Origin of the sequence: Enterobacter sp. 50588862, assembly GCF_001462935.1 — a bacterium.
In the GTDB taxonomy this organism is placed as follows: Bacteria; Pseudomonadota; Gammaproteobacteria; order Enterobacterales; family Enterobacteriaceae; genus Enterobacter; species Enterobacter bugandensis.
In genome coordinates, this window is sequence record NZ_LNHM01000028.1 from 456,086 (window position 1) to 568,823 (window position 112,738).

The following is a 112,738-nucleotide window of genomic DNA, read 5'->3' on the forward strand; positions in this document are numbered from 1 at the left end:
TTTTACGTAACGGGTTTACCACCAGCCAAATTGCGTGCCGGCAAACGCCACGACGGCAACGATCAACATAATGAGGGTGGTTTTTCTCATTTATGCCCCCGGAGCAGCGTAACCACCGACAAAAAACCACGTCAGAAATACCACCGCCGTTATAAAAATAACGACCGGGAAGAGGATCCCTATTCTCATATCATCACCTGTTTCGGTTTTTATAACGCCGTAGAGTGTACGGGGTTAATCCATCGCGAGAAAGCCTGTTTTGCTTTTTCCTTTCTTATCCTGATACATCGCGATATCTGCGGCACGTAACGCACTGTCCGGATCGGTTACGCCGGGATCCACTTCGATAACGCCGAGGCTGGCGCCAGGATAAATGATGCTGATGCTACCCAGCCAGTATTCCCCCGCAATTCGGGCGCAGAGGCGCGTTCTGAGAAGGTGGATTTGCTCCTCATTCTCGACGTTGCTCAGAGTGGCCACCAGAAACTCATCGCCGCCCAGCCGGCCGATGATATCGTCCTGCTGTTTTTCTGCGGTCAAACGCTTGCCCACTTCAATCAGGAACTGGTCGCCTGCTTCATGCCCGTATCGATCGTTAATCAGTTTAAAATCATCCAGATCGATAAAGGCAATGATGGCGTTACGTTTCAGATGCCGCGCCAGCGAAAACAGGGTGGTCAGATCCTCAAAAATGGCGCGACGGTTGGGTAACCCTGTAAGGGCATCTGTGTAGGAATGGGCGATAAGCGCCGCGTTGGCTTCACGGAGCTGGGTCACCAGAGACTCTTTCTGAATGTACTGACTAATCAACCCGGCGAAGAGTTTTAGCATCTGCTCGCCGCGCGCGCTGAGCGGTTTTTTTGCCGTGCTGGTGGCGCAGAGCGTACCGTAAAGCGAGCCATCGGCAAGATGAACGGGGATGCTCATGTAAGTGGTAATGCCGAGTGCTTTCGCCGCTTCACACTCCGGCCAGCGCTCGGGGACATCGTTACTGAATAATGTGTCGCTATCCAGCGCGCGCTTACACAGCGTTTCATCCCATGGCACGCTTAACCCTTCCGGGATAGTCATCTGCTTGCTGTTTCGGGCATAGAGGATATGCTGCAGCCGGGCTGTTATATCCACCTTCGTCAGATACGTCGACTCCATGTCGGTGACGATTTCCAGCATCTCCAGCAGCTGACGAACGAGGCTTTCAAGGGATTGCTCGGTGGCAAGGGTTTCTGAAACGCGAGCGAGGATAAGATCCGACATGACGTAGAATGACTCCCAGGCAGAAGACGTCTGCATCTGCATGTTATGCTGAATTTTTAGGCTTCCGGCATAGTAAAACATGAATATAGAAAATTTAATATATGCAGAGGTAGGCAGCAGGCGGGAAAAAAAGCCCCGTTGTTGAGAACGGGGCAAAGACATCTTGATTACGGAATGATGTTCTCTGGTCAAAGTGAGAACATGCCAGACTGTAGCGTTGAAAAGTGCAGTTAGAATGGAGAAATCATGGAGAAAGCGGCGACAAGCCGTTACCCTTAGCCAATGATGATGTCAAAAGGATCAACAAGATGAGATTTCTGCTAATGGCGCTGGCGCTTCCCCTGGTTGCCTGCACCGCAAAAACAACCCCACCCGACGCCCCGAAACCGCCGCACGCCGTGGGCATGGCGAACCCGGCTTCCGTTTACTGCCTGGAAAAGGGCGGGGAACAGGTCCCAATTCAAAGCCCGCAGGGAGTCCGCACCGAGTGCAAGCTGCCCGGTGGCGAAGTGATCGACGAATGGACGCTCTATCGTCGCGATCATCCGCAACCTGCCAGGTGACAGAGGGACAGTAGCTGCGATACACTTCTCTTTAGGATTATTCTTAGCCAATTTCTGGCTACCGTTACCGCGAGAGAAGTATGTTTCAGCTTAAACCGGGCAGCGTGGCGATGATCGTCGGTGCCCGCACGGCGTCAGGCCGTCGCAATATTGGTAAATCTGTGGAGCTATTTGGTCTCTGCCAGCCCGGCCAGCGTTTCGTTAACCCGGTCAACGGCGTGATGACGCAGTTACCCGCAAGCGCGGACCGCGCGCTCTGGCTGGTGACGGGAGACGTCTACGCCTTTGATAATCAGCACGGCTTTGCGTTTGTTCGCGCCGAACACCTGATGCCGCTCACCCCGGACGAAGCTCCGCAAATTCAGGATGAGCTGACGGTCGGCTGATCACAGATGGCGCAGCCAGTCGGCTAAGACCAGAGCGTGATTCTGCTTGGTGTCCTTCGCGCCGTAGAGCAGGGTTACGGTCTGCTTTTTCGCCAGCGCCGCCAGACGCTCTCCTTCGTCCTTATGCTGCGCCAGCTCTTCCTTGTAGGCTTTAGTGAAGCCCGCGAAATCAATCGCTTCGCTATGAAAGTCCTTGCGTAACGCGCTGGACGGTGTGAGCGTTTTACACCATTCGTCATACGCGAGGTCTGTTTTTTTCACCCCACGGGGCCAGAGCCTGTCCACCAGAACCCGATAGCCATCGCCCGGGCTCGCCTGTTCATAGACGCGTTTGCACTGAATCATGATTCCACCCTCCCAATTTAAGGTATTGTGATAATTGCAGAAGATCGGTAGTCTGAGGTTCCTTATGTTATCTGATAATACTCTGGCATAAGGAACCTTTCATGGAACACCTCCCGGTTAAAACGACGCTGCGCATTGCGCTGGTTGGCGATTACAATCCTGATGTTATTGCACACAAGGCGATCCCGCTGGCCATTGACGACGCCGCCGCGGTCCTTGACCTCACCGCCGATTACGACTGGCTTGCCACCACGGAATTAACCAGTTCTGAGGATCTGGTGGGCTACGATGCCATCTGGCTGGTTCCCGCAAGCCCCTATAAAAATACCGAGGCGGCCTTTATTGCCGCACGCTACGCGCGTGAAAACAGCATTCCGTTCCTGGGCACCTGCGGTGGGTTCCAGCATGCGTTAATTGAGTATGCCCGTAACGTGCTGGGCTGGAGCGACGCGGCACATGCTGAGACGGATACCGAAGGTACGATGGTGATTGCGCCGCTGACCTGCTCGCTGGTGGAGAAAACCGATGCCATTGAGCTGCGCAATAATACGCTGATCGCGAAGGCCTACGGAAAGCCGGAAATCGTAGAGGGTTATCACTGTAACTATGGCGTATCGGCGGCGTTTGCTCAGGAACTGGAGAGCGGTGATATGCGCGTGACGGGCTGGGACGAGCAGGGGGAAATTCGCGCTGCGGAGCTGGTGACCCATCCGTTCTTTGTGATCACCTTATTCCAGCACGAGCGTGCTGCGCTGGAAGGGCGTCCGGTGGTGCTGGTGCAGGCAATGCTGCGCGCGGCGCGCGGGTAAAAAAGGCAGACCCGATGGTCTGCCACCGTGTTTATCGGGGCGCGATTTCCCGGTCGCGCCCGGCAAGTACGCCGCAGATGGCCATGACGACAGCGGCCAGCGCGCAGGCGAGAAGCGGGATCCGCCAGTCTCCAGCCGAATCGTGAATTTTACCCATCAGCGGCGGACCGCAGGCGGCGAGCAGGTAACCAATAGACTGTGCCATACCGGACAACGCTGCCGCCTGGTGTGCGGAGCTGGCGCGCAGGCCGATGAACGTCAGGCCGAGGATCATCGTTGCCCCGGTACCAAAGCCAAACACCAGCGTCCACATCACCGCCATCTCAGGCATAAACCACAAACCCGCCGCGCTAACCGCGCACATCAGCCCAACCGCTCCGGCGATGGTTCGCTGATCCTTCATACGCTGGAGGACGAGAGGAACGGCAAGCCCCGGCACGGCCGTGGCAAGCTGTAAAAGGCCGTGCACCGAGCCGGCCTGCGCTTCGCTAAAGCCATGGCTGAGTAATATGGCCGGCAGCCAGCCGATGATGACGTAATAAATCAGCGAGTTAATCCCCAGAAAGAGCGTCACCTGCCAGGCGAGTGCCGAGCGCCAGATCGCGCGGTTATGCAGCGCGCCTGCGCCCGTTACCGTTGCGACGTGTTTTTGACGCCACTGCGGCAGCCAGAGCAACAGCGCGATCAGCGGAAACGCCATCAGCATCAGCAGCGCGCCGTGCCAGCCCGCATTACCCTGCGCCAGGGGAACAATCAGCGCCGAGCCTAACGCGGCAGAGACACCCATCGTCAGGGAATAGGCGCCGGTGAGTTTTGCCACCTGACCCGGGAAATCACGCTTAATTAAGCCGGGCAGCAGCACATTCCCCAGAGCGATCCCGCAACCAATCACCGCCGTTCCGATGAAAAGCAGGGTAGCGGAGGGCAGGGAGCGAACCGCAATCCCGATGCAAATCAGCATCAGGGCGATAAACAGGCTGCGCTCCATGCCGATACGCCGGGCAACGCCCGCCGCGAGCGGGGAGACAAGAGCAAAGGCCAGCAGGGGCAGGGTGGTCAGCAGACCGGTTTGCGCCGTGCTTAAGCCATAATCAAGGCGAATGGTATCGAGCAGCGGCGCTGCGCCGGTAAAGGTGACGCGAAGCGTGGTGGCAATCATCAGGATGCCTGCGATCAACAGCGCGCCCTGTTTTCCTGAGGTGCGAAGAGCAGTAGTCATTGTGTTCTCATACGTTCAAGCGAGCGCACACAATACCGATTTTCTCAGCGGTTGAAATCAGGCTAAAATGACAGTTTATCGCTAATATCGGACAACCTGATGATTGGTCTTGGACTGGACGGCTACGATCCTGATAGCCAGCACGATGCGGCCGTCGCGTTTCGTATCCGCGTGGTGACGGAAGAACAATATATTCCGCAGCATCAACACCGTAAGGGGCAGCTGATTCTGGCCCTTGGCGGCGCGATCACCTGCGAAGTGGAAAATGCGATGCTGATGGTACCGCCCCAGTATGCCGTCTGGATCCCAGGCCAAATGCCGCACAGCAACAGGGCCACGCCGGGGGCGCAGCTCTGCTTTTTGTTTATTGAGCCTGGTGCCGCCAGCCTGCCCGACCGCTGCTGCACCCTGAAAATCTCTCCCCTGGTGCGGGAGCTGATTTTATCCCTGGCGGAGAAATCACGTGAACAGCTGCATCTTGCGGCCACATCGCGTCTGGTGGACGTCCTGTTTGACGAGCTGCCGCTCCAGCGCCAGGAGCATCTGCAGCTGCCCGTCTCTCCCCATCCTAAAATTCGGCTGATGAGCGAGAAGATGGCGGAAGAGCCCGCCGCCTGGCAGACGCTGGCGCAGTGGGCAAGCCATTTCGCGATGAGTGAACGCAACCTGGCGCGGCTGGTGGTCAAAGAGACCGGTTTAAGCTTTCGCCGCTGGCGTCACCAGCTTCAGCTGATCGTGGCGTTACAGCATTTGATTAGCGGGAAATCGGTGCAGCAGGTGGCACAGTCTCTGGGCTATGACTCTACCACCGCGTTTATCACCATGTTCAAAAAGGGGCTGGGCCAGACGCCGGCGCGTTACATGGCCAGCCTGACTATGACTTCCCGATAAACAGGGACACCAGCCCTGCCGCAATCAGCGGGCCTACCGGCACGCCGCGGAAGAGCGCCACGCCGAGTACCGTGCCCACCAGCAGGCCCGCCACCAGCGAGGGCTGGCTGCTCATCAGCGTCACGCCGCGTCCGCCCAGCCACGAAACAAAAATCCCCACCGCGATCGCCACCAGAGATTTCCAGTTCATAAACGAGTGCAGCAGCGTTGAGGCGGGAAGGGTGCCGCTGGCGATGGGAGCCATCACCCCGATGGTTAAAATGATGATCCCGAGGGTGAGGCCTTGTTTTTCTATCCACGGGAAAAAGGTATTTAACGGGGTCACGCGCACAATAATCAGCACCAGAATCGAGATGGCGACGGTGGTGTTATGGCTGATAAAGCCGAGCGCGGCGAGCGCCAGAAGAATGAGCAGAGTCGGGTCAAACATGGGGGATCCTTGCCAGAATAATTATCCTGCTTACTGTACGCGCAAACGCGGCGGAGGACAGCGTTTAAAAGATTTTATCGCTGTCATTACCTTGTCATTTACGCGGATTAAAACGAAGGCAGGTATCGCAAAGGGATCGCCATCATGTACGATCACATGTTTGTTGAAACGCTCATTATCTCCTCATCGTTTTTCGCTATTGCCGTGATTCTCGTCGCCTCCGTGCTGTTTCTGGAAAGAAGAGGCTAGCGCCGTCACGACGACGCTTTATGGAAGTTTACAAGCTCAGGACGGGCGATGCGCAGGTAATCCTGGGTGTCCATGATCACGGATTTCTCCAGTAAACCGGCGTTAAAGGCAATTTCGTCGAAACGCTCGAATAGCAGCGGGTCGGCCACTAGCGCCAAATCAGGATGGAAGCTGAAGGGCGGGATCGCGCCAAAAACGCAGGCGGTAAGGGTATCGACCTCGGCCGGGCTGGCGAGGGAGGCTTTAAGCCCGCCAAAATGGCTGGCAAGCTGGCTCAGATCGGCCTGCAGGTCGGCGGCCAGAATCGCCAGTACGTGTTTTTTAACGCCGTTGCCCTTCACCTTGCAGACCAGGGCTTTTGCCCCCTGGCGCAGATCGGTCCCGCGAATTTCACTCACCGCTTCGCATTTCCCCACCGCCTCGTGCTCCATGACGCGAAAACGCGCGCCCTGCTCGGTGAGTAAGGTAATCAGCTGATGGTGGGTACTTGTCCCCATAACGTCGTCAGTCATCATCATTTTCCCGGTGATAATCCAGTATGCAGCTTGCTACATTAGCACGGGATAAACGGGGTCGAAAGAAAACAGCCAGCGGATTCGCTGGCTGTTGGGTTATGCGTTGCTGGTAGCAGATTGCTTGTGGAACAGCTCCCTGAACACAGGATAAATATCATCCTGATCGCGGATATGCTGCATGGCAAAGTTATCGAACATGGACTGCAGATGTTCATATTCCCGCCACAGGGTCTGGTGGGCGCGACGGGTGATTTCGATATAACTGTAGTAACGCACCACCGGCAGAATTTTCTTCGCCAGGATCTCGTGACACAGCGGTGAGTCGTCGGCCCAGTTGTCGCCATCCGACGCCTGCGCGGCATAAATGTTCCACTGCGCCGGGTCGTAACGCTCTTTCACTACTTCATCCATCAGCTTCAGGGCGCTTGATACGATGGTCCCCCCGGTCTCCTGGGAGTAGAAGAACTCATGTTCATCCACCTCTTTGGCCTGGGTGTGATGGCGGATATAAACCACTTCCACGTTCTTATAGGTTCTGCTCAGGAACAAGTAGAGCAGGATATAGAAACGCTTCGCCATATCCTTGGTGGCCTGGTCCATCGAGCCGGAGACGTCCATCAGACAGAACATGACCGCCTGGCTGGAGGGTTCGGGACGTTTTTCGTAGTTCTTGTAGCGCAGGTCGAAGGTATCGATAAACGGCACGCGGTCGATCTTCGCTCTTAGCTCGGCAATCTCTTTACGCAGGCGCTCCTCTTCCAGCAGCTGCGCCGGCTCCGTGTTTTCCACGACCTTCAGGCTGCTCTCCAGCTCGCGCAGTTCGCGACGTTTGCCCGCTGTCATGGCCGTGCGGCGCGCCAGAGAATTCTGCAACGAACGCACAACGCTGATATTGGCGGGAACGCCGTTAGCGGTATAGCCCGCGCGATGGGTTTTATACTCGTTAAGCTGACGATGCTGATTCTTTTTCAGGTTCGGCAGCGCAAGGTCCTCAAACAGCAGGTCGAGATATTCATCTTTCGAAATCTGGAAAACGAACTCATCCTGGCCTTCACCGTCCTGGCTGGCCTGCCCCTGACCGCTTCCTGAACCACCGCCGCCGCCCTGAGGGCGCTCAATTCTGTCGTTCTGAACGAAGTGGTCGTTACCTGGATGAACGCGATGGCGCAGGCCGCCGCGCCCCTGATGAAACATCGGTTCGCTGATGTCATCGGTAGGAATGGAGACAGACTCGCCTCTGTCGACGTCGGTCACCGAGCGTTTGTTGATGGCCTCGGAGATCGACTGTTTAATTTGCGCTTTATAACGGCGCAAGAAGCGCTGGCGGTTCACCGTGCTCTTGTTTTTGCCGTTAAGACGCCGGTCAATAAACCAGGTCATATACCCCCCGTACTGCATTTGCCAACTTGCGTTTTTGTTGGCCCGGCAGGCGCAGGCGCTACCGGGCACTTGTTTTAGGACGATTTACGCACGCGCAGATACCATTCGCAGAGCAGGCGAACCTGTTTGCGGGTGTAGCCTTTTTCCATCATACGGTCGACAAAATCGTCGTGTTTCTTCTGCTCGTCGGTTGAGGTTTTGGTGTTAAACGAGATCACCGGCAGCAGCTCTTCGGTATTGGAGAACATTTTCTTCTCAATAACCGTGCGCAGCTTCTCGTAGCTGGTCCAGTTCGGATTGCGCCCGTTATTATGCGCTCTGGCGCGCAGGACGAAGTTCACAATCTCATTCCGGAAGTCTTTCGGGTTGCTGATCCCGGCTGGCTTCTCGATTTTTTCCAGCTCCGCGTTCAGGGATTCACGATCAAACAGCTGGCCGGTATCCGGGTCGCGGTACTCCTGATCCTGGATCCAGAAGTCAGCATAGGTGACATAGCGGTCGAAAATGTTCTGCCCGTATTCTGAATAGGATTCCAGATAGGCCGTCTGGATCTCTTTGCCAATGAACTCGGCATATTTCGGGATCAGGTAGCCTTTCAGGAACTCAAGGTAGCGTTCAGCCTGCTCCTGCGGGAACTGCTCGCGCTCGATTTGCTGCTCCAGGACGTAGAACAGATGAACCGGGTTGGCCGCCACTTCCGCGTGGTCGAAGTTAAAGACCCGGGAGAGGATCTTAAACGCGAAACGCGTGGAGAGGCCGTTCATCCCTTCATCAACCCCGGCGTAATCGCGGTATTCCTGGTACGATTTCGCTTTCGGGTCGGTATCTTTCAGGCTTTCACCGTCGTAGACGCGCATTTTCGAATAGATGCTGGAGTTTTCCGGCTCTTTCAGACGCGACAGGATGGAGAAGCGCGAGAGCGTTTCCAGCGTGCCCGGAGCGCATGGCGCATGCACCAGTTCACTGTGGTTAAGCAGTTTTTCGTAAATTTTGATCTCTTCGGAGATCCGCAGGCAATAAGGCACCTTGACGATGTACACGCGGTCAAGGAAGGCCTCATTGTTTTTGTTATTACGGAAGGTTACCCATTCCGATTCGTTCGAGTGGGCGAGAATAATCCCGTTAAACGGCAGGGCGGAGATACCTTCCGTCCCGTTGTAGTTCCCTTCCTGGGTCGCCGTCAGCAGAGGATGCAGCACTTTGATCGGTGCTTTAAACATCTCGACGAATTCCATAATCCCCTGGTTGGCGCGGCACAGCGCACCGGAATAGCCATAGGCATCCGGGTCGTTTTGTGCGAAGTTTTCCAGCTTACGGATATCGACTTTACCCACCAGCGCCGAGATATCCTGGTTGTTCTCATCACCCGGTTCGGTTTTGGCGATAGCGATCTGCTCCAGTATGGATGGCCACACTTTCACGACGCGGAATTTGGTGATATCACCGCCAAATTCGTGCAGGCGTTTTGCTGCCCACGGCGACATAATGGTGCCGAGGTAGCGACGCGGGATGCCAAACTCTTTATCCAGAATTTGCGCATCTTCCTGCGGGTTAAACAGGCACAGCGGATGGTCGTTCACCGGGCTGCGTTCGCCGTTGGCGCTTAGCACGTAAATCGGTACGCGCTGCATCAGCGACTTCAGGCGTTCAGCCAGCGAGGATTTACCGCCGCCGACGGGGCCGAGTAAATAGAGGATCTGTTTCTTCTCTTCCAGACCCTGGGCGGCATGCTTCAGATAGGAGACAATCTGTTCAATGGCATCTTCCATACCATAGAACTCTTCGAACGCCGGATATCGGGCGACCACCCGATTCGAAAATAGACGGGAAAGCCGTGGCTCCAGGGCAGTATCAACCATGTTTGGCTCACCGATAGCCATCAATAGCCGTTCTGCCGCATTGGCATAGGCACTGCGATCTTGCCGACAAATGGTAAGAAACTCCTGCAGTGTGAACTCTTCGTCCTTGGCAGCTTCGTAGCGCTGGCGATAGTGATCGAATATATTCATGGCATGCCGTCCTTTCGTTTTTTAGCACAGGATAAGAGCCGTTCGTATGAGTAGTGGAGGCTCCCGGAAGAGAATCTCTCGCACCCCACTGCCAGAGCAGCAACCTGTGTGCCAGGTCAGACGCTAAGAACCGCAGGTGTTCAGGAAAACTCTTCTTAAATTTAAGCGTAGATGGCATTTGCCAAACTTGCATGCTGAGAAAAACTAATTTCAATGACATATCAATAACTCATCCAAAAATTTCCACCCTGGTTATAAGGCTTAAGCACGTTTTTCATGCATCGGTCATATAAATGAAAGCGGGTTGTCATCTGAAAAGTTAAAAATAATGGGTTAATCAAACTGATTAGCAGGCAAAAAATTTTGGGATGTACGGGAATGGCGGTTACACTTCACCCGCTGATTATTTGACTACAGGAAAGAATGGATTGTGACCAAACTCAAACTTCTGGCATTGGGCATCCTTGCCGCGACCGCAGTTAGCACCGCTCAGGCGGAAAGTCAGTGGACGGTGGGTGCGGGCGTTGGCGTCATTAACAGCCCATACAAACAGTATGACCGCGATGTTTATCCTGTACCCGTTATCACCTATGAAGGCGATAACTTCTGGTTCCGCGGTCTCGGCGGCGGCTACTATCTGTGGAACGATACGGCCGATAAGCTCTCTATCATGGCCTACTACGATCCAACGCACTTCAAGCCAGGCGACAGCGACAGCCACGCGCTTCGCCAGCTCGACAAGCGCAAAAGCTCCATGATGGCCGGGCTTTCATACGTGCATAACACCCAGTATGGCTTCCTCCGTACGGCCCTGGCGGGTGATACGCTGGATAACAGCAACGGCTTTATCTGGGATCTGGCGTGGTTGTATCGCTATACCAACGGTGGGCTCACCCTGACGCCGGGTATCGGCGTGCAGTACAACAGTGAAAACTACAACGACTATTACTACGGCGTCTCTAAAAACGAGTCCCGTCGCAGTGGGCTGAAAAGCTACAGCGCCGATGATGGCTGGGATCCTTACCTGGAGCTGACCGCGAGCTATAACTTCCTTGGCGACTGGAACGTCTACGGTACCGGCCGTTACGAGCGTCTGAGCGACGAAGTGAAGGATAGCCCGATGGTTGATAAGTCCTGGGCTGGCATCTTCTCGGTGGGTGTGACCTACAAGTTCTGATTGTGCATTATCGCGGTGCAATCATTGCATCAAAACGGGGCGCTTGCGCCCCGTTTGCTTTGGTGTGGTGCAGCGACCTTATCGCTTAACGATGCGAATTGTCTGCCCTAAACGAGACGGCTTTTCCTCGCTCGCTTTCTGCGGGGTGGTTACGCAGGCCGTTTCCACGCAGACGAACGTTTTGTAACCGTCATCAGGGATGTCGGCCATGCTGATGGAGAGTGCAGGCCCCGGGTTCCAGCCCACCACGTTGCTGTGATGGTGATGAACCACCTCAATGCCGCGGTTCAGAGCACCGTCGTGGATCACGCTGCACGCTTCCGGATGCAGATAGACGCGGTCAGTACGGTCAGGGAACGCCTGAACGCCGTCGCTCAGCTTACCTTCCTTCGCGTTATCAACTTTGTCGATAAAGGTATCGCCCAGGCCGCTCACCTTCACTGCATTGATGTCACCCACGTTGAAGTAGGTATGCAGGGCAGAGGTGGTCTCGAACTCGCCGTGGGCTTCCAGCTCAATCTCGCAGCTCTGACCCAGTTTGAAGCGGGCATACAGGGTGAAATCATGCGGCCACAGGGCGCGGGTTTCATCATTAGCCTGCAGCTCAAAGGTCAGTACTGCGCCGTTGTCATCTTCGTTATGCGCTTTCAGCGTCCACTGCTGGTTACGGGCGAAACCGTGAGAAGGCAAACCCGGCTGTGCGGACGGGCCAAACCACGGCCAGCAGATCGGTACGCCGCCGCGAATCGCATCCCCTTTTTTGAACGAGGTGGCGTCACTCAGCCACAGCGCTTCCGCTTCGCCTTCCGGTTTCCAGGAGAGCAGGTGCGCGCCGTTCAGCGCCACGGAGGCTTTAACGCGCGGGTGGTCAACGACGATAACGTCGGCACCGTCAATCTGACGGCGGGAGAGCACAGGGGTAAGTTGTTCGACTACCGGAAGTGCAAAAATTTTATTTATCATTAAGCAATCCTCTGTCTAAAAAACAATAAAAAAGGCGACCGAAGTCGCCTTTTTGGATCAATCACTCATCTCAACTTATTTGGAGATGTGAGCGATCAGGTCCAGTACTTTGTTAGAGTAGCCGGTTTCGTTGTCGTACCAGGAAACCAGTTTCACGAAGTTGTCGTTCAGTGCGATACCTGCTTTAGCATCGAACACGGAAGTGCACACTTCGCCGTTGAAATCGGTAGATACAACGTCGTCTTCGGTGTAACCCAGAACGCCTTTCATTGGGCCTTCGGAAGCAGCTTTGATTGCTTTCTTAATTTCTTCATAAGAAGCAGCTTTTTCCAGACGAACGGTCAGGTCAACAACGGATACGTTAGGAGTTGGAACGCGGAACGCCATACCAGTCAGTTTGCCATTCAGTTCTGGCAGTACTTTACCTACAGCTTTAGCAGCACCGGTAGAGGATGGGATGATGTTCTGAGCCGCGCCACGGCCGCCGCGCCAGTCTTTGTGAGACGGGCCGTCAACGGTTTTCTGAGTAGCGGTGGTCGCGTGAACGGTAGTCATCAGACCTTCGATGATGCCGAAGTTGTCGTTGATCACTTTAGCCAGCGGTGCCAGGCAGTTGGTGGTGCAGGATGCGTTAGAAACGATGTCCTGGCCAGCGTAAGTTTCGAAGTTTGCACCGCGAACGAACATTGGGGTGTTGTCTTTGGAAGGACCAGTCAGAACAACTTTCTTCGCACCCGCAGTGATGTGTTTACGTGCAGTTTCGTCGGTCAGGAAGATACCGGTTGCTTCAGCAACAACGTCAACACCGATTTCGTTCCATTTCAGGTTAGCTGGGTCTTTCTCAGCAGTAACGCGGATGGTTTTGCCGTTAACAACCAGGTGGCCGTCTTTCACTTCAACGGTGCCGTCGAAACGACCGTGAGTTGAGTCGTACTTCAGCATGTACGCCATGTATTCAGCGTCCAGGAGATCGTTGATACCAACGATTTCGATGTCAGAACGTTTCTGAGCAGCACGGAAAACAATACGGCCGATACGGCCAAAACCGTTGATACCTACTTTGATAGTCATATATTCCACCAGCTATTTGTTAGTGAATAAAAGGTTGCCTGTAAAATTACAAAAACCTTACGCAGCGTCAAGCGGAATCGTGTCAATCATTGCGACAAATCAATCCTGTGACTAACGTTTGTGCGACTGACTCGCCTCACTTTCCCTTTGAGCTTGCAACCACATGGGGGCTGCGCCCGGAATTTTAAAGTCCTCGCAGGATAAAAATGTGAACGTGATCACAATTGCCTGACCGCCTTTTCGCGACACATAAGTTTAGAACAAAAGTGCACGCAAGGGTGTTAATGTTTTGTTAGAATCCGGGTTAAAAGATGTCTGTTTCTAAAGCGAGATGTAAGCATATGTCGAACCAACATAACCCTGACGATCTGAAAAAAAACCTCACCGAAATGCAGTTTTACGTGACCCAGAATCACGGCACGGAGCCGCCATTTACCGGGCGATTACTGCACAACAAGCGAGACGGTGTCTATCACTGTCTGGTCTGCGATGCCCCGCTGTTCAATTCACAAACGAAATACGACTCCGGCTGCGGCTGGCCGAGCTTTTACGAGCCGGTGAGCGATGACGCAATCCGCTATCTGACCGACTCGTCGCACGGTATGGTGCGCACGGAAATTCGCTGCGGTAACTGCGACGCGCACCTGGGGCACGTCTTCCCGGATGGTCCTCAGCCAACGGGTGAGCGTTTCTGCGTAAATTCAGCCTCAATGAGCTTCACCGATGATGAAAACGGCGACCAGATTAAGGGTTGAAAAAACGATTCAGCAAATTATTCCTTTGAAAGGGAGAGATCGTGAATATTGAGGACATGATTAACGGGATGACCCCGGAAGTTTATCAGCGTCTGGTGACCGCCGTTGAGCTGGGAAAATGGCCGGACGGTGTAGCGCTCACGCCTGAGCAAAAAGAGAACAGTTTGCAGTTGGTGATGCTGTGGCAGGCGCGCAATAACACTGATGCGCAACACATGACTATCGACACTAACGGTCAGATGGTGATGAAGAGCAAGCGCGAGCTGAAGGAAGATTTTGGCATCACGCCGAAGCCGATTGCGACGATCAAAATGCAATAACGGTGCGGGTTGATGCCCTCACCAGGCCCTCTCTCTGTGGGAGAGGGCCTGGTGACTTACTACTTATGCGGGATCCCGAGCGACTCCGCCAGCTGTTTCGCTAACTGATTATTGTCGTCCGCTCCGTACTCCCAGAACATCGCCCCGGCGAGGCCTTTCTCTTTGATGTAGTCCGCCTTGATCGCGACAGAACGCGGATTCTCATACGAAATCGCAAACAGCGCGTTGCCATCGGCACCCTTTACCGAGAGCCACGGTACCTTCGCCTGGTCGTCCCAGTGCTCGGTAAAACGCTTCTGCGGATCGTTCAGCAGCTTCTTCACGATATCGTTGTACTTCACGTAGGTATCTTTAGTCAGGTCATAGCCAAGCGACTTAAACAGGGCGATCTCCTGCGGTCCAAAGTAGGGCTGGGTGACCGGATTTTTTTGCGCGTCCGGCTTGCTCCAGTCAATGCCCGGTTCAACCGCACGTTTCGGTACGCGGCCGTAAAAACCGATCCCGAGGTTCATCTGCTTCGGCTTAAGTCCGGCGGCCAGATAGTTGTTCACCACAAAATCGACGCTGTATTTGTCGGCGGCAGCCACCGTTGGCCAGGCGCTGGAGTCATACAGGTTCGCGTTGAAGTACTGTGTCCCGTACGCCATGTCGTAGGTCATCAGGTTGATGTAGTCGAGGAGCGGGGCGATGGCTTTGACATCCACCCAGCTTTTCGGACTTTCCGCATTCGCGCCCACCGCAATGGTCACCAGCTTTTTCTGCCCGAACGCGTCGCGCATCTCTTTCAGCAGGGCGGTGAAGTTATCCCTGTCGGCGGGCTGGCTTGCAACCAGCCCCCACGCGCCGTTGACCGGATATTCCCAGTCGAGATCGATCCCGTCCAGACCGTATTTCTCAACAATTTCCTTCGCGGAGCGGATAAACACCGCGCGACTCTCCTGGGTTGCCGCTGCGCCAGAGAAACCGCGTGCCCCCCAGCCGCCAACGGAGAGCAGGACTTTCAGGTTCGGGTTTTGTTTACGCAGGGTCGGGATAAGGGCCAGATCGGACGCCACTTTTGGCGAAAGCCAGATTTGATGCAGCTTCGCCGGATCTTTCAGCGCGGGGTTGGTCTCGTCTTTCTCGTTGTTATAAACAAGCCCAAACGAGTAGTTCAGGTGGGTGATCTGGCGAACGTCCAGTTTATTGATATCGCCACCCGGTCCGGCGGTGACATCGCCACCCCCGTTAAAGTAGCCCACGGACATCAGAGGCGCGGCGGAAGCAAGCGACGCGCAAAGCAAGGGTAATGCTGCCAGCAGGGGCAAACGTTTCATACAAGTTCCTCTTTGACTTAATAAAAATAACCACGCCACAGAAAAGGCGTGGCGAAAAAACAGCCTGAAGAGAATAGCATTGCCGCTTCGCTGAGGATGCGAGGGAGTTCACTTTATGGGGATCGGAGGGGGTGTTTTGCCGGGTGGCGGCTGCGCCTTACCCGGCCTACGGGGAAAGGTAGGCCGGGTAAGCATCAGCGCCACCCGGCTTAAAAGGCTACGCCTGCGTTTCCTGCCAGTCTGCCAGCGTATACAGCGTGGCACCTTCGGCGGCCATATCCATAAATGCCTGAGCGCTGTCCTGTGGTTGAATGTTCACCCCGCGACAGCCGTCGGTGATGACGCTAACGGTATAACCCAGCTGGAGCGCGTCCAGCACGGTAAACTTCACGCAGTAATCCGTCGCCAGACCCAGCACGATCAGCTCCGTGATTTCATGGTGACGTAACCACGCGTCCAGCGCCGTCTTCTGGCGATGCCCGTTATCGAAAAACGCGCTGTAGCTGTCGATAACCGGGTTTTCACCTTTATGGAACACCGCGTCGATGGCCTTCTGATTCAGAAGCGGGTGCAGTTCCGCTCCTTCGGTCTGCTGCACGCAGTGATCCGGCCAGAAGGTTTGCGCCAGACCGTCGAGTTCACCCTGGGTGAAAGGCTCAACGTTGTGCTGGCTGGCAAAGCTGCCGTGGTTCGCCGGGTGCCAGTCCTGGCTGGCGACAACCGCTTCACCGCGGGCTTTGCACCAGTCAATCAGGGTATTTGCCACGTCAACGGTGCTGTCACCTTCGGCGACGGCCAGCGCGCCGCCCGCGCAGAAATCATTTTGCAAATCGACCAGTAGCAGGGCGCGTTGCTTCATGAGAGCTCCTTATTCGTCCGGGGTCAGCTCGCCACGCAGGTTTTGCATCATTGCGCGGCGAATGGACTGAATGTCCAGATCCTGACTCAGTAAATAATGAAGTTTAGTCAGCGTCGCCTCAACGGTCATATCGAAGCCGCTGATCACCCCCGCGTGCGCCAGCGCGTTGCCAGTGGCATAACCGCCCATATTGACCTTGCCAGACATGCACTGGGTCAGGTTTACCACCACAATTCCGCGCTCGCTGGCTTCCTGAAGCTCCTTCAGAAATTCGCCGTTCTGCGGAGCGTTGCCGACGCCATAGGAACGGAGGATCAGCGCTTTCACCGGCTGGCGCAGGAAGTTGCTCACCACGTCCGCGGAGATGCCCGGATAAATGGTGACCACGCCAATCGGCTGCGGGGTAATCGGATGCACAATCAGCTCGCCGGCGGTGTTCGGTGCCGGAGGCGTTCCCAGACGACGGATATGAATACCCGCTTCCAGCAGCGGCTGCAGGTTAGGGGAGGCAAAGGCATCAAAACCGTCGGCATGGGCTTTGGTGGTGCGGTTGCCGCGATACAGGCGATTGTTAAAGAACAGCGACACTTCGTTGATCGGGTAATTCGCCGCCACGTACAGGGAGTTCAGCAGGTTGATCTGCCCGTCCGAGCGCAGCTCCGCCAGCGGTATTTGCGACCCGGTGACGATCACCGGCTTGCTCAGGTTCTCCAGCATGAAGGAGAGCGCCGAAGCGGTGAACGCCATGGTGTCGGTGCCGTGCAGGATCACGAAGCCGTCGTACTGGTCGTAATGGGCTTTAATGTCATCCGCGATGTGCTGCCAGTCTTCCGGCGTCATGTCGGAGGAGTCCATCAGCGGCTCGTATTCGTGGATGGTGAAGTCAGGCATTTCCGGACGGTGGAATTCAGGCATCAGCGCAAGCTGACGCTGCAGATGGCCGGAGACGGGGATATAGCCATTTTCAGAGCGCTGCATACCGATGGTACCGCCAGTGTAGGCTACATAAATCGATTTCTTCTGCATGGTAGTGAGTTCTTGTTCTTCAAAAGAAAAACATCCCCTCTTCACGGGAAGAGGGGACGGTTTTTAACGGACGTTCGCGCAGGTCAGGCAAAACGCGTAACGACTTTGTGGATCGTTAAAGGCCGCGAGCTTATCGCTTTCCGCCTTCATCGCTTTCGCAGCCGTGGTCACCGGGGCAGGCAGGTACGCCTGCAGCGCCTCCGGCAGCATGGCGCGTACGGAGACGGACATGCTGTCCATCACCATATCGAAGAACGACGGTTCGTCCTGATAATACTCAACGTGCCACTGCTTGAGCTTCGCCAGTTCGGCGGCTTTCTTCACCGCGTCGTCGAAGTCGCCCAGGCTGTCGACCAGACCGTTACTCTTCGCATCCTGTCCGGTCCAGACGTGGCCCTGTGCAATCTGGTCGATCTGTTCCGGCGTCTTCTTACGCGAGTCGGCAACCAGCGTGATAAAGCGTTTATAGCCGTTCTCAATGCTCAGCTGCATCATCTCTGAAACTTCCGGCGGCAGAGATTTGGTCATCGACACATCCGCCAGCGGCGACGTGGAAACACCATCGGTATGCACACCCAGATAATCCAGGCTGTTTTCCACGGTGTTAATCACCCCGAAGATGCCAATCGAGCCGGTCAGCGTGCTTGGGTTCGCCACAATATAGTTGGCAGGCGTGGAGATCCAGTACCCACCAGACGCGGCCATGCCGCCCATGGATACGACGATCGGCTTGCCAGCGGCACGCGCTGCGGCCAACTCGGCGCGGATCACTTCGGAAGCGCTAACGCTGCCGCCAGGGCTGTTCACCCGCAGGACAATCGCTTTCACTTTCGGATCAAGGCGTGCATCGCGGATTTGCGACGCGGTAGTATCACCGCCGACGTTCCCCGGGGTTTCCTGACCGTCCATGATAGCGCCGTTAGCAAACACCACGGCTACGCTGTCGCCGCTGTCGTCCGGCTTTTTCGCAGCATAGTCATACATGCTGATGGCGCTGTAGTTTTTGTCCTCTTTGCTCCAGCCAAACTGTTTGGTCAGGGCTTTTTCGATATCTGCACTGGTGCCCAGCGCGTCAACCAGCTTGTTGTCGAGCGCATATTTCGCGGTATCACCGTCGACCTTGCGCAGTCCATCCAGCACGCCGCGAGCGCCAGGGAACACCTGCTCAGCGGTAATTTGACGGTTAGCGGCAACGGTACCCAGATAGTTCTGCCACAGCTCGCCAATCCAGCGGCTGTCCGCTTCACGGGCGGCAGGGGACATATCGTCGCGGATAAACGGCTCCACGGCAGATTTATAGGTGCCGACGCGGAAGACGTGGGTGGTGACCTTCAGCTTGTCGAGCAGCGATTTGTAGTACAGGCCGTTGGTGGCAAAACCGTGCAGATCGACCGTTCCCTGTGGCGAAAGCCAGATCTTATTGGCGAAGCTTGCCAGATAATATTGCCCCTGGCTGTAGCTGTCGCCCACGGCAATCACCGGCTTGCCGCTGTCGCGGAACTCGCGCAGCGCTTTACCGATGTACTGCATAGAAGGCTGGTCGCCGCCGGCAAAATCTTTCAGATCCAGCACGATCCCGGTGATGTTTCGGTCGTCTTTGGCCTGACGGATAGTATCGACGATATCGAACAGGGAGTTCTCCTGCAGGCGGTCTGACGTCGCGCCAAACAGCTGGCGGCCGATCACCCCCAGACGATTGCTGGTGGACGGTTTATCAACGATCACGCCGGTGATATCGAGTAACAGGGCCCCACGAGTCGAATGCTGCGCCTGATTCGCGTTGCTGATATGCATCCAGATGCCCGCGCAAACCAGAACCAGAAGGATGAAGAAGATGTTCATCACCAGGTTGCGGACGAAGTTGAGCAGTCGCCACGTCCATTTAAAGAAACCGGCAAAGATTCGCCAAAGGGTTCGCATGTATTCTCCCTAACCAGAAAATGACTGTTTCCGTCGCCACTGGACGGTAATGTTGGGTTATCGTAATGACCCAACCGCCACTTGTCAGCAGGAATCGCCTGCCAGGCTGTAACAAAATCTGCCGTCGTGTTAATTTTGTGAGTAAATTTCAAGAAAGGAGTTAACCAATGGATGCACTCGAACTGCTTGTTAACCGTCGTAGCGCGTCACGTCTGGCCGAACCCGCCCCTGCGGGCGAGCAGCTGGAAAACATTCTGCGTGCCGGTATGCGTGCGCCGGATCATGGCACGCTGCAGCCGTGGCACTTCTTTGTGATTGAAGGCGAAGGCCGCGATCGCTTCAGTCAGCTGCTGGAGCAGGGGGCAGTTGCCGCCGGGCAGGATGAGAAAGGTATCGACAAGGCGCGTAACGCGCCGTTCCGCGCCCCGATGATTATCGCTGTCGTGGCGAAATGTCAGGCCGACCATAAGGTGCCGGTCTGGGAGCAGGAAATGTCTGCCGGCTGTGCGGTGATGGCGATGCAGATGGCCGCCGTTGCGCAGGGTTATAACGGTATCTGGCGCACCGGGCCGCTGACCGAGAGCGCCGCAGTGCGGGCAGGATTCTCCTGCGGTGAGCACGACAAAATTGTCGGTTTCCTTTACCTCGGCACCCCGCAGCTTAAAGCCTCCAGCACCATTAGCGTGCCGGACACCACGCCTTTCGTCAGCCGTTTTTAATTTCACGCGCTAAACTGTCTGGATTCTGAGCATCCGCCGCAGAATTCAGACAGTCATACTTACCTCTTTATGGAATGAGCGCTACCATAGCGCGATTGAGATGACAGGAGACGTCCATGAGCGAGCAAACCATTCGTTTAACGCAGTACAGCCACGGAGCCGGTTGCGGTTGTAAAATTTCCCCGAAAGTGCTGGAGACCATTCTGCACAGTGAACAGGCGAAGTTTGTCGACCCGAACCTGCTTGTCGGCAACGAAACGCGTGACGATGCGGCGGTTTATGACTTAGGTAACGGCACCAGCATTATCAGCACCACTGACTTCTTCATGCCGATTGTTGATAACCCGTTCGACTTCGGGCGCATCGCGGCCACCAACGCCATCAGCGATATCTTCGCCATGGGCGGTAAGCCGATCATGGCCATCGCCATTCTGGGCTGGCCGATCAACACCATTCCACCGGAAATCGCCCGCGAGGTGATTGATGGCGGGCGTTTCGCCTGCCAGCAGGCGGGGATTGCGCTGGCCGGCGGCCACTCGATTGATGCCCCGGAGCCGATCTTCGGCCTGGCCGTTACCGGCGTGGTGCCGACCGAGCGCGTGAAGCGCAACAGCACCGCGCAGGCGGGCTGCAAGCTGTTCCTCACCAAGCCGCTGGGCATTGGCGTGCTCACCACCGCTGAGAAAAAATCCCTGCTCAAACCGGAGCACAAAGGTCTGGCGACGGAAGTCATGTGCCAGATGAACCTCGCCGGCGCGGCGTTCGCCAATATCGACGGCGTAAAGGCGATGACCGACGTCACCGGTTTTGGCCTGCTGGGGCACCTCTCTGAAGTCTGTCAGGGCGCGGGCGTGCAGGCGCAGGTCTGGTATCAGGACGTGCCGAAGCTGCCTGGCGTGGAAGAGTACATTGCCCAGGGCGCGGTTCCGGGCGGTACCCAGCGCAACTTCGCCAGCTACGGTCACCTGATGGGCGAAATGCCTGAGGCGTGGCGTAACCTGCTGTGCGATCCACAAACCTCCGGCGGCCTGCTGCTGGCCGTCACGCCGGAATCCGAAGCCGAGGTTCAGGCAACCGCCGCCGAGTTTGGCATCACCCTGACGGCGATCGGCGAACTGGTGACCGCCCGCGGCGGCCGACCGATGATTGAGATCCGTTAATTCGATGCGGTTGTTTATTGCCGAAAAGCCGAGCCTGGCCCGTGCCATCGCCGACGTGCTGCCTAAACCGCATCGCAAAGGCGACGGCTTTATCGAATGCGGTAACGGGCAGGTGGTCACCTGGTGTATCGGCCACCTGCTTGAACAGGCGCAGCCGGACGTCTACGACAGCCGCTACGCCCGCTGGAACCTCAACGATCTGCCCATCGTGCCGGAAAAGTGGCGTCTTCAGCCTCGTCCGTCCGTCACCAAACAGCTCAACGTCATTAAGCGCTTCCTGCATGAGGCGACGGAAGTGGTCCACGCAGGTGACCCGGACAGAGAAGGGCAGCTGCTGGTGGACGAAGTGCTGGACTATCTTGAGCTGGCGCCGGAAAAGCGCCAGCAGGTGCAGCGCTGCCTGATCAACGACCTCAACCCGCAGGCCGTTGAGCGGGCGATCTCGCGCCTGCGTTCCAACAGCGAGTTTATTCCGCTGTGCGTCTCTGCTTTAGCGCGCGCCCGCGCCGACTGGCTGTACGGCATCAACATGACCCGCGCCTACACCATCCTCGGGCGCAACGCGGGCTATCAGGGCGTACTCTCCGTGGGCCGCGTGCAGACGCCGGTGCTGGGGCTGGTGGTGCGTCGCGACGAAGAGATCGAGAACTTCGTCGCCAAAGATTTCTTTGAAGTGAAAGCGCATATCGTCACCCCGAAAGACGAGCGCTTTACCGCCGTCTGGCAGCCGAGCGACGCTTGCGAGTCGTACCAGGATGAAGAGGGGCGTTTGCTGCACCGTCCGCTGGCGGAGCATGTGGTTAACCGTATTACCGGCCAGCCGGCCATCGTTACCAGCTATAACGATAAACGGGAATCAGAACCCGCGCCGCTGCCGTTCTCCCTTTCTGCTCTGCAGATTGAGGCCGCGAAGCGCTTTGGCCTCAGCGCGCAGAACGTGCTGGATATCTGCCAGAAACTCTACGAAACCCATAAGCTCATCACCTATCCACGTTCGGACAGCCGCTATCTGCCGGAAGAGCACTTTGCCGGACGCCATTCTGTGATGAATGCCATCGGCGTGCACGCGCCGGATCTGCTCCCGCAGTCCGTCGTTAACCCGGACACCCATAACCGCTGCTGGGACGACAAAAAGGTCGATGCCCACCACGCGATTATCCCGACGGCGCGCGCCAGCAGCGTCAACTTGACCGATAACGAAGCGAAGGTCTATAACCTGATCGCCCGTCAGTACCTGATGCAGTTCTTCCCGGACGCGGTGTTCCGCAAGTGCGTCATCGAGCTGGAAATTGCCAAAGGCAAGTTTATCGCTAAAGCGCGTTTCCTGGCGGAAGCGGGCTGGCGCACGCTCCTCGGCAACAAAGAGCGCGATGAGGAGAACGACGGCACGCCGCTGCCGGTGGTCGCTAAAGACGACGAACTGCTGTGCGAGAAGGGTGAAGTGGTTGAACGTCAGACCCAGCCGCCGCGCCACTTCACCGATGCAACGCTGCTGTCAGCCATGACCGGGATCGCCCGCTTTGTGCAGGATAAAGATCTCAAGAAGATCCTGCGCGCCACCGATGGACTGGGTACGGAAGCAACCCGCGCGGGGATCATCGAGCTGCTCTTTAAGCGAGGTTTTCTTGAGAAAAAGGGGCGCTACATCCACTCAACGGAACCGGGCCGGGCGCTCATACACTCCCTGCCGGAGCTGGCCGCAAGGCCGGACATGACCGCGCACTGGGAATCCGTGCTGACGCAAATCAGCGAAAAGCAGTGCCGCTATCAGGACTTTATGCAGCCGCTGGTGGGGACGCTTTACCAGCTGATCGATCAGGCGCGCAGCACGCCGGTGAAGCGGTTCAGAGGCATGGTTGCACCCGGTGGTGGCGCGAAGAAACCGTTCAAAAAGAAAAAGAGCGCGGCCTGATACGCCCGGTTTTCTCCCTCTCCCTGTGGGAGAGGGCACCCGGCCGCACGATATAAACCTTAAATCACACCCTGCCCAATCATCGCATCCGCCACCTTCACGAACCCGGCGATATTCGCCCCGCGCACGTAGTTGGTTTGCGATGCCTCGCCGCCGTACTCGACGCAGGCATGGTGAATATCCAGCATGATGTGGTGCAAACGGGCATCCACTTTCTCCGCCTTCCAGCCGAGCCGCGCCGCGTTTTGCGCCATCTCCAGGCCGGAGGTCGCCACGCCGCCCGCGTTCGCCGCCTTGCCTGGCGCAAACAGCACGCCCGCCTCCAGGAACAGATCCGTCGCCTCGATAGTGGTCGGCATATTCGCCCCTTCCGCTACCGCCTTCACGCCGTTGCTAATTAGCGTGCGCGCAGCGTCCGCGTCCAGTTCGTTTTGCGTGGCGCACGGCAGGGCGATATCCACCGGCACGCCCCACGGCTGTTTGCCTTCCAGATACGTCAGGCCAAGCTCCGCGGCATAATCGGCAAGTCGGCCATCGCGGCTGGCTTTGATTTCGCACAGGCGCGCCAGCTTCTCCGCCGTAAAGCCCGCTTCGTCCACTACCGTGCCTTTAGAGTCGGAGGCCGTCACCACGCGGGCACCAAACTGCATCGCTTTTTCGATAGCGTACTGCGCCACGTTACCGGAGCCGGAGACCGCCACGCGCATCCCCTCGAAACCTAAACCGTGACGCTTGAGCATTGCCTCGGTGAAGTAAACCAGGCCGTAGCCGGTCGCCTCCGGGCGGATCAGGCTGCCGCCAAACGATAATCCTTTGCCGGTAAAGACGCAGGCGCTGTTGTTGGAGAGTTTTTTCATCATCCCGGCCATAAAGCCCACTTCGCGGGCCCCCACGCCGATATCCCCCGCTGGTACGTCGGTGTCCGGGCCGAGGTGGCGGTAGAGCTCGGTCATTAGCGCCTGACAGAAACGCATCACTTCGCCTTCGCTTTTGCCTTTCGGGTCGAAATCGCTCCCGCCTTTACCGCCGCCCATTGGCAGGGTGGTGAGCGCGTTTTTAAACGTCTGTTCAAAGCCAAGGAATTTCAGAATCGACAGGTTCACGGAAGGGTGGAAGCGCATGCCGCCCTTAAACGGACCGATGGCGGAGTTAAACTGCACGCGCCAGGCGCGGTTGACCTGTACCTGGTTGCGGTCATCCACCCAGGTCACGCGGAACTGGATCACACGCTCTGGTTCAACCAGACGTTCCAGCAGCGACAGTTGACGATAGCGCGGGTTTTCTTCAAGGAACGGCCAGAGGGTAGTCATTACTTCACGAACGGCCTGAGCAAATTCGCTTTGATGCGGGTCGCGCTGCTGAACATAGGCAAGGAAACTTTCCAGAGAGCGTGTCTGATCCATAGATATAAGAACCCCTTATAGTCATTAATGTATGTTGCTTATGCGATTTGTGTTGTTTTTTTGACTATACCACCCGTACCGCTTTGTGAAGCAAGCAGAAATGTGGACCGAAAAGGAAATTAATGACCCGGGCCGCGTCATAACAAAAAGCGATGGCGCGCTAAATTAAAGATTCTGCCCGATTTACCGTTATAGTCATTATCAGGACACAACAGGAAGAGAAGTCTATGAACCGTTACGTGATGGCCGCGTTATCATTGATGTTGACCGCAGGCGCGCAGGCTGACCGCATTCGCCCGGATGTAGAAGTGAACGTGCCGCCGGAGGTGTTTAGCTCCAGCGGCCAGCGCGCGCAGCCGTGTAACCAGTGCTGCATCTACCAGGATCAAAACTATTCTGAAGGGGCCGTCGTGAAGGCGGATGGCGTGCTGCTGCAGTGCCAGCGCGATGAACGTACCATCAGCACGAATCCGCTGGTCTGGCGTCGCGTAAAAGAATAAACGCCTCCAGCAGCGGAATATCCGCCGGAGCTAACTCATAACTGAAAGCCTCTTCCGGCGTACACCACGCCAGCGCGCTGTGGTAGTGCGCCGTTAACTCTCCGCTGAAGCGGGGTACGTGCCAGGCGTGCAGGTTGATTAACCGCTGTGATACCTCGCGCTGATGGCTCGCCACGTACTGCTCAGGCTGTGCCTCGATACCCAGCTCTTCACGCAGCTCGCGGATAAGCGCCTCAGGCTGGGTTTCTCCGGCCTCCACTTTGCCGCCAGCGAACTCCCACATTCCCGGCTGGTCGGCGTGAGCAGGGCGCTGTGCCAGTAAAATTTTGTCGTCTTTTTCGATGATGGCCGCAACGACATCGACTGTTTTTAGCATGGTCGTCAATACTTGATAGCGAAAAACGCCATATTATCGTGCCCTTTCAAAGAGTCCAGCCATCAGGAGAATCAGGTGAAAGAGACGTCCACCTGGGTAGAGCCCATCCCAACCCTTCCGGCGAGCGTAAAACCCATTGCCGCCATGCAGCAAAAACACTTCGGCGCCGTGCTGAACCCCACGCGCTGGTGGGGACGCATGCCGCGTCTGTTCTGGCTGGTCGCTTTGTTTGTGGGGTTTCTGGAGCGCAGAAAAGCGCGCCTGACGCCAGTGCTGCGCTCGCTGCTTATGACGCGCGTATCGCAGCTGTGCCACTGTGCGTTCTGTATTGACGCCAACAGCCTGCGCCTGGCCGAGCGCTGCGGCGCGCTGGATAAAGTCCAGGCCGTAAGCGGCTGGGCTGATTCTGACGTGTTCAGTGAACAGGAACGCGCGGCGCTGGCCTATGCGGAGGCGGTGACCGCCACGCCGCCCCGGGTGGATGAAGCAATCAAAACGGCGATGAAACGCCACTTTACGGATGATGCCATCACTGAAATGACGGCGCTCATTGCCTTTCAGAATCTCTCGGCCCGGTTTAATGCCGCGCTGGATATACCGGCACAGGGGCTGTGCGCCACGTTTAAAGGGAGGCCTGATGCTTGACCGTCACCTGCACCCGCGGGTAAAACCCGCTCTGGACCGTCTGGTATCCGTGCTGGATAAGCCGGGCGTTACGCCCGACGGATTAACGCTTGCCGGGTTTGCCATCGGCCTGCTGGCGTTGCCGTTCCTGGCCCTCGGCTGGTATCCGGCGGCGCTGGCCGCCATCGTCCTGAACCGCCTGCTGGATGGTCTGGACGGCGCGCTGGCGCGTCGGAGAGGGCTGACGGATGCGGGAGGGTTTCTCGATATCGCCCTCGATTTTCTGTTCTATGCGCTGGTGCCGTTTGGCTTTGCGCTGGCTGCACCCGCAGCGAATGCGCTGGCGGCGGCCTGGCTGTTGTTTGCATTTATCGGCACCGGCAGCAGTTTTCTCGCCTTTGCCGCGCTGGCGGCGAAGCACGATATCGACAACCCCGGCTATGCGCATAAGTCGTTTTACTATATCGGCGGGTTAACGGAAGGGACGGAGACCATCGCGCTGTTCGTGCTGTGCTGCCTGTTTCCGGCACAGTTTACGCTGTTCGCGTGGATATTCGGCGCGCTGTGCTGGTTGACCACCACAACGCGCATCTGGAGCGGCTACGTGACGCTGAAGTCACTCACCCGTTAGAGAGCACTCTTTGGTCCGCGCTCTCCGGCGGTGACCGGGTTCTGCGGGTGGCTGCTCCATTCGTACCAGCCGCCGTCATAGACGGCGATATTTTTCCAGCCCATCGCCCGGGCGTACATAAAGGTTTCGGACGCCCGCCAGCCGGTGCCGCAGTAAAACGCGACCTGCTGTTCCGGCAGAATATTCCAGCGCTTCCACTGGGCGGCGATGTCGTCAGCGCTGCGCATGGTGCCATCCGGGTTATGGAAGTCTTCCATATGGGTGGCATCGCTGCCCGCGTGACCCCAGCGGGCACCGGCAATTTCACCTTTTGGCTTGATGTAGCTGTAGCCGCTGGTTTCGCCGATAAACTCCGGCCATGAACGAATGCTGACCAGGGAGGCATCCTGACGGTGCAGCATGCCGCGCGCCTGTTCCATATCCACCATCAGCTGCGGCTGGCCGGGGATCGGCGCGCCAAAATCAGGGGCAGGAGCCACTTTGCCGGGCGTACCGCGCTCAACCGGCAGACCGGCATCTGACCACGCCTTCCAGCCGCCATCGAGAAGGCGCACATCCTTCACGCCCGCGTAGAGCATGATCTGCGCCACGCGCGCGGCGGCGTAAACGTCGCGCCCGTACAGAATGACGGTGGTATCGTGACGGATCCCGTGCTTTGCCAGCATTGCTTTCAGCCTGTCGTCGGAGACTTTGTTCCACAGCGGCTCGCTTTCCACCTCGTTGGTGTCAATGTAGCCCGCGCCGGGAATGTGGTTAAGCAGGTAAAACTTCGGCGCGCCCCAGGCCGCTTCTATGACTTTCCATTCGCCCGCCGGCGCGGCGGTCACCGGTTTGCCCTGCTGAAGCCGGTGGATCCACTGCGGGTAGACCAGCTGTTCAAAGTGGGGCAGGCGCTGAAGGCGGTCGGGCGTCCGCAGAGCATCGCTGAGCAGCGAAACGTGGCGGTAACCAGCTTTCTCCAGACGGGCTTTCACCGCCTGGTTATCGTTCTCGTCGCCATACAGCGCGATGGACGTCGCAGGGGTAAGCTGATGCTGTTTTGCCCAAAGTGCAATCTGCTCGTCGCTCATGGCGCTAAGCCAGGCGGCTGCCAGGTTGAGCGCAGCGGGTTCGTGCCCGGAAGGACCGCTGAGGGTCTGCGGCCAGCCGTTATAGAAGGCGCTGGGGCGGGTGTCGATTGCTGCGCCGTGCTGCGCCTGAAGCTGAGACAGCGTCATCGCGTTGGCCATATCAGCAGCCTGAGAGGAAAAAGAGGCGAGGCCGCAGATCAGGGCCAGCGCGGTCAGTTGAGAAACACGTTTCATCGAATAACCTGACGTCAGTAAAAGAGGGGGGCATTGTCGTCTCTCCCGAAACGGAAAACATTGCGTTAGCACATTATTGCCAGCGAGAAATCTCCATCACCTCGCCGCCGGGCGGAATATCGTCCTCGTCATGGGTGACCAGCACCACCGGAATATTGCGCGCCCGGACGGCGTCAAATACCCATGCCCGGAACGTCGTGCGTAACGCTTTATCAAGGCGGCTGAACGGTTCGTCCAGCAGCAGCGCCTGCGGCTCTGAGAGCAGGGCGCGCAGCAGGCTCACCCGGGCTCGCTCTCCGCCGGAAAGGGTGGCCGGATCGCTGTCGTAATGACCGCCAAGCTCGGCGGAATCCAGCGCCTGCTTGACCGCTTCCCGCCGTGCGCGCCCCTCGATCCGCTCAGGCAAGGCCAGCAGCAAATTTTGCCCAACGCTGAAAGGGTCGAACAGCAGCGCGTCCTGAAAAAGAATCCCCAGACCGCGGGATTCGACGGGCAAACCGTCGCAGCGGCGTTCGCCGATCCACAGTTCGCCCCGCGCCTGAAAATCATCCGACAGCGCGCCGACCATCCAGGCAAAGAGGGTCGATTTGCCGCTGCCGGACGGCCCCATCAGGGTGACAATCTCCCCGCGGGGTACGCAAAAATTGACCTTGCGGAAAAGCGGTTCGATGGTGAGATCATTGACCTTCAGCATTAACGTAATCCTTGACGGTAGCGGCCCGCGAGCCGGGATAACAGCACAGCAAGACCGAATACGACGCCCGTGACCAGCAGTAATCCCAGGGCACGGTTAGCGAGAACCGGGATGCTGCCTCCGCTGCTGAGCGCGACGGTCTCGGTGGTCAGCGTGGCAAAACGTCCCGCGCCCAGCCACAGGGTCGGCATATATTGGGCCATGCTGACGGAAAAGCCGGTGGCAAAGGCCAGCAGCGCAGGACGCACCAGCAGGGGACATTTCAGCAGGCAGAAAATTTTTGCCCGCCGCCAGCCGAGCGTTCTGGCGGTAAGGATAAGCCGGGGATCGATCCGCCGCCAGGCGGGCTGCAGCACCAGTAGCATCCACGGTAGCACCCACAGCAGATGGCTCCAGAGGACGGCGATAAAGCCTCCGTCGAGACCCAGATGCAAAGCAATCGCGTATTGCCCGGTGACGAGCGGCAGTGCCGGAAGGGCGAGCGGTAGCCACACCCACGCCGCGCCGCGCTGCGGCCCCCATTCCAGCCAGAGAAAAATGACGATCAGGGCGATAAGGCTCGAAAGCAGACCGAAGGAGAGGCTGGTTCCCACGGGACCCACGTCGTCCCGCTGCGCCAGCATCAACAGCACGGCGGCGCAAAGGAGGCCGCATGCGGGCAAAAAGCCGCTGAATGCGCGTTCAGGCAGGACGAGATGCAACCTGCGGCGCGTTCCGCTCAGGTCCGGAATCGCGCGACGCCAGACCTTCCAGAGGCCGTACCCCAGCGCGGCAAGCGCGGCCAGCAAAAGAAGGAGCACCAGGCACAGCAGTGTCCCTTTCACCTGCTGCTGCGCGTCGCCCTGGCTCAGCCACTGCCAGGCCAGCACGGCCAGCGTGGGCGGGTTGCCGGGCCCGAGAACGATCGCCACGTCCACAACCGACAGCGACCACGCCAGCACCGCCAGCATCACCGCCCCGAGGACGGGCGCGATCGCCGGAAGGATCAGCCAGCTGAGCGTCTGAAAACGCCCGTAGCCAAAGGTTTGCAGGACGATCTTCTGCTGCGCGAGCCCTTTTTCCGGCAGCACGGCGTAAATGGCCCACAGCACGAATGCGCTCTCTTTGACCGCGAGCGTCAGGCCCAGCCCTACGCCGTAGCGGTCAAACGGCGGCGAACAGACGGTACAAACCTGATAAAACAGTCCGCCCTCGGCAAACAGCAGTAGCGCGCTGGTGGCGAAGGCCACGTGGGGGATCGCCAGCAGCCACGGCAGGCGCGTGCTGAGGCGCCGCCAGCGGGTGCCGGGCCAGAAAAGAGCCAGGAGGGAAAGGGCGATAAACAAGGCCCCCAGCGTAGCGATAAGCGTTGAGACCAGCGTGGCAACGGCTGCCTGCGGCAGCTGAGGATCGTTTAGCAGCCGCTGCCAGTTCGTCACGGAAAAGGCCGGCGCGAACAGCACGGTGCCAGCGGGCAGGATCGGCAGATAAATCACCGTCATCGCCAGCCAGACAAGCCAGCCTAACGGGTGCCGTAACGACGCAGCCATTCCTGCTCCAGCGCGTTCACCCACGCGGACTGCGGCTCCGGGATCACCTTCGGTAGCCCCTGAGGCGTGTGGGCCTGCAGCTGTTTCGCTTCACCTTCGGGCAGCGTTTTCGCATCCAGCACGCTCGGATCTCCCCAAATGGCCGGGTCGGCCTTGCGGATCTGCGCCTGCGGCGACAGCAGGAAATTGGCGACCACTTTCGCCCCCGCGCTCGCGCTGGCATTAGCCGGAATAGCTACAAAATGCACGTTGCCGAGCATCCCGTCGCGAAAACCAAAGCTATAGCTGTCGGCAGGCAGTTCGCCGCTCGCCACTTTTTGCTGCGCATGCGCCGGGTTAAAGGTCAGCGACAGGTTCAGACTTCCGCTGGCGAGCAGGGCATCCATCCGGGCGGGTGAGGGAGGGAAGTCTTTTCCTTCACGCCACAGTAGCGGGTGCAGTTTATCGAGGTAGGCCCAGAGCGGCGCCGTAACCTGGGCAAACGTATCATCAGGCGCTTTTTGTAACGCCTCGGGATGCGCCGTAAGCGTCAGCAGCAACTGCTCAAGAAAGGCCGTGCCGGTAAAATCGGGTGGGCGAGGATAGCTCACCTTGCCCGGGTGCTGCTGCGCGTACGCCAGCAACGCCTGCGGATCCTCCGGCGGCATTGGCATGCTGGCTTTGCGGGCAATAAAAGTCAGCTGCGCGCCGCCCCACGGCGATTCCGCCCCGTCGGTTGGAATCGCAAAATCTTCCGTAACGGGTTTACGGGTATCGACATAGCGCCAGTTGGGCAGACTCTGCGCCCACCCGGTTTGCAGCAGGTTCGCCTCTTTTAGCGTGCGGAAGTTCTCGCCGTTCACCCACAGGAGGTCGACCGAGCCGTTGGTCTTACGCCCTGCGGCGGCTTCCGTCTGAATACGTTTGACCGCATCGGCGGCATCCGCCAGCGGGACGATTTTTAGGGTGATGGCATAGTGCGTTTGCATCTCACCGCTGACCCACTCAAGGTAGCGGTTAACCGCCGGATCGCCGCCCCAGGCGTTAAACCAGACGGTCTGGCCTTTGGCCTGCTGTTGAATAGCTTGCCAGCCGTCGGCGGCATAGAGGGGGGCTGCCAGCAGCAGACCGGTCAGAAACGTGCAAAAACGCACACGGCGCATAATGCCTCACTTTTTATCAGCAGGGAGATAGCGGGAAAACAGCCGGCGCGTAACCAGCGGTAATAACCCCAGTAGTGTAAAGGCGAATACCACGCCCGGCGACAAAATATCGCGCAGCGATGCCACTTTTCCCAGTTCCCGCCCGGCGTTCAGAAAGATAACCGTCGCGGGCAGCATGGCGAGCTGGCTGACCCACCAGTAGCGCCGGACCGTGATGCGGGTCAGCCCCATCAGTAAATTCACCAGGAAAAACGGGAACAGCGGCATCAGGCGCAGGGCAAAAAGATAGCCCGCGCCATCGCGCGCCATGCCCGCATTTACCGTTGCCATCTGTCGGGCAAACCGCCGCTGCACCCAGTCGCGCAGCAGGTAACGGCTGGCGAGCATCGCCAGCGTGGCCCCGAGCGTGGAGGCAAACGAAACCAGCACGGTGCCTTCCCACAGCGTAAATAACGCCCCGCCCAGCAGGGTCAGAACCGCCGCGCCGGGTATCGAGAGAGCGGAAACAGCCACGTAAAGCGCAAAGAAGATCAGCGCGCTACGCAGCGGCGCGTGGTCGACATGGGAGAGTAGCGTCTGCTGGTGGGTTTTAATTCCTGCCAGAGAAAGCGTGTCAGGCGGCAGAATGACAAATGTCATAAGAAATGCGCCCAGAAGGGCGCACAGGAAGAGTGTTTTTCGTATGTTCACGCGCGATTACAGCTTGAATTTAGCCCATACCGGCGCGTGGTCCGACGGTTTTTCCATGCTGCGGATGTCGTAGTCGATCCCGGTTTCAATGCAGCGCTCCGCCAGCGGCGTACTCGCCAGCAGCAGATCGATACGCAGGCCGCGGTTGTCGTCAAAGCCCTTCGAGCGGTAGTCAAACCACGAGAAGCGGTCCTGCGTTTCCGGGTTGGCATTGCGGAAGGTATCCACCAGGCCCCAGCCCAGCAGGCGCTCCATCCACTCACGCTCTTCCGGCAGGAAAGAACATTTGCCGGTGCGCAGCCAGCGCTTGCGGTTCTCTTCGCCGATGCCGATATCCAGATCCGTTGGGCTGATGTTCATGTCGCCCATGATCAGCACCGGATTCTCTTTTTTCAGTTCGGTCGTCAGATAGTTCTGCAGATCCTGATAAAACTTCGCTTTGGCCGGGAATTTTGTCTCGTGATCGCGGCTCTCACCCTGCGGGAAATAGCCGTTAATGACCGTAATATTCCCGAGCGCGGAAGGCACTTCCGCCATGATGATGCGGCGCTGGGCTTCTTCACCGTCGCCGGGGAAGCCGCGGCGCACGGAAACCGGCGTGTCTTTGGTGAGCAGCGCGACGCCATAGTGACCTTTCTGACCGTGGTAAAAGACGTTGTAGCCGAGTTTCGCCACCTCTTCGAGGGGGAACATGTCGTCGTGTACCTTGGTCTCCTGCAGGCCGATCACATCTGGCTGATGTTGCTCAACAATGGCTTCTAGCTGATGAGGGCGGGCGCGCAGGCCGTTGATATTAAAAGAGACAAATTTCATAGTCGCTGCCAGTGCAAGGTGAATAGTGCATGGATGGTAGCAGAATTTGCGTCAACTGTTACCGGGTTCGACCAATAACTGCGACAGATAATGCCGGTGGTGCAATATTTGCACCATTCGGACGCGCTTCGCCCTCAAACAGGGCGTAAAGGGTCGATAAATTTCGCGAGCGATCACAATTCCAGAATTATATTTGGCCTGTGCATACTCTTTCTGATTTTCATGCGGCAAAGCGCCGCTTGTCGTAAAAATATTCACTTTTTATGCACTAACAGTGAATAACTCCATATTGTAACCTATTGATATTCTGTTACCTCACCCCGTTTATGCATTTTTATCGCTGGCTGGCACGAAGGCTGCAATCTACATTCACAGTGCAAACACTCAATTATTTAACATTCAAATAACTTTTTATTTACCGGATGAGGTCGCTATGTCTCTGTCAATTACGCGTGAAAATTTCGATGAATGGATGATGCCGGTTTACGCTCCGGCGGCTTTTATTCCGGTTCGCGGGGAAGGCTCACGCCTGTGGGATCAGCAGGGTAAAGAGTATATCGACTTTGCCGGGGGGATTGCGGTGAATGCGTTGGGTCATGCCCATCCGGCGCTGCGTCAGGCGCTGAATGACCAGGCGGCGAAGTTCTGGCATACCGGCAACGGCTTTACCAACGAGCCCGCACTGCGCCTGGCGAAAAAGCTGATTGACGCGACCTTCGCTGAAAAAGTCTTTTTCTGTAACTCCGGCGCGGAAGCCAACGAAGCGGCGCTGAAGCTGGCGCGCAAATATGCCCACGACAAATTTGGGACGCACAAGAGCGGGATTGTGGCGTTTAAAAATGCGTTCCACGGGCGCACGCTCTTTACCGTGAGCGCGGGTGGCCAGCCTTCTTATTCGCAGGATTTCGCTCCGCTGCCGCCGGATATCCGCCACGGCATTTATAACGATCTTCAGTCCGCCAGCGAGCTGATTAACGACACCACCTGCGCGGTGATTGTCGAACCGATGCAGGGGGAGGGCGGCGTGCTTCCGGCGCAAAAGGCATTCCTGCAGGGGCTGCGCGAGCTGTGCGATCGTCATGACGCGGTCCTGATTTTCGACGAAGTGCAGACCGGCGTGGGCCGCACCGGCGAGCTGTATGCCTATATGCACTACGGCGTGACGCCGGACGTTCTCTCTACCGCCAAAGCGCTGGGCGGCGGCTTCCCGATTGGCGCGACGCTGACCACCGATAAATTCGCCAGCGTAATGACCGTGGGCACCCACGGCACCACCTACGGCGGTAACCCGCTGGCGACCGCCGTCGCCGGACAGGTTCTCGACATCATTAACACCCCTGAGGTGCTGAAGGGCGTTAAGCAGCGTCACGAGTGGTTCGTTGAGCGCCTGAACGCCATCAACGGCAAGCTTGGCCTGTTTAAAGAAATTCGCGGCCTGGGGCTGTTGATCGGCTGCGAGCTCACGGCTGAGTTTGCCGGAAAAGCGAAGCTTATTTCACAGGAAGCGGCAAAAGCGGGCGTGATGGTGCTGATTGCCGGTGCCAACGTGGTGCGTTTTGCCCCTGCGCTGATTGTCAGCGAGGAAGAGGTGCAAACCGGTCTGGATCGTTTTGCGCTGGCGTGTGAGAAGGTGAAATCCGGGGTGTCATCATGATGGTCATCCGTCCCGTTGAGCGCGGCGATATTGCCGGGCTCATGCAGCTTGCCGGTAAGACGGGAGGTGGGCTGACCTCGCTTCCTGCCGATGAAAAAACGCTGTCGGCGCGCATTGAGCGCGCCCTGCAAACCTGGCAGGGGACGTTGCCAAAAAGCGAACAGGGTTACGTGTTCGTGCTGGAAGACACCGAAACGGGGAGCGTGGCCGGGATCTGCGCCATTGAAGTGGCCGTCGGGCTTAACGACCCGTGGTATAACTACCGCGTCGGCACGATGGTTCACGCCTCGAAAGAGCTGAACGTCTATAACGCGCTGCCCACGCTGTTTCTCTGCAATGACCACACGGGCGCCAGCGAGCTCTGTACGCTGTTCCTCGACCCGGCGTGGCGCAAAGAGGGCAACGGCTATCTGCTCTCCAAATCGCGCTTTATGTTTATGGCCGCTTTCCGCGATCGCTTTAACGAAAAAGTGGTGGCAGAGATGCGCGGCGTGATCGACGACAAAGGCTACTCGCCCTTCTGGGAAAGCCTGGGCGAGCGCTTCTTCTCGATGGAGTTCAGCCGGGCGGACTATCTCTGCGGCACCGGCCAGAAAGCGTTTATCGCGGAGCTGATGCCTAAACATCCTATCTATACCCATTTCTTAACGCCGGAAGCGCAGGCGGTAATTGGCGAAGTGCATCCGCAAACCGCGCCTGCCCGCGCGGTGCTGGAGAAAGAGGGCTTCCGCTACCGTAACTATGTCGACATCTTTGACGGCGGGCCAACGCTTGAGTGCGATATCGACCGCGTGCGCGCCATCCGCAAAAGCCGCCTGGTTGAGGTATCCGAAGGCCAGCCCGCGCCGGGTGACTGGCCGGTATGCCTGGTGGCGAACGAAAATTACGCCAACTTCCGCGCCATGCTGGTGCGGACCAACCCGAAATGTGAACGTCTGGTGCTGACGGCTGCAGAGCTGGATGCCCTGAAATGTAACGCCGGCGATACGGTTCGCCTGGTGCGTCTCTGCCCTGAGGAGAAAACAGCATGACATTATGGATTAACGGTGACTGGGTAACGGGCGAAGGCGAACAGCGCGTAACAACCAATCCAGTTGGAAAAGAGGTGCTGTGGAAGGGAAATGACGCCAGCGTCGCGCAGGTCGAGCAGGCCTGCCGTTCCGCACGACACGCGTTTCCCGCGTGGGCAAAACGGCCATTCGCCGAGCGCCAGGCGCTTATTGAAAAATTTGCCGGACTGCTGGAGGCCAACAAGGCCGAGCTGACGCGCATCATCGCGTCCGAAACCAGCAAACCGCGCTGGGAAGCGGCGACCGAAGTGACGGCGATGATCAATAAAATCGCTATTTCGGTTAAGGCGTACCACACCCGCACCGGCGAGCAGCATACCGAGATGCCGGACGGCGCGGCCACGCTGCGCCACCGTCCGCACGGCGTGCTGGCGGTGTTTGGCCCGTATAACTTCCCAGGGCATCTGCCGAATGGTCACATTGTCCCCGCGCTGCTGGCGGGCAATACCGTCATCTTCAAACCGAGCGAGCTTACGCCGTTAACCGGCGAGGCGGTGGTGAAGCTTTGGGAGCAGGCCGGGCTGCCGCCGGGCGTGCTGAACCTCGTGCAGGGCGGGAGGGAAACCGGCCAGGCGCTGAGCGCGCTGAGCGATATCGACGGCCTGCTGTTTACCGGCAGCGCCGGAACGGGCTATCAGCTGCACCGCCAGCTGGCGGGGCAGCCGGAGAAAATTCTGGCGCTGGAGATGGGCGGCAACAACCCGCTGATTGTCGAAGATCCTGACGATATCGATGCCGCGGTGCACCTGACGATCCAGTCCGCCTTTATTACCGCCGGACAGCGCTGCACCTGCGCCCGTCGCCTGCTGGTCAAGCGCGGCGCACAGGGGGATGCCTTCCTGAAGCGTCTGGTAGAGGTGAGCGCGCGGCTGGTGCCTGCCGCGTGGGATGCCGATCCGCAGCCGTTTATCGGCGGGTTAATCTCCGAACAGGCCGCGCTGAACGTGCTCAACGCCTGGCAGGACCACGTAGCGCGCGGGGCGAAAACCCTGCTGGAGCCGAAGCAGGTTCAGCCGGGTACCTCGCTGCTGACGCCGGGCATCGTAGAGATGAGCGGTGCGAGCAGCGTGCCGGATGAAGAGGTGTTTGGCCCGCTGCTGTGCGTCTGGCGTTACGACGATTTTGATGCGGCCATTGCGATGGCGAATAACACCCGCTACGGCCTGTCGAGCGGGCTGATATCGCCGCATCGCGAGAAGTTTGAACAACTGCTGCTGGAAGCGCGTGCCGGGATCGTGAACTGGAATAAACCGCTGACCGGGGCGGCGAGCACCGCGCCGTTCGGCGGCGTGGGCGCCTCGGGCAACCATCGCGCCAGCGCCTGGTATGCCGCCGATTACTGCGCGTGGCCGATGGCGAGTCTGGAAACCCCGGCGCTGACGCTGCCGGAGACGCTTAACCCGGGGCTCGATTTTACGAAGGGAGAAGGCCATGAAAGCGCGTGAAGTCAACTTTGACGGGCTGGTGGGGCTGACGCACCACTATGCCGGTCTCTCCTTTGGTAATGAAGCCTCGACGAAGCACCGCTTTCAGGTCTCCAACCCGAAGCTGGCGGCGAAGCAGGGGCTGCTAAAAATGAAGGCGCTGGCGGATGCCGGCTTCCCGCAGGCGGTGATCCCGCCGCAGGAACGTCCTAACGTGGCGGTGCTGCGCCAGCTAGGATTTAGCGGTACGGACGAGCAGGTCGTCGAAAAAGCGGGTACGCAGACGCCGCATTTGCTCTCTGCGGCAAGCTCTGCCTCTTCAATGTGGGTGGCCAACGCGGCCACCGTCGCGCCGTCAGCCGATACGCTGGATGGTAAAGTCCATCTGACGGTGGCGAACCTGAATAATAAGTTTCATCGCGCCACCGAAGCGGACACCACCGAGCGCGTGCTGCGCGCTATTTTCAAGCATGACGCCCATTTTGAGATCCATCAGGCCCTGCCGCAGGTGGCGATGTTTGGCGACGAAGGCGCGGCCAACCATAACCGGCTGGGTGGCGATTACGGCGATCCCGCCGTGCAGCTGTTTATCTACGGGCGGGAAGAGGGCGGCCACGCCGCGCCAACCCGTTATCCAGCGCGTCAGACGCTCGCGGCCAGCCAGGCGGTTGCGCGCCTGAACCAGGTCAATCCTTCCCAGGTGATTTTTGCCCAGCAGAACCCGCACGTGATCGACCAGGGCGTGTTCCATAACGACGTGATTGCCGTGTCCAACCGCCAGGTGCTGTTCTGCCATGAGCAGGCCTTTGCCCATCAGGATAAGCTGCTCGCCACGCTGCGCGAACGCGTGCCGGGCTTTATGCCGATCCAGGTGCCAACGCAGGCGGTCAGCGTGCAGGACGCGGTCGAAACCTATCTGTTCAACAGCCAGCTGCTGAGCCGCGATGACGGCAGCATGATGCTGGTGCTGCCGCAGGAGTCCCGGGATCATCGGGGCGTGTGGCGCTACCTCACCGAACTGGTGAAGGCCGATAACCCGATTGACGAGCTGCGCGTATTTGACCTGCGCGAAAGCATGGCTAACGGCGGTGGCCCCGCCTGTCTGCGCCTGCGGGTCGTTTTAACGCCAAATGAAATACAGGCCGTTAACCCGGCAGTCATGATGAATGAGACGCTCTTTAACACCCTGAACAACTGGGTGGACCGCTACTATCGCGACCGGTTGACGCAGGCCGATCTGGTTGACCCGCAGCTGCTGCGCGAAGGGCGCGAGGCGCTGGACGCATTATCGTCAATCCTGCAGCTGGGCTCGGTTTACCCGTTCCAGCGCTAAAGGAGTGGATATGGAAAATTTACTGGCGCTGACCCTGGCCGATGAAACGCCGGACCAGAGTGAAGGGGAAGGCCCCTCATTCCGCTGGCGGTGGCTGGGGCGCGGGGTGCTTGAGCTGACACCGAAGGCCAGCAGCGCGTTATCGCTGCTGCTTTCCACGGGGATCCACGGGAATGAAACCGCACCCGTTGAGATCGTCGATGGGCTGCTGCGCGCGCTGTATCGCGGCGAGATCGCCCTTGCGTGCCGCGTGCTGGTGGTGCTTGGCAATCCGCCTGCGCTGGCGCAAAACAAACGGTACCTGGTCAGCGACATTAACCGCATGTTCGGCGGTCGCTGGTCGCAGTTTCCGCAGAGTGACGAAACGGCGCGCGCGCAGTGGCTGGAGAACGTCGTGACGACGTTTTTTGCCGCGGCGGGATCGGCGTGCTGGCATCTGGATCTGCATACGGCGATCCGCGCCTCTTACCATGTCAGATTCGGCGTTCTGCCGCAGCGCAATCAGCCGTGGGATGAAGCGTTTCTGAGCTGGCTGGGGGATGCCGGGCTGGAGGCGCTGGTGTTTCATCAGTCGCCGGGCGGGACCTTTACTCACTTCACTTGCGAACGGTTTGGCGCGCTGTCCTGTACGCTGGAGCTGGGAAAAGCGCTACCGTTCGGACAGAACGATCTCACGCGCTTTGCGCCTACGGAGCTCGCGCTTCGGGCGCTGCTCGGTGGGACGGCTACCGAGCACGCACATCAGCCCGTAGAGCGGTACCGGGTCGTACAGCAGATCACCCGCCGCAGCGAGGCTTTCCAGCTTCACATGGCCGCGCACACCCTGAACTTCACGCCGTTTCGCAAAGGGGCTCTGCTGGCGGAAGATGGCGAAGAGCGTTACGAGGTGCAGAAAACCACCGAATATGTGCTGTTCCCCAACCCCTCCGTAGCGTTTGGCCTGCGGGCCGGTCTGATGCTGGAAAAACTTACCTGAACCTTTCCCCTCTCACCATCCGGGAGGGGAAGTAAATATGTTTTCTTAGCGATTAAAGCGCTCTGATTTCTTTTACGGAATATTCCTGGCGAATTGCTTTATTATTCACCGTCACTTCGTTATACTTCTGCTAAATAGCTTTAAAATCATCGTATTGAATATTTCTTGTTGCAACTCTCCACGCTTTATCCTTATTTCCTCCACATTTGGCGAAAAATTGTTTTTTACACTTTCATTGTTTTACCGTTGCTCTGATTAATTGACGATAAACCCCGTAAAGTTAATCTCGTCAACACGGCATAGCGCCGAAGAATAACTGAAAGAAAGGAAATAAATTATGCGTAAGTTTACTGCACTGTTTGTTGCTTCTACCCTGGCTCTGGGCGCTACCAGCATGGCGTTCGCCGCAGATACCGCAACCACCACCGCCGCGCCAGCTGAAGGCAAAATGATGATGCATCATAAAGGCAAGCCGGGTATGCACCACGAGATGATGATGTTCAAAGATTTGAACCTGACGGACGCGCAGAAGCAGCAGATCCGCGACATCATGAAAAGCCAGCGTGACCAGATGAAGCGTCCTCCGCTGGAAGAGCGCCGCGCAATGCATGACATCATTGCCAGCGACAGCTTCGATAAGGCGAAAGCCGAAGCGCAGATCGACAAAATGGCCGAGCAGCACAAAGCCCGCATGCTGGCGCACATGGAAACCCAGAACAAGATCTACAACATTCTGACCCCGGAACAGAAAAAACAGTTTAATGCCAATTTTGAGAAGCGTCTGACAGAACGTCCGGCGATGGAAGGTAAAATGCCAGCACCAACCGAATAATCGGTTCACTCTCTTAAGACCGCCGGGATCCTGTCCACAAAAGCGAAATCGCTGTGGACAGGACCGGCGGTTTTTCTATTCTGCCCTCTTGCCTGCCGCCGCCAGCGCGGTATTCTCCTGTAGTCGCTTCAGAGAATGTCTGTAGAGTCATGGCGTTAGCATTTTTATTTACGTTCCGCTAAGGCCTGCCCGCTCTGCTGCCGATACTGTGTCTGTGAATACCTAACGATAACAAACAAGACTGCAGGGGTAGCGATATCCTTGCCCTGGCACGGGTTGTGCCATTCAGGAGTGGTGATGGAGTTCTTTGATATTCGTAAGATGCCGGTCAGCCTCTGGCGCAATGGTGCCGGCGAAACGCGAGAAATTTGCTGTATCCCTCCCGCGACGCGCGATTTTTTCTGGCGTGCCAGTATCGCGACCATCGCCAGCAACGGCGAATTCTCCTCGTTTCCCGGTGTCGACCGGGTCATTACCCTGCTGGAAGGCGGGGAGGTGACGCTGGATGCCGGTCAGGCGTTCTGCCATACCCTTAAACAGCATCAGCCTTACAGTTTTGCCGGCGATTTGCCGGTGAAGGCGCTGCTTTCCGATGGCAGGATGGCGATGGATTTCAACATCATGACCCGGCGCGACTGCTGTCAGGCGAAGGTGCGGGTTGCCGATCGTACTTTTACCACCTTTGGCTCGCGCGGGGGCGTGGTGTTTGTATTAAGCGGGGCGTGGCAGCTGGGTGATAAATTACTCACGGCCGATCAGGGCGCCAGCTGGCAGGAGGGGACCCATACTCTGCGTCTGCTGGAGTCTCAGGGCACCCTGCTGTTCAGTGAAATTAACTGGCTGCCGGGTCACTGAGCGCGATGATCTCGAACTTGCCCGCTAATACGGGCTTGCAGAGGATTTTGTAGCCGTCGTGGTCGAATCCCGCGGGGGTGCGCAGCAGGGTTGCCGCGTCGCTTAAATTATCGACAGCCCCCAGCCAGAGCCAGTTATTGACGATGTGATACTGCGTCATGGTTTCACCCACTTCTTTTAGCGCAACGGCGCCGTCCCACGGCCAGCAATTGACGCTGATCCCGGCCAGTCCCGCGAGGAGCCGGGCGTGATGCGCCTCAACGCTCTCTTTTCCGCAGCAGGCGCCCGCGCAGCGCTTCAGAGCGGAGCGGAAACAGGCGCGGCCCCGCGTGGTGCCCTCTAGCCCTAAAAGGCTATAGCAAAGCTGCAGCTCGTCCGCGAGCGCCTGCAGAGACTGTAGGGCGGCACGCTTGTTTGCGAACAGCCCGAAGAGATTCGGGGCGTGGGAGAAATCGACCTCGCGGGCGTAGACGACCTGCGGCTTGCCGTCGGCGATCTGCAGGGAGCAGAGCTGGCGGTTGCGGCGCAGGCGTTTATTGAAGAGCGGCTGCTGCTCTTTTATCAGCCGGGCTTCCAGCAACAGCGCGCCCATTTCTCCCGCCGTCTGGAACCAGGTAATGCGTCGCGACTGGCGCAGCATGGCGGCCTCGTCCGGGGTGCGCAGGTGGGATAACACCCGGCTGCGAATGTTAACGCTTTTGCCGATGTAGAGCGGCAGGGTCTCGCTTTCACCGTGAAAGATGTACACACCCGGCTGTTTGGGCAGCGCCTCAAGCCAGGGGCGAAGATGTTCGGGATATTCATAGATAGCCGCCGCTTCAAACTCAAGACGCGGGGCTGATTGACGCCTGCTCACATACTGCTCCATATACTGTTCAGGTATACAGTGTAGCAGGTGTGCTGTGGTTAAAAAAGAGCCGGGTGACCTGATGCCCTCTCCCTAAAGGGGAGAGGGAGCAAAGATTTACGTTTTGCGTTTATTTCCAGAAATCGTCAAACACCGTAATTGGCGTGTGGCGCTTGTGCTCGGTTTTCAGGTACCAGCCCTCGATAATTTTCGCGGTACCTTCATCCAGCGTTTTGCCTTCCAGATAATCATCAATGTTGTCATAGGTGACGCCAAGGGCCGCTTCATCCGGCAGGGAAGGGCGATCGTCTTCCAGATCCGCTGTTGGCGCTTTCTTGTACAGGTGCTCAGGGCAGCCCAGCGCGGCGAGCAGCTGCTTGCCCTGACGCTTGTTGAGACGGAAAATCGGGTTGATGTCGGTGCCGCCATCGCCGTATTTGGTGAAGAAACCGGTGATCGCTTCTGCCGCATGGTCGGTGCCTACCACAACGCCTTTGGTCATCCCGGCGATGCTGTACTGCGCTTTCATGCGCTCGCGCGCTTTCTCGTTGCCGCGCACAAAATCACTCAATTCAATGCCCGCTTCACGCAGCGCCTGCTCGCTTGCCAGCACTGAGGCTTTGATATTGACGGTAAGCACGCGATCGGGCTGGATGAACGCGATGGCGTCCTGGCAGTCCTGTTCGTCCGCCTGAACCCCGTAAGGCAGACGCACGGCGATAAACTGCAGCGCTTCGTCGCCCGTCTCTTCACGAAGCTCTGAAATCGCCATCTGGCAGAGTTTACCCGTCAGGGTAGAGTCCTGCCCGCCGCTGATGCCCAGCACCAGGGATTTCAGGAAAGCGTTCTTTTTTAAGTACGACTTTAAAAAATCCACGCTGCGGCGGATCTCTTCCTGTGCATCTATCGCAGGCTTAGCGCCCAGCGCCTGAATAATCTCTTGTTGCAGAGCCATCATGCCCTCCGTATGCAGAACATAAACAGAATGTGTTAACTGTTAAAACTAACCCTTTGGGCGGAAAACGACAAGGATCACAGTTTCGAGTGCGTTAATTTGCGGCGATTTAGCAGCTTATCGTTGTTTTATTAGAATTTTCCGAAATTCGTCTGGCGTAAATCACAAAGTTGAACAATAGTACTTTTTATCCCATGCTTAGATAACACGCTGATAAACAAGAGGACGGAATATGAACAAGAACGTAGCAGGAATTCTTAGCGCAGCGGCGGTACTGACGATGCTGGCAGGGTGTACGGCTTACGATCGCACCAAGGATCAGTTTACCCAGCCCGTGGTTAAAGACGTTAAAAAAGGGATGACACGTTCGCAGGTGGCTGCGATCGCCGGCAAGCCTTCTTCTGAAGTGACCATGATTCACGCGCGCGGTACGTGTCAGACTTATATCCTGGGTCAACGTGATGGTAAGGCAGAAACCTACTTCGTCGCGCTGGATGATACCGGACATGTGATTAACTCCGGCTATCAGACCTGTGCTGAATACGACACCGATCCGCAGGCACCTAAGGCGCAGTAACCCTGCTTGCCTGAAGATGTTAACAAACCGGCCTCTGGGCCGGTTTTTTTATTCATACGTTAATCTTATTTCTTTGCGCGAATTATTTGCCTGAAATGTGAAGGTAGTCAACAAGCCAGGTCAATGAGAGACAATTTAGGCCTATCCAGAATTATCTCCCCTCTGTACCATTGCGTATACTCACTTCAACGATAAACAACAGTACGCAAGCTACCTGTCTGCCGGGACAGCGAGTCGAGTGATAGCGCGACGGCAGGTAGTCATACAAGAGGGAAATTATGATGGAAAAGAAACATATCTACCTGTTCTGCTCAGCGGGCATGTCAACCTCGCTTCTGGTGTCAAAGATGCGCGCGCAGGCTGAAAAGTATGAAGTTCCTGTGGTGATTGAAGCGTTTCCGGAAACGCTGGCGGGCGAAAAAGGCCAGAAAGCCGATGTTGTGTTACTGGGGCCGCAAATTGCCTATATGTTGCCCGAAATTCAACGACTGCTACCGAATAAACCGGTCGAAGTGATCGACTCGGGGCTGTACGGCAAGATCGATGGTTTAGGTGTACTTAAAGCTGCTGTGGCAGCCATTAAAAAAGCTGCTAATTAATTTTTATTTTTCCCGTCAAAGAGTTATTTCACACACAATTACGCCGTAACATGCGTTACGGCATTTAAGGGTATTTTCCTATGAGTAAAGTCATCGCTTCACTTGAAAAGGTACTCCTTCCTTTTGCTGTTAAAATAGGAAAGCAGCCTCACGTTAATGCCATCAAAAACGGTTTTATTAAATTAATGCCGTTGACGCTGGCCGGGGCCATGTTCGTTTTAATTAACAACGTTTTTCTGAGCTTTGGTGAAGGTTCCTTCTTTTATTCATTAGGAATTCGGTTAGACGCTTCCACTATTGAAACCCTTAATGGTTTTAAAGCCATCGGCGGCAACGTATATAACGGTACGTTGGGTATTATGTCGCTGATGGCGCCTTTCTTTATTGGGATGGCGCTGGCTGAAGAGCGAAAAGTGGATCCGCTGGCCGCCGGATTATTATCCGTTGCCGCGTTTATGACCGTCACGCCTTACAGCGTGGGTGAAGCCTACGCCGTTGGCGCAAACTGGCTGGGCGGAGCCAACATCATCTCCGGTATTGTTATCGGCCTGGTGGTGGCAGAAATGTTCACCTTTATTATCCGTCGCAACTGGGTTATCCGCCTGCCGGATAGCGTGCCAGCCTCCGTTTCTCGTTCATTTTCCGCGTTGATCCCAGGCTTCATTATCCTCTCCATCATGGGGATTATCGCCTGGGCGCTCTCTCACTGGGGCACGAACTTCCACCAGATCATCATGGACTCTATCTCTACGCCGCTGGCGTCGATGGGTGGCGTGGTCGGTTGGGCGTATGTGATTTTCACCTCTCTGCTGTGGTTCTTCGGCGTGCATGGTTCACTGGCACTGGCCGCGCTGGACAGCGGAATTATGACCCCATGGGCACTGGAAAACGTTGCGCTTTACCAGCAGTACGGCTCCGTTGACGCGGCGCTGGCGGCAGGTAAAACCTTCCATGTGTGGGCGAAGCCGATGCTTGACTCCTATATCTTCCTGGGTGGTACCGGGGCGACCCTGGGTCTGATCATCGCGGTCTTTATTGTCTCTCGTCGCGCTGACTATCGTCAGGTGGCGAAACTGGCCCTGCCATCAGGCATCTTCCAGATTAACGAGCCGATTCTGTTCGGTCTGCCAATCATCATGAACCCGGTAATGTTTATCCCGTTCATCCTGGTGCAGCCGCTGCTGGCAGCGATCACCCTGACGGCCTACTACATGGGTATTATTCCACCGATCACCAACATTGCTCCGTGGACCATGCCGGCAGGTCTGGGTGCCTTCTTTAACACCAACGGTAGCGTCGCGGCCTTCCTGCTGGCGATATTCAACCTCGGGATTGCCACCCTGCTGTACATGCCGTTCGTGGCGATTGCGAACAAAGCTGCCACCATCATTGATGAAGAAGAGAGCGAAGAGGAAATTGCCCTCTCACTGAAATTCTAATATTGACCGGCGCGGGGAAGCCCGCGCCAGCCACAAGGAGCTAAAACATGTTAGATTTGGATAGTATCGTCGCAGACGAAGCCGCAGAGAACGATCTCGAAGAAGTGGTGATGGGCCTCATCATCAACTCCGGGCAGGCGCGCAGCCTGGCGTATGCCGCACTGAAGCAGGCCAAGCAGGGCGATTTCGCCGCCGCGAAAACCATGATGGAGCAGTCCCGCACGGCCCTGAACGAAGCGCACCTGGTGCAGACAAAGCTGATTGAAAGCGACCAGGGCGAAGGGAAGATGAAGGTCAGCCTGGTGCTGGTACACGCTCAGGATCACCTGATGACGTCCATGCTGGCGCGTGAGCTGGTGGCGGAGTTGATTGAGCTTCACGAGAAAATGCACTAGGTCGGATTGAGCAGCAGGAGGTCAGCACGATGGAAATCAAAACCGCATTTGAACAACAACTGTTTAATGGCAAAAATTTTCACGTGGTTATCTACAACAAGACGGAGAGCGCCAGCGGTCTGCACCAGCATGACTACTATGAGTTCACGATTGTTCTGACCGGCCGCTACTACCAGGAGATCAATGGTAAGCGCGTCCTGCTGGAGCGAGGGGATTTTGTCTTCCTGCCGATGGGTTCCTATCACCAGAGCTTTTACGAATTTGGCGCGACCCGCATTCTGAACGTGGGCGTCAGCAGACGCTTCTTTGAGAAGCACTATCTGCCGCTGGTGCCGTTCTGCTTTGTGGCGTCCCAGGTATATCGTGTGAAAAACGAGTTCATGACCTGGATTGAAACGGTCATCGCCTCGCTTAACTTCCGCGACAATGAGTTTGATGAATTTATTGAAACGGTGACCTTCTACGTGATGAACCGGTTGCGGCATCACCGTGAAGAGCAGCAGGTGACGGATGACGTTCCACAGTGGCTGCGCAGCACCGTGGAACTGATGCACGATAAAGGCCAGTTCAGCGAAAATGCGCTGGAAAATATGGTATCCCTCTCGGGGAAATCCCAGGAATATCTGACCCGCGCGACGCAGCGTTATTATCGTAAAACGCCGGTGCAAATAATTAATGAAATCCGCATTAATTTTGCCAAAAAACAGCTGGAGATTACCAACTATTCTGTCACCGATATTGCCTATGAGTCAGGATATAGCAGTCCCAGCCTGTTTATTAAAACTTTTAAGAAGTTGACCTCATTCACACCGAACAGCTACCGGAAGAATTTAACGGTAATTAATTAACTTTCGGCGGATTACCCGCCATAAATATTGCTTTAATGGCTTGCCCAAATAGCGGGAAGAGTACGCTATACCTTGCAGGCGATTAACCTGATACGCTAAGGGAGATATTATGCAAAAGAAATTAAAAGTCGTAACCATTGGTGGCGGCAGCAGCTATACCCCGGAATTACTCGAAGGTTTTCTGAAACGTTATCATGAATTACCGGTCAGCGAATTATGGCTGGTGGACGTTGAGGAAGGTCAGGAGAAGCTGGATATTATTTTCGACCTGTGCAAGCGCATGGTTGAGAAAGCGGGCGTGCCTATGACCGTGCATAAATCCCTCGATCGTCGCCTGGCGCTGAAAGATGCGGATTTCGTTACCACTCAGCTGCGCGTCGGCCAGCTAAAAGCGCGCGAGCTGGACGAGCGTATTCCGCTGAGCCACGGCTACCTGGGGCAGGAGACCAACGGCGCGGGCGGCCTGTTCAAAGGCCTGCGTACCATTCCGGTGATTTTCGACATCGTCAAAGATGTGCAAGAGATCTGCCCGAACGCGTGGGTGATTAACTTCACTAACCCGGCCGGAATGGTGACCGAGGCGGTATATCGTCATACCAATTTCAAACGCTTTATCGGCGTCTGTAATATCCCGATCGGCATGAAGATGTTTATCCGCGACGTGCTGGAGCTGACCGACAGTGACGATCTCTCAATCGATCTGTTCGGCCTGAACCACATGGTGTTCATTAAAGACGTCATCGTGAACGGAAAATCGCGCTTTGCCGAACTGCTCGACGGCGTGGCTTCCGGTCGCCTGACCGCGGCCTCCGTGAAGAACATCTTTGACCTGCCGTTCAGCGAAGGGCTGATCCGCTCGCTGAATCTGCTGCCGTGCTCATACCTGCTTTACTACTTCAAGCAGAAAGAGATGCTGGCTATCGAAATGGGCGAGTACTATAAGGGCGGCGCGCGTGCGCAAATCGTTCAGAAAGTTGAGAAGCAGCTGTTCGATTTATATAAAGATCCGAACCTGAACGTCAAACCGAAAGCGCTTGAGCAGCGCGGTGGGGCCTATTACTCCGATGCAGCGTGTGAGGTGATCAACGCCATCTACAACGACAAGCAGGCGGAGCACTATGTTAACGTGCCGCATCACGGCCATATCGACAATATCCCGGCGGACTGGGCCGTCGAGATGACCTGCATTCTGGGGCGCGAGGGGGCTAAACCGCATCCACGTATCACCCACTTCGACGACAAAGTTATGGGCTTGATCCACACCATCAAAGGCTTTGAAGTGGCGGCGAGCAACGCGGCGCTGAGCGGTGAACTCAATGACGTGCTTCTGGCGCTGAACCTCAGCCCGCTGGTGCATTCCGACCGCGATGCGGAGCAACTGGCCAGCGAGATGATCCTGGCGCATGAAAAATGGTTGCCGAACTTTGCCGCCACGATTGAGAAGCTGAAGTTCAAACAACACTGAGAGGACGCACAATGGAAAACCTGCTGATCGTTAATGCTGATGACTTTGGCCTTTCGAAAGGCCAGAACTACGGCATTATTGAAGCCTGTCGCCGCGGGGTAGTGACCTCTACAACGGCACTGGTGAACGGTGAAGCGGTTGAACACGCGGCGCAGCTGAGCCGCGAGGTGCCAGAGCTGGGTGTCGGCATGCATTTTGTGCTGACGCTCGGGATGCCGCTTTCGCCTATGCCGGGCCTGACGCGTGACGGTCTGCTGGGCAAATGGATTTGGGCGCTGGCGGAGCAGGACGCTCTGCCGCTCGAGGAGATTGCCCGTGAGCTGGACTGCCAGTACAACCGCTTTGTTGATCTTTTTGGCAAGGCGCCGACGCATATCGACAGCCACCATCATGTGCACATGATCCCGGCGATTTTCCCGATTGTTGCGGCGTTTGCCCAACGCAAAGGCGTGGCGATGCGCGTGGATCGAGAGGTGCAGGGCGTGCCGGATTTTGCCGTGACAACAACAGAGGGGTTCAGCAGTGCCTTTTACGGTGACGAGATCGACGAAGCGCTGTTCCTGAAGGTGCTGGAGGATTCCGCCGCGCGGGGGGAACGGTCGCTGGAGGTTATGGCGCATCCTGCCTTTGTCGATAACACCGTGCGTAAGAGCGCCTACTGCTGGCCGCGCCTGGCGGAGCTGGATGTCCTGACGTCGCCGTCGCTGAAATACGCCATTGCCGAGCGTGGGTATCGGTTGGGGACGTTTGGGGATCTGTAAGAAGTGCCGGGCGGCGAGGTAAAAGCAAAACGGTAACCTGGGTTACCGTTTTTATTGTTTTCTCCCTCTCCCGTGGGAGAGGGGCGGGGTGAGGGCATCAGGCCGCACAACCGGGAATGGTTTTTACGCCGGAATCTGATCGATCTTACTGCTGCGCGACCAGACGCGGTGCGCGGCGAGCAAATCAAACAGCTTCGTCATAAAGGCATCGTCAACGTTATCGCCCTCGACAATGCCGTCCTCACCCTGATCGGCCACCTTCAGTTGCGCTTTAAACTGTCGTGCGTCGCCGGATAGCGCAATGGGCTTCAGGTGCTTATAAGCTTCCAGCAGATAATAGATGGCATCACCGTTGTTGAGCAGGCTGGCAATATCCCCGCACGGCACAATCACCGCATCGACGGTCAGCGACGGCGCGCCGGCAAAGGTCGCCGCCACCGGCAGCACGGAGCCGTCATCGGCGGTCACTTCACCCATGCGGGAATAGAGCAGTTTGGCGTGTACGCCCTGCGTTTTTAGCGCCTGCATAATCCCCAGCACGTCGCTGGCGCGAGTTTTGTCGTTCAGCAGGATGGCGACCACGCGGCCTTTAATCGAGCCTCCAGGCACCGCATACAGGCTCAGCGATGGATCTTTCTTCACGCCGTTAACCTCTTTCGGTGGCGCAAGGTTGCGCTGTTCGTCCGTTAGCGTGATACCAAGGTTATCCGCCACGCTCTGGGCAAGCTGAATATCAATGTGCGCCAGCTGATCGACCACGCGCTCGCGGATGTAGGTGCGCACCACTTTGCTCAGTTCGAAGCTAAAGCCGCCGATGATGTGCTGTTGCTCAATCGGCGTCTGGCTGTTCCAGAACAGGCGAGGGTGGGCGTAATACTCACCGAACGAGGGGCTGCGCTCGCGAATTTTGTTGCCGTCGATACGCTCCTGGTACGATTCGAATCCGCCGCGTTTCGGCCCCGGCGGGGTTTCTCGCGGCCAGTTGTCGTTGATGGAGTTCGGCTCATAGTTTGCCGGGTTGGTATCAATATCCTGACGGTGCATCCCGTCGCGCTGGAAGTTATGGTACGGGCAGGTTGGGCGGTTAATCGGGATCTCGTGGAAGTTCGGCCCGCCAAGACGGCTAATCTGCGTATCGGTATACGAGAACAGGCGTCCCTGTAAGAGCGGATCGTTGGTGAAATCCAGTCCGGGGACGATGTGGCCCGGATGGAACGCGGCCTGCTCGTTTTCGGCAAAGAAATTATCCGGGTTGCGGTTAAGCACCATTTTGCCCACCAGCTGAACGGGCACCAGCTCCTCAGGGATGAGTTTTGTCGGGTCAAGCAGGTCGAAATCGAACTTAAACTCGTCTTCTTCCGGGATCAGCTGTAAGCCCAGTTCATATTCCGGGAAGTCACCCGCTTCAATGGATTCCCACAGTTCGCGGCGATGGAAGTCCGGATCGCGCCCGGTGAGCTTCTGCGCCTCATCCCATACCAGCGAGGCTTTGCCCGCTACCGGCTTCCAGTGGAAGCGCACAAACGTGGCTTTTCCTTCCGCGTTGATCATGCGGAAGGTATGAATACCGAACCCTTCCATCGTGCGATAGCTGCGCGGGATCCCACGGTCGGACATCGCCCACATCACGTTGTGTAAGGTTTCAGGCTGCAGGGAGACATAGTCCCAGAAGGTATCGTGCGCACTTTGTCCCTGGGGTATGGCCCAGTGGGGCTCCGGTTTTACCGCATGGACAAAGTCAGGAAATTTATGCGCATCCTGAATGAAAAACACCGGGGTGTTATTGCCCACCAGATCGAAAATACCCTCTTCGGTATAAAACTTGGTGGCAAAGCCGCGGATATCACGCACCGTATCTGCCGAACCTGCGCCACCCTGCACGGTGGAGAAACGTACAAAGACCGGCGTGATTTTATCCGGGTCGGAGAGGAAATCCGCTTTGGTGATCGCTTTCAGGCTTTTATAGGGCTGGAAGTAGCCGTGCGCCGCAGAACCGCGCGCGTGAACGATGCGTTCCGGAATTCGCTCGTGGTCAAAATGGGTAATTTTTTCCCGCAGGATGAAATCTTCCAGCAGGGTCGGCCCGCGCGCGCCTGCGCGAAGGGAGTTTTGATCGTCAGCAATGCGCACGCCCTGATTGGTGGTGAGTGCAAAACCTTCGCCGCCTTTACGGTGTGGCTCAAGCGATTTCAGCTTCTCGTTTCCGGTGTCCGGCGATTTCATGCTTCCCGGCGCGGTTGGTTGTTCGCCAGGGGCTGATGGGCCCGGCGAGGGGCGGTGAGAGCCGTCAGCAGGGGCGAGAGAGTCCATACCCGGTTGAGATTCTTCAGTGCCATGAATCGGTGATTGATGTGATTTATCTTTGTTCGACATTGCACGCTTCTCCTTTATCCATTGCTAAAAACCCTATTAAGGATAGAACAATGTCGTGAGATAGCTCGCTAACTAAGAGTTTTCACATGACGTTATTAACGAAAGGAGCCATCTCACCCACTCGGAGCGCGACGTAAGGCAGCAGGATCGGCTATCATAGAATTTTCCTGCTTCAAGAATTTGCTTTAGTGAATCCGTCGCTTATGAAACCTCTTCGTCAACAAAACCGCCAGGTTATTAGCTATGTGCCCCGCGTTGAGCCCGCGCCGCCTGACCATGCCCTGAAAGTGGATGGTTTTCGTGATGTCTGGCTGCTTCGCGGTAAATATGTGGCTTTTGTCCTGATGGGGGAACATTTCCGCCGGTCGCCGGCGTTTTCCGTGCCGGAGTCAGCCCAGCGATGGGCGACGCAAATCCGCCAGGATGAAGAGGTTGAAGAATAACAGCCATAAAAAAACCGCCATCAGGCGGTTTTTTTATTTCTATCGAGATTAACGGTGCGCCAGTTCGGCGTCGTCTTCACTTTCCAGAATGGCTTTGTCGGTCTGCTTCAGCCACTGGCTGGTCAGCGTACCGGCAGTCATGGAGCCGCTCACGTTCAGCGCGGTACGGCCCATGTCGATCAGCGGTTCAACGGAGATCAGCAGGGCCACCAGCGTGACGGGCAGGCCCAGCGCGGGCAGCACAATCAGCGCGGCGAAGGTTGCACCGCCGCCGACACCTGCAACGCCGGCGGAGCTGATGGTAACAATCCCGACCAGCGTGGCGATCCAGACCGGATCCAGCGGGTTGATACCCACGGTTGGGGCAACCATCACCGCCAGCATCGCCGGGTAGAGCCCCGCACAGCCGTTCTGACCGATGGTAGCACCAAAGGAGGCAGAGAAGCTGGCGATAGATTCCGGTACGCCCAGACGACGGGTCTGTGCTTCAACGTTCAGCGGAATAGACGCTGCGCTGGAACGGCTGGTGAAGGCAAAGGTCAGTACCGGCCATACTTTGCGGAAGTATTTCAGCGGGCTGACGCCGTTCACGCCCAGCAGGATACCGTGCACCACGAACATAATGCCCAGGCCCAGATAAGAGGCGACAACGAAGCTGCCCAGCTTAATGATGTCCTGCAGGTTAGAGCCGGCTACCACTTTGGTCATCAGTGCCAGAACACCGTATGGCGTCAGCTGCATGACCAGACGGACCAGCTTCATCACCCAGCTTTGCAGGGTATCAATCGCCGTCAGCACGCGTTCGCCTTTCGGCGCGTCGTCTTTCAGCAGCTTAAGCGCAGCCACGCCCAGGAATGCCGCGAAGATCACCACGCTGATGATAGAGGTTGGGCTTGCACCGGTCAGGTCAGCAAACGGGTTCTTCGGAATGAAGGAGAGGACCATCTGCGGAACCGTCAGATCAGCCACTTTACCCACGTAGTTGGTTTGAATTGCGGTCAGACGCGCCGTTTCAGCGGTACCCTGTACCAGACCTTGGGCCGTCAGGCCAAACAGGTTGGTAACCAGCACCCCCACCAGCGCGGCAATCAGCGTGGTAAAGAGCAGCGTACCAATGGTCAGAAAGCTGATTTTACCCAGTTGAGTTGCGTTGTGCAGACGGGCTACGGCGCTCAGAATAGAGGCAAACACCAGCGGCATAACGATCATCTGCAGCAGCTGGACGTAGCCGTTACCGACAATGTTGAACCACTGAATGGACTCTTTCAGTACCGGACTATCGGAGCCGTAGACGGCGTGTAAGGCCAGACCAAACGCCACACCCATGACCAGACCGACCAGTACTTTTTTCGCCAGGCTCCACTGTTTGTGGCGCGCCTGCGCGAGAAGCAATAGTAATACGACGAACACGACTATGTTCGCGATGAGTGGAAAATTCATCCCCGTTCTCCTGATTTATTATGTGGGATCGGTTTTTCCCGATCCTGTTGGCGGAAGGTTAGCAGAAGTGTGATGTGGCGCTTATATCCAAATGGAATGGTTTATCACAAATGGAATGATTTTGTTGGTTTACTGTTCAATCTGGTGATGAATAAAACGATTGAACTGAAATTGCAGCGAATTGATCATCTGGGAAGACCAGCGCACTGCACTGTTTTCGGGCAAGGTTTGCGGCATCCAGACGGCGTAGGCGAACAGCGCCATGCACAGCACGCGTTCAAGCTGATTCCCTTTCTGCGGCGCAAGGATCGGAAAACGGAAACGCCAGCGGCAGGGCCATAGCAGCGGCACGCCTGCGGGCGTCAGCATATCGGCGAGGATATGGCTTAAATAACCCAGCACCATGCCCTGAATGGCATCGCCCGGCACTATCCAGCTTTCAGGGACTTTTAAATAGAAAAGCGTGAGCAGGCCAAAAACGGCCAGCAGGCTGTGGGTAAACCCGCGGTGGCCGAACGCGCGGGCGATGGGCTTCGACACCCACTTCAGGCGCTGTCCGAGGAAGGATTTTGGGTGGTCAATATCGGGCAGCAGACAGGTTAAAACGGCGGAAGGGACAATATGCCACCAGTCTCCCTGTGCAAGCACGGGAGTAAGTTCTGCGTTTTTGGCAAATACTGCGCACGCAATTGAAAAAAGCAGGTGGCCTTCCGCCGTCATGATAAAACCCACGAAACTGTCAATTTATACAGTATAGGGTTTTTATACAGTGGGCGAAAGAGGTGACGGTGTAACTGTTTGTCACAAACGCGCCTCAGCGCGCCAGCCAGCCGCCGTCGACGGCTAAGGTGTGACCATTCACGTAATCTGATGCGGGGGAGGCTAAAAAGACGACCGGCCCCTGAAGGTCATCCGGTATTCCCCATCGACCCGCCGGGATGCGGTCAAGGATCTCCGCGTTACGCTGTTCGTTATCGCGAAGCTGCTGCGTGTTGTTCGTCGCCATGTAGCCCGGCGCGATGGCATTCACGTTGATGCCATGTAGCGCCCACTCATTTGCCAGCAGGCGCGTGATCCCCAGCACGCCGCTTTTCGAGGCGGTATACGACGGCACGCGAATGCCGCCCTGAAAGGAGAGCATAGAGGCGATATTGATAATTTTGCCGCCCTGGCCCTGGGTGATAAATCGCTTAGCGACCGCCTGAGAGAGGAAAAAGAGCGACTTGAGATTCAGGTTCATAACGTCATCCCAGTCTTTTTCGCTGAAAGTCAGAGCCTCCTCCCGGCGAATCGTCCCGGCATTGTTCACCAGAATATCAATTCGTCCCATCTCCGCCACGGCGGTGTCCACGACGTACTGAAGATTTTCCTGCTGGCTCAGATCGGCCCGAATAGCCACAAAACGTCTTCCCAGGGCGGTGACGGCGCTGGCCGTTTTCTCTGGAGCTTTGCGATTTACCCCAACGATATCGCAACCTGCCTGCGCCAGCGCAATAGCCATGCCTTGCCCCAGCCCGGTATCGCACCCGGTGATGAGGGCTACTTTGCCTGAAAGAGTAAAGGTGTCCAGTATCATACGCGCCTCAGAAGCTGGTTATCGTCGTGTTGACGTTAAAGATAGGAGGCAGGGATGAGAAAAGCAAACAAAATGAAACTGTGTTTTGTTTTTATCAGGCAGCATGACGCTGCCTGTAGGAGGGGCTATTCGCCGCGCAGGTGTTGTACCGTCAGTTCAGCCAGCGAATTCAGCTTAACGTCGGCAAGAGCATACCGCGGATCGTGGCGATTTTCTTCATCGGGAACCACAATGGAGCGCATACGCGCGGCTTTGGAGGCCACCATGCCGTTTACTGAATCTTCCAGCGCGACGCAGGTAAGCGGATCAAGACCCAGCTTCGCGGCGCAGTCCATATAGACCTGCGGATGCGGCTTGCTGTAGGGCAGTTTTTCCGCAGACGCCAGGGCGTCAAAACTGTCGCGCAGCTCAAACATGATCAGCACTTTTTCCAGCATATGCAGCGGTGAAGCGGAAGCCAGGCCAACCTTCAGCCCCTGAGATTTGCACAGCGCGACAGCCTCATGTACGCCCGGCAAGAGCGGCTTGTTCTCCTCCACCAGCGCGATGGCGCGGCTGATAATACGCGAGGTGACTTCGTCGCGATCGGGCCCAACCCACGGCTGTTGGGCGTACCACAGGTCAACGACCATATCAATACGCAGGCCCAGCGTGTCGGGAAGTTCATTACGGCGACTGATATCAACCCCCAGGCTGGCCATCACATCCAGCTCGGCGCGATCCCACAACGGCTCGGAATCAATCAGTAATCCATCCATGTCAAAAATAGCGGCAAGTATCTGGCGCGGTGTCGACATCACAACGTCTCCTTATCCAGGTGTTCGACAGACGATAAGTGCTAAGCACAGTCTGCAATTTAGCATATTGCTTTTAAAGAGCGGGCGAAATTGATGTCCAGCAGGTAGACTTAGGCTCAAATCACGCGTCTTTATGAAGAGGAACTGATGACGTATCAACAAGCTGGACGCATTGCTGTCTTAAAACGTATTGCAGGCTGGGTGATTTTTATTCCCGCCGTCATTTCTACGCTGATCTCCGTGCTGAAGTTTATGTACGATCACAGCGAAAAACAGCCGGGCATTAATGCGGTAATGCTTGATTTTGCGCATGTCATGATTGAGATGGTGCGGTTTAACACCCCGTTCCTGAACGTCTTCTGGTTCAACTCGCCAACGCCGGACTTTCACCAGCAGCTGAATGTCGGGTTCTGGATTATCTATGCGCTGATTTTTATTGCGATGGCGCTGCAGGCATCGGGCGCACGAATGAGTCGCCAGACCCGTTTTTTACGCGAAGGGGTGGAAGATCAGCTTATCCTTGAGAAGGCGAAAGGTCCTGAAGGAATGAGCCGGGAGCAGATTGAATCCCGCATTGTGGTGCCTCGTCACACCATTTTCCTGCAAATTTTCCCGCTCTATATCCTGCCGGTTATCATCATCGTGGCGGGATATTTCTTCTTCTCACTGCTCGGTTTTCTGTAACGAATTAGGGTGGCGGCAAGGCCACCCGTTTTGTCTTTAAGCCGCAAGCACGCGTTCAAGCGCGCGCTGGGCGTTGACCAGATGTTGCCCGCCAAAAAGAATGGCTCGGTTCATCAGCGTATAGAGCTGATACACGGGCTGGCGCTCAAGGAAGTCCGGCGGCAGGGGGGAGACAGACTGATAGCCATCGTATATTTGCGGCGGTTGTTCAGGATGCAGGGGCAACATGGCCAAATCGCACTCTCTGTCGCCCCAGTAGCAGGCCGGGTCGAAGATATACGGGCCGTTGGGGCCCAGCGCGCAGTTATCGGACCATAAATCACCGTGCAGCAAAGACGCCTGAGGCTGGTGGGAGGCCAGGCGCTGTTGCACATGCTCGACGATGGCATCAATGTTGCCAAATTCCAGCCCTTTCTCTGCGGCCAGTTCAAGCTGCCATCCGATGCGCTGCTCGGCAAAGAACGTCGACCAGCGGCGCTGCCAGGCATTGGGCTGCGGCGTGGTGGAAAGGTCGTTGTCGAAGTCGAGACCAAACTGGGGCTGGTCGCTCCACTGGTGCAGGCGCGCTAACTGTTGCCCGAGAATAAAGGCATTATGGGCGTCCAACGGGCGGGCAGGGAGATAGTCCATCACCAGAAAGCTGTAGTCCCGGTCACTGCCCACGGCCAGCACCTCTGGTACCGTCACCGTTTTACTACGGGACAACAGTTCAAGCTGATCGGCTTCAGCGGTAAAAATCGGGAGCAGCTCTCGCTCGTCGCATTTAACGAACAAATCGCGTCCTGCGTAGCGTAAATGCCACGCGGCGTGAATTTCCCCGCCCGGCAGCTCGTTACGCAGTTCAATTTCACCTTCACCCAATTGCTCATGTAAAAGATGACTAATTGCCTGCCACATGTTGACTCTCCCATGTTGTCTGCCAGATCATAAAGTTAGCGCATAACTGCGGTAAAAAAATACGAACTAACGCACACCTGAGCGGATTAATTTCATGCAGGGCACTTATTGTTCTTTTTTCTGCCAGCGTTCCCACGTCTCCACGGTGATGTCGGCAGGCTTGTCGGTCACGCTTTCCACCAGGCTGGCGGCCAGCGCATGCACCTCTTCTTCACTCAGGGCTGCGATCAGGCCAAACGCCAGGGTGCCTAAATCATGAATATGACCTTCGTCATCCGTTAGCGTGAGCAGGAAATTCGCCCGTGTAAAGGCATTGTTGAGCTCGTTAAGCTCGGTCAGCGATGCTTCATGAAGGCTGATGGTCACGACGTAGCGGGTGATATCACCACTGCTCATAATTCACCTCGTTGTTATCCTGAAAGTTTTTTTAGCATAGTCGATACGCCATATTTGGCGACTTCCACAGATATTCCCCCTCCGTCAGGAGGGGGATATATCGGTTAGCTTCGTGACAGGTAATCGACGATTTTCTGCGTATCGGCAAGCGAACACAGGCGCGTTCCCTGATTGATGGTGGCGGCACTCCCCGCCGCGACGCCATAGCGCGTCATCTCCAGAAGTGATGCGCCCTGCGCCAGCTTCAGCGCCATCGCGCCGACCATACTGTCGCCTGCGCCGACGGTGCTCTGGCTCTTCATTGGGGGCGGAACAACCTGCACAAAGCCCGTCTTGTCGACGGCCAGCGCACCCTGAGGACCGAGAGAGACGACAACGCGGTGCGCTTTGCCGCTGCGAACCAGTTCTTCTGCGGCAGTACGCACGTCATCCGGCTGGCTAAGTTCGCGATTAACAAGCGCACTCAGCTCTTTCTGGTTAGGCTTAACCAGCTCAAGCTGTCCGGGTTCTAATGCCGCCTGCAGGGCTTCGCCTGAACTGTCGACAATGCAGCGAATTCCGCGCTGAAGTACGGCATCAACCAGTGCTGTCAGCTTTTCTGTTTTGACACCTGGCGGCAGGCTACCGCTGATGACCAGCAGCGAGCCGCTTTCAATGGTTAGCACCTTTTCTTCCAGCTGACGAAACTCATCATCGCTCAGCCTGGCGCCTGGCATAACGAAACGATACTGTTCCCCGCTGGACTCAACGTGGACATGCAGGTTCTGCCGGGTCCAGTCTTTGGCGTCTACGGTATCCACGGCAACCTGTTCATCGGCCAGCAAGGCAACAAGATGCTCCCCCGTGGCACCACCGGCCGGAAATATGGCAGTCGCTTTACCGCCGAGGTGGGTAATCGCGCGCGCAACGTTAATCCCGCCGCCGCCCGGCTCAAATACGGGTGCGCTACAGCGTAGTTTACCTTCCGGGTAAATCTGCGGCGTTATGGTCGCGGAGTCGAGGGAAGGGGAGAGCGTCAGCGTATAAATAGAAGCCATCATAACCTCCTTTTAGCATGGGTTCTTTTAAGCCTGGCACCGATCGACAGGAAGGCAATGTAAATAACAGTATGATTTTAAAAATGAATGCTGACATAAATGCGATGAGGGATATATAAAATAAAACGCGTTTTGAGATCGTTCTTATTCAAAAAATGAAATAAGAAAATATTGCTATGTTATTTGCGCCTTTTTATAATTTGTTACCTTTCTCTGGACGCCTTGTCATTGATCCTCAAGAAAGTTTCCGAGACCGTGGTGGTCTCTTTTTTTGTTGTACGGACTCCTTAAATAAAATGAAGCTTTTGAAGACAGTACCCGCAGCACTGATGCTGGCGGGTGGCGTTTTTGCATCACTGAATGCAGCCGCCGATGACACCGTTTTTACTGTCATGGACGATCCCTCCACTGCCAAAAAACCGTTTGAAGGTAACCTGAACGCCGGGTATCTCGCGCAATCGGGTAATACGAAAAGCTCTTCTCTGACGGCGGACAGCACCCTGACCTGGTACGGCAATACCACTGCATGGTCGCTGTGGGGGAATGCCAGCAATACGTCCGCTAACGATGAACGCTCATCCGAGAAATACGCGGTCGGTGGACGTAGCCGTTACAACATGACCGACTATGACTACATCTTTGGTCAGGCAAGTTGGTTAACTGACCGCTTCAACGGCTATCGCCAGCGCGATGTGTTCACCGCCGGTTATGGTCGTCAGTTCCTGAATGGTCCGGTACACAGCCTCCGTTTCGAATTCGGTCCTGGTGTCCGCTATGACGAGTACACCAATGGCGAAAATGAAACCCAGCCGCTGGGCTATGCTTCCGGCACGTATGCCTGGCAGATGACCGACAACACCAAATTTACGCAGGGTGTTTCTGTGTTTGGTGCCGAGGATACGACGCTGAACTCCGAAAGCGCTTTGAACGTGGCTATCAATGAACACTTCGGCTTGAAATTGGCCTACAACGTGACCTGGAACTCTTCACCGCCAGAAACGGCACCGGATCATACCGATCGCAGAACCACGATTTCGCTGGGCTATAAAATGTAATCATAGCGGGCCGATGAAAGTGTCGGCCCGTTTTCATTATTATGGTTAACCCGCGCCAATAAATTCTCATCACGCGCAACGGCATTTATTTTTATTTGTACTTAGCCCCAAATCATTGCCGCCCACCGAAATAACAGCATTGCACCGCAGATGGCAACCAGCACCAGCACCATTTTCCAGTGTTTTACGGCAAATCGTTTTGTTGGCATAACCTAATCCTTGTTCGTTGATACGCATAGTCTATCAAACGGGGCCAAAAGATGCGCCTTCCCGGGAGCGATCGAGTTATGCCAACAAGGGGTCGGCTCAGAACCAGTGGAATCGTTCGGCGAGGATCAACACTAGACCTGTTGCGGAAAGGATGTTCAAAATCACAACCGTTCTACTGGATACATTCATGGTATGCACCTGTTGATATAAAAGGCATGTTCAAGAGTAGCCCAGCATGTCTGAAATGCGAGCGCCGGAGAGATGCAATCTGCAAATTTACGCTACGTGCCAGCCCATCATTCTGGCTGCAGAGGGTGCAATCTCCTTGCTGATAGTGTTAACATTACGTCGCTTGCCGTAAATCCGCATTAATCTGAATTCGGCAGGTGCATGATGACGAACCAATTTGACGATTGTTGGTCAGATGGTGTCGTAATCTATTGTCAAATCACGATTATTTTCTTTGTATATGCTCTTATGTGTGGGGCATCACTGCAAATAAGGATATAAAATGCCTGTAATTACTCTTCCTGATGGCAGCCAACGCCATTTCGACCACGCTGTTAGCCCTATGGATGTCGCCCTGGACATCGGTCCTGGCCTCGCGAAAGCGACCATCGCCGGCCGTGTGAACGGTGAGCTGGTTGATGCGTCCGATCTGATTGAAAACGATGCGACGCTTGCAATCATCACCGCGAAAGACGAAGAAGGTCTGGAGATCATTCGTCACTCCTGCGCACACCTGTTGGGTCATGCTATCAAGCAGCTGTGGCCAAACACCAAAATGGCGATCGGTCCGGTTATCGACAACGGTTTCTACTACGACGTTGATCTTGACCACACCCTGACCCAGGAAGATATCGACGCGCTCGAAAAACGTATGCACGAGCTCGCCGAGACCAACTATGACGTCATCAAGAAGAAAGTCAGCTGGCACGAAGCGCGTGAAACCTTCGTCAAGCGTGGCGAGAGCTATAAAGTCTCTATTCTCGATGAAAACATTGCTCATGATGACAAGCCTGGCTTGTACCATCACGAAGAATACGTCGACATGTGCCGTGGACCGCACGTGCCGAACATGCGCTTCTGTCATCATTTCAAACTGATGAAGATCGCTGGCGCCTACTGGCGTGGCGACAGCAACAACAAGATGTTGCAGCGTATCTATGGTACCGCGTGGGCGGATAAGAAAGCCCTGAACGCGTACCTGCAGCGCCTGGAAGAGGCCGCGAAGCGTGACCACCGTAAAATCGGTAAGCAGCTTGACCTGTACCACATGCAGGAAGAAGCGCCGGGTATGGTGTTCTGGCATAACGATGGCTGGACTATCTTCCGTGAACTGGAAACGTTCGTACGTTCCAAGCTGAAAGAGTACCAGTATCAGGAAGTGAAAGGCCCGTTCATGATGGACCGTGTGCTGTGGGAAAAAACCGGCCACTGGGACAACTACAAAGATGCGATGTTCACCACCTCGTCCGAGAACCGTGAATACTGCATCAAGCCAATGAACTGCCCGGGGCACGTTCAGATCTTCAACCAGGGTCTGAAATCCTACCGCGACCTGCCGCTGCGTATGGCGGAGTTCGGTAGCTGCCATCGCAACGAGCCATCGGGTGCGCTGCACGGTCTGATGCGCGTGCGTGGCTTTACGCAGGATGATGCGCATATCTTCTGTACTGAAGATCAGGTTCGTGATGAAGTTAACGCCTGTATTCGTATGGTCTACGATATGTACAGCACCTTTGGCTTCGAGAAGATCGTGGTCAAACTCTCAACGCGTCCGGAAAAACGTATCGGTAGCGATGAGACCTGGGATCGCGCAGAAGCGGATCTCGCCGTAGCGCTGGAAGAGAACGGTATTCCGTTCGAATACCAGCTGGGCGAGGGCGCATTCTACGGTCCGAAAATTGAATTTACCCTGTATGACTGCCTCGATCGCGCATGGCAGTGCGGTACTGTACAGCTGGACTTCTCCCTGCCGCAGCGTTTAAGCGCCTCTTATGTTGGCGAAGACAACGAGCGTCAGGTACCGGTCATGATTCACCGTGCTATTCTCGGTTCTCTGGAGCGCTTCATCGGCATCCTGACCGAAGAGTTCGCGGGCTTCTTCCCAACCTGGCTTGCGCCAGTGCAGGTCGTGGTGATGAACATTACCGATTCTCAGGCAGATTACGTTAAAGAATTGACGCAGAAACTACAAAATGCGGGCATTCGCGTAAAAGCAGACTTGAGAAATGAGAAGATTGGCTTTAAAATCCGCGAGCACACTTTACGTCGTGTCCCGTATATGTTGGTCTGTGGTGATAAAGAGGTGGAAGCAGGCAAAGTTGCCGTTCGCACCCGCCGTGGTAAAGACCTGGGCAGCCTGGACGTAAGTGAAGTGATTGAGAAGCTGCAACAAGAGATTCGCAGCCGCAGTCTTCAACAACTGGAGGAATAAGGTATTAAAGGCGGAAAACGAGTTCAAACGGCACGTCCGAATCGTATCAATGGCGAGATTCGCGCCCAGGAAGTTCGCTTAACAGGTCTGGAAGGCGAGCAGCTGGGGATTGTGAGTCTGAGAGAAGCGATCGAAAAGGCTGAAGAAGCTGGAGTAGATTTAGTTGAAATCAGCCCTAACGCCGAACCGCCAGTTTGTCGTATCATGGACTACGGCAAGTTCCTTTATGAAAAGAGTAAGTCTTCTAAGGAACAGAAGAAGAAGCAAAAAGTTATCCAGGTTAAGGAAATCAAATTCCGTCCTGGTACCGACGATGGCGATTATCAGGTAAAACTCCGCAGCCTGATTCGCTTTCTGGAAGATGGCGATAAGGCCAAGATCACGCTGCGTTTCCGCGGTCGTGAGATGGCCCACCAACAGATTGGTATGGAAGTGCTTAACCGCGTCCGTGACGATCTGAGTGAACTGGCAGTAGTCGAATCCTTCCCTACGAAGATCGAAGGCCGCCAGATGATCATGGTGCTCGCTCCTAAGAAGAAACAGTAAGGCCTTCAAGCAGCAAAATCTGTGGAGCCTTCGGGTTTCATAGGTTTTGTTCGCCTATGTTTCGTTTATTTAACAATGCGAAGTGGAAGTTATTAAGATGCCAAAAATTAAGACCGTACGCGGTGCTGCTAAGCGCTTCAAAAAAACCGGTGGTGGTGGATTTAAGCGTAAGCACGCAAACCTGCGTCATATTCTGACCAAAAAATCTACTAAGCGTAAACGTCACCTGCGTCCAAAAGGCCTTGTTTCTAAAGGCGATCTGGGTCTGGTTATCGCGTGCCTGCCGTACGCATAAGCCGTTAACGTTTAATTTTTTACTAAGAATATAGATACAGGAGAGCACATATGGCTCGCGTAAAACGTGGTGTAATTGCACGTGCACGTCACAAGAAAATTTTGAAACAAGCTAAAGGCTACTACGGTGCGCGTTCACGCGTATACCGCGTTGCCTTCCAGGCTGTTATCAAAGCAGGTCAGTACGCTTACCGTGACCGTCGTCAGCGTAAGCGTCAGTTCCGTCAACTGTGGATTGCGCGTATCAACGCAGCAGCACGTCAGAACGGTATTTCTTACAGCAAATTCATCAACGGCCTGAAAAAAGCCTCTGTTGAAATCGACCGTAAGATCCTGGCTGACATCGCAGTATTCGACAAAGTAGCGTTCACCGCTCTGGTCGAAAAAGCGAAAGCAGCACTGGCATAAGCCAGTTGAGAGAGGGGGCCTGGCTCCCTCTTTTCATTTAACACCATCAGAAGATTGACATTTATCCGTGCAGGCTTTTCAATAAGGTCTTACCGGTTTTTACCCAACAAGGTAACGCAAGCATGAATGCTGCTATTTTCCGCTTCTTCTTTTACTTTAGCACCTGACTCCAGGAGGCTAGCGCGTGAAAGATGAAACGAAAAACAGCGCCAGATAAGCCTCCCGATGGAGGCTTTTTTTGTGCCTGAATTTGAGAGAATAACTCCACCAAATCGGTGTCTGCACCGACATAATGAGGAAAATCATGTCACATCTCGCAGAGCTGGTTGCCAGTGCAACAGCCGCCATTAATCAGGCCTCAGATGTTGCCGCGTTAGACAATGTCCGCGTCGAATATCTTGGGAAGAAAGGGCACCTGACCCTTCAAATGACAACCCTGCGTGAACTGCCGCCAGAAGAACGCCCGGCAGCGGGTGCGGTGATTAACGAAGCCAAAGAGCAGGTTCAGCAGGCGCTGAACGCGCGTAAGGCCGAGCTGGAGAGCGCGGTACTAAACGCGCGTCTTGCGGCAGAAACCATCGACGTTTCTCTGCCGGGTCGCCGTATTGAAAACGGTGGTCTGCATCCGGTTACTCGTACTATCGATCGTATTGAAAGTTTCTTCGGTGAGCTCGGCTTTACCGTGGCGACTGGCCCGGAAATCGAAGATGATTACCACAACTTCGACGCCCTGAACATTCCTGGCCATCATCCGGCACGCGCTGACCACGACACTTTCTGGTTTGACGCGACGCGTCTGCTGCGTACCCAGACCTCTGGCGTTCAGATCCGTACCATGAAGGATCAGGAACCACCAATCCGCATCATCGCGCCGGGCCGCGTGTATCGTAACGACTACGATCAGACCCACACCCCAATGTTCCACCAGATGGAAGGTCTGATTGTTGATAAAAACATCAGCTTCACCAACCTGAAGGGCACGCTGCACGATTTCCTGAACAACTTCTTTGAGGAAGATTTGCAGGTTCGTTTCCGTCCGTCCTACTTCCCGTTCACCGAACCGTCTGCGGAAGTTGACGTGATGGGTAAAAACGGCAAATGGCTGGAAGTGCTGGGCTGCGGCATGGTGCATCCAAACGTGCTGCGCAACGTGGGTATCGATCCGGAAGTATACTCCGGCTTTGCCTTCGGCATGGGCATGGAGCGTTTGACCATGCTGCGCTACGGCGTGACCGACTTACGTGCATTCTTCGAAAACGATCTGCGTTTCCTCAAACAGTTTAAATAAGGGCAGGACAGAACAATGAAATTCAGTGAACTGTGGTTACGCGAATGGGTTAACACCACGCTGGACAGCGAAGCGCTTTCCAACCAGATCACCATGGCGGGCCTGGAAGTTGACGGCGTTGAGCCGGTTTCCGGTGCCTTCAACGGCGTCGTGGTGGGTGAAGTGGTCGAGTGCGGCCAGCACCCTAACGCTGACAAACTGCGCGTGACAAAAGTGAACGTAGGCGGCGACCGTCTGCTGGACATCGTCTGCGGTGCGCCAAACTGCCGTCAGGGCCTGAAGGTGGCCGTGGCGACCGTCGGTGCCGTACTGCCGGGTGATTTCAAAATCAAAGCGGCCAAGCTGCGCGGTGAGCCGTCTGAAGGCATGCTGTGCTCCTTCTCCGAGCTGGGTATTTCCGACGACCACAACGGCATCATCGAGCTGCCGCTGGATGCGCCAGTTGGCACCGATATCCGTGAATACCTGAAGCTTGATGACAATACTATCGAAATCAGTGTCACGCCAAACCGTGCCGACTGCTTAGGTATCATCGGCGTGGCGCGCGACGTGGCCGTACTGAACCAGACCGAACTCAACGCGCCGGAGATTGTGCCGGTTGAAGCGACCATCAGTGACGTGCTACCGATTCAGGTTGACGCTGCTGATGCCTGCCCGCGCTACCTCGGTCGCGTGGTAAAAGGCATTAATGTTAAAGCGCCAACCCCGCTTTGGATGAAAGAGAAGCTGCGCCGCTGCGGTATCCGCTCAAACGACGCTGTGGTTGACGTCACTAACTACGTTCTGCTGGAACTGGGCCAGCCGATGCACGCGTTCGATAAAGATCGTATCGACGGCGGCATCGTTGTGCGCATGGCGAAAGAGGGGGAAACCCTGGTGCTGCTGGACGGCACAGAAGCCAAACTGAACGCCGACACCCTGGTGATTGCTGACCACAGCAAAGCGCTGGCGATGGGCGGTATCTTTGGTGGCGAACACTCTGGCGTCAATGACGAAACGCAAAACGTCCTGCTGGAATGTGCGTTCTTCAGCCCGCTCTCCATCACCGGCCGCGCGCGCCGTCATGGCCTGCACACCGACGCGTCTCACCGCTACGAGCGCGGCGTTGACCCGGCGCTGCAGTACAAAGCGATGGAGCGTGCAACCCGCCTGCTGATCGACATCTGCGGCGGCGAAGCGGGCCCGGTTATCGACGTCACCAACGAAGCGACCCTGCCGAAGCGTGCGACCATTACCCTGCGCCGCAGCAAGCTGGATCGCCTGATTGGTCACCACGTTGCCGACGCGCAGGTGACCGACATCCTGACGCGCCTGGGCTGCGAAGTGACCGAAGGTCAGGACGAGTGGAAGGCCGTTGCGCCGTCATGGCGTTTCGACATGGAAATTGAAGAAGATCTGGTGGAAGAAGTGGCCCGTGTTTACGGCTACAACAACATCCCTGACGAGCCTGTGCAGGCGGGTCTGGTGATGGGCACCCACCGTGAAGCCGACCTGTCCCTGAAGCGTGTGAAAACCATGCTGAACGACAAAGGCTACCAGGAAGTGATCACTTACAGCTTCGTTGATCCTAAGCTGCAGCAGCTGATCCATCCGGGTCAGGAAGCGCTGATCCTGCCAAGCCCAATCTCCAGCGAAATGTCCGCGATGCGTCTGTCCCTGTGGACGGGCCTGCTGGGGACTATCGTTTACAACCAGAACCGCCAGCAAAACCGCGTGCGCATTTTCGAAAGCGGTTTACGCTTTGTGCCGGATAATCAGGCAAATTTAGGCATCCGTCAGGATCTCATGCTGGCTGGTGCCATCAGCGGTAACCGCTATGAAGAGCACTGGGACCTGGCAAAAGGCACGGTTGATTTCTACGATATGAAGGGCGATCTGGAAGCGATTCTGGATCTGACCGGTAAATTATCTGAAATTGAATTCCGCGCGGAAGCGATTCCTGCGCTCCATCCGGGCCAGAGCGCGGCGATTTATTTAGACGGCAAACGCGTTGGTTTCATTGGCGTTGTCCACCCGGAGCTGGAGCGTAAGCTGGACCTGAACGGCCGTACCATCGTGTTCGAGCTGGAGTGGAGCCCGGTTGCAGACCGCGTCATTCCTCAGGCGCAGGACGTCTCCCGCTTCCCGGCGAACCGCCGTGATATCGCGGTTGTGGTCGCTGAAAACGTGCCCGCAGCAGATATTTTGGCCGAATGTAAGAAAGTTGGCGTAAATCAGGTAGTTGGCGTAAACTTATTTGACGTGTACCGCGGCAAGGGCGTAGCAGAAGGTTTCAAGAGCCTCGCTATCAGCCTTATCCTTCAGGATACCAGCCGTACACTCGAAGAAGAGGAGATTGCCGCTACCGTCGCCAAATGTGTAGAGGCATTAAAAGAGCGATTCCAGGCATCATTGAGGGATTGAACCTATGGCGCTTACAAAAGCTGAAATGTCAGAATATCTGTTTGATAAGCTTGGGCTTAGCAAACGGGATGCCAAAGAGCTGGTAGAGCTGTTTTTCGAAGAGATCCGTCGTGCTCTGGAAAATGGTGAGCAGGTAAAACTCTCCGGTTTTGGCAATTTTGATTTGCGAGACAAAAACCAACGTCCGGGCCGTAACCCGAAGACGGGGGAAGATATTCCCATTACAGCCCGCCGCGTGGTGACCTTCAGACCCGGCCAGAAGTTAAAGAGCCGCGTCGAAAACGCAACGCCTAAAGCAGAGTAATATGAACTAACCAAAAAGGCCGCCCACGCGGCCTTTTTTCTTTGCGCTCTCCGGCAAACACGCCGTAAAATCAAATACATCACTCGCTAACAAACCGTACACATGCTTGATTATGCTCATCGCCAGCACCGTTCCGATCGGCGTCGCCTGCTTCTGCTGGCGCTGCTGCTTATTCTTGCCGCGGGTATTAGCCTCTGCGCAGGCGACAGCTGGATCGGGCCTGAAAGCTGGCTGGGGCCTGACGGGCAGCTCTTCGTCTGGCAAATTCGCCTGCCGCGCACCGTCGCGGTGATCCTGGTCGGCGCCGCGCTGGCGCTGTCTGGCACCATTATGCAGGCGCTGTTCGAAAACCCACTGGCGGAGCCCGGCCTGCTGGGGGTGTCGAACGGTGCAGGCGTCGGGCTGATTGCGGCGGTGATGCTGGGCGGGGGAGAACTCTCCGGCTGGAGCATTAGCCTGAGCGCCATTCTCGGCGCACTGCTAATCACAGTCATTCTTCTTCGCTTTGCCAGACGGCACCTGTCGACCAGCCGGCTGCTGCTTGCCGGCGTGGCGCTGGGGATCATCTGTAGCGCGCTGATGACCTGGGCGGTCTACTTCTCGACCTCCTTTGACCTGCGTCAGCTCATGTACTGGATGATGGGCGGCTTTGGCGGCGTCGACTGGCACCAGGGCTGGCTAATGGCGCTGCTGGTGCCGGTCATCGCGTGGGCTGCGCTGCAGGCCCAGCCGCTGAATATGCTCGCGCTGGGTGAAACCTCAGCCCGCCAGCTCGGCATGCCGATTGGTTTCTGGCGTAACGTACTGGTCATTGCCATTGGCTGGCTGGTAGGCGTGAGCGTGGCCCTGGCGGGGGCGATTGGCTTTATTGGGCTGGTCATTCCGCACATGCTGCGTCTTTGCGGCTTCACGGATCATCGAACCTTGCTTCCGGCCTCGGCGGTTGCCGGGGCAGCCACGCTGCTGGTGGCCGACATCATCGCCCGTCTCGCCCTGACGGCCGCAGAATTGCCTGTTGGCGTGGTGACCGCAACGCTGGGCGCGCCAGTCTTTATCTGGCTACTATTAAAAGCTGGACGTTAAATCGACAACCTGAGGAAATGCTATGCAGTCAGATATCCTGAATACCGAAGTGACCACCATTGATGGGGATAACACCACGCTGGAAAGCTACAAAGGCAAGGTGTTGCTCATCGTCAACGTGGCATCGAAATGCGGCCTGACGCCGCAGTACGAGCAGCTGGAGAATATTCAGAAGGCCTGGGAGAAAGACGGTTTTACCGTGCTGGGCTTCCCGTGCAACCAGTTCCTGGGCCAGGAGCCGGGCAGCGAAGAAGAGATCAAAACCTTCTGCAGTACCACTTATGGCGTGACGTTCCCGATGTTCAGCAAAATTGACGTCAACGGTGAAGACCGCCATCCGCTGTATGCGAAGCTGATTGCCGCCGCGCCGAAGGCCGTTGCGCCGGAAGAGAGCGGTTTTTACGAGCGCATGGCCAGCAAAGGCCGCGCGCCGCTCTATCCGGACGATATTCTGTGGAACTTCGAAAAATTCCTGATTGGCCGTGACGGCCAGGTCGTTCAGCGTTTTTCGCCGGATATGACGCCTGAGGACCCGATCGTCATGGAATCTATTAAGCTGGCGCTGGCGAAATAATGTCGCTGCTGATGCAGCTCACGGACGTCGCCGAGAAGGGGCGTCTGGAGCCGGTGACCTGCGACATCAATTCGGGTGAAATCCTGCATCTCGTCGGGCCAAACGGCGCGGGTAAAAGCACGCTGCTGGCGCGGATGGCGGGGCTGACCACCGGGCCAGGGCAGATTACGCTGCTGGAACATGCTTTGGTCGACTGGTCACCCGCCTCGCTGGCCCACCGGCGCAGCTACCTGGTGCAGCAGCAGGTACCGCCTTTTGCGATGCCGGTCTGGCATTATCTGATGCTGCATCTGCACGACAAACAGCATACGGCACTGCTGGAGGAAGTGGCTGCGGCGTTAGGGCTGGAAGATAAACTGTCCCGGCATGCCAGCCAGCTTTCCGGGGGGGAATGGCAGCGGGTGCGTCTGGCGGCGGTCATTCTGCAGATCCATCCCGCGGGCAATCCTCACGGGAGGATGCTGCTGCTGGATGAACCGATGAGCGGTCTGGATGTTGCCCAGCAGGCGGCGCTGGATAACCTGCTAAGCGCTCTGAGCAGAAAAGGTATCGCCGTAGTGATGAGCAGCCACGATCTTAACCATACGTTACGTCACGCCCATCGCGTGTGGCTTCTGTCGCGCGGCAGGATGATCGCCAGCGGTACGCGGGATCGGGTCCTTACGCCGCCAAATCTTGCCCGCGCCTACAACATGTCGTTCCGCAGGCTGGATATAGAGGGACATAAGATGCTGATTTCTACCGGGCAGGAGTAACCGTTTCTTGCCTGTGAACACAATTGCACGCTAAATTACCAAAAGAACAATAAAAGCAGAGGATTCGTCTGAAAATGCGATTCTGGTTTCTCTTCGTGGCGGCACTCTTTCTTGCGGGATGCAGCAGCCATCGTGCACCGCCGCCTAATCCGCGGCTATCGGATTCTATCACCGTTATTGCCAGCCTTAACGATCAGCTGAGCAACTGGCGCGGCACGCCTTATCGCTACGGCGGCATGAGCCGCGGTGGGGTGGACTGCTCAGGCTTTGTCCTGATGACGTTTCGTGACAAGTTTGATTTACAGCTTCCGCGAGACACGCGCAAGCAGGCGGAAATAGGCACTGAAATTGATAAAGACGATCTCCTTCCCGGTGATCTGGTCTTTTTCAAAACCGGATCGGGAGAAAGCGGCCTGCATGTTGGGATATATGATACAGACAATCAGTTTATTCATGCCTCTACCAGCCGCGGCGTGATGCGCTCTTCTCTCGATAACGTGTACTGGCGTAAAAATTTCTGGCAGGCGCGACGTATTTAGACTGCCCGAACACGTTTCTTATGTCGGCATGGTAACTATTAAACCATGCCGTTTTTCTCAAATAAGCTGATTAAAGTTAAATTTACCTAAATTAGCAACATCCTTATGTGTCTGTTTTATCTAAAACTGGCTATTATTCAGTAACCAGGATAAGATTATTTTAGATTCAGGGATAAATCTGAAAATTAATACGGAACTAATGAAATTAAACTTATTAAAATCAAGACAGTGGAATTGTGTCAGCAATTGCTCCAGGATGTCCTCTCTCATCTTTAATGCGGGGCGAGTGCAATGATTATTACGCTAGATAATGCTTACCAGTCTGAACTGATGCTTCTGCCTGCCCGTAATAGCGCAGGTGAGCTAAAAGGTTTAGAAATACTGGTTAACTTTACTGGCGTCGGCACCGATGTGAGGATCCCCACTGAGCTCGTTATCCCTCGGCTTTCAGCGGCAGAGGAGTTAGTGCTGTTTAACGAAAAACTGCAATTGCTTGATACCTGTAAACTGTTTTTTATTCAGCATCAGTTAATTGCATGGATCAATATTACACCAGCAATTGTTGAGTTTTTATTAAGTAATGGGAATGCTGTTTCAATTCTTGAGCGTTATCCGTTTCTTGAGTTTACTGTTAATGAGAACTATCCAGGTTTAAATAACGGAAAGGACGATCTGCAGTTGGCAAGAATGGCGATCCATTTTCCGCTGGTGCTGGCAAACTTTGGAGCCGGTGCTGCATCGCTCAAGGCTGTCTATGATGGATTATTTAAACGGGTTATTCTTGATAAAGGATTCATCCAGCAGCGTGCTTCTGAGCTTTCTTTCGAGCCTTTTATGCGCGCGATCCTCTGGCAAATAACGCCGCACTGCCAGTCGGTGATCGTCTCCGGCATTGACGACCACGGTTTGCTGCAGCGCGTTCTGTCCTTCAATTTTGGTGCCATGCAGGGTGCGCTCTGGCCAGCCGTCTCGGCGGAGCATGTCACGACGCTCGTTCAGCAGCGATAACCCTGCCTTTCGCCCGTGTTTAAGTCCGGGTAAACCCTCTACACTAAAGGCAGGAGGACTTATGACCCTGTCTTTTACTGCTCACTGGCATGACGAGTTGCCTGGCTTTTACACCGCACTCAAACCAACACCGTTACATAATTCACGTCTTATCTGGCATAACGATCGGCTGGCCGATGAGCTGGCCATTCCGCCCGATCTGTTTCAGCGTTCAGACAGTGCTGGCGTCTGGGGAGGCGAGACGCTTCTCCCCGGTATGCAGCCTCTGGCTCAGGTCTATAGCGGACACCAGTTTGGCGTCTGGGCGGGGCAGCTGGGTGACGGCAGGGGGATCCTGCTCGGCGAACAACGGCTTCCCAACGGGGAGACGGTTGACTGGCATCTGAAAGGCGCAGGTCTTACCCCTTACTCACGAATGGGCGACGGGCGCGCGGTATTGCGGTCAACGATACGCGAAAGTCTGGCATCCGAAGCGATGCATACGCTGGGGATTCCCACCACCCGCGCGCTGTCGATCGTCACCAGCGACACGCCGGTGACGCGCGAAACGGTGGAAAAGGGGGCGATGCTGATGCGCATAGCGCAAAGCCATCTCCGCTTTGGTCATTTTGAGCACTTTTACTATCGCCGCGAGCCGGACAAGGTTCGCCAGCTCGCGGACTTCGCCATTTGCCACCACTGGGCGCATCTGCAGGATGAGGCGGATAAATACGTTCTCTGGTTCCGGGACGTGGTTGCCCGTACCGCCACGATGATTGCGCGCTGGCAAACGGTGGGCTTTGCTCACGGGGTCATGAACACGGACAATATGTCGATTCACGGCCTGACCTTTGATTACGGTCCGTTTGGTTTCCTGGACGATTATCAGCCGGGGTATATCTGCAACCATTCCGACTATCAGGGGCGTTACAGCTTTGATAATCAGCCGGCGGTTGGGCTGTGGAACCTCCAGCGGCTCGCACAAACCTTATCGCCGTTTATTGACGTTGATGCCCTGAACGATGCGCTCGACAGCTATCAGGACCTTTTGCTGCGGGAATACGGCACGCTGATGCGTAACAAGCTGGGGCTGATGACCCAGGAGAAGGGCGACAACGACATCCTCAACGGCCTGTTTGCCCTGATGGCGCGTGAAGGGAGCGATTACACCCGCACCTTCCGAATGCTGGGCCAGACGGAGCAGCACAGCGCCGCCTCGCCGCTGCGCGACGAGTTTATTGACCGTCAGGCGTTTGACGACTGGTTTGCACAGTACCGCACGCGGCTGCAGCAGGAGCACGTAGACGACGCTACCCGTCAGGCGCAGATGAACGCAGCGAATCCCGCGATGGTATTACGCAACTGGCTGGCGCAGCGGGCGATTGAGCAGGCAGAGCAGGGGGAGTACGACGAGCTACACCGTCTGCACCTGGCGTTGCGCACGCCGTTTGCCGACCGGGATGATGACTATGTCAGCCGCCCGCCCGACTGGGGCAAGCGGCTGGAGGTCAGCTGCTCAAGCTAGCGATTTAGCCGGGCGGCGACGTTGCCTTACCCGGCCTGTTCATCACTGAGCAACCCAGCCGCCATCCATATTCCACGCGGCGCCGCGAACGTTCACGGCGCCGTCGCTGCACAAAAATAGCGCCAGTTCGCCCAGTTGTTCCGGGGTAACAAACTCCCCTGAAGGCTGTTTCTCCGCCAGAAGCTGTTCGCGAGCCTGCTCCGGCGGTACGCCGTCCGCGATACGTTTGTCGATTTGCTGCTGCACCAGCGGGGTCAGTACCCAGCCGGGGCAGATAGTATTGGCGGTAATACCCGTGCGGGCGGTTTCCAGCGCCAGGGATTTGGTAAAGCCCACCACGCCGTGCTTGGCCGCAACGTAGGCCGATTTCTCTTTCGAGGCGACCAGCCCGTGAACGGAGGCGATATTGATGACGCGCCCCCAGTTTTTATCCCGCATGGCCGGCAGCGCCAGCCGGCTGGTGTGAAACACCGCGGAAAGATTAATGGCGATAATGTCGTTCCATTTCTCTACCGGGAAGGCGTCAACCGGGGCCACGTGCTGGATCCCGGCGTTGTTCACAAGAATGTCCACGCCGCCAAACTGCGATTCGGCGTAGCGCATCATGGCCTCAATCTGCAATACGTCCCGCAGATCCGCATCGTGATAGCCCGGCTTTTTGCCCAGTTGCGCAATCTCTTCCCGTGCCGATGCGCTGTCGCCGAAGCCGTTGAGGATCAGCTGCGCGCCTGCCTTCGCCAGCACGCGGGCGATCCCCAGACCAATGCCGCTGGTTGAGCCGGTTACCAGGGCGGTTTTACCGTTCAGATTCATTTTTCTCTCCTTACACAATGCCGGTCAGATAGAACACGGCAATGACAAAAAGTACTGCCAGACTTTTAATGATGGTGATAGCGAAAATGCCGCCGTAGGCCTGGCGATGGCTCAGGCCGGTGATAGCCAGCAGGGTAATCACCGCGCCGTTATGGGGAAGGGTATCCATCCCGCCGCTTGCCATCGAGGCCACGCGGTGCAGCACCTCAAGCGGAATATTGGCCGCATGGGCGGCGGCGACAAACGAGTCGGACATGGCGGCAAGGGCAATACTCATCCCGCCGGATGCCGAACCGGTGATCCCCGCGAGCACGGTCACGCTGATGGCCTCATTTAGCAGCGGATTCGGAATGGCCGCCAGCGCTTTGGATAACACCAGGAACCCAGGCAGCGCCGCGATAACCGCGCCGAAACCGTATTCCGAGGCGGTATTCATCGCCGCCAGAATGGCTCCGCTCACCGCCGTTCGGCTGCCTTCAGCCAGACGCCCCCGGATATTGCGAAAGCCAAAAATCAGCACCAGCACGATACCGGCGATCAGCGCCGCCTCCACGGCCCAGATGGCGGTGATCTTGCCCACCTCGGTCACAATCGGTTTCGCCAGGCCGGGCAGGGTAAGCTCGTGACTCACGCCGTACCAGCCGGGGATCCAGCGGGTAAACAGCAGGTTCAGTATGCCCACCACCAGCAGCGGGGAGATAGCAATCAGCGGATGCGGGAGATTAATGTTATCCGGCGTCTCGGGTTCATTTTTCAGATCCGTGCCGTAACCTTCATTATTATTGAGCGCCTTCCGGCGCTGGCGCTCCAGCCAGAGCAGGCCAAAGACGATAATAAACAGAGAGCCGATAAGCCCCAGCCACGGGGCCGCCCAGGCGTTCGTGCCGAAGAAGCTGGTGGGGATGATATTCTGGATCTGCGGCGTGCCGGGCAGGGCGTCCATGGTAAACGAGAATGCCCCCAGCGCCACGGTGGCCGGGATCAGCCGTTTAGGGATACCGCTCTGGCGAAACAGCTCGGCAGCAAACGGGTACACCGCAAACGCCACCACGAACAGCGAAACGCCGCCGTAGGTTAACAGCGCGCACACCAGGACAATCACCGGGATGGCGTGTCGACGCCCGAGGATCTGGATTGCGGCGGCGACGATGGAGCGTGAGAAGCCGGAAAGCTCAATCAGCTTGCCAAACACCGCACCCAGCAGGAACACCGGGAAGTAGAGCTTGACGAAGCCCACCATCTTTTCCATAAACAGGCCGGTAAACGTCGGGCCGACGGCCCCCGGATCGGTCAGCAGCACGGCACCGAGCGCCGCGATCGGCGCAAACAAAATAACGCTGTATCCGCGGTAGGCCGCCAGCATCAGCAGTGCCAGCGCCGCCAGGGCCATTAACACACTCATTATGACTCCTCACTTTACTTATTATTCGGGTACCAACGAGAGGTTTAACGCTCGACGGTCAGGGCAATGCCTTGTCCGCCGCCTACGCACAGGGTGACGAGCCCTTTTTTGACGTCACGGCGCTGCATTTCGTACAGCAGGGTCACGAGGATTCGGCAGCCGGAAGCACCAATCGGATGGCCCAGGGCGATGGCACCGCCGTTAACGTTGACCTTGCGCTCATCCCAGCCGAGTTGCTGGCCCACCGCCAGCGCCTGGGCGGCAAAGGCTTCATTGGCTTCAATGAGATCCACCTCGTCGAGCGTCCAGCCCGCCCGCGCCAGCGCCGTCCGGCAGGCGCTGACCGGGCCCATGCCCATTACTGACGGGTCAACGCCCGTCACGGCGTAACTCACGATGCGGCCAAGGACAGGCAATCCGCTCTCCCGCGCCTTTTCCTCGCTCATCAGCAGCACCGCGGCGGCACCGTCGTTGAGCGTGGAGGCATTCCCCGCCGTGACGGTGCCTTCCTCGTGCAAAAAGGCGGGGCGCAACTGCGCAAGCTGCTCTGCAGTAGTGCCTGGTCGGGGCTGTTCGTCACGATCAATAACCAGCAGCGGCTTTTTACCCTGTTTCACCGTCACCGGCGCTATCTCGGCGTCAAGCCGGCCGGACTCAATGGCGGACGCCGCTTTTTGCTGCGAGCGGGCGGCGAAGGCGTCCTGCTGCTCGCGGGAAATGTCATACTCGCGGGCGACGTTTTCTGCGGTGATCCCCATGGGGTAATCGTTGAATGCGTCCCACAGGCCGTCGGTAATCATGCTGTCCTTGAGGCCCGCATGCCCGAAACGTAGCCCGGCACGTGCGCCGTCCAGCAGATATGGGGCGTTGCTCATGCTCTCCTGACCGCCGGCGATAACCACCTCCGCGTCGCCGCAGCGGATCGCCTGGGCGGCGAGCTGGACCGCTTTTAAGCCCGCGCCGCACACCAGGTTGACGGTGGTCGCCGGCGTGCTGACGGGCAATCCGGCGCCGATGGCCGTCTGGCGGGCGGGGTTTTGCCCGCATCCGGCCGTCAGCACCTGGCCGAAAATCATTTCATCTACCTGTTCGGCGCTGAGACCACTGTTCTCCAGCAGGTGCCGTACCGTGACGGCCCCAAGCTCAACCGCAGAAAGGGACGAGAGCGATCCGCGAAAACTGCCAATGGGGGTTCGCGTTGCCCCGACAATCATGACCTTTTTCATGCTGACCCCTCAGGTGAAGCGCATCTCGCGCACGTCGTCCGCCACAATGATTTTCCCTGCCGTTTTACGCACGATCTCGTCAATACTGACGCCCGGGGCGTATTCCCGCAGGATGAACGCGCCGTCCTGAATTTCCAGCAGCGCGAGATCGGTCAGGACCCGACGGATACAGCCCGCGCCCGTGAGCGGCAGCGTGCAGCGCGGCAGCAGCTTCGACTCACCGCTCTTTGAGGCGTGGGTCATCACCACAATGATGTTCTGCGCCCCGGCAACGAGATCCATCGCGCCGCCCATGCCCTTCACCATCTTCCCGGGGATCATCCACGAGGCGATGTTGCCCTCCACGTCCACTTCAAATGCGCCCAGCACGGTCAGGTCCACGTGGCCGCCGCGGATCATGGCAAACGACTGGGCCGAGTCGAAAATGGCCGCACCGGTCCGCGCGGTCACGGTCTGTTTACCGGCGTTGATCATGTCAGGATCAAGGGTCTGCTCGTCGGGAAAAGCCCCCATCCCCAGCAGGCCGTTTTCCGACTGCAGCATCACGTCCATCCCATCCGGAATGTAGTTCGCCACCAGGGTAGGGATGCCGATCCCCAGGTTGACGTAATAACCGTCACGCAGCTCGCGGGCGACGCGCATGGCCATCTGTTCACGGGTTAACATCGTCACACTCCTTGCGCACGCAGGGTGCGCTGCTCAATGCGTTTTTCAAACTGGCCGACAATCAGCCTGTCGACGTAAATTCCCGGGGTGTGAATGGCCGACGGGGGCAGTTCACCCGGCGGAACAATCTCTTCCACCTCCACCACCGTGATCCGGCCCGCCGTTGCCATCAGCGGATTAAAGTTTTGCGCGGTATGGCGATAGATGACGTTGCCGTACCAGTCCGCTTTCCAGCCCTTGATCAGCGCGAAGTCGCCGACGATCGCCTCCTCGAGGATGTAGTGCTTCCCCGCGAACTGGCGCACGTCCTTGCCGGTCGCCACGGGCGTGCCGTAGCCGGTGGCCGTATAAAACGCCGGAATACCGGCCCCGCCCGCGCGCACCTTTTCCGCCAGCGTGCCCTGCGGCGTAAGCTCAATTTCCAGCTCGCCACTCAGCACCTGCTGCTCAAACAGCGCGTTCTCGCCGACGTAAGAGGCCACCACTTTGCGAACCTGCCGCGTTTCGAGCAGTATCCCCAGGCCGAATCCATCCACGCCGCAGTTGTTTGACACCACGGTCAAATCTCTCACCTGACGGCGTCTGACCTCCGCAATCAGGTTCTCCGGAATGCCGCACAGGCCGAAGCCGCCCGCCAGCAAGGTCATTCCGTCCGTCAGCCCGTCCAGCGCCTGCGCATAGCTGCCGACGCGCTTATCCAGTCCTGCCATAGTCATCCCTCCCGTTAACCGTGCCGGTATCATTAGGGGCGGCGACTCATTTGTTAATTTTGAATTTGTGACCCACTCATTTGGTTTTCTTATTAATTTCCTGTTAACTAATTCTTTTCAATTAGTTAACAGGATGAAAAATGAGAATGAGTGTCAAACAGTTACGCGCGTTTTTAGCGGTAGCTCACACTCTCAATTTCGCGCACGCCAGCGAACGCTTAAATCTCTCCCAGCCGGCCCTGAGCCTGACGATTAAAAGTCTGGAAGACGCGCTCGGCGGCCCGCTGCTGCAGCGGAGCACGCGCAAGGTTGCCCTCACGCAGGAAGGGGAGACGTTTCTGCCGATGGCGCGGCAGCTGCTTGCCGACTGGGATAACGTGGAGGAGGCGATGCACCAGTGCTTTACCCTGCAGCGCGGCAAAATCTCGGTCGCGGCGATGCCGTCATTTGCCGCCAACGTTTTACCGGAAGTGCTCAAGGCGTTTCGCGATCGCCACGCCGGGATCAACGTCACCGTGCATGACGTCATTAACGAGCAGGTGATTGAGATGGTGCGGGAAGGGCGGGTTGAGATGGGGATCGCCTTTGAGCCGGCCCCCACGCACAACCTGCTGTTTACGCCGCTGGGGCTCGACAGGTTTGTCGCCATTGTGCCGAAGGACTCCGCGCTGGCGGGCAAAAAGCGGCTGGCCTGGGAAGAGCTACTGACGCTGGATTTTATTACCCTGCAGCGCCCGTCGGCGGTACGTCTGATGATGGAGGAGGAGCTGGCCCGAAGCGGCAGAAAGCTGGACGTGGCGCTGGAGAGTCATCAGCTGGTGACGGTAGGTCGCATGGTCGCCAGCGGGCTGGGCGGCAGTGCCGTACCGGCGCTCTGCGAAGCGCAGATGACGGCGCTGGGCGCGGTCTGTATACCGCTGGATAATCCGCCCATTGAAAAGTGCATCGGAGCAATCCATCCGGGGCACACGCAGCTCTCTAAAGCGGCGCATGCCCTGCTGGAAACGTTGAAGGATTTTTACCAGCCCGCTCACGGGGCGAGAAATACCTGCGGTACGGGGTGATCCGGATGGCTGCCGACGCGCACCTGCGCGCCGTACCAGCGCGCCAGCGTCCCGGCCTGCAGCACGTCCTCCGGTGTGCCACTGGAGACCAGCCTGCCGTTGTGCAACAGCAGAATGCGATCCGCCCACAGCGCCGCCAGATTGAGATCGTGCAGCACCACGCACACGTGGAGATGACCCCGACGGGTCAGGGATCTCATCAGGCGCAGCAGATGCTGCTGGTGGTAGAGATCCAGCGCAGAGGTGGGCTCATCAAGAAACAGCCAGCCGCGCGGGGCTCCGTCGCACCAGAGCTGGGCCAGCGCGCGGGCGAGCTGGATCCGCTGCTGCTCGCCGCCGGAGAGCGTCGAATAGCGTCTGCCCGCCAGCGGTAGACAGCCCGTTATCGCCATCACTTCCTCAACTACCGACGCTTCAGGGGAGCGAGTCCAGGGCGCGCGTCCCATACCGACCACCGCGTCCACCGGCCAGTCGAATCCGGGCTGAGTATTCTGGCGCATCACCGCCCGGTAGCGCGCGAGGGTATCCGGCGGCCAGTCCGCAAGCGGCGTTCCGGCCAGAGTGCAGCGTCCGCTTGCGGGCTTGAGATAGCCGGTAAGCAGCCGCAATAACGTCGATTTCCCGGCACCGTTGGGGCCAATCAGGGCGACCAGCTCACCCTGAGAGAGGGTAAGCGACACATCGTCGATCAGCGTCCGCTGCCCGGCGTGAAAGAAAATCTTCTCTGCACAATAGCGTTCAGCCATGCGTACCTCCGCGACGAAAGATAAGCCACAGGAACCACGGCGCGCCGAGAAGGCTGGTCAATAACCCGACGGGCATCTCCGCCGGAGAGACCAGGGTGCGCGCCAGCGTGTCGGCAACCAGCAGCAGCAGCGCACCGGCCAGCACCGAGCCGGGTACGACGGCCCGGTGGTCGGCCCCCAGCCACATGCGCATCAGGTGCGGCACCACAAGGCCAATAAAGCCGATCACGCCGCTGACGGCTACCGCCGCGGCAACTAGCAGGGCGCTGCACAGCAGCAGGATCCGCTGTACCATCGCGACATCCACCCCGAGATAGTGCGCCTCTTCATCGCCCAGCTGCAGCAGGTTGAGCGGGGCGGCCAGCCGCCAGATAATCAGCACCGCGGGCACCATCAGCGACGTTACCGCCAGCAGGGTGGACCACTGCGCCTGCCCGAGGCTGCCCATTCCCCAGAGGGAAAGCTGGCGAAGCTGGGCATCATTGCTGAGCCATGAGAGCACCCCGACGGCCGCGCCGCACAGGGCGTTGATGGCGATCCCCACCAGCAGCAGGCGGGACAGGGAGCCGTGACGCTGCTGGCTGAGCAGGAAGATAATAACGGTTGCGGCCAGTGCACCGAGGAACGCCGCGAGCATCGGGGCATACAGCATCAGCAGGGCAGGTAACGCGGCGGGAATGACCACCCACAGCGCCACCGCCAGCGCCGCGCCGCTGCTGATCCCCAGCAGACCCGGGTCCGCCAGCGGGTTGCGGAACAGCCCCTGCATCACACAGCCGGCCAGCGCCAGCGCTCCGCCAATCACCAGCGCCAGCAGTACTCGGGGCAGGCGAATGGTAAGCCAGATCTGACGCATGGCCTCATCGCTGCCGCTCCACAGCAGGCTGATCGGCAGGTGCAGTGCCCCAAACCCGGTCGCGGTGAGCGTCATGATGCTCAGGATCGCGGCCAGCATCCACAACGACAAGGCGATCCGCCGGGACATCAGGGCAGTTGCTCCGCTTTGGCGCGCAGCTGCTGGATGGCATCCGGCGTTCGCACGCTGAAGCCCAGCAGCGCCATATCATCAATCGCCAGCACCTGCCTGTTCCGTCCCGCCGGGGTTTGCGCCAGACCGGGCAGCTTCCACAGGTTTTCTTCGCCGCCCAGCGCGTTCACGCCGTCCTGCGAAATCACCACCAGATCGGGCTGGCTGGCAATGACCCCTTCCTGAGACAGCGGCTGATAGCGGGTGAATCCCTGCATCGCGTTCTGCAGCCCGGCGGCACGGATGGCGGCGTCTGCGCCGGTCTGCTGCCCGGCGGCCATTGCGGTCATTCCCCCGTGGTTGAGGATAAACAGCACCCGCTTGTTGAGGGGCGCGGAGGGCAGGGCCGCCAGCGCCTGACGCAGCGTGTGGCGCAGGGCTTCCCCCTCGGCTTCACGGTGCGTAGCGTTGGCAATCACCCGAACCTTTTCGTCAATGACGCTCAGGTCGTTGCGGCCGGGAACGGTTACTACCCTGACGTGACTTTGTTCGACCTGCTTCAACGCCAGAGACGGCTGCGCCTGGTCGCTGGCCAGCACCAGCGTGGGGCGCATGGACAAAATGCCTTCGGCGTTAAGCTGGCGTAAATATCCCACGTCAGGCAGATCGTTTGCCGCCTGCGGCCACTGGCTGGTGCTGTCGCGCGCGACCAGCGAAGACTGCGCGCCAAGCGCGTAGACAATCTCCGTCACGTCGCCGCCAAGGGCGACAATTTTCTCCTGCGCGGCGGCAAACGCCACCAGAGGCAGGGCGCTCAGCAGGGCTAACCACGTTTTCATGCGGCCAGCCCTTTTGGCGTCAGGGCGTCAATCTGGCTGCGCCACTGGCTCTGCTCCGGCTCACCTTCGGTACGCTGGCCGTAAAGCTGGGCGATTTGCGTGCCGTCGGCGGCAAACAGCTCCAGGCTGGTGACGTGGCCGTCAGCCGTTGGCTTGCGCGTCACCCAGCTCTCTGCAATCGTCTCCTCCAGCAGATGCAGGGTAAAGGCAGGGTTAAAGACGTTCAGCCAGCCTTTCATCGGCACGACTTTTTCCACCGCGCCGGTGAAGATCTGCACGCAACCGCGGTTGCCGACGAAGACCATGATTTCGTTGCCGTCCCGGCGTGCCGCTTCCAGCAGCTGTGCCAGCGCGCTGTTCTCCACCTTACAGGCCAGGTCGTCGCCCACCAGGCGAAACGCCTGCTGACGGCTGAGATTGTGGCGCTTGAGCAGGCTGAAGAACTGATGCACGTCGGTCATGGCGCGCCACTCCTTGTCCACGAGCGCGGCATCCGCGTTTTCGGCGTGAGCCGGGACATCCCCAGCGCTCAGCTCAAGCGGCGGGTTATCGGCAAAGATAAAGCGGGTCAGCACGTCGCCCCAGGCGGCGAGGTCGGTGTTGTCCGTGGTGTAGACCTTCAGCACCGCATCGCCCTGACGATCGAAGAATTGAATGCTCTGTCGCTCGCCGCGTGCGGTGGTTTCGCTGAGGTGAAACGCGCTCGCCCACTGGTTGAGGAACAGGCGCAGATCCAGCGCGCGCGGGTTCAGCACCAGCCCGGCGTGGCCGTTCAGGTGCTGGTTGGTGAAGCTGCCCACCTGCTCGTGAACGGCATACTCGTTGCGGCAGATGCACTTGGTTTCACCCACGGCTTCCAGCGCGCCCAGGATATCGCGGATTTCGCCGCGCAGTCGCCAGGCGTCATGGCCCACGCGGGAAAAGGTCAGCTCCGCTTCGCTGATGTTCATTAACCCTGCGATGTCTCGCGCATACTTACCCGGATTTTCTTCTTTTAGCTCAAGCCAGCGTGCGTAGTGATGCATTGTCTTATCCTTCTGAAGAGTGGCCCCGAAGGGAATTACCACTGATAGCTTACGAAAATCTTGCCGTTACGACCGTCCTGCGGAATACCCTGCGGAGACCAGTACTCCTTATCGAAGGCGTTGCCGAGCACCAGCGTGGTGGTGACGCCCTTGAGCTGCTCCTGGCCCTTATAGCTGACGTAGAAATCGTTAACCGCATAGCCCGGCTGCTTGCTGTAGCTGCTGCTGACGTGGGTTGAGCGATCGGCAAAGGTGCCGATCCAGCCCACGGAGAAACCGCTTTGCGCCACCGGAACGTCCAGCTTGCTGGTGACGGTGTCCGGGTTGATGCTGGAGATGTACTCCCCGGTATCGGTATCTTTCCCGCGGGTGCGGTTATAGGCCACGTCGAGGCTAAACAGATCGGCCGAGTATTTTGCCATCATGTCCCAGCCCCAGATTTTGGCGTTCGGAACGTTGTACGACATGGTGGTCGCGGCGGCAAAATCGACGGTGGTGGAGATGTAGTCTTTGGCTTTGGTATCGAAATAGCTGGCTTTAAACTCCAGCGCATCGTTAGCAAGCATCAGATCGTCAAAGCGCAGGCCAAAACCAAACTCCTGCGTTTCGTTGGTTTCCGGGCGCAGGTTCGGGTTCGGCACCCAGTAGTTGGTGTAGAAGCGGCCAATGGAGAAGTGTTTGGCGTCGTTATACATCTCACCCATGGTCGGCGCGCGGAAGGCCTGCGCGTAAGATCCGAACAGCATCAGCCAGTCGGTGGGGCTGACGGTTAACCCGGCGCGGGAGGACCATTTATCGGCATCGACATCGTCGTAGCCATTGCTGCTGCCGCGGTAGTTGTCATAGCGCGTGCCACCCAGAAGGGTGACGGGCAGATCGCGCAGGGTGATTTCATCCTGCAGCCAGCCGGAGCTGAAGTCGATTTTCGCCTCCGGGAAGCCGGTCGTGGACCCGCCCGGACGCTGCTCCTGACGATAATATTCTCCGCCGTAGGTCAGCAGGTGAGAGGCAAAAGAGTCGCTGAACAGGCGGGTTCGGTTTTCCACCTTGCCGCCTTTGGTGGTCTGCTTGCGGAACTCGCCGGTGCTGTCGATGTTCTGGGCATTAATGCGCGCTTCGGACCAGTAAACCTTCGCATCGGCGTTCAGCCAGTCGTATCCTTCCGGCGCAATGTGGTAGCCAACCTGCGCATCGCGCTGGATGGTGGAGCGGTCGGTCATCGGGTTGCTGCTATTGGCATCAGAGGTTTGCGGGTTTTTCGGCTCCTGCGCGGCGTTGTTGTAGTAGCGCAGGGCGCCGCTCAGCGTCTGGGCCTGGTCGATTTTCCAGCTGCCTTTCGCCAGCATGTTATTGATGGATTCGTCGTTCGGCGCCGTCGCACCGTCGCTCTGGCGGATATCGCCGCGGTCGCGGCTGGACCACGATACCAGGCCGTCCAGGGTATCGGTACGACCATAGGCGCTGGCCCCCAGGCCGAGGCTGTGGTCCCCCGTTGCGCCGGTACCAAACACGCGATAACCGCTGTTTTTGCCCGGTTCCAGCAGATCTTTGGCGTCGACGGTGTCATAGGAGATGACGCCACCCAGCGCGCCGCTGCCGTAGAGCAGCGCAGACGGACCACGCACCACTTCAATACGTTTAATCAGCGCCGGATCGAGGAACGTGCTGTTGAGGTGCCCGGTGTCGGTACCCTGGCGCACGCCGTCGACCAGCACCAGAACGCCGCGGCGGTCGTAGCCGCGCAGGTTAACGTCCTGACCGTTAGTGCGGCCGGTGCCGTCCAGCGTCAGACCGGGCACGTTGCGCAGCAGGTCGGCGGCAGAGCTGGCGGTCTGTTTTTCCGGGGCGGTGGCGTCAACCACGCTCACCATCATCGGGGCTTCGAAGGCGCTACGGGCGTTGCCTGTGGCGGTGACGGTTATTTCATCTGCGGCAGCAAACGCGGCGCCAGGCAGGGTGCTGACAATCGCCAGCGCCAGAAGGGACGGGCGTAAACGTGCGTTATGCAGGTGTAGCATAGCAACTCTCCATAAAGTATCGAAAGCGCTGGCTGCCTGGGGATCACCTGGGTGGCTGGCGAAAGTTTTGGTTTATTTTGTGAGGATCAATTTTCCGGCATTCGTCTGGCGCAGCAGATACTGCTGGCCGTCATGCTCGATAATCACCCGGCCCTCATCACCCAGCAGCGTTTTGCTGTCGATGCGACGATCGGTAGGGGCAGGGGACGGTGCTGTGTGCTTGTTTGCTGGCGTTGCCGCGCTGTTATCCGTAGGTGACATCATGTTTATAAATAACAATCAATGTAACAATGATAATCATTATCAATAAACTGCAAATTCACGGCAAGCGTTTTTGTGAAAATTGTGTGACGGGATCAAATTCAGGGGGAAGAAATGCGGCCTGATGCCCTCACCCCAACCCTCTCCCACCGGGAGAGTGAGAAGGGCGAGAACCGTAAGTCGGGTAAGCGCAGCGCCACCCGACGATAACATCAGAAGCGAGAATCAACCGCAGCTGCCAGCTTCTCCAGCAGCAGCTCGCTGTCTTCCCAGCTCAGGCACGGGTCGGTGATCGACTGGCCGTATACCATCTGCTGTCCGGCAACGATTTTCTGCGTGCCTTCTTTGATAAAGCTTTCGGCCATGATCCCGGCAACGGCGGTCGAGCCGCTGCGGATCTGCTGACAGACCTCATCGCAGACGTCCAGCTGGCGGCGATGCTGCTTCTGGCAGTTACCGTGGCTGAAATCCACCACCAGATGTTCCGGCAGGTCGAATTCGGCCAGCGTTTCACAGGCGGCAGCGATGTCTTGTGCATGGTAATTAGGCTTCTTCCCGCCGCGCATAATGATATGCCCATACGGGTTACCGCTGGTCTGGTAGATGGTCATATGGCCGTTCTTGTCCGGCGACAGGAACATATGGCTGGCACGCGAGGCGCGGATCGCATCGACCGCAATCCGCGTGTTGCCGTCGGTCCCGTTTTTGAAGCCGACCGGACAGGAGAGGGCTGAGGCCATCTCGCGGTGGATTTGGCTTTCGGTAGTGCGCGCGCCAATCGCGCCCCAGCTGATCAGATCGGCGATAAACTGCCCGGTCACCATGTCGAGAAACTCGGTGGCCGTCGGCACGCCCAGCTCGTTGACCTGCAACAGCAGCTTGCGCGCCAGCTCGATGCCGTGGTTTACGCGATAGCTGCCGTTAAGGTCAGGGTCGGAAATCAGCCCCTTCCAGCCCACCACGGTACGCGGTTTTTCAAAGTAGGTGCGCATCACAATCTCAAGGCGATGCTGGTATTTTTCCCGCAGCCCCTGAAGTCGTTTTGCATAATCCATCGCGGCATCCAGATCGTGGATGGAGCAGGGCCCAATCACCACCAGAAGACGCTTGTCTTCACCATTGAGGATTTTTTCAATGCGGCGGCGGGAGGCCGTCACATGTTCCGCGACCGCGGCGGAAACGGGGTGCCGCTCGGCCAGTTCAGCCGGGGTGACCAGGCTGTCTATGCGCGCCGTGCGGAGTTCATCGGTTTTATTCATGACTTGTCTCAGAAAATTTTTGCTTCATCGGCAGACTACCGGGAAGTGATGGGCATCACATTAAACCAATCCCTGCTGATTTCAAGTTCGGGGCGACACCGCCCCGCTGTTGAAAAGGATGATACATGAATCTGAGCTAATGTACTAGCTTATTAGTACATGCGGCGGTTAAGCCCCATGATGTCGAGAATTTTGGTGGCGATCTCTTCTACCGAATAGTTCGTGCTGTTAAGCCACGGGATCTGGTTTTTGCGGTACAGCGCTTCCACTTCGGAGACCTCCATGCGGCACTGGCGCATCGAGGCGTAGCGGCTGTTCTCGCGGCGCTCTTCGCGGATCGCCGCGAGACGTTCCGGGTTAATCGTCAGGCCGAACAGCTTGTGCTGCAGCGGCTTAAGGGCGGCGGGCAGCACCAGGTTATCCATATCGTCAGCAATAAACGGGTAGTTGGCGGCGCGAATGCCGAACTGCATCGCCAGGTAGAGGCTGGTTGGCGTTTTGCCGCAGCGCGATACGCCAAGCAGGATCACCTGCGCCTGGTCGAGGTTGCGCAGCGAGATACCGTCGTCGTGCGCCAGGGTGTAATCGATGGCGGCAATACGCGCGTCATATTTGGTCAGGTTGCCGGGGTTCAGCCCGTGGGTTCGGTGGGCGATAGGCGTCGGGTCAAGCTTCAGTTCGCTCTGGAGCGGCGCCACCAGCGCCTGCACGATATCCTGGCAAAAGCCTTCACTTTGCAAAATGATGTGGCGAATCTCAGGAATAACGATGGAGTAGAACACCAGCGGGCGCACGCCGGTCTGCTGGAAGATGGCGTCAATCTGGTCCTTCACCGCTTTGGCACGGCTCTCATTTTCCACAAACGGCAGCGTGATGCTGTTAATCGAAACGGGGAATTGCGACATCACCGCGTGGCCCAGCACCTCGGCGGTGATCGCCGTACCATCAGAAATATAAAAAACGTGACGATCGACAGCATTATCCATTTTACCCACCCTGAATATCATACCTAATTGTCTGAAAGCATAAATTAAAAAAGTTAATTGCACAGCAAAGAAGTTATCTGAATTTAAAATGAAATGATGTTTTTGATTTTCCTGAAAAGCGGATTTCATTTTTCAAATAGCGACTTTATTTTTGTGGTTTCTGGCTGAATATAGAGGAATCATCAGCTTATTGGCTGGTGGGAAACTATCCGAAAAGTTGAAAATTTAAATTGCTTACACGATTCACCGTTTTTTTAGCGCAAATAATTATGCCAGTATAAATACGTAGTCAGGTGTTACTTACTCCGATCAAATATCACAAAAGGATTGTTTCGATGTCCAACAATGGCTCGTCACCGCTGGTGCTTTGGTATAACCAACTCGGCATGAATGATGTAGACAGAGTTGGGGGCAAAAATGCCTCCCTGGGTGAAATGATTACAAATCTGTCCGGTATGGGTGTCTCCGTACCAAACGGGTTTGCCACGACCGCCGACGCGTTTAACCTGTTTTTAGACCAGAGCGGTGTAAACCAGCGCATTTACGACCTGCTGGATAAAACGGATATTGATGACGTCACCGAGCTTGCCAAAGCCGGGGCGCAGATCCGCCAGTGGATCATCGACACACCTTTCCAGCCGGAACTGGAAAAAGCTATCCATGACGCGTACAACCAGCTCTCCGCTGACGACGCGCAGGCCTCCTTTGCCGTACGTTCTTCCGCGACCGCAGAAGACATGCCGGACGCGTCGTTTGCCGGACAGCAGGAAACCTTCCTGAACGTTCAGGGCTACGATGCGGTGCTGGTGGCGGTGAAGCACGTATTTGCTTCCCTGTTCAACGACCGCGCCATCTCCTATCGCGTGCACCAGGGCTATGACCATCGCGGCGTGGCGCTCTCCGCGGGCGTGCAGCGCATGGTGCGCTCGGACGTGGGTTCCTCCGGCGTGATGTTCTCCATTGATACCGAATCCGGCTTCGACCAGGTGGTGTTCATCACCTCCGCGTGGGGCCTGGGTGAGATGGTTGTGCAGGGCGCGGTGAACCCTGACGAATTCTACGTACACAAGCCTACGCTTGCCTCGGGCCGTCCGGCGGTGGTGCGCCGCACCATGGGCTCGAAAAAAATCCGCATGATTTATGCCCCAACCCAGGAGCATGGCAAGCAGGTTAAGATTGAAGATGTGCCGCAGGAGCAGCGCGACCGCTTCTCCCTGACCGACGCCGAAGTGCAGGAGCTGGCGAAGCAGGCGGTGCAGATTGAGAAACACTATGGCCGTCCGATGGATATCGAATGGGCGAAAGACGGGAACACCGGCAAGCTGTTTATCGTTCAGGCGCGCCCGGAAACCGTCCGCTCACGCGGTCAGGTAATGGAGCGTTATACGCTGCACGCGCAGGGTAAAATCGTGGCGGAAGGCCGCGCCATCGGTCACCGCATCGGTGCCGGTCCGGTCAAAGTGATCCACGACATCAGCGAGATGAACCGTATTGAGCCAGGCGACGTGCTGGTGACCGACATGACCGACCCGGACTGGGAACCGATCATGAAGAAAGCATCGGCTATCGTCACCAACCGCGGCGGCCGTACCTGTCACGCGGCGATCATTGCCCGCGAACTGGGTATTCCTGCGGTTGTCGGCTGCGGTGATGCTACCGAGCGCATGAAGGACGGACAGAACGTGACCGTCTCCTGTGCCGAAGGCGACACCGGCTACGTCTACGCAGATATCCTCGACTTCAGCGTGAAGAGCTCCAGCGTGGATACCATGCCGGATCTGCCGCTGAAGATCATGATGAACGTCGGTAACCCGGACCGCGCGTTTGACTTCGCCTGCCTGCCGAACGAAGGCGTTGGTCTGGCGCGTCTGGAATTCATCATTAACCGCATGATCGGCGTTCACCCGCGCGCGCTGCTGGAGTTTGACGACCAGGACACGAAGCTGCAGAACGAAATCCGCGAGATGATGAAAGGCTACGACTCGCCGAAAGAGTTCTACGTCGGTCGTCTGACCGAAGGGATCGCCACGCTGGGTGCCGCCTTCTATCCGAAACGGGTGATAGTGCGTCTGTCTGACTTTAAGTCTAACGAATACGCCAACCTGGTCGGCGGCGAGCGCTACGAGCCGGAAGAAGAGAACCCGATGCTGGGCTTCCGCGGGGCCGGACGCTACGTGTCCGACAGCTTCCGCGACTGCTTCGCGCTGGAGTGCGAGGCGGTGAAACGCGTGCGCAACGACATGGGGCTGACCAACGTTGAAATTATGATCCCGTTCGTGCGTACCGTGGATCAGGCGAAAGCGGTGGTGGACGAGCTGGCGCGCCAGGGCCTGAAGCGCGGCGAAAACGGGCTGAAGATCATCATGATGTGTGAGATCCCGTCCAACGCCCTGCTGGCCGAGCAGTTCCTGGAGCACTTCGACGGCTTCTCTATCGGCTCGAACGACATGACTCAGCTGACGCTGGGCCTGGACCGCGACTCCGGCGTGGTTTCCGAGCTGTTCGACGAGCGTAACGAGGCGGTGAAAGCGCTGCTTTCCATGTCCATCCGCGCGGCGAAGAAGCAGGGTAAATATGTCGGGATTTGCGGTCAGGGTCCATCCGACCATGAAGACTTTGCCGCCTGGCTGATGGAAGAGGGGATTGACAGCCTCTCCCTGAACCCGGACACGGTAGTGCAAACCTGGCTGAGCCTGGCGGAACTGAACAAGTAACGGCAACACGATCGCAAAAAGGCGAGGATTTTATTCCTCGCCTTTTTTATTTCACCTCAAATTTGCTCACCATCACAAATAATCTAAAAAACCAAATATCATAATTTGTCTGTTAATTAAGACAATTGTTAGTGCGCAACGCGTTGCTAATACTTGAGCCTTACTGCGCATTTCCCTTCAGATGATGCGCAACTGGTTGAAATACGTTTTAACCTGATAAAAAGGCAAATAACAATGACACTTTCCTCTGTATTGCGTACCAAAGATAAAATAGGTTATGGCTTAGGTGATATGGCCAGCGCGCTGGTCTGGCAAACGGCCACATTATTTCTTGCTTATTTCTATACCGACGTTTTTGGTTTGCCTGCCGCGATCATGGGTACCATGTTTTTAGTGGTGCGCGTGGTTGATGCGTTTGTCGACCCGTGTATTGGCGCGCTGGTTGACCGCACGCAGACGCGTCACGGCCGTTTCCGTCCCTGGCTGCTGTGGTTTGCTATTCCCTTTGGCGTAAGCTGCCTTATTACCTTCTACGTACCGGACGTCGGGCCGACGGCGAAAATCGTTTATGCCTGCGCGACCTACGCGATTTTAAGTCTGATTTACTCCGCCATTAACGTGCCTTACTGCGCTATGCCGGGCGCGCTGACGCTGGATCCGCGCGAGCGTCACTCCCTGCAGTCCTGGCGTTTTGGCCTGTCATTTATTGGCGGGTTGATCGTAACGGTTATCGCTCTGCCGCTGGTCTCATTGTTGGGCCAGGGCAACGTGCAGAAAGGCTATTTCTTTGCCATGAGCCTGATGGGGCTGCTGGGAATTGTGCTGTTCTTTTGCTGTTTCCTGATGACCCGCGAGCGTTATTCCCCGCGCAATGATACCTCCGGCTCCATGCTCACCGATTTAAAACTGCTGGCCGGTAACAGCCAGTGGCGCATTGTGTTTGTGTTTAATATTTTGCTGTTAACGGCGGTGGTGACGCGCGGCTCTGCCACCATGTATTACGTCAACTATGTACTGTTGCGCCCGGAGCTGGTTTTTGCCTTTATTGTTTCTGGCATGGTGGCCTCGCTAAGCGGCGCGTTATTATCTGAACGCCTGCTGGGGAAATTTGACCGCGTACGCGCCTACCAGTGGACCATTATTTCCTTCGTCATTTTCGGCGCGCTGATTTTCTTCCTGCCGCCTTCGCAGGTGTGGCTGATTTTTGGCCTCAACATCGTCTTTAGCTTTGTGCAAAACCTGACCACGCCCCTGCAGTGGACCATGTTCTCTGATGTGGTCGACTACGAAGAGCATCGTAGCGGCCGCCGTCTGGACGGGCTGGTCTTCTCTACCGCACTGTTCGCCATCAAGTTTGGCCTGGCGCTGGGCGGGGCGGTGGTCGGCTGGGTGCTCGGCATGGTGGATTACGCCCCGGGCCAGGCAGCCCAGGCGCCACACGTGCTCTCCACCATCAACGCGCTGTTCACCCTTATTCCGTGCGCGCTGTTCCTCTGCATGGTGGCACTGCTTTCCATCTACAAGCTCAACAGCCGGCTGGTGGATTCCATCGCCCGGGAGCTGGCCAGCAAGCGTGAGGTAAGACCCGACGCGGAGCAGCTCAGCCCGGCAACCCCTTCCGCACTACAGGAGTAAAATATGACTGCTATCTATAAGGACGCGGGACGTCCCGTGCACGAGCGCGTCGCTGATTTACTGGCATGCATGACCCCGGAAGAGAAGTTCGCCCAGATGCACGCCTACTGGCTGATCCTCGATGAAAACGGCAACCACCGGGAGCGCAGCGATTTGAGCGACGAATTCGCCGGCGTCAGCGAGCAGGCGGCGCTGAGCGAACGGCTAAAACTGGGCGTCGGGCAGATCACCCGTCCGCTCGGCACCCACATCGTTGACGCGAAAACCGGGGTGCGCGCGGCTAACCGCCTGCAGCGCATGATGATGGAAGAGACGCGTCTCGGCATTCCGGCGCTGTTCCACGAGGAGTGCCTGGTGGGGCTGCTGTGCAAAGACGCCACGCTGTTCCCGTCCTCGCTCAACTACGGCTCGACCTGGGACCCGGAGCTGGTGCAGCGCGCGGCAGAGCAGATCGGTAAAGAGGCGCGTTCCGTCGGTTGCCAGCAGGGGCTGGCCCCGGTGCTGGACGTTTCCCGCGACGTCCGGTGGGGGCGAACCGAAGAGACCTTCGGGGAAGATCCCTGGCTGGTGGGGGTGATGGCGACCGCCTACGTCAGAGGATTACAGGGTGATAAACGCGATCTGCTGGCGACCCTGAAACATTACGTTGGCCACTCGTTTAGCGAAGGGGCACGCAACCATGCGCCGGTGCACCTCGGGTTTAGCGAGCTGAACGATACCTTCCTGCTGCCGTTTGAAATGGCGGTGAAACTGGCCAATGCCGGGTCGGTGATGCCCGCCTACCACGATATCGACAATCAGCCGGGGCACAGCGACAGCTTCCTGCTGACCTCCGTCCTGCGCGAACAGTGGGGCTTCGACGGAATTATTGTCGCGGATTACGGCGGCGTCAGCCTGCTGCACCAGCATCACGGTGTGTCCCACGATGCGGCCGAATCCGCCGCGCTGGCCTTTAACGCCGGGCTGGACGTCGAGCTGCCGAAAGATGACTGCGCACGCCATCTGGCGGACGCCGTTGAGCGCGGGCTGATCTCTATGGCCAAAGTGGATGAGATCGTGGCGCGCGTGCTGACGGAGAAATTCCGTCTGGGCCTGTTTGAAAACCCGTACGCAGATGAAAACGGTATCGATCTGCAAAATGATTTGACCCGACAGATCGCGCGAGAGGTGGCGACAAAATCGGTCACGCTGCTGGAAAACAACGGCATTTTACCGCTCGGCGGTAAGCCCCGCGTGGCGCTTGTGGGGCCGACGGCAGACGATCCGCTGGCGTTACTGAGCGGCTACAGCTTCCCGGTACATCTGATCATCAGCGATATGGTGGAAGAGACCTCGCAGGTGACGACCCCGCGCGCGGCGCTGGAGCAGTATCTCGGGGCATCGAACGTCCGCTATGCCAAAGGGTGTCACATCATCGAGAAACGGATGGCGGGTGCGCCGGTCTTCCCGGGCGATAGCGGCGGTAAGCCGATGCAGCAATCGCCGGTCTCGCAAAGCACCGCGCTGATCCCCGAGGCCGTGAACGCGGCGCAGGAGAGTGACGTGGTGGTGGCCTGCGTGGGCGATCTTGCCGGGCTGTTCCAGAGCGGAACCGTGGGGGAAGGTTCCGACACCGACTCCCTGAATCTGCCGGGCGTGCAGCAACAGCTGCTGGAGGCGCTGGTGGCGACGGGCAAACCGGTGATTGTCGTGATGACCGGCGGCCGTCCGTACAACCTACAGGGGCTGGAGGATAAGATTGCAGCGCTGATCGTGGCGTGGGCGCCCGGGCAGGAAGGGGGCTGGGCGATCGCGGACGTGCTAACGGGACGCGCTGAGCCGCAGGGGCGTCTGGTGGTGAGCGTGCCGAAAAGCGCCGGGGCCATGCCGTATTACTACAATCACAAGCTCAAAAGCGGCGGCACGCCGTTCGCGTTCCATTTCGGTGCGCGCTACCCGTTTGGTTTCGGCCTCGGCTGGACGCAGTTTAGCTGGGGCACTGCCCGCGTCGCTGAAAGCAGCGTGCCGGTCGACGGTGAGGTGACGCTGAGCGTGGATATCACCAATACCGGCGAGCGCAGCGGCAGCGAGGTGGTGCAGGTCTACGTGCGGGACAAGGTCGCCACCCAGGTGCGCCCGCTTCAGGAGCTTAAGGCCTTCCAGCGCGTCATGCTCTCGCCGGGCGAAACCGCCACGCTCACCTTCACGCTGCCGGTTGAGATGTTCAACTTCACCCGCCGTGACGGCAAGCGCATCGTTGAGCCGGGCGAGTTTGAACTGCAGATTGGCGCATCGTCGGCGGATATCCGCCAGGCGGTGACGGTCAATGTGACGGGGGAAACGCGGGTGCTGCCTGTTGAGTGGCGGATGCTCAGTACCTGTGAGGTTAAGCGCGCGTAGTCAGGATAAAAAAAAGCCCATCGTGGGAGATGGGCAAAGACTACACACAGCAATTCGTTGTTTCACTCAGGGGATTTCCATGCTTATAAATCAAGGTGTTGATTTATAACCGTGAGCTAATAGTAGGCATTGTAATTTTTAGCGTCGATCAGATTCGTCTCAATAGTTAAAGAGACGTAAAGATTTCTTGAGAATAATAGCGGACTTAATGCTGAAATGGCGGGTCTGACCAGTGTGCAACGAATAAATACTTTAGCGGTGTTAAAGTATTGTGCGGGATAATGTAGGCCGGGTAAGCGTAAGCGTCACCCGGCAACAAGGCTTAATGGGTATTCTTTTCTTCCAGCTCTTCCAGCTCGCTCAGAATCACGTCCGGGTCGGTTCCAGGCGGCGGCACTTCATGAACCCAGGCGGAGAACAGACGCCAGGTAACGGCAAGCAGCACCGGGCCAATGAACAGACCGATCATCCCGAAAGCAATTAACCCGCCGATAACACCGGAGAGGATTAGGATCAGCGGCAGGTCCGCACCCATGCGGATGAGAATGGGGCGAATCACGTTATCCATGGTGCCAACCACGCAGCTCCAGACCAGCAGAACCGTTCCCCACGTGGTATCACCCGTCCAGTAAAGCCAGATAATGCTCGGAACCAGTACCAGCAGCGGCCCCAGTTGTGCAAGGCAGGTCATCAGCATGACTACGGTAAAGACGGTGGCGTACGGTACGCCGGAAATCGCCAGGCCGATACCGCCCAGCACCGCCTGCACCAGCGCCGTCACCACGACGCCCAGGGCGACCGCGCGCACGGCCTGCGCGGCCAGCAGCACCGCGGCGTCACCGCGTTTTCCCGCCAGGCGGGTGGCAAAGTGACGAACGCCTAAAGCCACCTGCTCACCGCGCCAGTAAAGCAGGGCGCTGAAGACCAGCATCAGGGTACAGTGCATCATAAAGCGGCCGATATGTGCGGCCTGACCGACAAACCAGGTGGTGGTGGTGCCAATATACGGACGCACTTTCGCCATCAGCGCGCTGCCGCCCATCTCCAGCAGGCTATGCCAGCCGCTGTAAAGTTTAGCGCCCACGACCGGAATGCTGTTCAGCCAGCCGAGGTCCGGCAGCGTCAGGTCGCCGCTTGTCACGGCGCGGATCACCGGGCCGCTGGAGTCGACAAGGCTGTTTACCAGCAGCGCAACTGGAATAATAAACAGCAGGAACAGCAGCAGCGTCATCACCAGCACGGCCAGCCCGCGGCGGCCAAACAGCAGCTTCTGCAAACGCAGCAGCAGAGGCCACGTGGCAACGACAACGGTCGCGGCCCATGCGAAGCCAAGAATAAAGGGTTGAACAATCCACAGACACGCAATAATCATGAGGGCCAGGAACAGCACCGACAGCAAAATTTGCGCAACATCCCTGGGCTGGCGAAGATTGACCATAAATGAAACTTTCCTTAAAAGAACGCCAGTACCACTGGCGGGAACGGAAAACCGCGTCTCTCTAATCATTAGCGATCGCAGCGGTTTTTGACAGGCGAATTCTGCCTGTAATTCAGCAGAGATTATAAGAAAAAAATGTGATAAAACTTTTAAGATACACGCAAACGATTCCCACAACTCTAATTAGGGTCGACAGTAATGATCCCACAGATTTCTCAGGCACCTGGCGTCGTTCAGCTGGTGCTTAATTTTTTGCAGGCACTGGAGCAACAGGGTTTTACAGGTGATACCGCCACGAACTATGCCGACAGGCTGACGATGGCAACCGATAACAGTATCTACCAGCTTCTTCCCGATGCGGTCGTTTTCCCTCGTTCCACGGCCGACGTGGCGCTTATCGCCCGGCTGGCAACGCAGGAGCGGTTTGCCTCGCTGGTCTTCACGCCGCGCGGCGGCGGCACCGGAACCAACGGTCAGGCGCTGAACCAGGGCATCATTATTGATATGTCGCGCTATATGAACCGCATCATTGAGATCAACCCTGAAGAGGGATGGGTGCGGGTTGAGGCGGGCGTTATCAAAGATCAGCTTAATCAGTACCTCAAGCCTTACGGCTACTTTTTTGCCCCTGAACTCTCCACCAGCAACCGAGCAACCATCGGGGGGATGATCAACACCGATGCCTCCGGGCAGGGGTCGCTGGTCTACGGTAAAACCTCCGATCACGTGCTGGGCGTGCGGGCAGTATTGTTAGGCGGCGATATCCTTGATACCCAGCCGATGCCGGTCGAACTGGCGGAAACGCTGGGTAAAGATAACACCACCAGCGGGCGCATCTACCGCACCGTGCTGGAGCGCTGCCGCGACAACCGCCAGCTTATTCTCGATAAGTTCCCCAAACTAAACCGCTTCCTGACCGGGTACGACCTGCGTCACGTCTTTAACGACGACCTGACCCAGTTTGATTTAACCCGCGTGCTCACCGGCTCCGAAGGAACGCTGGCGTTTATTACCGAGGCGCGACTGGATATCACCCGCCTGCCGAAGGTGCGTCGCCTGGTGAACGTCAAATATGACTCCTTCGATTCCGCGCTGCGCAATGCGCCGTTTATGGTGGAAGCGAAAGCGCTGTCGGTGGAAACGGTTGACTCCAAAGTGCTCAACCTGGCACGGGAAGATATTGTCTGGCACTCCGTCAGCGATCTCATTACCGACGTGCCGGATAAAGAGATGCTCGGCCTCAATATCGTGGAGTTCGCCGGCGACGATGCGGCGCTGATTGAGAGCCAGGTCACCACGCTGTGCCAGCGGCTGGATGAGCTGATTGCGCAGGGCGAAGGCGGCGTGATCGGCTGGCAGCTTTGTCACGATCTGGCCGGTATCGAGCGTATTTACGCCATGCGTAAAAAAGCCGTGGGCCTGCTTGGCAATGCGAAAGGAGCGGCGAAGCCGATTCCCTTTGCCGAAGATACCTGCGTGCCGCCTGAGCATCTGGCGGATTATATCGTCGAGTTTCGCGCCCTGCTGGACAGCCACGGTCTGAGCTACGGCATGTTCGGCCACGTCGATGCCGGGGTGCTTCACGTGCGTCCGGCGCTGGACATGTGCGACCCGCAGCAGGAGATCCTGATGAAGCAGATCTCCGACGACGTCGTTGCCTTGACCGCCAAATACGGCGGTCTGCTGTGGGGGGAGCACGGGAAAGGGTTCCGCGCGGAATACAGCCCGGCGTTCTTCGGGGAGCAGCTTTACGCGGAGCTGCGCAAGGTCAAAGCGGCGTTCGACCCGGATAACCGCCTCAATCCGGGGAAAATCTGCCCGCCTGAAGGGGTGGACGCGCCGATGCTCCAGGTGGATGCCGTTAAGCGCGGTACGTATGACAGACAGATCCCGATTGCGGTGCGCTCGTCCTGGCGCGGCGCGATGGAGTGTAACGGCAACGGCCTGTGCTTTAACTTTGACGTGAAAAGCCCGATGTGCCCGTCAATGAAAATCACCAGCAACCGCATTCACTCGCCGAAAGGGCGTGCGACGCTGGTGCGCGAGTGGCTGCGTTTGCTGGCGGACCGTGGCGTCGATCCCCTGAAGCTGGAGCAGGAGCTGCCGGAAAAACGGGCCAGCCTGCGCTCGCTGATTGAGCGCATCCGCAACAGCTGGCATGCCAATAAGGGCGAGTATGATTTCTCCCATGAGGTGAAAGAGGCGATGTCCGGCTGTCTGGCCTGTAAAGCCTGCTCTACCCAGTGCCCGATTAAAATCGACGTGCCGGAATTCCGCTCGCGCTTCCTGCAGCTCTACCACACCCGCTATCTGCGCCCGGTGCGCGATCATCTGGTGGCGACGGTGGAAAGCTACGCGCCGCTGATGGCGCGCGCGCCGAAGACCTTCAACTTCTTTATCAATCAGCCGCTGGTGCGCAAGCTTTCCGAAAAGCATATCGGCATGGTCGATCTGCCGTTGTTGTCGGTGCCGTCGCTGCAGCGCCAGCTCGTCGGCCACCGCTCGGCGAACATGACCCTGGAACAGCTCGAAGCGCTTACTCCTGAGCAAAAAGCGAAGGTGGTGCTGGTGGTCCAGGATCCGTTCACCAGCTACTACGACGCGCAGGTGGTCGCTGACTTCATCCGCCTGGTTGAAAAACTGGGCTATCAGCCGGTAGTGCTGCCGTTCTCGCCAAACGGCAAGGCCCAGCACATTAAAGGCTTCCTGAACCGCTTTGCGAAAACGGCGCAAAAAACCGCTGATTTTCTCAACCGGATCGCCGAACTTGGGATGCCGATGGTCGGCGTCGATCCGGCGCTGGTGCTTTGCTATCGCGATGAATACAAGCAGACGCTGGGTGATAAGCGCGGCGATTTCCACGTCATGCTGGTGCACGAGTGGCTGCCGGCAGCCCTGGAAGAGAAGGCCATTCAGGAGGCTGGCGGTGAACCGTGGTATCTGTTCGGACACTGTACGGAAGTGACGGCGCTGCCCGGCGCCCCGGCGCAATGGGCGTCTATTTTTGCGCGTTTCGGCGCGAAGCTGGAGAGCGTCAGCGTGGGCTGCTGCGGTATGGCGGGCACCTACGGCCACGAGGTGAAAAACCACGCCAACTCGCTCGGCATCTATGAGCTGTCGTGGCATCAGGCGATGCAGCGATTGCCAAGAAACCGCTGCCTGGCGACGGGCTACTCCTGCCGCAGCCAGGTGAAACGGGTTGAGGGTAACGGCGTACGCCACCCATTACAGGCTTTACTGGAGATAATTGGATGATCTGGAAACGTGCCGTCACGCTGCAGGCGCTAAACGCCATGGGCGAGGGGAATATGGTGGGGCTACTGGATATCCAGTTCACCCGCATTGGGGAAGACGATCTGGAGGCGACGATGCCTGTCGATAGTCGCACCCATCAGCCGTTTGGCCTGTTGCACGGCGGGGCTTCCGTCGTGCTGGCGGAAACCCTGGGCTCCGTCGCGGGATATCTCTGCACCGAAGGCGAACAGAAGGTGGTCGGGCTTGAGGTGAATGCCAACCACATTCGCTCGGTGCGCAGCGGGCGCGTGCGCGGTATCTGCCGCGCGCTGCACGCTGGTAGCCGCCACCAGGTGTGGCAGATTGATATTCTCGACGAGCAGGATCGCCTGTGCTGCTCGTCGCGTCTGACGACGGCGGTCGTGTAAAGTTTTCAGATGAATTGCCTTTGGTCAAAAACTAGCCAGCATGATGTGATATACTGGTCAGGATTTGTACATAAGCGAGGACATCATGGATACTGAAATAACCCCAACACAGCTGGCAATTGAATATTTACGTCGCGATAAGAGCAACCTGTCTCCGGCGCAGTACCTGAAAAAGCTGAAACAGCTTGAGCTGGAGTTCACGGATCTGCTGGCGCTCTCTTCGAATGAACTGAAAGAAGAGATCTACTTTGCCTGGCGGTTGGGCGTTCACGTCCATTGAGTGAGTGTTGTTGAACAGGCCGCGAGTGCGGCCTTTTTTGTGTCTGACATTCAGTATTTAGCGGGGAGCTTGTTGATTTTAATAAGCCTGCCTTCTTCCATTTCGATAAATCCGCCGGTTTTTAAATCCGCCAGAATGCGCATTACGCCGCTGCGGGAGAGCTGGGTTTTCTCCCGAATATACCTTTCCGCCGTTACGCTGCTGCGATAACTTTCATCTTCCTCCATCAGCTTTATGAGCTGCTGGCGAATCATCTCATACGCCGTCGGTGCGCCCTGCGGCATCACGTTGTTATAAAGCCGGCTATAGACAAACATCAGTTGTTTCGAGAGCAGCCCCCATAGCGCCTTTTCCTTGATAATCTCATTCACCCGTTCGGTGGTGAGTGTTCCTATCAGGCACGGGCTAACGGTCTTCAGGTAATCATTGAAATAGATATCTGTCAGATTAGCGAGACCGAAAAGGGCGGGGCTGCGGGCCGTGGAGAGCATCATGTCGTCGCTTCTTCTGTAGATAGCGACCGTCCCCTCAAGAATTAAATAGCACATTCCCTGACCGTTGATCTGAAGATCGAGCCGCTCGCCGCGAGCGGTGCGTCGCGTTGTGCAATCAGGCAGTAAGTGAGAAATAAGCTCTTGTGCGTAGGGCGAGCCACGGTGAGACTTTTCTGGAAGGGACATGGTAGCCGGTAACCTTAAAAATAACCTGGCTAATTATAGCGTTTCTCGCCGGGACAGGCACGGTGGCAATCAATATTTGCGTGGCAGATGGTGAATTTCAAGCAGCACGCCGCGCTCCATGGTGATGTACTTGCCGGTCCGCAGTTCCGACAGAATACGCATAATTCCGCTACGTGAAAGATACGTACGGCTTTTTATGTAGGCTGCCGCCGTCGTATTTTGCCGTATGGCGTCCGGCTCCTGCATCAGCTCAACAAGCTGGAAGCGGATGATATCGTAAGCGGACATTTGCGATATTTGTGCACAATGTTCGTATACCCGCGAGGCGGTATAAATAAGCAGCCTGGAGAAGTGTTCCCATAAATCGTGCTGCGACACAATTTGATTGAAACTCTCCAGCGACACGCGTGCGATCTCGGCGGTCTCCAGCGCCCGGACGTACAGGTGCTCAGAGGAAAACTGGCTGCTGACGCCCAGAATAAACGGCGCAGATTCAGAATTTAACACAATGCCGTCGCCGCGACGATGAAGCGCTACGCTGCCCTGAATAAGCAAAAAGCACTGTCGGACATCATCTTTATAATAATGCACCGTCTCCCCCCGGCTGATGATCATTCTGCTGGCCGCGGGCAACACGTGCTTAATCAGCGCGTCTATGTGGGCGAAAGGCTTTAAATCCAGAACGGAGAGCTGGTAATTATTCAGTGGGGTGGACAAGCGTGTATTCATTAAGATACCTCACATCGACTTCGTATGTGATCAAATTTTGATCTGCGCAAAGAATTATCTTAAAAATGAAGAGCTCAGGGAATATTCCGACGAGGTCTAAAAGTAGACCCTCCTATCCTTGAGGACTAACCTGCTGAATAAAAACAAAAAGCCGTCCGCGTCTAATAATAGACCTTCATTATAAAAGATGAGATTTTCCTGTAGTAGATGTTGATTTTTCGTTAAATCAGAGTCCAGAGCTAGACCATCTAAAAGTTGTATTCATTAAAATGATTATATAAATTTTAACCAGTCAGTCGGGAAGGCCTTAAGCCATTCAGCGAAAAATAAAAGAATCCTTAGCGATTCTTTTATCGGTCTTCTGCTGCTTAAATTTCAATAATAAATAAAGTTATCCCGTAAACAGGAATATGAACATTATGAAAAAGAGTATTATTTTAGCGATGGTTGCGACGGGTTCAGCCTTAATGATGGGCAATGCTCTCGCCGCCGCAGGAACCGTTAATTTTAATGGTAACATCCTCGATTCAGCCTGTGACGTGGCGGTAGCCTCTCAAAACCAGGTGGTCGTATTAGGCGATTATTATAAAACAGAATTCCCGACGACAGGTTCCAGAACGGCGGCAACGAAATTCGATATTATTCTGAAGAACTGCCCGGTTACGGTCACCAGTGCTAAAGTTCGTTTTGACGGTACGCCCGATCTGACTAACGCCGATCTGCTGGCGATTGATACCTCTGTCGCCGGTGCGGCAACGGGTGTCGCCATTAATTTGATGACCGCTGATAAAGCCGATCTGCCATTGCACGGCAGCAACGGCTACAACTATGTACTGAGCAGCACCGCAGACAATACGCTGAATTTCTATGCACAGTATATTTCAACGGCGGCATCGGTAACGGCCGGTCCTGCAAACTCCGTCGCTAACTTCTCCGTTGTTTACAACTAGTCATTAAGCAGAACAAGAGTCAGCTCCGCGAGGCGCTGCGCGGGGGGCATAAACTGCCCCCTTGTTTTAAGAGGTCCAAAATGAATTTTATTAGCAAAACCCTGCTGAGTGCGGCGGTTATTACTGTATCTGTTTCGCATGCTTATGCCGGGGTTATTATTGGTGGTACCCGCGTAATTTTTGATGGCGGGAAAAAAGAGGCATCCATAAGTGTAAACAATGCGGATGCCGCCCCTTATTTAATCCAGTCCTGGGTCGACATGCCAGAGGGTAATGCTAATAAAGCACCTTTTATCGTCACGCCACCTTTGTACAGACTGAACGGCAGCCAGCAAAATATTGAACGAATTTTACTCTCCGGCTCACTGCCGCAGGATAAAGAAAGCCTCTTCTGGTTAAATATTAAAGCGATACCTTCAGCGAGCAGACAGGAAAACTCGTTACAAATTGCCGTTAAAACACGTATTAAGCTTATTTATCGCCCGACAAGCCTGAAGGCGTCAACACCGGAAGAACAGGCGAATAAATTAACCTGGTCCCGGAGCGGAAACAACCTTCAGGTCACAAATCCTACACCGTATGTGATCAACTTTAATGAAATAAGCGTCGGCGGTAAAAAGCTGGAGGATGTTTCCTGGGTTGCACCTGGCGCAGTGGCAGCATTTCGCTTACCGCCAGGCGTTAATGGCAATCAGATCGTATTTAAAGTGATTAACGATTATGGCAGCCCGGGAATAATACATCAGGCCAGCTTTTAGTTCCTGAGAAAAGTGGCATCCGCAATATCGAGTCAGGTTTATGATGATGGCAACAAGCAATATAAAAATGCAGCCCGCGCGTCTGGCAATGTGTATTGCCTTCGCGCTGCCGAATGCAGTCCCCGTGGTTAACGCCCGTGACTCCTTTAACGCCGAACTGGTGGAGCTGGATAATCCGGGAATGGTTAAAGCCGATTTATCTGCATTTGAATCAGGTTCGCAGGCACCAGGGAAATACCATGTTGACATCATCCTCGACGAACAGCTTATTGAGACCAGCGATATTGATTTTGTTGCCGGGAAAGATTGGCAGGAAAACGATAGCCTGCAGCCCTGCCTGAGCATGGATCAGCTAAAAAAATGGGGCGTTAAAACGGCGCTGTTCCCCAATCTGGCGGTTGAAAGCACCTCCTGCGTCGACCTCCAGGCAATTCCTCACGCCACTACGAATTTTCAGTTTGGTGCACAGCGGCTTGTTATCAGCATTCCCCAGGCCGCGATCGACCTGCCTGCGAGAGGGTATGTCCCGCCAGAACAGTGGGACGAGGGGATCGCCGCTGCGATGCTCAACTACAGCCTGAGCGGAGCCAACAGCTGGGCGAAACAGAGCGAGAGTAAAAACAGCAGCAGTCAGTATGCCAACTTACGTCCAGGCCTCAACGTTGGGCCATGGCGACTGCGCAACTACACCACCTGGTCGCGTGATGAGAACGGTCAGGACAAATGGGATACCGTCTACACCTATGCACAGCGGGCCATTATTCCGCTCAAGGCGGAGCTCACGCTGGGCGATAGCTCCGCGCCCGCCGACGTGTTCGACAGTATACCGTTTCGCGGCGGACAGTTGGCTTCCGATGACGACATGCTCCCTGATTCGCTCAAAGGTTACGCACCCGTCGTGCGTGGGATTGCGCGTACGAATGCTCAGGTCATTGTTCGCCAGAATGGCTATCAGATTTACCAGACCTATGTCGCGCCCGGCGCCTTTGAAATTACCGATATGTATCCCACCGGCGGGGCAGGCGATCTGGACGTCACCATTAAGGAAGCTGACGGCAGCGAGCAGCATTTCACCCTGCCTTATGCCTCATTACCAGTTTTGCAGCGCGAAGGGCGCCTGAAGTATGCGGTGACCGGAGGGCAGTATCGTTCTTACAGCAGCAGCGTGGATAAGACCCCGTTTGGCCAAATCACGGGGATTTATGGTCTGCCATATGGCCTCACGCTCTATGGCGGGCTGCAGGAGTCGAGCAAATATCAGTCGATAGCCACCGGGATCGGGAAAAACATGGGGGATTTCGGCGCGATATCGGCGGACATGACCCAGGCCTGGTCAACCCCGCAGGGGGAAGAAAAATCCAACGGGCAGTCCTGGCGTGCGCGTTACAGCAAGAACTTTGTCGGGACAGGGACCCAATTTTCGATTGCGGGCTACCGCTATTCGACCAGCGGTTACTACGGCATGCAGGAGATCCTTGATTCCTGGGGAGACAGCTCTGTGCTCCAGGACCGTCGTCGTAACCGTGCCGAGCTCACGATGAGCCAGACGTTGGGCAGCAATCTTGGCTCGCTGACGCTGAGCGCGGTCCGTGAAGATTACTGGAATTCGGGCAAAAGGATGGCGTCTTACAGCCTGGGTTACAACAACTACTGGCACAACATTAGCTACGGACTCACCTGGACTTACAGTAAAAACGGCAGCGCGGGTACATATGACGGCAATAAACGCGACGACAACGATCAGCTGCTGGCCTTTAACGTCAGCATTCCGCTTGAAAAATTCCTGCCGCAGACCTGGGCTAACTATAGCGTGAGCGCCAGCAAGAATAACGGCACCACGCAGAACATTGGTCTGAACGGCGTGGCGCTGGAAAACCATGGGCTGAACTGGAACGTGCAGCAAGGGTATGGGTCGGACGGCGTTGGCTATACGGGCAACATGAACGGGGATTACAGGGGCACGTACGGCGAAGTGACGGCGGGCTATAGCTACGACAAAAACAGCGAGCGTCTTAACTATGGTTTGCAGGGGGGCATTCTTGCTCACAGAGAAGGGATTACGCTTTCTCAGCCTCTGGGGGAGACCAATGTTCTGATTAGCGCACCGGGCGCGCATGACGTAGATATCCGTAATCAGCCGGGGGCAAAAACAGATTTCCGGGGATATACGGTGGTCAGTAACCTTTCCGCGTACCGTAAAAATGACATCACGCTTGCCCCGGAAAGTGTGCCGGATGACGTTGAGTTGGATATTAATACCCGCACGGTAACGCCGACGCGCGGTGCAATTGTCCTGGCCGACTATAAGGCGAAAGTGGGAAGGCGGGCATTATTCACGTTAATGCATAACGGCCATTTTGTTCCTTTTGGTGCAATCGTGAGCCTGAAAGGCAGCGACAACAGCAGCTTTATTGTTGGCGACAAAGGGCAAGTCTATCTCACTGGCCTGGATTCGCAGGGGACAGTATTCGTTACGTGGGGAGTGGAAAGCGATCGGCAGTGCCGCGCGCCGTTCCGGCTTTCGCCGCAATCTTCGGCAGGCGGAATTACTGAAATTAACGTCACTTGTATTTAGGGTTTTTAAAATGCGCATACTTAACATCCTGTTCCTGCTGTGTATCACCGCAGCCTGGAATAGTGCTCATGCAGGAACCTGCACAACGATTACGCCACAGGAATCCACTTTGTCCATCGGCACAATTACGGTGCAGCGTGATGTCGCGGTTGGCACGGTATTATTTTCAAAAAATGCGTCGGTCACCGGGTCCTATTTAAGCGGCTGTACCAATCCGTTAATGCTCGGGTTTAGCATGCGGTACCTTAATGCAACGCCGAGTAGTTACGGTAATCACGTTTATAACACCAATGTAAGCGGTATTGGCGTGCGCTTTTCATCAGGTAATTATTTTGAAAACCCGACCTATACCTTTTCTTATAACGCGCAGACAAGTTATGTCGAATGGTGGGGCGGTAAAATAGAACTTGTCGTTACCGGACCCGTTGCCTCTGGCTCGCTGACGCCCGGCGTACTGGGTGTCGTTATGCTGCAGGGGAGCGATGGTGTGTATCGCGATGGCCTTACGACGACGCTTCTGGACGGGACCATCAACGTGCTGGCCTGCAGCATAACGACGCCGCAGCTGACGTTTCCCATCGGCGATATTTCTGCCGCGACGTTTGGCTCAACGGTCGGCACCACGCCGACGGGCGCTCAGAATACGCAAAACCTGGGTCTGAACTGCGACCCGGGGGCAAACGTCAACGTTTCGCTCAGCGGCATTCAGAACCCGGACGTAGCAACAACGAGCGTGCTCGCGCTGACGGGGCAGGGTAATACCGGCACGGCGAAAGGGGTTGGCGTTCAGCTCCTCTATAACGGTACGCCTCTCTCGTTAAATACCCGTTTGCCGTTAAATGCCGCCGCGGGTGGGCAGCAGGCATTTCCATTAACAGCGCGTTATTACCAGACCCAAACGACGGTTGAACCCGGTACTGCCAATGCGTCTGCAACCTTAAATTTGACGTATCAGTAAAGGATTGATGATGAATATTCTGCGCACGGCAGCGTTTGCCGCCATATTAATAAGCTGCAATACCTTTGCGACGGACAGTGTTAACGTCAGCGTTACCGGAAATATTGTGGCCTCTCCCTGTATCTTTAATGGGGGAAATAACAGTCTGGATATCAACCTTGGCAATATTCAGGCATCCAATATGGCTACGCCGGGGTCATCGTCCGATCCTGTGCCGTTTAACCTGCTGTTTACCCAGTGTCCGACAGGGACGCGCAGCGTGACGGTCTCCTTTACCGGAAACCCCGATCCGGTCGCCGGGGCGGATTACTACATGAACAGCGGTTCGGCCACGAACGTCGCGATTGCGATGAGTGAGGCCGCAACGGGTGCAATGAAGGGAACCGGAACAAGTATTACACAAACTATTGCAGCAGACAGAACCGCAACGATGGCCATGCTGGCATCGGTCAGGTCTTCCACGGGCGGCGCAACGCCGGGGAGCATTAGTGCCGTCGTGGTCATGACGATGCAGTACAACTGATATGCTGAATATTGTGATTAAAGAGACCGACGCATTTTTCAGAGCGGGATTGCAGTGTTTTCTTGAGGATTTCTTCTTTCATAATTTCAAACATCTGCTTCACTTTGACTGCGAACTTTCTCATGAAAATGTCAGTGCCGCTGATATTATTTTTCTCTCTTTATGTCAGGGGGAAACCCTGACCTGTTATCCCGAATTACAGGCGCGGAAAAAAGGAATTGTGGTTGGGCTGGTGGATGATGAACACCGTTTCTCGACATATCCGTCCTGTTTTCAGGATATGATTTTTATCTCCCGCCGCGCTTCGCTGGACAGGATCACCGAGGCGCTGTTTATCGCATGGTACCGCACACAGCTCTCAAGCTTTCACTGGAGGAAGAGAACCTGCAGCGAATGCCAGCATAAAATATTATCGCCACAGCAAATTCGCGTTATGGTGAGTTTTTACAAAGGATTATCGGTAGGGCAGATCGCGAATAAGCTTAAAACAAGTGATAAAACTATTTTTACCCATAAATATTTGCTGATGCAAAAATTCAACCTGCGCAGTGATTTTGAGCTGGTGGCCTTGATTCACAGGATGGTGGAGAAGAATACCCCTGCAAACCGCTTGCGAGACTATCTGACTCATCATCATGGTTAACAAGTATTAGCCAATAACCTAACAGGGGCGCAATATTCTCATTCGTTATCGCGCCCCTGATTCTGTGAATTACAAAACATAGTGTGCGGTTATGCCTCTATAGAATAGCGTGTGCGGCATGGTATTTTTTATGCTTTATAAAATGACGCCTTAGCTATGCAAATTCATAAAACCATCAAACCGATTTTCGTCAGTAAGTTTCAGTGCGTGGGGTCAGCATGTTTAATCTCATGTTGTCGTGGCTGGACGATCGCTATTGATAAGAAAACCCACCAAAAGTATGTCCAGTCCACGCACGCAGAAATTGCCGCCATTGCAAAAGAGAATCTGATCCTTCAGCGCAAGGGCAAGAACAACTACTCCAGAGTGAAGCTAAACGAAAAAGGGGAGTGTCCTTTTATCGATGAAAACAAACTCTGCATGGTGCACCGTGATTTAGGGGAAGAGGCGCTCTCACATACCTGCAGTACGTATCCCAGAAGCGCAAGCCGTTATCAGGATGAAACACGGCATACGATGACGCTCTCCTGCCCTGAAGTGGTCAGACGCGTCCTGTTTGACCCGGAGGCCATGCTGTTTCAGGAGCAGGATGAGTTAGTGGCAACCTACAAAACTAACCTGATTGGGCAACGTCAATCCGCCTCACAGACGCAGCAGGTGATCCATCTTTTTGCCTGGAACCTTATTCAGTCGCCTTCCCGCAATGTTGAAGAAAATTTGATGGCGCTGGCGCAGTTTATTCTCTGTCTTCAGCACGTTAATTTTGATTTACATAATAAATTTGCCGAAGTAGAACAATTTTACGATGCGTTACGCAATGACCTGCAAAACGGGAAATCGCTGATCGATGCCTGTCACCTCACGCATTCAAATGCGATGAAATATCTGGCACTGTCCGTGATGGGAACGAACGTGGCGAAAGATTCGGTGCGGGACGGTTTTATTCTTCAGGGGCACCAGCAAATTGCCTCGTATCTGGACATGGCCGGCCTGAACGACGCTTCTGAACTGGAAGCTAAATTCGACGGGATTAATCAGCAGTGGCACAAGCTGTGCGAGTCATCCTGCTTGTCAGAACCCTACGTGTTACGCAATTACCTGCTGTATAAACTCTATAGCAGCTATTTCCCTGGTAAAAATACGGCAAACATCATGCGCCAGTTTTACCGTATTGTACTGGATTTTTTCTATATCAAATTCATTCTCAGCGTGCGGTCGATGCAGGAAGACATTGACCAGCAGGTCGTGATAAAAACCATCGCCAGCCTCTCTGAAAAGACCATGCACAATCAGACCATAGATGCGCGCATGGACTTTGCTATTGATAAAATCAACGGTGGGGATGATTTATCCTGCCTGCTGTTGATTGGATAAACGCGCAGACTCAGAGGCTCACGCGGTGAGCCTCCTCTCCTTATACGTTATACGTTCACGGCATTGATCAACCGCGTTTTCATCGTCTGGTAAGACGACGCCGCAAAATCCTCCGCCCAGCGCTGGTCCTCAATGGCTTCCAGCTTTACCGCGCAGTACTTGGTTTCCGGCGTTTTGGAGACAGGGTCAAGGTTATCCTGCGTTAACTCGTTGCAGGCGCCAATCCACCACTGGTAGGTCATATAGACCGCACCGGCGTTGATACGCTCACTGATGCTGGCGCGGGTGATGACCTTGCCCCTGCGTGAACGAACCCACACCAGCTGGCCGTCACTGATTCCCAACTTATCCGCATCGGCAGGATTCACCTGCACCCGTCCCGGCTCATCGGCCAGGCTTTGCAGCGCGGCGCAGTTCCCGGTCATTGATCGGCACGAATAATGTCCCACTTCACGCACCGTGCAGAGCACAAGAGGGTAGTCATCATCAGGGGTTTCTGCCGGTGCGCGCCACGGTGCAGCAAAGAGCTGCCCCTTGCCGGTTGGGGTGTCGAACTGATTGTCTTTGTACAGGTATGGCGTTCCCGGATGATCCAGCGTCGGGCACGGCCACTGCACGTGGCCCATCTCGCCCATTTTTTCATACGTCACGCCGTAGAAGAGCGGGCACAGCTCGCGCATTTCATCCCAGATCTGCTGATTATCGTCGTAATGCATCGGATAGCCCATCTCGGTGGCGAGCAGGCTGACGATCTCCCAGTCGCGCTTCACGTTGCCTTTGGCCTCAACAGCCTGGCCAAAACGCTGGAAACCCCTGTCTGCGCAGGTAAAAACGCCGCCGTGTTCGCCCCATGAGGTGGCAGGGAGCAGAACGTCCGCCACTTCCGCCGTTTTGGTCATAAAGATGTCCTGAACCACGACAAAATCGAGCGCCTCGAAACCGCTGCGGACCAGGCCGAGATCGGCTTCCGTCTGCAGCGGATCTTCCCCCATGATGTAATAGGCTTTGACCTTGCCTTCCAGCGCAAGGTGAGGCACCTCGGTAATGCGCGTCCCGACGCGATCGTCCATGTTATTCACGTCGATCCCCCAGGCATCGGCGAACTTCTGCCGGACAGCCGGATCGGTCACATCCTGATAGCCGGGGAACATATTCGGCAGAACGCCCATATCGCAGGCGCCCTGAACATTGTTTTGTCCGCGCACGGGACCGACACCGACGGCAGGGCGGCCGAGGTTGCCGGTCAGCAGTGCCAGGCTGGAAAGCCCTTTGACGACATCGACGGCCTGGCCAAACTGGGTCACGCCCATTCCCCACATTACGGTGGCGGAAGGGGCCGCCGCGAAGGTGCGCATTGCCTGACGAACGTCGCGGGCGGGGATGCCGGTGAGGTGTTCTACGCGCTCTGGGGCATACTCTTTCACCGTCTGCCGATAGGCCTCAAGTCCTTCGGTAAACCGCGCGACGTAGTTCTTGTCGTACAGCTCCTCTTCCAGAAGTACATAGCCAAAGGCGTTCACCAGCGCCATGTTGCTACCGTTCTTCAATTGCAGATGCTGATCGGCAATGCGCGCCGTTTCGATGCGGCGCGGGTCGCAGACGATGATTTTCGCGCCGTTTTCACGGGCCTTCAGCACGCGCCGGGCGACGATAGGGTGGGAGTCTGCGCAGTTATAGCCAAATACCAGCAGGCATTTGGAGTGTTCAATATCGTTGATAGAGTTGCTCATTGCACCGTTGCCGAGGGTCTCCTGAAGTCCGGCGACGGAAGGACCGTGACAAACGCGCGCGCAGCAGTCGACGTTATTGGTGTGCAGCACCGCGCGGGCAAATTTTTGCATCACGTAATTGGTTTCATTGCCGGTTCCGCGCGATGAACCGGTGGTCATGATCGCCCGCGGGCCGAACTGCTGTTTAATGCTGCTGAGCCTGTGGGCGGTGTAGCGGATCGCCTCTTCCCAGGTCACGGGGGTGAATGCTTCGCCTTTGCGGTAGCGGATCATCGGCTGGGTAAGGCGGGGAGTGAGGAGGCGGGTATCATTGAGGAAGTCCCAACCGTAAAATCCTTTCAGACATAAGGTGCCCTGGTTTGTTACCCCCTCTGCCGCTTCGGCACGGATGATACGGTTATTTTCAACGACAAGGTTCAATTTACAGCCTGCACCGCAGTAAGGGCAGACGCTGGCGATCTTTTTCATCAATAACAGACCTGTTAAGAAATGAAGCGAAATGACTGGTAAGCCCAGTCCCGTAACAGGGAGTAAGCAGAAACCATGCCATCTTTATAACGCTTCTTTACAGGGGGTTATGAAGAGAGGGGGGTGTCATCGTCAGCCTGTTCGACAATTCTGACGATGACACGATAGCTGAATGCAGGGCGTTTAAACGTCATCCATGGTGTAGCCCACCACGATTTCCAGCGTCTTGCGAATCACATCCGCCTGAACCACGTCGTGAGTGGCTTCCAGCGTCTGAATGAGCCACAGGATGATCGCTTTATTGGAAATATGACCTTCAGAGGCCAGAACACAGCGTACTGCAGTAGAAAAAATAGCGGACTCTTCAGCAAAACGATCGCCTGCGTGACGGAAATATTCCGCCAGCGCACTGTCTAAAAAAGCAGAGTGGTATTCGGGTTGAAGCTGAATATTTTGTCTCATTTGTTCTCACCGTAGCTGTTAAAATGCAGTCAATGTATTTTTTTGGGATCGGACGGCTTTCCCTTTCCAAACAACGACACTACATTGCCTCTGTTATCATTGAGAGGTCCCTCTCTGCTCATTCGTCCTTGCGCGGTTCTGCGACGTTTTAATCCGAGGCTTTTTGATCCGATATCGGCAATCGCCTTCGCCAGTGTCTCCCGCCGCCGGGGATTCTTTTCATGTGTTTTCATCTGCCGCAGACGCTGAACCAGAGCTTCAGTTGTAACGGGGCCACGCTCTCTCAAAAGAGAAAGAACGGCTTCGCCAATCAGCTGATCGGTCAGTTTGTCTGCGTCACTGCGGTTCATCACGTTATCGTTCGAAGAGCAAGCCAAGCAGCATATGGTAATGCTGTTCCTCTTCGGGGCCCTCGGCTCTTTCAAGGCGACTTAACAGTTTGGTACAGAGCGATTTGCGATTGAGATTTCGCCCGTCGCTAAGGATCTCAACAACGACCTGACCCAGCGTTTCCTGTTGGGTTGGAAGTGTGGCTTTTTCGAAGTACTGTGCGATCGCTGCTGCGGAATCTGCGACGTAACCTTTCTGCTGCATGTTTCGCTCCTGTAAAATTTTGTAATCAGTAACGTTACATTTAAGGTATACACTTTTTCTAAATCTGTACATTAAAAATGTACAGATTTTTAATAAAATTAGGATATATTTAATAAATGCTATATTTATCAATCGCTTGATTGTTTATCATGAAACGGTAATGCTACAGAATATATTGTACAAATCGCACGGCCGCTGTTAAGTTGTACAACACTTGTGAGAGTGCCATTAACGGGCGTAAATGATTGAGATGTAAATTATTTGTGAGGCAATTAATGTGCTATAAGAGAAGTCTCTCCACATGTTTTTGTGGTCAAAACCCTTAACCCCAGGAATCGCATGCTTACAACCATCATTTACCGCAGTCATATCTGCGAGGACGTTCCAGTGAAAGCACTGGAAGCTATGGTCGCTGCTGCAAATAATAAAAACCGGCAAGCCAACGTCACGGGGATCTTGCTGTTTAACGGCACACATTTTTTTCAGTTGCTTGAGGGGCCAGTGGAGCATGTTTCTGCTATTTATGAGGAGATCTGCAACGACCCGCGACACCATAACGTAGTCGAGCTGATGCGCGATCACGGCCCCGTCCGGCGTTTTGGCAATGTGGGGATGGAGCTTTTTGATTTGCGCCAGTTCGACAGGAACGAGGTGCTGCAACAGGTGCTGAACAAGGGAACAACACGCTATCAGCTGACTTACAATGACCGTCCGCTGCAGTTTTTCCGTACCTTTGTCGAGGCCACGGAAAAAGCGAACTATTTTGAACTGCCGCCTGCGGATTCCTGGGAGTTCGTTCGAGAAGAAACACGCTTGTCAGCGCAACCCGAGGTGGTCGCGAAAGGAGCGGATTGCAGCTTTGCTTTCCAGCCGATAGTCGATCCGTTTATGCAGCAGGTTGTCTCCTGGGAGGCGCTTCTGCGCACCCCGTCCGGCGACTCGCCGGGGGCCTATTTCGCCAGCCTTACCCATCATGAAGTTTACGCGTCTGATTTGCAGAGCAAGAAGGTGGCGCTCTCGATGGCCAGCGCGCTGGGGTTACAGGATCAGACGTTATCCCTTAACCTGCTGCCTATGACGCTGGTTAACATTCCCAATGCGGTGGACTTTCTGCTCACCGCAATTGAAGCAAACGGTTTTGTACCTGAACAGATCGTGGTGGAGTT

General features: G+C 56.5%; 114 protein-coding genes, 1 other RNA gene and 1 other annotated feature (1 of these 116 only partly in view). Of the genes, 60 read left to right on the forward strand and 55 right to left on the reverse strand.

Going from position 1 to position 112,738, the window contains the following annotated elements; genetic code table 11:
* Positions 1–90 precede the first annotated feature (90 nt).
* Both APT89_RS24150 and APT89_RS15080 read right to left on the reverse strand, forming a co-directional pair.
* Positions 91–189 (reverse strand): YoaK family small membrane protein, encoded by a 99-nt coding sequence (locus tag APT89_RS24150; RefSeq protein ID WP_049003319.1) that lies wholly within the window; start codon positions 187–189, stop codon positions 91–93.
* Positions 190–234: 45 nt separating this feature from the next.
* Entirely contained in the window at positions 235–1,254 is a 1,020-nt protein-coding gene (locus APT89_RS15080; RefSeq protein ID WP_060573051.1) for a sensor domain-containing diguanylate cyclase, read from the reverse strand.
* 308 nt (positions 1,255–1,562) lie between these two features.
* On the opposite strand from APT89_RS15080, the gene APT89_RS23855 reads away from it, so the two are divergent.
* Both APT89_RS23855 and APT89_RS15090 read left to right on the forward strand, forming a co-directional pair.
* On the forward strand, positions 1,563–1,817 hold the full coding sequence (locus APT89_RS23855; protein ID WP_041910485.1) for a putative hemolysin: 255 nt from the start codon (positions 1,563–1,565) through the stop codon (positions 1,815–1,817).
* A gap of 80 nt (positions 1,818–1,897) precedes the next feature.
* The gene (locus APT89_RS15090) at positions 1,898–2,203 is read left to right on the forward strand and encodes a hypothetical protein (protein ID WP_028012761.1); all 306 of its coding nucleotides are present in this window, start codon (positions 1,898–1,900) and stop codon (positions 2,201–2,203) included.
* Here the strand turns inward: APT89_RS15090 and APT89_RS15095 are convergent, their stop codons facing one another.
* Positions 2,204–2,548: a DUF488 domain-containing protein gene (locus APT89_RS15095; protein WP_048956806.1), complete on the reverse strand. Its 345-nt coding sequence runs from the start codon at positions 2,546–2,548 to the stop codon at positions 2,204–2,206.
* Positions 2,549–2,649: 101 nt separating this feature from the next.
* Between APT89_RS15095 and APT89_RS15100 the strand changes: the two genes are divergently transcribed.
* Positions 2,650–3,357, forward strand: a complete 708-nt coding sequence (locus tag APT89_RS15100; RefSeq protein WP_028012763.1) for a CTP synthase C-terminal region-related (seleno)protein — start codon at positions 2,650–2,652, stop codon at positions 3,355–3,357.
* Positions 3,358–3,388: 31 nt separating this feature from the next.
* Here APT89_RS15100 and APT89_RS15105 read toward each other — a convergent pair whose 3' ends face one another.
* Positions 3,389–4,576 carry a CynX/NimT family MFS transporter gene (locus tag APT89_RS15105; RefSeq protein ID WP_060572840.1) on the reverse strand — a complete coding sequence of 396 codons (1,188 nt, stop codon included), beginning with the start codon at positions 4,574–4,576 and terminating at the stop codon, positions 3,389–3,391.
* Between the two features lie 99 nt (positions 4,577–4,675).
* On the opposite strand from APT89_RS15105, the gene APT89_RS15110 reads away from it, so the two are divergent.
* Positions 4,676–5,467, forward strand: coding sequence for an AraC family transcriptional regulator (locus tag APT89_RS15110; RefSeq protein WP_041910482.1), 792 nt, complete (start codon positions 4,676–4,678; stop codon positions 5,465–5,467).
* On the opposite strand, the gene APT89_RS15115 is transcribed toward APT89_RS15110, so the two are convergent.
* On the reverse strand, positions 5,451–5,897 hold the full coding sequence (locus tag APT89_RS15115) for a DUF441 domain-containing protein (protein WP_041910481.1): 447 nt from the start codon (positions 5,895–5,897) through the stop codon (positions 5,451–5,453). The two genes, APT89_RS15110 and APT89_RS15115, sit on opposite strands and share 17 nt — an antisense overlap.
* Before the next feature lie 144 nt (positions 5,898–6,041).
* Between APT89_RS15115 and yoaI the strand changes: the two genes are divergently transcribed.
* A complete protein-coding gene (gene yoaI / locus APT89_RS24155) occupies positions 6,042–6,146 on the forward strand; it encodes a small membrane protein YoaI (RefSeq protein ID WP_120787301.1) in 105 nt (34 codons plus the stop codon).
* Between the two features lie 5 nt (positions 6,147–6,151).
* Here yoaI and APT89_RS15120 read toward each other — a convergent pair whose 3' ends face one another.
* The 3 genes from APT89_RS15120 to yeaG all read right to left on the reverse strand — a co-directional run bounded on the left by APT89_RS15120 (position 6,152) and on the right by yeaG (position 10,050).
* Entirely contained in the window at positions 6,152–6,658 is a 507-nt protein-coding gene (locus tag APT89_RS15120) for a YbaK/prolyl-tRNA synthetase associated domain-containing protein (RefSeq protein WP_028012766.1), read from the reverse strand.
* Between the two features lie 99 nt (positions 6,659–6,757).
* Entirely contained in the window at positions 6,758–8,041 is a 1,284-nt protein-coding gene (locus APT89_RS15125; RefSeq protein ID WP_060572842.1) for a YeaH/YhbH family protein, read from the reverse strand.
* 74 nt (positions 8,042–8,115) lie between these two features.
* Positions 8,116–10,050 (reverse strand): protein kinase YeaG, encoded by a 1,935-nt coding sequence (yeaG, locus tag APT89_RS15130; RefSeq protein WP_014883443.1) that lies wholly within the window; start codon positions 10,048–10,050, stop codon positions 8,116–8,118.
* Positions 10,051–10,480: 430 nt separating this feature from the next.
* Here yeaG and APT89_RS15135 point away from each other — a divergent pair, with 430 nt between their 5' ends.
* Positions 10,481–11,227 carry a MipA/OmpV family protein gene (locus APT89_RS15135; RefSeq protein ID WP_041910477.1) on the forward strand — a complete coding sequence of 249 codons (747 nt, stop codon included), beginning with the start codon at positions 10,481–10,483 and terminating at the stop codon, positions 11,225–11,227.
* 78 nt (positions 11,228–11,305) lie between these two features.
* Here APT89_RS15135 and APT89_RS15140 read toward each other — a convergent pair whose 3' ends face one another.
* Positions 11,306–12,190, reverse strand: a complete 885-nt coding sequence (locus APT89_RS15140) for a D-hexose-6-phosphate mutarotase (RefSeq protein ID WP_041910476.1) — start codon at positions 12,188–12,190, stop codon at positions 11,306–11,308.
* 75 nt (positions 12,191–12,265) lie between these two features.
* Entirely contained in the window at positions 12,266–13,261 is a 996-nt protein-coding gene (gene gapA / locus APT89_RS15145) for a glyceraldehyde-3-phosphate dehydrogenase (protein ID WP_006809136.1), read from the reverse strand.
* A 341-nt stretch (positions 13,262–13,602) separates the two neighbouring features.
* On the opposite strand from gapA, the gene msrB reads away from it, so the two are divergent.
* On the forward strand, positions 13,603–14,016 hold the full coding sequence (msrB, locus tag APT89_RS15150) for a peptide-methionine (R)-S-oxide reductase MsrB (protein WP_028012770.1): 414 nt from the start codon (positions 13,603–13,605) through the stop codon (positions 14,014–14,016).
* A gap of 41 nt (positions 14,017–14,057) precedes the next feature.
* On the forward strand, positions 14,058–14,336 hold the full coding sequence (locus APT89_RS15155) for a YeaC family protein (RefSeq protein WP_028012771.1): 279 nt from the start codon (positions 14,058–14,060) through the stop codon (positions 14,334–14,336).
* A gap of 59 nt (positions 14,337–14,395) precedes the next feature.
* On the opposite strand, the gene APT89_RS15160 is transcribed toward APT89_RS15155, so the two are convergent.
* The 4 genes from APT89_RS15160 to sppA all read right to left on the reverse strand — a co-directional run bounded on the left by APT89_RS15160 (position 14,396) and on the right by sppA (position 19,457).
* Positions 14,396–15,652: a glycoside hydrolase family 18 protein gene (locus APT89_RS15160; RefSeq protein ID WP_045630118.1), complete on the reverse strand. Its 1,257-nt coding sequence runs from the start codon at positions 15,650–15,652 to the stop codon at positions 14,396–14,398.
* Positions 15,653–15,869: 217 nt separating this feature from the next.
* On the reverse strand, positions 15,870–16,511 hold the full coding sequence (gene pncA / locus APT89_RS15165; RefSeq protein ID WP_045630119.1) for a bifunctional nicotinamidase/pyrazinamidase: 642 nt from the start codon (positions 16,509–16,511) through the stop codon (positions 15,870–15,872).
* Between the two features lie 9 nt (positions 16,512–16,520).
* Entirely contained in the window at positions 16,521–17,537 is a 1,017-nt protein-coding gene (gene ansA / locus APT89_RS15170) for an asparaginase (protein ID WP_060572844.1), read from the reverse strand.
* A 63-nt stretch (positions 17,538–17,600) separates the two neighbouring features.
* Positions 17,601–19,457: a signal peptide peptidase SppA gene (gene sppA / locus APT89_RS15175; protein ID WP_028012775.1), complete on the reverse strand. Its 1,857-nt coding sequence runs from the start codon at positions 19,455–19,457 to the stop codon at positions 17,601–17,603.
* Between the two features lie 167 nt (positions 19,458–19,624).
* Here sppA and APT89_RS15180 point away from each other — a divergent pair, with 167 nt between their 5' ends.
* The 3 genes from APT89_RS15180 to APT89_RS15190 all read left to right on the forward strand — a co-directional run bounded on the left by APT89_RS15180 (position 19,625) and on the right by APT89_RS15190 (position 23,248).
* Positions 19,625–20,176 (forward strand): NAD(P)H nitroreductase, encoded by a 552-nt coding sequence (locus APT89_RS15180; protein WP_028012776.1) that lies wholly within the window; start codon positions 19,625–19,627, stop codon positions 20,174–20,176.
* Between the two features lie 116 nt (positions 20,177–20,292).
* Positions 20,293–21,336 carry a selenide, water dikinase SelD gene (gene selD, locus APT89_RS15185; protein WP_028012777.1) on the forward strand — a complete coding sequence of 348 codons (1,044 nt, stop codon included), beginning with the start codon at positions 20,293–20,295 and terminating at the stop codon, positions 21,334–21,336.
* A gap of 4 nt (positions 21,337–21,340) precedes the next feature.
* Entirely contained in the window at positions 21,341–23,248 is a 1,908-nt protein-coding gene (locus APT89_RS15190) for a DNA topoisomerase III (RefSeq protein WP_060572846.1), read from the forward strand.
* Between the two features lie 59 nt (positions 23,249–23,307).
* Here the strand turns inward: APT89_RS15190 and gdhA are convergent, their stop codons facing one another.
* On the reverse strand, positions 23,308–24,651 hold the full coding sequence (gdhA, locus tag APT89_RS15195; RefSeq protein ID WP_045630123.1) for an NADP-specific glutamate dehydrogenase: 1,344 nt from the start codon (positions 24,649–24,651) through the stop codon (positions 23,308–23,310).
* A 227-nt stretch (positions 24,652–24,878) separates the two neighbouring features.
* On the opposite strand from gdhA, the gene APT89_RS15200 reads away from it, so the two are divergent.
* On the forward strand, positions 24,879–25,151 hold the full coding sequence (locus tag APT89_RS15200) for a YnjH family protein (protein WP_028012780.1): 273 nt from the start codon (positions 24,879–24,881) through the stop codon (positions 25,149–25,151).
* Here the strand turns inward: APT89_RS15200 and APT89_RS15205 are convergent.
* Positions 25,111–25,527, reverse strand: coding sequence for a pyrimidine (deoxy)nucleoside triphosphate diphosphatase (locus APT89_RS15205; protein WP_045261602.1), 417 nt, complete (start codon positions 25,525–25,527; stop codon positions 25,111–25,113). The genes APT89_RS15200 and APT89_RS15205 overlap by 41 nt on opposite strands.
* Positions 25,528–25,602: 75 nt before the next feature.
* Here APT89_RS15205 and APT89_RS15210 point away from each other — a divergent pair, with 75 nt between their 5' ends.
* Positions 25,603–26,172, forward strand: a complete 570-nt coding sequence (locus APT89_RS15210) for a carboxymuconolactone decarboxylase family protein (protein ID WP_041910470.1) — start codon at positions 25,603–25,605, stop codon at positions 26,170–26,172.
* On the forward strand, positions 26,165–26,782 hold the full coding sequence (locus APT89_RS15215) for a CDP-alcohol phosphatidyltransferase family protein (protein ID WP_060572848.1): 618 nt from the start codon (positions 26,165–26,167) through the stop codon (positions 26,780–26,782). The genes APT89_RS15210 and APT89_RS15215 overlap by 8 nt, the downstream gene beginning before the upstream one ends.
* Here APT89_RS15215 and APT89_RS15220 read toward each other — a convergent pair.
* From APT89_RS15220 to xthA, 6 genes are all read right to left on the reverse strand, one after another.
* Positions 26,779–28,086: a sulfurtransferase gene (locus tag APT89_RS15220; protein ID WP_060572850.1), complete on the reverse strand. Its 1,308-nt coding sequence runs from the start codon at positions 28,084–28,086 to the stop codon at positions 26,779–26,781. The genes APT89_RS15215 and APT89_RS15220 overlap by 4 nt on opposite strands.
* 73 nt (positions 28,087–28,159) lie before the next feature.
* Complete coding sequence (locus APT89_RS15225; RefSeq protein ID WP_060572852.1) at positions 28,160–28,780, reverse strand: ATP-binding cassette domain-containing protein; 621 nt, start codon at positions 28,778–28,780, stop codon at positions 28,160–28,162.
* The gene (locus APT89_RS15230) at positions 28,780–30,309 is read right to left on the reverse strand and encodes a hypothetical protein (RefSeq protein ID WP_060572854.1); all 1,530 of its coding nucleotides are present in this window, start codon (positions 30,307–30,309) and stop codon (positions 28,780–28,782) included. The genes APT89_RS15225 and APT89_RS15230 overlap by 1 nt, the downstream gene beginning before the upstream one ends.
* Positions 30,282–31,442, reverse strand: a complete 1,161-nt coding sequence (locus APT89_RS15235) for an ABC transporter substrate-binding protein (protein WP_395756335.1) — start codon at positions 31,440–31,442, stop codon at positions 30,282–30,284. The genes APT89_RS15230 and APT89_RS15235 overlap by 28 nt, the downstream gene beginning before the upstream one ends.
* 15 nt (positions 31,443–31,457) lie before the next feature.
* Positions 31,458–32,141: a TVP38/TMEM64 family protein gene (locus tag APT89_RS15240; RefSeq protein WP_028012788.1), complete on the reverse strand. Its 684-nt coding sequence runs from the start codon at positions 32,139–32,141 to the stop codon at positions 31,458–31,460.
* Positions 32,142–32,147: 6 nt separating this feature from the next.
* Entirely contained in the window at positions 32,148–32,954 is an 807-nt protein-coding gene (gene xthA, locus APT89_RS15245) for an exodeoxyribonuclease III (protein ID WP_032644863.1), read from the reverse strand.
* Positions 32,955–33,387: 433 nt separating this feature from the next.
* On the opposite strand from xthA, the gene astC reads away from it, so the two are divergent.
* From astC to ves, 7 genes are all read left to right on the forward strand, one after another.
* Positions 33,388–34,608, forward strand: a complete 1,221-nt coding sequence (gene astC / locus APT89_RS15250; protein WP_028012790.1) for a succinylornithine/acetylornithine transaminase — start codon at positions 33,388–33,390, stop codon at positions 34,606–34,608.
* On the forward strand, positions 34,605–35,639 hold the full coding sequence (gene astA, locus APT89_RS15255) for an arginine N-succinyltransferase (protein WP_060572858.1): 1,035 nt from the start codon (positions 34,605–34,607) through the stop codon (positions 35,637–35,639). The genes astC and astA overlap by 4 nt, the downstream gene beginning before the upstream one ends.
* Complete coding sequence (gene astD / locus APT89_RS15260) at positions 35,636–37,123, forward strand: succinylglutamate-semialdehyde dehydrogenase (RefSeq protein ID WP_060572860.1); 1,488 nt, start codon at positions 35,636–35,638, stop codon at positions 37,121–37,123. Before astA ends, astD begins: the two co-directional genes overlap by 4 nt.
* Positions 37,110–38,435 carry an N-succinylarginine dihydrolase gene (gene astB, locus APT89_RS15265; RefSeq protein ID WP_060572862.1) on the forward strand — a complete coding sequence of 442 codons (1,326 nt, stop codon included), beginning with the start codon at positions 37,110–37,112 and terminating at the stop codon, positions 38,433–38,435. Before astD ends, astB begins: the two co-directional genes overlap by 14 nt.
* Positions 38,436–38,445: 10 nt before the next feature.
* Positions 38,446–39,411 (forward strand): succinylglutamate desuccinylase, encoded by a 966-nt coding sequence (gene astE, locus APT89_RS15270; RefSeq protein ID WP_060572864.1) that lies wholly within the window; start codon positions 38,446–38,448, stop codon positions 39,409–39,411.
* Positions 39,412–39,748: 337 nt separating this feature from the next.
* Positions 39,749–40,243 (forward strand): ATP-independent periplasmic protein-refolding chaperone Spy, encoded by a 495-nt coding sequence (spy, locus tag APT89_RS15275; protein WP_028012795.1) that lies wholly within the window; start codon positions 39,749–39,751, stop codon positions 40,241–40,243.
* A 297-nt stretch (positions 40,244–40,540) separates the two neighbouring features.
* Positions 40,541–41,098: an environmental stress-induced protein Ves gene (gene ves / locus APT89_RS15280; RefSeq protein WP_045261590.1), complete on the forward strand. Its 558-nt coding sequence runs from the start codon at positions 40,541–40,543 to the stop codon at positions 41,096–41,098.
* Here the strand turns inward: ves and cho are convergent.
* Positions 41,076–41,954, reverse strand: coding sequence for an excinuclease Cho (cho, locus tag APT89_RS15285; protein WP_060573053.1), 879 nt, complete (start codon positions 41,952–41,954; stop codon positions 41,076–41,078). The genes ves and cho overlap by 23 nt on opposite strands.
* A 121-nt stretch (positions 41,955–42,075) precedes the next feature.
* Positions 42,076–42,900, reverse strand: a complete 825-nt coding sequence (gene nadE / locus APT89_RS15290) for an ammonia-dependent NAD(+) synthetase (protein ID WP_028012798.1) — start codon at positions 42,898–42,900, stop codon at positions 42,076–42,078.
* A 232-nt stretch (positions 42,901–43,132) separates the two neighbouring features.
* Between nadE and osmE the strand changes: the two genes are divergently transcribed.
* From osmE to chbG, 7 genes are all read left to right on the forward strand, one after another.
* On the forward strand, positions 43,133–43,477 hold the full coding sequence (gene osmE, locus APT89_RS15295; protein ID WP_003857836.1) for an osmotically-inducible lipoprotein OsmE: 345 nt from the start codon (positions 43,133–43,135) through the stop codon (positions 43,475–43,477).
* 281 nt (positions 43,478–43,758) lie between these two features.
* Positions 43,759–44,076, forward strand: coding sequence for a PTS N,N'-diacetylchitobiose transporter subunit IIB (gene chbB, locus APT89_RS15300; RefSeq protein ID WP_014883474.1), 318 nt, complete (start codon positions 43,759–43,761; stop codon positions 44,074–44,076).
* Between the two features lie 80 nt (positions 44,077–44,156).
* Complete coding sequence (gene chbC, locus APT89_RS15305; RefSeq protein WP_028012799.1) at positions 44,157–45,515, forward strand: PTS N,N'-diacetylchitobiose transporter subunit IIC; 1,359 nt, start codon at positions 44,157–44,159, stop codon at positions 45,513–45,515.
* A 47-nt stretch (positions 45,516–45,562) separates the two neighbouring features.
* Positions 45,563–45,910, forward strand: coding sequence for a PTS N,N'-diacetylchitobiose transporter subunit IIA (chbA, locus tag APT89_RS15310; protein ID WP_028012800.1), 348 nt, complete (start codon positions 45,563–45,565; stop codon positions 45,908–45,910).
* A gap of 5 nt (positions 45,911–45,915) precedes the next feature.
* Positions 45,916–46,758: a transcriptional regulator ChbR gene (gene chbR / locus APT89_RS15315; RefSeq protein WP_028012801.1), complete on the forward strand. Its 843-nt coding sequence runs from the start codon at positions 45,916–45,918 to the stop codon at positions 46,756–46,758.
* A gap of 109 nt (positions 46,759–46,867) precedes the next feature.
* Positions 46,868–48,223: a 6-phospho-beta-glucosidase gene (locus APT89_RS15320; protein ID WP_028012802.1), complete on the forward strand. Its 1,356-nt coding sequence runs from the start codon at positions 46,868–46,870 to the stop codon at positions 48,221–48,223.
* Positions 48,224–48,234: 11 nt separating this feature from the next.
* The gene (gene chbG / locus APT89_RS15325) at positions 48,235–48,984 is read left to right on the forward strand and encodes a chitin disaccharide deacetylase (protein WP_041910458.1); all 750 of its coding nucleotides are present in this window, start codon (positions 48,235–48,237) and stop codon (positions 48,982–48,984) included.
* 123 nt (positions 48,985–49,107) lie between these two features.
* Here chbG and katE read toward each other — a convergent pair whose 3' ends face one another.
* Positions 49,108–51,357, reverse strand: a complete 2,250-nt coding sequence (katE, locus tag APT89_RS15330) for a catalase HPII (RefSeq protein WP_049000718.1) — start codon at positions 51,355–51,357, stop codon at positions 49,108–49,110.
* 167 nt (positions 51,358–51,524) lie between these two features.
* On the opposite strand from katE, the gene cedA reads away from it, so the two are divergent.
* Positions 51,525–51,800 (forward strand): cell division activator CedA, encoded by a 276-nt coding sequence (gene cedA, locus APT89_RS15335; RefSeq protein ID WP_223239595.1) that lies wholly within the window; start codon positions 51,525–51,527, stop codon positions 51,798–51,800.
* Positions 51,801–51,848: 48 nt separating this feature from the next.
* On the opposite strand, the gene APT89_RS15340 is transcribed toward cedA, so the two are convergent.
* The 4 genes from APT89_RS15340 to hxpB form a co-directional block, all read right to left on the reverse strand.
* On the reverse strand, positions 51,849–53,240 hold the full coding sequence (locus APT89_RS15340; RefSeq protein WP_060572866.1) for an L-cystine transporter: 1,392 nt from the start codon (positions 53,238–53,240) through the stop codon (positions 51,849–51,851).
* Between the two features lie 129 nt (positions 53,241–53,369).
* Positions 53,370–53,960, reverse strand: a complete 591-nt coding sequence (locus tag APT89_RS15345) for a metal-dependent hydrolase (protein WP_032644865.1) — start codon at positions 53,958–53,960, stop codon at positions 53,370–53,372.
* A 94-nt stretch (positions 53,961–54,054) separates the two neighbouring features.
* Positions 54,055–54,816: a 2-dehydro-3-deoxy-D-gluconate 5-dehydrogenase KduD gene (kduD, locus tag APT89_RS15350; RefSeq protein WP_060572869.1), complete on the reverse strand. Its 762-nt coding sequence runs from the start codon at positions 54,814–54,816 to the stop codon at positions 54,055–54,057.
* 125 nt (positions 54,817–54,941) lie between these two features.
* The gene (gene hxpB, locus APT89_RS15355) at positions 54,942–55,613 is read right to left on the reverse strand and encodes a hexitol phosphatase HxpB (RefSeq protein ID WP_028012808.1); all 672 of its coding nucleotides are present in this window, start codon (positions 55,611–55,613) and stop codon (positions 54,942–54,944) included.
* A gap of 147 nt (positions 55,614–55,760) precedes the next feature.
* On the opposite strand from hxpB, the gene APT89_RS15360 reads away from it, so the two are divergent.
* Positions 55,761–56,297: a YniB family protein gene (locus APT89_RS15360; RefSeq protein ID WP_045261585.1), complete on the forward strand. Its 537-nt coding sequence runs from the start codon at positions 55,761–55,763 to the stop codon at positions 56,295–56,297.
* A gap of 36 nt (positions 56,298–56,333) precedes the next feature.
* Here the strand turns inward: APT89_RS15360 and APT89_RS15365 are convergent, their stop codons facing one another.
* The 3 genes from APT89_RS15365 to pfkB form a co-directional block, all read right to left on the reverse strand.
* Complete coding sequence (locus tag APT89_RS15365) at positions 56,334–57,194, reverse strand: fructosamine kinase family protein (protein WP_041910453.1); 861 nt, start codon at positions 57,192–57,194, stop codon at positions 56,334–56,336.
* 105 nt (positions 57,195–57,299) lie between these two features.
* The gene (gene ghoS, locus APT89_RS15370) at positions 57,300–57,590 is read right to left on the reverse strand and encodes a type V toxin-antitoxin system endoribonuclease antitoxin GhoS (protein WP_028012811.1); all 291 of its coding nucleotides are present in this window, start codon (positions 57,588–57,590) and stop codon (positions 57,300–57,302) included.
* 104 nt (positions 57,591–57,694) lie between these two features.
* A complete protein-coding gene (pfkB, locus tag APT89_RS15375; protein ID WP_041910452.1) occupies positions 57,695–58,627 on the reverse strand; it encodes a 6-phosphofructokinase II in 933 nt (310 codons plus the stop codon).
* 296 nt (positions 58,628–58,923) lie between these two features.
* Between pfkB and APT89_RS15380 the strand changes: the two genes are divergently transcribed.
* On the forward strand, positions 58,924–59,682 hold the full coding sequence (locus APT89_RS15380; protein WP_028012813.1) for a DUF481 domain-containing protein: 759 nt from the start codon (positions 58,924–58,926) through the stop codon (positions 59,680–59,682).
* A 101-nt stretch (positions 59,683–59,783) separates the two neighbouring features.
* Here the strand turns inward: APT89_RS15380 and yniD are convergent, their stop codons facing one another.
* Positions 59,784–59,891, reverse strand: a complete 108-nt coding sequence (yniD, locus tag APT89_RS24170; RefSeq protein WP_088205299.1) for a small membrane protein YniD — start codon at positions 59,889–59,891, stop codon at positions 59,784–59,786.
* Positions 59,892–59,988: 97 nt separating this feature from the next.
* Positions 59,989–60,081: a stress response membrane protein YncL gene (gene yncL, locus APT89_RS23550; RefSeq protein WP_071787459.1), complete on the reverse strand. Its 93-nt coding sequence runs from the start codon at positions 60,079–60,081 to the stop codon at positions 59,989–59,991.
* Positions 60,082–60,403: 322 nt separating this feature from the next.
* On the opposite strand from yncL, the gene thrS reads away from it, so the two are divergent.
* From thrS to selO, 14 genes are all read left to right on the forward strand, one after another.
* The gene (gene thrS / locus APT89_RS15385) at positions 60,404–62,332 is read left to right on the forward strand and encodes a threonine--tRNA ligase (RefSeq protein WP_028012814.1); all 1,929 of its coding nucleotides are present in this window, start codon (positions 60,404–60,406) and stop codon (positions 62,330–62,332) included.
* Positions 62,333–62,335: 3 nt separating this feature from the next.
* Entirely contained in the window at positions 62,336–62,878 is a 543-nt protein-coding gene (gene infC, locus APT89_RS15390; protein ID WP_023616141.1) for a translation initiation factor IF-3, read from the forward strand.
* Positions 62,879–62,975: 97 nt separating this feature from the next.
* On the forward strand, positions 62,976–63,173 hold the full coding sequence (gene rpmI, locus APT89_RS15395; protein ID WP_003030583.1) for a 50S ribosomal protein L35: 198 nt from the start codon (positions 62,976–62,978) through the stop codon (positions 63,171–63,173).
* A gap of 50 nt (positions 63,174–63,223) precedes the next feature.
* Positions 63,224–63,580 (forward strand): 50S ribosomal protein L20, encoded by a 357-nt coding sequence (gene rplT / locus APT89_RS15400; RefSeq protein ID WP_000124850.1) that lies wholly within the window; start codon positions 63,224–63,226, stop codon positions 63,578–63,580.
* A gap of 117 nt (positions 63,581–63,697) precedes the next feature.
* Positions 63,698–63,822, forward strand: a sequence feature (Phe leader region).
* Positions 63,703–63,747 (forward strand): pheST operon leader peptide PheM, encoded by a 45-nt coding sequence (gene pheM / locus APT89_RS24425; RefSeq protein WP_001386830.1) that lies wholly within the window; start codon positions 63,703–63,705, stop codon positions 63,745–63,747. (Overlaps the previous feature by 45 nt.)
* Before the next feature lie 62 nt (positions 63,823–63,884).
* Positions 63,885–64,868 carry a phenylalanine--tRNA ligase subunit alpha gene (gene pheS, locus APT89_RS15405; RefSeq protein ID WP_010426091.1) on the forward strand — a complete coding sequence of 328 codons (984 nt, stop codon included), beginning with the start codon at positions 63,885–63,887 and terminating at the stop codon, positions 64,866–64,868.
* Between the two features lie 15 nt (positions 64,869–64,883).
* Positions 64,884–67,271 carry a phenylalanine--tRNA ligase subunit beta gene (gene pheT / locus APT89_RS15410; RefSeq protein ID WP_047365455.1) on the forward strand — a complete coding sequence of 796 codons (2,388 nt, stop codon included), beginning with the start codon at positions 64,884–64,886 and terminating at the stop codon, positions 67,269–67,271.
* Between the two features lie 4 nt (positions 67,272–67,275).
* Positions 67,276–67,575 carry an integration host factor subunit alpha gene (gene ihfA / locus APT89_RS15415; protein WP_003857805.1) on the forward strand — a complete coding sequence of 100 codons (300 nt, stop codon included), beginning with the start codon at positions 67,276–67,278 and terminating at the stop codon, positions 67,573–67,575.
* 102 nt (positions 67,576–67,677) lie between these two features.
* A complete protein-coding gene (gene btuC / locus APT89_RS15420) occupies positions 67,678–68,658 on the forward strand; it encodes a vitamin B12 ABC transporter permease BtuC (RefSeq protein ID WP_041910447.1) in 981 nt (326 codons plus the stop codon).
* Between the two features lie 22 nt (positions 68,659–68,680).
* Positions 68,681–69,232, forward strand: a complete 552-nt coding sequence (locus APT89_RS15425; protein ID WP_028012818.1) for a glutathione peroxidase — start codon at positions 68,681–68,683, stop codon at positions 69,230–69,232.
* Positions 69,232–69,987: a vitamin B12 ABC transporter ATP-binding protein BtuD gene (gene btuD / locus APT89_RS15430; protein WP_047365453.1), complete on the forward strand. Its 756-nt coding sequence runs from the start codon at positions 69,232–69,234 to the stop codon at positions 69,985–69,987. Before APT89_RS15425 ends, btuD begins: the two co-directional genes overlap by 1 nt.
* Before the next feature lie 74 nt (positions 69,988–70,061).
* A complete protein-coding gene (locus tag APT89_RS15435) occupies positions 70,062–70,526 on the forward strand; it encodes a C40 family peptidase (protein WP_028012820.1) in 465 nt (154 codons plus the stop codon).
* 291 nt (positions 70,527–70,817) lie between these two features.
* A complete protein-coding gene (locus APT89_RS15440; RefSeq protein ID WP_041910441.1) occupies positions 70,818–71,534 on the forward strand; it encodes an EAL domain-containing protein in 717 nt (238 codons plus the stop codon).
* A 61-nt stretch (positions 71,535–71,595) separates the two neighbouring features.
* On the forward strand, positions 71,596–73,038 hold the full coding sequence (selO, locus tag APT89_RS15445; RefSeq protein ID WP_060572871.1) for a protein adenylyltransferase SelO: 1,443 nt from the start codon (positions 71,596–71,598) through the stop codon (positions 73,036–73,038).
* Between the two features lie 42 nt (positions 73,039–73,080).
* Here the strand turns inward: selO and APT89_RS15450 are convergent, their stop codons facing one another.
* From APT89_RS15450 to APT89_RS15470, 5 genes are read right to left on the reverse strand one after another with little or no spacing between them, the layout of a single operon-like run.
* Complete coding sequence (locus APT89_RS15450) at positions 73,081–73,851, reverse strand: 3-hydroxybutyrate dehydrogenase (RefSeq protein ID WP_028012823.1); 771 nt, start codon at positions 73,849–73,851, stop codon at positions 73,081–73,083.
* Positions 73,852–73,861: 10 nt separating this feature from the next.
* Positions 73,862–75,256 (reverse strand): GntP family permease, encoded by a 1,395-nt coding sequence (locus APT89_RS15455; RefSeq protein WP_204376006.1) that lies wholly within the window; start codon positions 75,254–75,256, stop codon positions 73,862–73,864.
* 41 nt (positions 75,257–75,297) lie between these two features.
* A complete protein-coding gene (locus APT89_RS15460; protein ID WP_060572875.1) occupies positions 75,298–76,479 on the reverse strand; it encodes an acetyl-CoA C-acetyltransferase in 1,182 nt (393 codons plus the stop codon).
* A 9-nt stretch (positions 76,480–76,488) separates the two neighbouring features.
* Positions 76,489–77,145: a CoA transferase subunit B gene (locus APT89_RS15465; protein WP_041910432.1), complete on the reverse strand. Its 657-nt coding sequence runs from the start codon at positions 77,143–77,145 to the stop codon at positions 76,489–76,491.
* A 2-nt stretch (positions 77,146–77,147) separates the two neighbouring features.
* On the reverse strand, positions 77,148–77,855 hold the full coding sequence (locus APT89_RS15470) for a CoA transferase subunit A (RefSeq protein WP_028012827.1): 708 nt from the start codon (positions 77,853–77,855) through the stop codon (positions 77,148–77,150).
* A gap of 140 nt (positions 77,856–77,995) precedes the next feature.
* Between APT89_RS15470 and APT89_RS15475 the strand changes: the two genes are divergently transcribed.
* A complete protein-coding gene (locus tag APT89_RS15475; protein ID WP_032644866.1) occupies positions 77,996–78,919 on the forward strand; it encodes a LysR family transcriptional regulator in 924 nt (307 codons plus the stop codon).
* On the opposite strand, the gene APT89_RS15480 is transcribed toward APT89_RS15475, so the two are convergent.
* The 8 genes from APT89_RS15480 to ppsR all read right to left on the reverse strand — a co-directional run bounded on the left by APT89_RS15480 (position 78,886) and on the right by ppsR (position 87,020).
* On the reverse strand, positions 78,886–79,665 hold the full coding sequence (locus tag APT89_RS15480) for a heme ABC transporter ATP-binding protein (RefSeq protein ID WP_041910427.1): 780 nt from the start codon (positions 79,663–79,665) through the stop codon (positions 78,886–78,888). The two genes, APT89_RS15475 and APT89_RS15480, sit on opposite strands and share 34 nt — an antisense overlap.
* Positions 79,658–80,650: a FecCD family ABC transporter permease gene (locus APT89_RS15485; protein WP_060572877.1), complete on the reverse strand. Its 993-nt coding sequence runs from the start codon at positions 80,648–80,650 to the stop codon at positions 79,658–79,660. The genes APT89_RS15480 and APT89_RS15485 overlap by 8 nt, the downstream gene beginning before the upstream one ends.
* Positions 80,650–81,471 carry a heme/hemin ABC transporter substrate-binding protein gene (locus tag APT89_RS15490; protein WP_028012830.1) on the reverse strand — a complete coding sequence of 274 codons (822 nt, stop codon included), beginning with the start codon at positions 81,469–81,471 and terminating at the stop codon, positions 80,650–80,652. The genes APT89_RS15485 and APT89_RS15490 overlap by 1 nt, the downstream gene beginning before the upstream one ends.
* Complete coding sequence (chuS, locus tag APT89_RS15495; protein ID WP_045630149.1) at positions 81,468–82,496, reverse strand: hematinate-forming heme oxygenase ChuS; 1,029 nt, start codon at positions 82,494–82,496, stop codon at positions 81,468–81,470. The genes APT89_RS15490 and chuS overlap by 4 nt, the downstream gene beginning before the upstream one ends.
* Before the next feature lie 35 nt (positions 82,497–82,531).
* A complete protein-coding gene (locus tag APT89_RS15500; RefSeq protein ID WP_060572878.1) occupies positions 82,532–84,514 on the reverse strand; it encodes a TonB-dependent hemoglobin/transferrin/lactoferrin family receptor in 1,983 nt (660 codons plus the stop codon).
* A 72-nt stretch (positions 84,515–84,586) separates the two neighbouring features.
* Entirely contained in the window at positions 84,587–84,775 is a 189-nt protein-coding gene (gene hemP / locus APT89_RS15505) for a hemin uptake protein HemP (RefSeq protein WP_045261817.1), read from the reverse strand.
* 212 nt (positions 84,776–84,987) lie between these two features.
* Entirely contained in the window at positions 84,988–86,034 is a 1,047-nt protein-coding gene (gene aroH / locus APT89_RS15510; protein ID WP_028012834.1) for a 3-deoxy-7-phosphoheptulonate synthase AroH, read from the reverse strand.
* Between the two features lie 152 nt (positions 86,035–86,186).
* Positions 86,187–87,020 carry a posphoenolpyruvate synthetase regulatory kinase/phosphorylase PpsR gene (gene ppsR, locus APT89_RS15515; protein ID WP_028012835.1) on the reverse strand — a complete coding sequence of 278 codons (834 nt, stop codon included), beginning with the start codon at positions 87,018–87,020 and terminating at the stop codon, positions 86,187–86,189.
* A gap of 335 nt (positions 87,021–87,355) precedes the next feature.
* On the opposite strand from ppsR, the gene ppsA reads away from it, so the two are divergent.
* The 3 genes from ppsA (at position 87,356) to APT89_RS15530 (ending at position 93,748) form a co-directional block, all read left to right on the forward strand.
* Complete coding sequence (gene ppsA / locus APT89_RS15520) at positions 87,356–89,734, forward strand: phosphoenolpyruvate synthase (protein ID WP_045630151.1); 2,379 nt, start codon at positions 87,356–87,358, stop codon at positions 89,732–89,734.
* Positions 89,735–89,968: 234 nt separating this feature from the next.
* The gene (locus tag APT89_RS15525) at positions 89,969–91,369 is read left to right on the forward strand and encodes an MFS transporter (protein ID WP_060572880.1); all 1,401 of its coding nucleotides are present in this window, start codon (positions 89,969–89,971) and stop codon (positions 91,367–91,369) included.
* Positions 91,370–91,372: 3 nt separating this feature from the next.
* Positions 91,373–93,748, forward strand: coding sequence for a glycoside hydrolase family 3 N-terminal domain-containing protein (locus APT89_RS15530; RefSeq protein WP_060572882.1), 2,376 nt, complete (start codon positions 91,373–91,375; stop codon positions 93,746–93,748).
* Between the two features lie 5 nt (positions 93,749–93,753).
* On the opposite strand, the gene rprA is transcribed toward APT89_RS15530, so the two are convergent.
* Both rprA and ydiK read right to left on the reverse strand, forming a co-directional pair.
* Positions 93,754–93,861: antisense sRNA RprA (rprA, locus tag APT89_RS15535), an RNA gene on the reverse strand.
* Positions 93,862–94,070: 209 nt separating this feature from the next.
* Positions 94,071–95,186 carry an AI-2E family transporter YdiK gene (ydiK, locus tag APT89_RS15540; protein WP_028012839.1) on the reverse strand — a complete coding sequence of 372 codons (1,116 nt, stop codon included), beginning with the start codon at positions 95,184–95,186 and terminating at the stop codon, positions 94,071–94,073.
* 198 nt (positions 95,187–95,384) lie between these two features.
* Here ydiK and ydiJ point away from each other — a divergent pair, with 198 nt between their 5' ends.
* From ydiJ to APT89_RS15555, 3 genes are all read left to right on the forward strand, one after another.
* The gene (gene ydiJ, locus APT89_RS23860) at positions 95,385–98,441 is read left to right on the forward strand and encodes a D-2-hydroxyglutarate dehydrogenase YdiJ (RefSeq protein WP_060572884.1); all 3,057 of its coding nucleotides are present in this window, start codon (positions 95,385–95,387) and stop codon (positions 98,439–98,441) included.
* On the forward strand, positions 98,438–98,848 hold the full coding sequence (gene menI, locus APT89_RS15550; protein ID WP_028012841.1) for a 1,4-dihydroxy-2-naphthoyl-CoA hydrolase: 411 nt from the start codon (positions 98,438–98,440) through the stop codon (positions 98,846–98,848). The genes ydiJ and menI overlap by 4 nt, the downstream gene beginning before the upstream one ends.
* An 85-nt stretch (positions 98,849–98,933) precedes the next feature.
* Positions 98,934–99,128 carry a YdiH family protein gene (locus APT89_RS15555; protein WP_003857766.1) on the forward strand — a complete coding sequence of 65 codons (195 nt, stop codon included), beginning with the start codon at positions 98,934–98,936 and terminating at the stop codon, positions 99,126–99,128.
* A gap of 50 nt (positions 99,129–99,178) precedes the next feature.
* Here the strand turns inward: APT89_RS15555 and APT89_RS15560 are convergent, their stop codons facing one another.
* Positions 99,179–99,808, reverse strand: a complete 630-nt coding sequence (locus tag APT89_RS15560; RefSeq protein WP_045630155.1) for a helix-turn-helix domain-containing protein — start codon at positions 99,806–99,808, stop codon at positions 99,179–99,181.
* Positions 99,809–99,877: 69 nt separating this feature from the next.
* Entirely contained in the window at positions 99,878–100,537 is a 660-nt protein-coding gene (locus tag APT89_RS15565) for a helix-turn-helix domain-containing protein (RefSeq protein ID WP_060572887.1), read from the reverse strand.
* A gap of 419 nt (positions 100,538–100,956) precedes the next feature.
* Here APT89_RS15565 and APT89_RS15570 point away from each other — a divergent pair, with 419 nt between their 5' ends.
* From APT89_RS15570 to fliB, 7 genes are all read left to right on the forward strand, one after another.
* A complete protein-coding gene (locus tag APT89_RS15570) occupies positions 100,957–101,487 on the forward strand; it encodes a fimbrial protein (RefSeq protein WP_045630225.1) in 531 nt (176 codons plus the stop codon).
* Positions 101,488–101,567: 80 nt separating this feature from the next.
* Positions 101,568–102,245 (forward strand): fimbrial biogenesis chaperone, encoded by a 678-nt coding sequence (locus APT89_RS15575; RefSeq protein ID WP_045630157.1) that lies wholly within the window; start codon positions 101,568–101,570, stop codon positions 102,243–102,245.
* A 46-nt stretch (positions 102,246–102,291) separates the two neighbouring features.
* Positions 102,292–104,820 (forward strand): fimbria/pilus outer membrane usher protein, encoded by a 2,529-nt coding sequence (locus APT89_RS15580; RefSeq protein WP_060572889.1) that lies wholly within the window; start codon positions 102,292–102,294, stop codon positions 104,818–104,820.
* 10 nt (positions 104,821–104,830) lie between these two features.
* Positions 104,831–105,778 (forward strand): fimbrial protein, encoded by a 948-nt coding sequence (locus APT89_RS15585; protein WP_041910398.1) that lies wholly within the window; start codon positions 104,831–104,833, stop codon positions 105,776–105,778.
* Between the two features lie 10 nt (positions 105,779–105,788).
* Entirely contained in the window at positions 105,789–106,301 is a 513-nt protein-coding gene (locus APT89_RS15590) for a fimbrial protein (RefSeq protein WP_120787302.1), read from the forward strand.
* Position 106,302: 1 nt separating this feature from the next.
* Entirely contained in the window at positions 106,303–106,944 is a 642-nt protein-coding gene (locus APT89_RS15595; RefSeq protein ID WP_047365426.1) for a helix-turn-helix transcriptional regulator, read from the forward strand.
* Between the two features lie 156 nt (positions 106,945–107,100).
* Positions 107,101–108,318, forward strand: coding sequence for a flagellin lysine-N-methylase (gene fliB / locus APT89_RS15600; RefSeq protein WP_060572893.1), 1,218 nt, complete (start codon positions 107,101–107,103; stop codon positions 108,316–108,318).
* Positions 108,319–108,365: 47 nt separating this feature from the next.
* On the opposite strand, the gene fdhF is transcribed toward fliB, so the two are convergent.
* The 4 genes from fdhF to ycgZ form a co-directional block, all read right to left on the reverse strand.
* Entirely contained in the window at positions 108,366–110,516 is a 2,151-nt protein-coding gene (gene fdhF, locus APT89_RS15605) for a formate dehydrogenase subunit alpha (RefSeq protein ID WP_060572895.1), read from the reverse strand.
* A gap of 183 nt (positions 110,517–110,699) precedes the next feature.
* Complete coding sequence (locus tag APT89_RS15610) at positions 110,700–110,978, reverse strand: biofilm/acid-resistance regulator YmgB/AriR (RefSeq protein WP_028012859.1); 279 nt, start codon at positions 110,976–110,978, stop codon at positions 110,700–110,702.
* A 29-nt stretch (positions 110,979–111,007) separates the two neighbouring features.
* Complete coding sequence (locus APT89_RS15615; protein ID WP_047365422.1) at positions 111,008–111,328, reverse strand: hypothetical protein; 321 nt, start codon at positions 111,326–111,328, stop codon at positions 111,008–111,010.
* A 4-nt stretch (positions 111,329–111,332) separates the two neighbouring features.
* Positions 111,333–111,572: a regulatory protein YcgZ gene (gene ycgZ, locus APT89_RS15620; RefSeq protein ID WP_028012861.1), complete on the reverse strand. Its 240-nt coding sequence runs from the start codon at positions 111,570–111,572 to the stop codon at positions 111,333–111,335.
* A 339-nt stretch (positions 111,573–111,911) separates the two neighbouring features.
* Here ycgZ and APT89_RS15625 point away from each other — a divergent pair, with 339 nt between their 5' ends.
* Positions 111,912–112,738, forward strand: partial view of a diguanylate phosphodiesterase gene (locus tag APT89_RS15625; RefSeq protein ID WP_060572897.1) — the 5' portion only. 394 nt of this gene lie beyond the right edge of the window; the window shows 827 of its 1,221 coding nt (coding positions 1–827); its start codon is at positions 111,912–111,914; its stop codon lies beyond the right edge, outside the window.

What these genes read in the sequence shown, in the direction of transcription:
- selD (WP_028012777.1), top strand. Translation starts at nt 20,293, where the DNA reads ATGAGCGAGCAAACCATTCGTTTAACGCAGTACAGCCACGGAGCCGGT.
- katE (WP_049000718.1), bottom strand. Translation starts at nt 51,357, where the DNA reads ATGTCGAACAAAGATAAATCACATCAATCACCGATTCATGGCACTGAA.
- APT89_RS15525 (WP_060572880.1), top strand. Translation starts at nt 89,969, where the DNA reads ATGACACTTTCCTCTGTATTGCGTACCAAAGATAAAATAGGTTATGGC.
- ydiJ (WP_060572884.1), top strand. Translation starts at nt 95,385, where the DNA reads ATGATCCCACAGATTTCTCAGGCACCTGGCGTCGTTCAGCTGGTGCTT.
- hemP (WP_045261817.1), bottom strand. Translation starts at nt 84,775, where the DNA reads ATGTCACCTACGGATAACAGCGCGGCAACGCCAGCAAACAAGCACACA.
- hxpB (WP_028012808.1), bottom strand. Translation starts at nt 55,613, where the DNA reads ATGTCGACACCGCGCCAGATACTTGCCGCTATTTTTGACATGGATGGA.
- APT89_RS15080 (WP_060573051.1), bottom strand. Translation starts at nt 1,254, where the DNA reads ATGTCGGATCTTATCCTCGCTCGCGTTTCAGAAACCCTTGCCACCGAG.
- APT89_RS15615 (WP_047365422.1), bottom strand. Translation starts at nt 111,328, where the DNA reads ATGAACCGCAGTGACGCAGACAAACTGACCGATCAGCTGATTGGCGAA.
- APT89_RS15345 (WP_032644865.1), bottom strand. Translation starts at nt 53,960, where the DNA reads ATGACGGCGGAAGGCCACCTGCTTTTTTCAATTGCGTGCGCAGTATTT.
- ppsR (WP_028012835.1), bottom strand. Translation starts at nt 87,020, where the DNA reads ATGGATAATGCTGTCGATCGTCACGTTTTTTATATTTCTGATGGTACG.
- menI (WP_028012841.1), top strand. Translation starts at nt 98,438, where the DNA reads ATGATCTGGAAACGTGCCGTCACGCTGCAGGCGCTAAACGCCATGGGC.
- APT89_RS15570 (WP_045630225.1), top strand. Translation starts at nt 100,957, where the DNA reads ATGAAAAAGAGTATTATTTTAGCGATGGTTGCGACGGGTTCAGCCTTA.
- nadE (WP_028012798.1), bottom strand. Translation starts at nt 42,900, where the DNA reads ATGGCTCTGCAACAAGAGATTATTCAGGCGCTGGGCGCTAAGCCTGCG.
- pheS (WP_010426091.1), top strand. Translation starts at nt 63,885, where the DNA reads ATGTCACATCTCGCAGAGCTGGTTGCCAGTGCAACAGCCGCCATTAAT.
- sppA (WP_028012775.1), bottom strand. Translation starts at nt 19,457, where the DNA reads ATGCGAACCCTTTGGCGAATCTTTGCCGGTTTCTTTAAATGGACGTGG.
- yeaG (WP_014883443.1), bottom strand. Translation starts at nt 10,050, where the DNA reads ATGAATATATTCGATCACTATCGCCAGCGCTACGAAGCTGCCAAGGAC.
- APT89_RS15120 (WP_028012766.1), bottom strand. Translation starts at nt 6,658, where the DNA reads ATGACTGACGACGTTATGGGGACAAGTACCCACCATCAGCTGATTACC.
- APT89_RS15115 (WP_041910481.1), bottom strand. Translation starts at nt 5,897, where the DNA reads ATGTTTGACCCGACTCTGCTCATTCTTCTGGCGCTCGCCGCGCTCGGC.
- APT89_RS15610 (WP_028012859.1), bottom strand. Translation starts at nt 110,978, where the DNA reads ATGAGACAAAATATTCAGCTTCAACCCGAATACCACTCTGCTTTTTTA.
- fliB (WP_060572893.1), top strand. Translation starts at nt 107,101, where the DNA reads ATGCAAATTCATAAAACCATCAAACCGATTTTCGTCAGTAAGTTTCAG.
- APT89_RS15140 (WP_041910476.1), bottom strand. Translation starts at nt 12,190, where the DNA reads ATGATAAATAAAATTTTTGCACTTCCGGTAGTCGAACAACTTACCCCT.
- ves (WP_045261590.1), top strand. Translation starts at nt 40,541, where the DNA reads ATGGAGTTCTTTGATATTCGTAAGATGCCGGTCAGCCTCTGGCGCAAT.
- APT89_RS15565 (WP_060572887.1), bottom strand. Translation starts at nt 100,537, where the DNA reads ATGAATACACGCTTGTCCACCCCACTGAATAATTACCAGCTCTCCGTT.
- APT89_RS15485 (WP_060572877.1), bottom strand. Translation starts at nt 80,650, where the DNA reads ATGTCCCGGCGGATCGCCTTGTCGTTGTGGATGCTGGCCGCGATCCTG.
- pheT (WP_047365455.1), top strand. Translation starts at nt 64,884, where the DNA reads ATGAAATTCAGTGAACTGTGGTTACGCGAATGGGTTAACACCACGCTG.
- APT89_RS15200 (WP_028012780.1), top strand. Translation starts at nt 24,879, where the DNA reads ATGAACCGTTACGTGATGGCCGCGTTATCATTGATGTTGACCGCAGGC.
- APT89_RS15230 (WP_060572854.1), bottom strand. Translation starts at nt 30,309, where the DNA reads ATGGCTGCGTCGTTACGGCACCCGTTAGGCTGGCTTGTCTGGCTGGCG.
- APT89_RS15190 (WP_060572846.1), top strand. Translation starts at nt 21,341, where the DNA reads ATGCGGTTGTTTATTGCCGAAAAGCCGAGCCTGGCCCGTGCCATCGCC.
- APT89_RS15585 (WP_041910398.1), top strand. Translation starts at nt 104,831, where the DNA reads ATGCGCATACTTAACATCCTGTTCCTGCTGTGTATCACCGCAGCCTGG.
- APT89_RS15215 (WP_060572848.1), top strand. Translation starts at nt 26,165, where the DNA reads ATGCTTGACCGTCACCTGCACCCGCGGGTAAAACCCGCTCTGGACCGT.
- APT89_RS15590 (WP_120787302.1), top strand. Translation starts at nt 105,789, where the DNA reads ATGAATATTCTGCGCACGGCAGCGTTTGCCGCCATATTAATAAGCTGC.
- osmE (WP_003857836.1), top strand. Translation starts at nt 43,133, where the DNA reads ATGAACAAGAACGTAGCAGGAATTCTTAGCGCAGCGGCGGTACTGACG.
- yncL (WP_071787459.1), bottom strand. Translation starts at nt 60,081, where the DNA reads ATGAATGTATCCAGTAGAACGGTTGTGATTTTGAACATCCTTTCCGCA.
- ihfA (WP_003857805.1), top strand. Translation starts at nt 67,276, where the DNA reads ATGGCGCTTACAAAAGCTGAAATGTCAGAATATCTGTTTGATAAGCTT.
- chuS (WP_045630149.1), bottom strand. Translation starts at nt 82,496, where the DNA reads ATGCATCACTACGCACGCTGGCTTGAGCTAAAAGAAGAAAATCCGGGT.
- APT89_RS23855 (WP_041910485.1), top strand. Translation starts at nt 1,563, where the DNA reads ATGAGATTTCTGCTAATGGCGCTGGCGCTTCCCCTGGTTGCCTGCACC.
- pncA (WP_045630119.1), bottom strand. Translation starts at nt 16,511, where the DNA reads ATGAAGCAACGCGCCCTGCTACTGGTCGATTTGCAAAATGATTTCTGC.
- APT89_RS15320 (WP_028012802.1), top strand. Translation starts at nt 46,868, where the DNA reads ATGCAAAAGAAATTAAAAGTCGTAACCATTGGTGGCGGCAGCAGCTAT.
- APT89_RS15090 (WP_028012761.1), top strand. Translation starts at nt 1,898, where the DNA reads ATGTTTCAGCTTAAACCGGGCAGCGTGGCGATGATCGTCGGTGCCCGC.
- rplT (WP_000124850.1), top strand. Translation starts at nt 63,224, where the DNA reads ATGGCTCGCGTAAAACGTGGTGTAATTGCACGTGCACGTCACAAGAAA.
- ppsA (WP_045630151.1), top strand. Translation starts at nt 87,356, where the DNA reads ATGTCCAACAATGGCTCGTCACCGCTGGTGCTTTGGTATAACCAACTC.
- APT89_RS15555 (WP_003857766.1), top strand. Translation starts at nt 98,934, where the DNA reads ATGGATACTGAAATAACCCCAACACAGCTGGCAATTGAATATTTACGT.
- pfkB (WP_041910452.1), bottom strand. Translation starts at nt 58,627, where the DNA reads ATGGCTTCTATTTATACGCTGACGCTCTCCCCTTCCCTCGACTCCGCG.
- APT89_RS15160 (WP_045630118.1), bottom strand. Translation starts at nt 15,652, where the DNA reads ATGAAACGTTTGCCCCTGCTGGCAGCATTACCCTTGCTTTGCGCGTCG.
- APT89_RS15180 (WP_028012776.1), top strand. Translation starts at nt 19,625, where the DNA reads ATGGATGCACTCGAACTGCTTGTTAACCGTCGTAGCGCGTCACGTCTG.
- APT89_RS15575 (WP_045630157.1), top strand. Translation starts at nt 101,568, where the DNA reads ATGAATTTTATTAGCAAAACCCTGCTGAGTGCGGCGGTTATTACTGTA.
- rpmI (WP_003030583.1), top strand. Translation starts at nt 62,976, where the DNA reads ATGCCAAAAATTAAGACCGTACGCGGTGCTGCTAAGCGCTTCAAAAAA.
- selO (WP_060572871.1), top strand. Translation starts at nt 71,596, where the DNA reads ATGACCCTGTCTTTTACTGCTCACTGGCATGACGAGTTGCCTGGCTTT.
- ansA (WP_060572844.1), bottom strand. Translation starts at nt 17,537, where the DNA reads ATGCAGAAGAAATCGATTTATGTAGCCTACACTGGCGGTACCATCGGT.
- chbB (WP_014883474.1), top strand. Translation starts at nt 43,759, where the DNA reads ATGGAAAAGAAACATATCTACCTGTTCTGCTCAGCGGGCATGTCAACC.
- APT89_RS15475 (WP_032644866.1), top strand. Translation starts at nt 77,996, where the DNA reads ATGAGAATGAGTGTCAAACAGTTACGCGCGTTTTTAGCGGTAGCTCAC.
- yoaI (WP_120787301.1), top strand. Translation starts at nt 6,042, where the DNA reads ATGTACGATCACATGTTTGTTGAAACGCTCATTATCTCCTCATCGTTT.
- APT89_RS15440 (WP_041910441.1), top strand. Translation starts at nt 70,818, where the DNA reads ATGATTATTACGCTAGATAATGCTTACCAGTCTGAACTGATGCTTCTG.
- APT89_RS15595 (WP_047365426.1), top strand. Translation starts at nt 106,303, where the DNA reads ATGCTGAATATTGTGATTAAAGAGACCGACGCATTTTTCAGAGCGGGA.
- spy (WP_028012795.1), top strand. Translation starts at nt 39,749, where the DNA reads ATGCGTAAGTTTACTGCACTGTTTGTTGCTTCTACCCTGGCTCTGGGC.
- astA (WP_060572858.1), top strand. Translation starts at nt 34,605, where the DNA reads ATGATGGTCATCCGTCCCGTTGAGCGCGGCGATATTGCCGGGCTCATG.
- APT89_RS15105 (WP_060572840.1), bottom strand. Translation starts at nt 4,576, where the DNA reads ATGACTACTGCTCTTCGCACCTCAGGAAAACAGGGCGCGCTGTTGATC.
- chbA (WP_028012800.1), top strand. Translation starts at nt 45,563, where the DNA reads ATGTTAGATTTGGATAGTATCGTCGCAGACGAAGCCGCAGAGAACGAT.
- APT89_RS15435 (WP_028012820.1), top strand. Translation starts at nt 70,062, where the DNA reads ATGCGATTCTGGTTTCTCTTCGTGGCGGCACTCTTTCTTGCGGGATGC.
- APT89_RS15205 (WP_045261602.1), bottom strand. Translation starts at nt 25,527, where the DNA reads ATGCTAAAAACAGTCGATGTCGTTGCGGCCATCATCGAAAAAGACGAC.
- APT89_RS15460 (WP_060572875.1), bottom strand. Translation starts at nt 76,479, where the DNA reads ATGAAAAAGGTCATGATTGTCGGGGCAACGCGAACCCCCATTGGCAGT.
- APT89_RS15365 (WP_041910453.1), bottom strand. Translation starts at nt 57,194, where the DNA reads ATGTGGCAGGCAATTAGTCATCTTTTACATGAGCAATTGGGTGAAGGT.
- gdhA (WP_045630123.1), bottom strand. Translation starts at nt 24,651, where the DNA reads ATGGATCAGACACGCTCTCTGGAAAGTTTCCTTGCCTATGTTCAGCAG.
- APT89_RS15530 (WP_060572882.1), top strand. Translation starts at nt 91,373, where the DNA reads ATGACTGCTATCTATAAGGACGCGGGACGTCCCGTGCACGAGCGCGTC.
- APT89_RS15580 (WP_060572889.1), top strand. Translation starts at nt 102,292, where the DNA reads ATGGCAACAAGCAATATAAAAATGCAGCCCGCGCGTCTGGCAATGTGT.
- APT89_RS15500 (WP_060572878.1), bottom strand. Translation starts at nt 84,514, where the DNA reads ATGCTACACCTGCATAACGCACGTTTACGCCCGTCCCTTCTGGCGCTG.
- btuC (WP_041910447.1), top strand. Translation starts at nt 67,678, where the DNA reads ATGCTTGATTATGCTCATCGCCAGCACCGTTCCGATCGGCGTCGCCTG.
- APT89_RS15360 (WP_045261585.1), top strand. Translation starts at nt 55,761, where the DNA reads ATGACGTATCAACAAGCTGGACGCATTGCTGTCTTAAAACGTATTGCA.
- btuD (WP_047365453.1), top strand. Translation starts at nt 69,232, where the DNA reads ATGTCGCTGCTGATGCAGCTCACGGACGTCGCCGAGAAGGGGCGTCTG.
- aroH (WP_028012834.1), bottom strand. Translation starts at nt 86,034, where the DNA reads ATGAATAAAACCGATGAACTCCGCACGGCGCGCATAGACAGCCTGGTC.
- APT89_RS15425 (WP_028012818.1), top strand. Translation starts at nt 68,681, where the DNA reads ATGCAGTCAGATATCCTGAATACCGAAGTGACCACCATTGATGGGGAT.
- APT89_RS15380 (WP_028012813.1), top strand. Translation starts at nt 58,924, where the DNA reads ATGAAGCTTTTGAAGACAGTACCCGCAGCACTGATGCTGGCGGGTGGC.
- yniD (WP_088205299.1), bottom strand. Translation starts at nt 59,891, where the DNA reads ATGCCAACAAAACGATTTGCCGTAAAACACTGGAAAATGGTGCTGGTG.
- APT89_RS15225 (WP_060572852.1), bottom strand. Translation starts at nt 28,780, where the DNA reads ATGCTGAAGGTCAATGATCTCACCATCGAACCGCTTTTCCGCAAGGTC.
- kduD (WP_060572869.1), bottom strand. Translation starts at nt 54,816, where the DNA reads ATGATACTGGACACCTTTACTCTTTCAGGCAAAGTAGCCCTCATCACC.
- APT89_RS15465 (WP_041910432.1), bottom strand. Translation starts at nt 77,145, where the DNA reads ATGTTAACCCGTGAACAGATGGCCATGCGCGTCGCCCGCGAGCTGCGT.
- xthA (WP_032644863.1), bottom strand. Translation starts at nt 32,954, where the DNA reads ATGAAATTTGTCTCTTTTAATATCAACGGCCTGCGCGCCCGCCCTCAT.
- APT89_RS15125 (WP_060572842.1), bottom strand. Translation starts at nt 8,041, where the DNA reads ATGACCTGGTTTATTGACCGGCGTCTTAACGGCAAAAACAAGAGCACG.
- msrB (WP_028012770.1), top strand. Translation starts at nt 13,603, where the DNA reads ATGTCGAACCAACATAACCCTGACGATCTGAAAAAAAACCTCACCGAA.
- APT89_RS15095 (WP_048956806.1), bottom strand. Translation starts at nt 2,548, where the DNA reads ATGATTCAGTGCAAACGCGTCTATGAACAGGCGAGCCCGGGCGATGGC.
- thrS (WP_028012814.1), top strand. Translation starts at nt 60,404, where the DNA reads ATGCCTGTAATTACTCTTCCTGATGGCAGCCAACGCCATTTCGACCAC.
- APT89_RS15560 (WP_045630155.1), bottom strand. Translation starts at nt 99,808, where the DNA reads ATGTCCCTTCCAGAAAAGTCTCACCGTGGCTCGCCCTACGCACAAGAG.
- astB (WP_060572862.1), top strand. Translation starts at nt 37,110, where the DNA reads ATGAAAGCGCGTGAAGTCAACTTTGACGGGCTGGTGGGGCTGACGCAC.
- ycgZ (WP_028012861.1), bottom strand. Translation starts at nt 111,572, where the DNA reads ATGCAGCAGAAAGGTTACGTCGCAGATTCCGCAGCAGCGATCGCACAG.
- astC (WP_028012790.1), top strand. Translation starts at nt 33,388, where the DNA reads ATGTCTCTGTCAATTACGCGTGAAAATTTCGATGAATGGATGATGCCG.
- chbC (WP_028012799.1), top strand. Translation starts at nt 44,157, where the DNA reads ATGAGTAAAGTCATCGCTTCACTTGAAAAGGTACTCCTTCCTTTTGCT.
- ydiK (WP_028012839.1), bottom strand. Translation starts at nt 95,186, where the DNA reads ATGGTCAATCTTCGCCAGCCCAGGGATGTTGCGCAAATTTTGCTGTCG.
- APT89_RS24150 (WP_049003319.1), bottom strand. Translation starts at nt 189, where the DNA reads ATGAGAATAGGGATCCTCTTCCCGGTCGTTATTTTTATAACGGCGGTG.
- fdhF (WP_060572895.1), bottom strand. Translation starts at nt 110,516, where the DNA reads ATGAAAAAGATCGCCAGCGTCTGCCCTTACTGCGGTGCAGGCTGTAAA.
- APT89_RS15100 (WP_028012763.1), top strand. Translation starts at nt 2,650, where the DNA reads ATGGAACACCTCCCGGTTAAAACGACGCTGCGCATTGCGCTGGTTGGC.
- APT89_RS15470 (WP_028012827.1), bottom strand. Translation starts at nt 77,855, where the DNA reads ATGGCAGGACTGGATAAGCGCGTCGGCAGCTATGCGCAGGCGCTGGAC.
- gapA (WP_006809136.1), bottom strand. Translation starts at nt 13,261, where the DNA reads ATGACTATCAAAGTAGGTATCAACGGTTTTGGCCGTATCGGCCGTATT.
- ghoS (WP_028012811.1), bottom strand. Translation starts at nt 57,590, where the DNA reads ATGAGCAGTGGTGATATCACCCGCTACGTCGTGACCATCAGCCTTCAT.
- APT89_RS15340 (WP_060572866.1), bottom strand. Translation starts at nt 53,240, where the DNA reads ATGAATTTTCCACTCATCGCGAACATAGTCGTGTTCGTCGTATTACTA.
- APT89_RS15110 (WP_041910482.1), top strand. Translation starts at nt 4,676, where the DNA reads ATGATTGGTCTTGGACTGGACGGCTACGATCCTGATAGCCAGCACGAT.
- APT89_RS15450 (WP_028012823.1), bottom strand. Translation starts at nt 73,851, where the DNA reads ATGAATCTGAACGGTAAAACCGCCCTGGTAACCGGCTCAACCAGCGGC.
- APT89_RS15220 (WP_060572850.1), bottom strand. Translation starts at nt 28,086, where the DNA reads ATGAAACGTGTTTCTCAACTGACCGCGCTGGCCCTGATCTGCGGCCTC.
- astD (WP_060572860.1), top strand. Translation starts at nt 35,636, where the DNA reads ATGACATTATGGATTAACGGTGACTGGGTAACGGGCGAAGGCGAACAG.
- chbG (WP_041910458.1), top strand. Translation starts at nt 48,235, where the DNA reads ATGGAAAACCTGCTGATCGTTAATGCTGATGACTTTGGCCTTTCGAAA.
- APT89_RS15480 (WP_041910427.1), bottom strand. Translation starts at nt 79,665, where the DNA reads ATGGCTGAACGCTATTGTGCAGAGAAGATTTTCTTTCACGCCGGGCAG.
- APT89_RS15490 (WP_028012830.1), bottom strand. Translation starts at nt 81,471, where the DNA reads ATGAAAACGTGGTTAGCCCTGCTGAGCGCCCTGCCTCTGGTGGCGTTT.
- astE (WP_060572864.1), top strand. Translation starts at nt 38,446, where the DNA reads ATGGAAAATTTACTGGCGCTGACCCTGGCCGATGAAACGCCGGACCAG.